The organism is Paenibacillus sp. ALJ109b (assembly GCF_010747435.1).
In the GTDB taxonomy this organism is placed as follows: Bacteria; Bacillota; Bacilli; order Paenibacillales; family Paenibacillaceae; genus Paenibacillus; species Paenibacillus taichungensis.
In genome coordinates, this window is record NZ_JAAIFP010000034.1 from 1 (window position 1) to 110,348 (window position 110,348).

Annotated in this window: 99 protein-coding genes and 1 riboswitch; of the genes, 17 read left to right on the forward strand and 82 right to left on the reverse strand. The window is 46.6% G+C overall.

The genetic code is table 11. The annotated features are described in order from the left end of the window. Positions 1-331 precede the first annotated feature (331 nt). Entirely contained in the window at positions 332-1,213 is an 882-nt protein-coding gene (locus G3352_RS27490; RefSeq protein ID WP_345940815.1) for a nucleotidyltransferase-like protein, read from the reverse strand. A gap of 122 nt (positions 1,214-1,335) precedes the next feature. On the opposite strand from G3352_RS27490, the gene G3352_RS27495 reads away from it, so the two are divergent. Continuing rightward, on the forward strand, positions 1,336-1,740 hold the full coding sequence (locus G3352_RS27495) for a YgzB family protein (RefSeq protein WP_163761288.1): 405 nt from the start codon (positions 1,336-1,338) through the stop codon (positions 1,738-1,740). A gap of 121 nt (positions 1,741-1,861) precedes the next feature. Here G3352_RS27495 and G3352_RS27500 read toward each other — a convergent pair whose 3' ends face one another. The 17 genes from G3352_RS27500 to uptA form a co-directional block, all read right to left on the reverse strand. Beyond that, a complete protein-coding gene (locus tag G3352_RS27500) occupies positions 1,862-3,595 on the reverse strand; it encodes a glycosyl hydrolase family 18 protein (protein WP_163761289.1) in 1,734 nt (577 codons plus the stop codon). A 139-nt stretch (positions 3,596-3,734) separates the two neighbouring features. Continuing rightward, on the reverse strand, positions 3,735-4,157 hold the full coding sequence (gene perR, locus G3352_RS27505; protein WP_024631328.1) for a peroxide-responsive transcriptional repressor PerR: 423 nt from the start codon (positions 4,155-4,157) through the stop codon (positions 3,735-3,737). A 175-nt stretch (positions 4,158-4,332) separates the two neighbouring features. After that, positions 4,333-5,733 carry a DUF4097 family beta strand repeat-containing protein gene (locus tag G3352_RS27510; protein WP_163761290.1) on the reverse strand — a complete coding sequence of 467 codons (1,401 nt, stop codon included), beginning with the start codon at positions 5,731-5,733 and terminating at the stop codon, positions 4,333-4,335. Between the two features lie 26 nt (positions 5,734-5,759). Continuing rightward, a complete protein-coding gene (locus G3352_RS27515; protein WP_163761291.1) occupies positions 5,760-6,353 on the reverse strand; it encodes a hypothetical protein in 594 nt (197 codons plus the stop codon). 146 nt (positions 6,354-6,499) lie between these two features. After that, positions 6,500-7,210, reverse strand: coding sequence for an MgtC/SapB family protein (locus G3352_RS27520; protein ID WP_099858589.1), 711 nt, complete (start codon positions 7,208-7,210; stop codon positions 6,500-6,502). A gap of 33 nt (positions 7,211-7,243) precedes the next feature. Further along, positions 7,244-7,708 carry a GNAT family N-acetyltransferase gene (locus G3352_RS27525; RefSeq protein ID WP_163761292.1) on the reverse strand — a complete coding sequence of 155 codons (465 nt, stop codon included), beginning with the start codon at positions 7,706-7,708 and terminating at the stop codon, positions 7,244-7,246. Between the two features lie 119 nt (positions 7,709-7,827). Next, positions 7,828-9,267 carry an Asp-tRNA(Asn)/Glu-tRNA(Gln) amidotransferase subunit GatB gene (gene gatB, locus G3352_RS27530; protein ID WP_163761293.1) on the reverse strand — a complete coding sequence of 480 codons (1,440 nt, stop codon included), beginning with the start codon at positions 9,265-9,267 and terminating at the stop codon, positions 7,828-7,830. A 26-nt stretch (positions 9,268-9,293) separates the two neighbouring features. Continuing rightward, positions 9,294-10,751, reverse strand: coding sequence for an Asp-tRNA(Asn)/Glu-tRNA(Gln) amidotransferase subunit GatA (gene gatA, locus G3352_RS27535; RefSeq protein WP_064640573.1), 1,458 nt, complete (start codon positions 10,749-10,751; stop codon positions 9,294-9,296). Positions 10,752-10,778: 27 nt separating this feature from the next. Then, positions 10,779-11,066 (reverse strand): Asp-tRNA(Asn)/Glu-tRNA(Gln) amidotransferase subunit GatC, encoded by a 288-nt coding sequence (gatC, locus tag G3352_RS27540; protein ID WP_163761294.1) that lies wholly within the window; start codon positions 11,064-11,066, stop codon positions 10,779-10,781. Between the two features lie 303 nt (positions 11,067-11,369). Beyond that, positions 11,370-11,753, reverse strand: coding sequence for an ATPase (locus G3352_RS27545; protein ID WP_163761295.1), 384 nt, complete (start codon positions 11,751-11,753; stop codon positions 11,370-11,372). A gap of 126 nt (positions 11,754-11,879) precedes the next feature. Continuing rightward, positions 11,880-12,116, reverse strand: coding sequence for a hypothetical protein (locus tag G3352_RS27550; protein WP_099858586.1), 237 nt, complete (start codon positions 12,114-12,116; stop codon positions 11,880-11,882). Further along, positions 12,109-12,444: a YxlC family protein gene (locus G3352_RS27555; protein WP_099858585.1), complete on the reverse strand. Its 336-nt coding sequence runs from the start codon at positions 12,442-12,444 to the stop codon at positions 12,109-12,111. Before G3352_RS27555 ends, G3352_RS27550 begins: the two co-directional genes overlap by 8 nt. 2 nt (positions 12,445-12,446) lie before the next feature. Further along, entirely contained in the window at positions 12,447-12,983 is a 537-nt protein-coding gene (sigY, locus tag G3352_RS27560; protein WP_240343258.1) for an RNA polymerase sigma factor SigY, read from the reverse strand. 99 nt (positions 12,984-13,082) lie between these two features. Next, positions 13,083-13,334 carry a hypothetical protein gene (locus G3352_RS27565; RefSeq protein WP_163761296.1) on the reverse strand — a complete coding sequence of 84 codons (252 nt, stop codon included), beginning with the start codon at positions 13,332-13,334 and terminating at the stop codon, positions 13,083-13,085. A gap of 342 nt (positions 13,335-13,676) precedes the next feature. After that, positions 13,677-14,309 (reverse strand): MBL fold metallo-hydrolase, encoded by a 633-nt coding sequence (locus G3352_RS27570; RefSeq protein ID WP_163761297.1) that lies wholly within the window; start codon positions 14,307-14,309, stop codon positions 13,677-13,679. Positions 14,310-14,315: 6 nt separating this feature from the next. Next, entirely contained in the window at positions 14,316-14,885 is a 570-nt protein-coding gene (locus tag G3352_RS27575; RefSeq protein WP_113055371.1) for a thioredoxin family protein, read from the reverse strand. 2 nt (positions 14,886-14,887) lie between these two features. After that, the gene (uptA, locus tag G3352_RS27580) at positions 14,888-15,502 is read right to left on the reverse strand and encodes an undecaprenyl phosphate transporter UptA (RefSeq protein ID WP_113055372.1); all 615 of its coding nucleotides are present in this window, start codon (positions 15,500-15,502) and stop codon (positions 14,888-14,890) included. A gap of 160 nt (positions 15,503-15,662) precedes the next feature. On the opposite strand from uptA, the gene G3352_RS27585 reads away from it, so the two are divergent. Next, on the forward strand, positions 15,663-16,010 hold the full coding sequence (locus tag G3352_RS27585; RefSeq protein ID WP_064640579.1) for a hypothetical protein: 348 nt from the start codon (positions 15,663-15,665) through the stop codon (positions 16,008-16,010). Between the two features lie 186 nt (positions 16,011-16,196). On the opposite strand, the gene G3352_RS27590 is transcribed toward G3352_RS27585, so the two are convergent. From G3352_RS27590 to yyaC, 5 genes are all read right to left on the reverse strand, one after another. After that, complete coding sequence (locus G3352_RS27590) at positions 16,197-17,444, reverse strand: O-antigen ligase family protein (RefSeq protein WP_345940816.1); 1,248 nt, start codon at positions 17,442-17,444, stop codon at positions 16,197-16,199. Between the two features lie 1,202 nt (positions 17,445-18,646). Beyond that, the gene (locus G3352_RS27595) at positions 18,647-19,924 is read right to left on the reverse strand and encodes a class I SAM-dependent methyltransferase (RefSeq protein WP_345940817.1); all 1,278 of its coding nucleotides are present in this window, start codon (positions 19,922-19,924) and stop codon (positions 18,647-18,649) included. A gap of 90 nt (positions 19,925-20,014) precedes the next feature. Beyond that, positions 20,015-20,704 (reverse strand): DUF6483 family protein, encoded by a 690-nt coding sequence (locus G3352_RS27600; RefSeq protein WP_163761299.1) that lies wholly within the window; start codon positions 20,702-20,704, stop codon positions 20,015-20,017. Positions 20,705-20,944: 240 nt separating this feature from the next. Continuing rightward, positions 20,945-21,736 (reverse strand): alpha/beta fold hydrolase, encoded by a 792-nt coding sequence (locus G3352_RS27605; RefSeq protein WP_163761300.1) that lies wholly within the window; start codon positions 21,734-21,736, stop codon positions 20,945-20,947. A gap of 76 nt (positions 21,737-21,812) precedes the next feature. Further along, entirely contained in the window at positions 21,813-22,355 is a 543-nt protein-coding gene (yyaC, locus tag G3352_RS27610; protein ID WP_240343260.1) for a spore protease YyaC, read from the reverse strand. 160 nt (positions 22,356-22,515) lie between these two features. Here yyaC and G3352_RS27615 point away from each other — a divergent pair, with 160 nt between their 5' ends. Next, on the forward strand, positions 22,516-22,740 hold the full coding sequence (locus G3352_RS27615) for a DUF1128 domain-containing protein (RefSeq protein WP_024631350.1): 225 nt from the start codon (positions 22,516-22,518) through the stop codon (positions 22,738-22,740). 78 nt (positions 22,741-22,818) lie between these two features. Here the strand turns inward: G3352_RS27615 and G3352_RS27620 are convergent, their stop codons facing one another. Both G3352_RS27620 and G3352_RS27625 read right to left on the reverse strand, forming a co-directional pair. Then, the gene (locus G3352_RS27620; RefSeq protein WP_163761302.1) at positions 22,819-23,544 is read right to left on the reverse strand and encodes a pirin family protein; all 726 of its coding nucleotides are present in this window, start codon (positions 23,542-23,544) and stop codon (positions 22,819-22,821) included. Positions 23,545-23,687: 143 nt separating this feature from the next. Beyond that, entirely contained in the window at positions 23,688-24,707 is a 1,020-nt protein-coding gene (locus G3352_RS27625; RefSeq protein WP_163761303.1) for an asparaginase, read from the reverse strand. Between the two features lie 179 nt (positions 24,708-24,886). On the opposite strand from G3352_RS27625, the gene G3352_RS27630 reads away from it, so the two are divergent. The 4 genes from G3352_RS27630 (at position 24,887) to G3352_RS27645 (ending at position 26,894) form a co-directional block, all read left to right on the forward strand. Further along, positions 24,887-25,582, forward strand: coding sequence for a phosphatase PAP2 family protein (locus tag G3352_RS27630; RefSeq protein WP_163761304.1), 696 nt, complete (start codon positions 24,887-24,889; stop codon positions 25,580-25,582). A gap of 134 nt (positions 25,583-25,716) precedes the next feature. After that, entirely contained in the window at positions 25,717-25,974 is a 258-nt protein-coding gene (locus tag G3352_RS27635) for a GlsB/YeaQ/YmgE family stress response membrane protein (RefSeq protein WP_163761305.1), read from the forward strand. A 65-nt stretch (positions 25,975-26,039) separates the two neighbouring features. After that, the gene (locus G3352_RS27640; RefSeq protein ID WP_099858577.1) at positions 26,040-26,447 is read left to right on the forward strand and encodes a YtxH domain-containing protein; all 408 of its coding nucleotides are present in this window, start codon (positions 26,040-26,042) and stop codon (positions 26,445-26,447) included. A gap of 81 nt (positions 26,448-26,528) precedes the next feature. Continuing rightward, positions 26,529-26,894 (forward strand): DUF5665 domain-containing protein, encoded by a 366-nt coding sequence (locus tag G3352_RS27645; RefSeq protein ID WP_024631356.1) that lies wholly within the window; start codon positions 26,529-26,531, stop codon positions 26,892-26,894. Between the two features lie 25 nt (positions 26,895-26,919). Here G3352_RS27645 and G3352_RS27650 read toward each other — a convergent pair whose 3' ends face one another. The 11 genes from G3352_RS27650 to G3352_RS27700 all read right to left on the reverse strand — a co-directional run bounded on the left by G3352_RS27650 (position 26,920) and on the right by G3352_RS27700 (position 39,207). Further along, positions 26,920-27,966 (reverse strand): magnesium transporter CorA family protein, encoded by a 1,047-nt coding sequence (locus tag G3352_RS27650; RefSeq protein WP_240343261.1) that lies wholly within the window; start codon positions 27,964-27,966, stop codon positions 26,920-26,922. Positions 27,967-28,076: 110 nt separating this feature from the next. Continuing rightward, positions 28,077-28,850 carry a sigma-70 family RNA polymerase sigma factor gene (locus G3352_RS27655; RefSeq protein ID WP_024631358.1) on the reverse strand — a complete coding sequence of 258 codons (774 nt, stop codon included), beginning with the start codon at positions 28,848-28,850 and terminating at the stop codon, positions 28,077-28,079. After that, on the reverse strand, positions 28,847-29,299 hold the full coding sequence (gene rsbW, locus G3352_RS27660; RefSeq protein ID WP_163761306.1) for an anti-sigma B factor RsbW: 453 nt from the start codon (positions 29,297-29,299) through the stop codon (positions 28,847-28,849). Before rsbW ends, G3352_RS27655 begins: the two co-directional genes overlap by 4 nt. A gap of 18 nt (positions 29,300-29,317) precedes the next feature. Further along, entirely contained in the window at positions 29,318-29,656 is a 339-nt protein-coding gene (locus G3352_RS27665; protein ID WP_163761307.1) for an STAS domain-containing protein, read from the reverse strand. A gap of 86 nt (positions 29,657-29,742) precedes the next feature. Beyond that, positions 29,743-31,419 carry a response regulator gene (locus tag G3352_RS27670; RefSeq protein ID WP_163761308.1) on the reverse strand — a complete coding sequence of 559 codons (1,677 nt, stop codon included), beginning with the start codon at positions 31,417-31,419 and terminating at the stop codon, positions 29,743-29,745. 16 nt (positions 31,420-31,435) lie between these two features. Further along, the gene (locus G3352_RS27675) at positions 31,436-32,308 is read right to left on the reverse strand and encodes a CheR family methyltransferase (RefSeq protein WP_205525096.1); all 873 of its coding nucleotides are present in this window, start codon (positions 32,306-32,308) and stop codon (positions 31,436-31,438) included. 71 nt (positions 32,309-32,379) lie between these two features. Next, positions 32,380-36,099 carry a response regulator gene (locus tag G3352_RS27680; protein WP_163761309.1) on the reverse strand — a complete coding sequence of 1,240 codons (3,720 nt, stop codon included), beginning with the start codon at positions 36,097-36,099 and terminating at the stop codon, positions 32,380-32,382. Further along, positions 36,096-37,265, reverse strand: a complete 1,170-nt coding sequence (locus G3352_RS27685; RefSeq protein WP_163761310.1) for a PP2C family protein-serine/threonine phosphatase — start codon at positions 37,263-37,265, stop codon at positions 36,096-36,098. The genes G3352_RS27680 and G3352_RS27685 overlap by 4 nt, the downstream gene beginning before the upstream one ends. Before the next feature lie 391 nt (positions 37,266-37,656). Then, entirely contained in the window at positions 37,657-38,001 is a 345-nt protein-coding gene (locus G3352_RS27690) for a YflT domain-containing protein (RefSeq protein ID WP_064640589.1), read from the reverse strand. Between the two features lie 93 nt (positions 38,002-38,094). Continuing rightward, positions 38,095-38,628 carry a hypothetical protein gene (locus tag G3352_RS27695; RefSeq protein ID WP_163761311.1) on the reverse strand — a complete coding sequence of 178 codons (534 nt, stop codon included), beginning with the start codon at positions 38,626-38,628 and terminating at the stop codon, positions 38,095-38,097. Positions 38,629-38,694: 66 nt separating this feature from the next. Next, complete coding sequence (locus G3352_RS27700) at positions 38,695-39,207, reverse strand: DUF948 domain-containing protein (protein ID WP_163761312.1); 513 nt, start codon at positions 39,205-39,207, stop codon at positions 38,695-38,697. 220 nt (positions 39,208-39,427) lie between these two features. Between G3352_RS27700 and G3352_RS27705 the strand changes: the two genes are divergently transcribed. Together G3352_RS27705 and G3352_RS27710 are read left to right on the forward strand one after the other, a co-directional pair. Beyond that, positions 39,428-39,592, forward strand: coding sequence for a DUF1328 domain-containing protein (locus tag G3352_RS27705; RefSeq protein WP_017692264.1), 165 nt, complete (start codon positions 39,428-39,430; stop codon positions 39,590-39,592). Positions 39,593-39,990: 398 nt separating this feature from the next. Then, complete coding sequence (locus G3352_RS27710; RefSeq protein WP_163761313.1) at positions 39,991-40,494, forward strand: hypothetical protein; 504 nt, start codon at positions 39,991-39,993, stop codon at positions 40,492-40,494. A gap of 105 nt (positions 40,495-40,599) precedes the next feature. Here G3352_RS27710 and G3352_RS27715 read toward each other — a convergent pair whose 3' ends face one another. Next, positions 40,600-41,490: a cation diffusion facilitator family transporter gene (locus G3352_RS27715; RefSeq protein WP_163761314.1), complete on the reverse strand. Its 891-nt coding sequence runs from the start codon at positions 41,488-41,490 to the stop codon at positions 40,600-40,602. Positions 41,491-41,781: 291 nt separating this feature from the next. Between G3352_RS27715 and G3352_RS27720 the strand changes: the two genes are divergently transcribed. After that, positions 41,782-41,970 carry a hypothetical protein gene (locus tag G3352_RS27720; protein WP_063566591.1) on the forward strand — a complete coding sequence of 63 codons (189 nt, stop codon included), beginning with the start codon at positions 41,782-41,784 and terminating at the stop codon, positions 41,968-41,970. 164 nt (positions 41,971-42,134) lie between these two features. Here the strand turns inward: G3352_RS27720 and G3352_RS27725 are convergent, their stop codons facing one another. From G3352_RS27725 to G3352_RS27750, 6 genes are all read right to left on the reverse strand, one after another. After that, positions 42,135-43,760 (reverse strand): ABC-F family ATP-binding cassette domain-containing protein, encoded by a 1,626-nt coding sequence (locus tag G3352_RS27725; protein WP_076291255.1) that lies wholly within the window; start codon positions 43,758-43,760, stop codon positions 42,135-42,137. A gap of 215 nt (positions 43,761-43,975) precedes the next feature. Further along, positions 43,976-45,040, reverse strand: coding sequence for an MBL fold metallo-hydrolase (locus tag G3352_RS27730; protein WP_163761315.1), 1,065 nt, complete (start codon positions 45,038-45,040; stop codon positions 43,976-43,978). Between the two features lie 71 nt (positions 45,041-45,111). Further along, on the reverse strand, positions 45,112-45,321 hold the full coding sequence (cydS, locus tag G3352_RS27735) for a cytochrome bd oxidase small subunit CydS family protein (RefSeq protein WP_205525100.1): 210 nt from the start codon (positions 45,319-45,321) through the stop codon (positions 45,112-45,114). Then, positions 45,318-46,352: a cytochrome d ubiquinol oxidase subunit II gene (locus tag G3352_RS27740; RefSeq protein ID WP_076291252.1), complete on the reverse strand. Its 1,035-nt coding sequence runs from the start codon at positions 46,350-46,352 to the stop codon at positions 45,318-45,320. The genes cydS and G3352_RS27740 overlap by 4 nt, the downstream gene beginning before the upstream one ends. Further along, positions 46,349-47,695, reverse strand: a complete 1,347-nt coding sequence (locus tag G3352_RS27745; protein ID WP_163761316.1) for a cytochrome ubiquinol oxidase subunit I — start codon at positions 47,693-47,695, stop codon at positions 46,349-46,351. The genes G3352_RS27740 and G3352_RS27745 overlap by 4 nt, the downstream gene beginning before the upstream one ends. A gap of 327 nt (positions 47,696-48,022) precedes the next feature. After that, on the reverse strand, positions 48,023-50,830 hold the full coding sequence (locus G3352_RS27750) for a PAS domain-containing sensor histidine kinase (RefSeq protein ID WP_163761317.1): 2,808 nt from the start codon (positions 50,828-50,830) through the stop codon (positions 48,023-48,025). 380 nt (positions 50,831-51,210) lie between these two features. On the opposite strand from G3352_RS27750, the gene G3352_RS27755 reads away from it, so the two are divergent. Next, the gene (locus G3352_RS27755) at positions 51,211-51,909 is read left to right on the forward strand and encodes a response regulator transcription factor (protein ID WP_163761318.1); all 699 of its coding nucleotides are present in this window, start codon (positions 51,211-51,213) and stop codon (positions 51,907-51,909) included. A 39-nt stretch (positions 51,910-51,948) separates the two neighbouring features. On the opposite strand, the gene G3352_RS27760 is transcribed toward G3352_RS27755, so the two are convergent. Beyond that, complete coding sequence (locus G3352_RS27760; protein WP_163761319.1) at positions 51,949-52,389, reverse strand: hypothetical protein; 441 nt, start codon at positions 52,387-52,389, stop codon at positions 51,949-51,951. A 225-nt stretch (positions 52,390-52,614) separates the two neighbouring features. On the opposite strand from G3352_RS27760, the gene G3352_RS27765 reads away from it, so the two are divergent. Together G3352_RS27765 and G3352_RS27775 are read left to right on the forward strand one after the other, a co-directional pair. Further along, the gene (locus G3352_RS27765) at positions 52,615-53,757 is read left to right on the forward strand and encodes a virulence factor (protein ID WP_163761320.1); all 1,143 of its coding nucleotides are present in this window, start codon (positions 52,615-52,617) and stop codon (positions 53,755-53,757) included. A 142-nt stretch (positions 53,758-53,899) separates the two neighbouring features. Further along, a riboswitch (Lysine riboswitch) is annotated at positions 53,900-54,117 on the forward strand. A 116-nt stretch (positions 54,118-54,233) separates the two neighbouring features. Continuing rightward, positions 54,234-55,700 (forward strand): amino acid permease, encoded by a 1,467-nt coding sequence (locus tag G3352_RS27775; protein WP_163761322.1) that lies wholly within the window; start codon positions 54,234-54,236, stop codon positions 55,698-55,700. A 165-nt stretch (positions 55,701-55,865) separates the two neighbouring features. Here G3352_RS27775 and G3352_RS27780 read toward each other — a convergent pair whose 3' ends face one another. The 8 genes from G3352_RS27780 to xylA form a co-directional block, all read right to left on the reverse strand. Then, positions 55,866-56,993, reverse strand: a complete 1,128-nt coding sequence (locus G3352_RS27780; protein WP_163761323.1) for a transglutaminase domain-containing protein — start codon at positions 56,991-56,993, stop codon at positions 55,866-55,868. A 199-nt stretch (positions 56,994-57,192) separates the two neighbouring features. Next, positions 57,193-59,592 carry a YcdB/YcdC domain-containing protein gene (locus G3352_RS27785; protein WP_163761324.1) on the reverse strand — a complete coding sequence of 800 codons (2,400 nt, stop codon included), beginning with the start codon at positions 59,590-59,592 and terminating at the stop codon, positions 57,193-57,195. Positions 59,593-59,794: 202 nt separating this feature from the next. Continuing rightward, positions 59,795-60,745 carry an alpha/beta hydrolase gene (locus tag G3352_RS27790; RefSeq protein ID WP_345940818.1) on the reverse strand — a complete coding sequence of 317 codons (951 nt, stop codon included), beginning with the start codon at positions 60,743-60,745 and terminating at the stop codon, positions 59,795-59,797. Between the two features lie 159 nt (positions 60,746-60,904). Then, positions 60,905-61,537 (reverse strand): bifunctional 4-hydroxy-2-oxoglutarate aldolase/2-dehydro-3-deoxy-phosphogluconate aldolase, encoded by a 633-nt coding sequence (locus G3352_RS27795; protein ID WP_163761350.1) that lies wholly within the window; start codon positions 61,535-61,537, stop codon positions 60,905-60,907. Positions 61,538-61,771: 234 nt separating this feature from the next. Then, positions 61,772-62,842 carry a glycosyltransferase gene (locus tag G3352_RS31760; RefSeq protein WP_205525099.1) on the reverse strand — a complete coding sequence of 357 codons (1,071 nt, stop codon included), beginning with the start codon at positions 62,840-62,842 and terminating at the stop codon, positions 61,772-61,774. 913 nt (positions 62,843-63,755) lie between these two features. Next, positions 63,756-64,472 carry a glycosyltransferase family 2 protein gene (locus tag G3352_RS27805; protein ID WP_240343263.1) on the reverse strand — a complete coding sequence of 239 codons (717 nt, stop codon included), beginning with the start codon at positions 64,470-64,472 and terminating at the stop codon, positions 63,756-63,758. A 294-nt stretch (positions 64,473-64,766) separates the two neighbouring features. After that, on the reverse strand, positions 64,767-66,260 hold the full coding sequence (gene xylB, locus G3352_RS27810; protein WP_163761326.1) for a xylulokinase: 1,494 nt from the start codon (positions 66,258-66,260) through the stop codon (positions 64,767-64,769). A gap of 534 nt (positions 66,261-66,794) precedes the next feature. Then, positions 66,795-68,111, reverse strand: coding sequence for a xylose isomerase (gene xylA / locus G3352_RS27815; protein WP_063566575.1), 1,317 nt, complete (start codon positions 68,109-68,111; stop codon positions 66,795-66,797). A 200-nt stretch (positions 68,112-68,311) separates the two neighbouring features. On the opposite strand from xylA, the gene G3352_RS27820 reads away from it, so the two are divergent. Both G3352_RS27820 and G3352_RS27825 read left to right on the forward strand, forming a co-directional pair. Beyond that, positions 68,312-69,478 (forward strand): ROK family transcriptional regulator, encoded by a 1,167-nt coding sequence (locus tag G3352_RS27820; protein WP_090904760.1) that lies wholly within the window; start codon positions 68,312-68,314, stop codon positions 69,476-69,478. Positions 69,479-69,623: 145 nt separating this feature from the next. Further along, positions 69,624-69,821 carry a hypothetical protein gene (locus G3352_RS27825; RefSeq protein ID WP_053779005.1) on the forward strand — a complete coding sequence of 66 codons (198 nt, stop codon included), beginning with the start codon at positions 69,624-69,626 and terminating at the stop codon, positions 69,819-69,821. Between the two features lie 225 nt (positions 69,822-70,046). On the opposite strand, the gene G3352_RS27830 is transcribed toward G3352_RS27825, so the two are convergent. Both G3352_RS27830 and trxB read right to left on the reverse strand, forming a co-directional pair. Beyond that, entirely contained in the window at positions 70,047-70,277 is a 231-nt protein-coding gene (locus G3352_RS27830) for a glutaredoxin family protein (RefSeq protein WP_056693307.1), read from the reverse strand. Positions 70,278-70,336: 59 nt separating this feature from the next. After that, on the reverse strand, positions 70,337-71,278 hold the full coding sequence (gene trxB / locus G3352_RS27835; protein ID WP_163761327.1) for a thioredoxin-disulfide reductase: 942 nt from the start codon (positions 71,276-71,278) through the stop codon (positions 70,337-70,339). Positions 71,279-71,531: 253 nt separating this feature from the next. Between trxB and G3352_RS27840 the strand changes: the two genes are divergently transcribed. Continuing rightward, a complete protein-coding gene (locus G3352_RS27840) occupies positions 71,532-72,263 on the forward strand; it encodes a ZIP family metal transporter (protein ID WP_053779008.1) in 732 nt (243 codons plus the stop codon). Between the two features lie 155 nt (positions 72,264-72,418). Here the strand turns inward: G3352_RS27840 and G3352_RS27845 are convergent, their stop codons facing one another. The 28 genes from G3352_RS27845 to G3352_RS27980 form a co-directional block, all read right to left on the reverse strand. Next, positions 72,419-73,234, reverse strand: a complete 816-nt coding sequence (locus G3352_RS27845; RefSeq protein ID WP_163761328.1) for an alpha/beta fold hydrolase — start codon at positions 73,232-73,234, stop codon at positions 72,419-72,421. A 181-nt stretch (positions 73,235-73,415) separates the two neighbouring features. After that, positions 73,416-75,428: a heavy metal translocating P-type ATPase gene (locus tag G3352_RS27850; RefSeq protein WP_163761329.1), complete on the reverse strand. Its 2,013-nt coding sequence runs from the start codon at positions 75,426-75,428 to the stop codon at positions 73,416-73,418. 360 nt (positions 75,429-75,788) lie between these two features. Then, positions 75,789-77,096, reverse strand: coding sequence for a homocysteine synthase (locus G3352_RS27855; protein WP_163761330.1), 1,308 nt, complete (start codon positions 77,094-77,096; stop codon positions 75,789-75,791). Positions 77,097-77,343: 247 nt separating this feature from the next. Further along, positions 77,344-78,189, reverse strand: a complete 846-nt coding sequence (locus tag G3352_RS27860) for a sugar phosphate isomerase/epimerase family protein (protein WP_163761331.1) — start codon at positions 78,187-78,189, stop codon at positions 77,344-77,346. A 29-nt stretch (positions 78,190-78,218) separates the two neighbouring features. Further along, positions 78,219-78,971, reverse strand: coding sequence for a 2-dehydro-3-deoxy-D-gluconate 5-dehydrogenase KduD (gene kduD, locus G3352_RS27865; RefSeq protein ID WP_163761352.1), 753 nt, complete (start codon positions 78,969-78,971; stop codon positions 78,219-78,221). Positions 78,972-79,053: 82 nt separating this feature from the next. After that, a complete protein-coding gene (locus G3352_RS27870) occupies positions 79,054-79,812 on the reverse strand; it encodes a DeoR/GlpR family DNA-binding transcription regulator (RefSeq protein ID WP_076291233.1) in 759 nt (252 codons plus the stop codon). A gap of 37 nt (positions 79,813-79,849) precedes the next feature. Beyond that, complete coding sequence (gene kduI / locus G3352_RS27875; protein WP_163761332.1) at positions 79,850-80,689, reverse strand: 5-dehydro-4-deoxy-D-glucuronate isomerase; 840 nt, start codon at positions 80,687-80,689, stop codon at positions 79,850-79,852. A 166-nt stretch (positions 80,690-80,855) separates the two neighbouring features. After that, entirely contained in the window at positions 80,856-81,848 is a 993-nt protein-coding gene (locus tag G3352_RS27880) for a zinc-dependent alcohol dehydrogenase family protein (protein ID WP_163761333.1), read from the reverse strand. A 121-nt stretch (positions 81,849-81,969) separates the two neighbouring features. After that, positions 81,970-83,613, reverse strand: a complete 1,644-nt coding sequence (locus G3352_RS27885; protein ID WP_163761334.1) for an alpha-glucosidase — start codon at positions 83,611-83,613, stop codon at positions 81,970-81,972. Positions 83,614-83,634: 21 nt separating this feature from the next. Continuing rightward, positions 83,635-84,324: a beta-phosphoglucomutase gene (pgmB, locus tag G3352_RS27890; protein ID WP_163761335.1), complete on the reverse strand. Its 690-nt coding sequence runs from the start codon at positions 84,322-84,324 to the stop codon at positions 83,635-83,637. Between the two features lie 19 nt (positions 84,325-84,343). Beyond that, positions 84,344-86,545: an alpha-L-rhamnosidase-related protein gene (locus tag G3352_RS27895; RefSeq protein WP_163761336.1), complete on the reverse strand. Its 2,202-nt coding sequence runs from the start codon at positions 86,543-86,545 to the stop codon at positions 84,344-84,346. Between the two features lie 56 nt (positions 86,546-86,601). Further along, positions 86,602-87,444, reverse strand: coding sequence for a carbohydrate ABC transporter permease (locus G3352_RS27900; protein WP_076291229.1), 843 nt, complete (start codon positions 87,442-87,444; stop codon positions 86,602-86,604). A 14-nt stretch (positions 87,445-87,458) separates the two neighbouring features. Next, positions 87,459-88,355: a carbohydrate ABC transporter permease gene (locus G3352_RS27905; RefSeq protein ID WP_053780124.1), complete on the reverse strand. Its 897-nt coding sequence runs from the start codon at positions 88,353-88,355 to the stop codon at positions 87,459-87,461. Positions 88,356-88,414: 59 nt separating this feature from the next. Beyond that, positions 88,415-89,701, reverse strand: a complete 1,287-nt coding sequence (locus tag G3352_RS27910) for an ABC transporter substrate-binding protein (RefSeq protein ID WP_163761337.1) — start codon at positions 89,699-89,701, stop codon at positions 88,415-88,417. Positions 89,702-89,727: 26 nt separating this feature from the next. Further along, the gene (locus tag G3352_RS27915) at positions 89,728-92,058 is read right to left on the reverse strand and encodes a glycoside hydrolase family 65 protein (RefSeq protein ID WP_163761338.1); all 2,331 of its coding nucleotides are present in this window, start codon (positions 92,056-92,058) and stop codon (positions 89,728-89,730) included. 156 nt (positions 92,059-92,214) lie between these two features. Further along, the gene (locus G3352_RS27920) at positions 92,215-93,231 is read right to left on the reverse strand and encodes a LacI family DNA-binding transcriptional regulator (protein WP_205525097.1); all 1,017 of its coding nucleotides are present in this window, start codon (positions 93,229-93,231) and stop codon (positions 92,215-92,217) included. A gap of 205 nt (positions 93,232-93,436) precedes the next feature. Further along, positions 93,437-93,766 (reverse strand): cytochrome o ubiquinol oxidase subunit IV, encoded by a 330-nt coding sequence (gene cyoD / locus G3352_RS27925; RefSeq protein ID WP_163761340.1) that lies wholly within the window; start codon positions 93,764-93,766, stop codon positions 93,437-93,439. Further along, positions 93,767-94,387 carry a cytochrome o ubiquinol oxidase subunit III gene (gene cyoC, locus G3352_RS27930; protein ID WP_163761341.1) on the reverse strand — a complete coding sequence of 207 codons (621 nt, stop codon included), beginning with the start codon at positions 94,385-94,387 and terminating at the stop codon, positions 93,767-93,769. Beyond that, the gene (locus G3352_RS27935) at positions 94,388-96,358 is read right to left on the reverse strand and encodes a cbb3-type cytochrome c oxidase subunit I (RefSeq protein WP_076291224.1); all 1,971 of its coding nucleotides are present in this window, start codon (positions 96,356-96,358) and stop codon (positions 94,388-94,390) included. It abuts the gene before it with no gap. A 21-nt stretch (positions 96,359-96,379) separates the two neighbouring features. Further along, positions 96,380-97,333 (reverse strand): ubiquinol oxidase subunit II, encoded by a 954-nt coding sequence (gene cyoA / locus G3352_RS27940; RefSeq protein ID WP_163761342.1) that lies wholly within the window; start codon positions 97,331-97,333, stop codon positions 96,380-96,382. A gap of 317 nt (positions 97,334-97,650) precedes the next feature. Continuing rightward, a complete protein-coding gene (locus G3352_RS27945) occupies positions 97,651-97,914 on the reverse strand; it encodes a hypothetical protein (RefSeq protein WP_091000449.1) in 264 nt (87 codons plus the stop codon). A 398-nt stretch (positions 97,915-98,312) separates the two neighbouring features. Then, entirely contained in the window at positions 98,313-99,659 is a 1,347-nt protein-coding gene (locus G3352_RS27950) for a GH1 family beta-glucosidase (protein WP_163761343.1), read from the reverse strand. A 3-nt stretch (positions 99,660-99,662) separates the two neighbouring features. Continuing rightward, complete coding sequence (locus tag G3352_RS27955; protein ID WP_163761344.1) at positions 99,663-102,056, reverse strand: glycoside hydrolase family 95 protein; 2,394 nt, start codon at positions 102,054-102,056, stop codon at positions 99,663-99,665. Positions 102,057-102,323: 267 nt separating this feature from the next. After that, positions 102,324-104,021 carry an ABC transporter substrate-binding protein gene (locus tag G3352_RS27960; RefSeq protein ID WP_481856341.1) on the reverse strand — a complete coding sequence of 566 codons (1,698 nt, stop codon included), beginning with the start codon at positions 104,019-104,021 and terminating at the stop codon, positions 102,324-102,326. Between the two features lie 319 nt (positions 104,022-104,340). Next, a complete protein-coding gene (locus G3352_RS27965; protein ID WP_076291219.1) occupies positions 104,341-106,044 on the reverse strand; it encodes an ABC transporter substrate-binding protein in 1,704 nt (567 codons plus the stop codon). Between the two features lie 382 nt (positions 106,045-106,426). After that, positions 106,427-108,115 carry an ABC transporter substrate-binding protein gene (locus G3352_RS27970; RefSeq protein WP_099858550.1) on the reverse strand — a complete coding sequence of 563 codons (1,689 nt, stop codon included), beginning with the start codon at positions 108,113-108,115 and terminating at the stop codon, positions 106,427-106,429. A 185-nt stretch (positions 108,116-108,300) separates the two neighbouring features. Further along, the gene (locus tag G3352_RS27975; protein ID WP_163761345.1) at positions 108,301-109,203 is read right to left on the reverse strand and encodes a carbohydrate ABC transporter permease; all 903 of its coding nucleotides are present in this window, start codon (positions 109,201-109,203) and stop codon (positions 108,301-108,303) included. 15 nt (positions 109,204-109,218) lie between these two features. Continuing rightward, the gene (locus tag G3352_RS27980) at positions 109,219-110,202 is read right to left on the reverse strand and encodes an ABC transporter permease (RefSeq protein ID WP_163761346.1); all 984 of its coding nucleotides are present in this window, start codon (positions 110,200-110,202) and stop codon (positions 109,219-109,221) included. On the opposite strand from G3352_RS27980, the gene G3352_RS30980 reads away from it, so the two are divergent. Then, the coding region (locus G3352_RS30980; protein WP_205525101.1) for a hypothetical protein at positions 110,108-110,348 on the forward strand (241 nt) is incomplete at its 3' end. The two genes, G3352_RS27980 and G3352_RS30980, sit on opposite strands and share 95 nt — an antisense overlap.

Below are 110,348 nucleotides of genomic sequence, written 5' to 3' on the forward strand. Positions count from 1 at the left end.
CTCGTTGTTCAGTTTTCAAAGATCAAACTCGATTTGTGTTACTCTTTTTTCGTCTCAACCGTGTTTTCGGAGGCGACTTAAATAATGTATCACATTTCGTTTGTTTTCGTCAAGAACTTTTTTTAATTTCTTTTTTTGAAGCTTTCGTTCTTCACTAATTCCAATGCAGAATTTATCAATTGTTGACGATAAGCTCGTTTGAGGAACGAAATATAATGTATCATATTTCCTGAATAAGAGTCAACCTCTTTTTATAAATTATTAATCAAACAAAAAAGGAAGGTTTCCCCTCCCACTTTATAAGCCATTTAACGACAGGCTTCACGAGTATCTACGCCTCAATCCAATAGCGGATTTCCCGTCCATCTCCTCCTATAAAGGATGGCCAGCCTGCCGATTCTTTTACTATAGAACGAAACACCAGCTTACGAAGGATGAGCGGCAAATCCTCTCGTACAAATCTCAACTGTGGATGATGGACAAGTTCATCCATACCCCACGGCTCCCTTCTACTTCCCAGCACACGCAGAAGCAAGCCGGAACAATCACTCATTTTGGACATCACTGAGAATTCACAAGCAAGCAGCACAAGCTCAACTCTCTGTTCCAGTGTCTCTGAACTTACTGTAAGCTCCTGATAGAGCTTCCACAAGGCACGATCCAGACTCTGCACATGTGTCCAGACGGCATGATCCGGGTAGATCCCCTGTTCAATAAGTACAATTCTAGCCCAGTTCCCCAAAGCCTCAAGCACATTGTAATAAGCATCAACAACATGGCCCTCTTGAATGTAACGTTTGGCTTCCACATACATTCTCAAAAAACTGGCGAATTCATGCAGCAGCTTTTGCTCACGCAATTCGGTTCCAAAAGCAGATAGTTCCTCTCGCAAATCGCTCAAAGCGTTATCTGCTTCCCAGATGATCTCACCTTCAATCAGGCACTGCATGATGTTATTGTTATCCCCCGTGATTACACTGCTCTGCAGCTCATGACGGCTGACATAGATCATTTGATAACGAAGATCACCATATTTGTAGTGTCCAACCTTAGATATCAACTGGTCGGTATTATGCACAACAAGTACGAGCAATTCAAAATCCTGGATTAGGGAGCCGTGGAATCGCTCTCCCGGGTGGGAATAAGCGATAGCACCAACTGCCCCTGTCTCTTCCGACTGTTCGGACAAAAAAGCAAGGTTCTTTAGTTCCACGATTCCCTCCATACAATTCATGGCAGATAAGCGCCAAGTCAGTTATAATGTAATTCTACATGCAGACTGAAGTTTCCTTCTTATCCAGGTCCGATACTACTCATACGATAGGAGCATTTTTCATGATTTTTAAATCTGCAAAAATTAATGCTTTTCGCACTTGGGGACTACTACTGACCATGCTAGGCATGGGCCTAATGGTACTGGGAACTGCCGGAATTGTGTTCTGGGGACACGCAGGTAAAGTATTTGCCGCCGTGGGACTCGTCATCGGCCTGATTGCCATGATGGCTAGTCTGGCTATTTATTTCTGGGCTGGTATGCTTTCCACAAGCGCCGTACAAGTGGACTGTCCGGAATGTGGCAAGTTAACCAAAATGCTCGGCAAGACGGATCGTTGTATGTTCTGTCATACCATCCTTACCCTGGACCCTAATCAGGCCAATACAACCAGTTCACAACTGAAAGCGCATTCCACACCTCCATCCCCTTCCGACACAGATAATGGCATGAGTTCCAACAGCTAGATGCTCTTTTCATCAAAGCCCAGAGACAGAAAAAAGGCCCGGTATCTTCACCGGACCTTTTTTGAATTTCAGAAAGACATTAAATTAATTAATATATAAGTTCAATAGAGCTATTTCATGTTTATTTCGAATACCCTGCTTGTTTTAACGTCTCCCATGCCGATGCATCGGCGAAGCTTCGATTCCATGCAGCTACTCCACCCAATTTCAACGAAGCAACCAAATCAACACGTGCCTGAAGCGAAACGGCATCCTCTATCCAAATTTTCTTAGTGGCCCCATCTTCGGAATATTCCACATAATTCTGTCCGCTTTGTTTATCCAGAACAGGTTTGAGTTTCTTTTCCTTAATCAGATCTGCGATGGTGCTCATGCCTACCGCTTTGGAAGAAACTTTCACTTCTCCTTGATCATTGGTCTCTTCCGTCCAGATTCGAGTATATAGCGGCACAGCCATAATCAATTTGTTTGATGGTACTTCATCCTCTTCCAGTATCCTTCTCATAGAAGACTCAGTCCAAGGAAGGGAGGCAACCGAACCGGCCTTTGGACTCGCAGCCCAGTGCTCGTCATACGCCATAACGACAATATAATCGGCAAAGGAGCCTAACGAGCGACGATCCAGAAAAGCAGACCACATCTCACTGTTCGATTTCGGCGTCACATCAACCGAGAGCATCAAGCCATGTATGCGAGCCATCGCCTTGATTTCGCGTACAAATTGAGTGATGTTCGGTCCATCATCTGTATAGACATTCTCAAAGTCAATGTTAATGCCGTCCAAATGATACGTCTGTGCATACTCCAGCATCTGCTCAATAATATGCGTACGTGTCTCATATGAGGCCACGGCTTCTTTCGTAATATCCGGATCAAAGCTGTTATCCATCAAGCCCCACACTTCCATACCGGAATGGTGAGCCCAGTTGACGTATGCTTTATCCCCTTTGCTTTTTACGTTGCCTTGTCCATCTGTAATATGGAACCATGTGGGGCTGACCACATTAACTCCAGGCATCTTACCAATCGAAGACACATCAGGCTGTCGATTGTACACAGCTTCCCAAACCAGGTTGACCGGTTTATTCTGCCACTTTTTCTCGGCCTCAGTCAGGGTGAACTTAGGCTTGTCCAGTTCCTTTTTCTCCGTAAGAGTGACATACTTATTAGCCACATATCCGGCATAACCATTATCCAACTGAACAAAGCTCTGGTCATCACCTGTCTGCCATACCCTTACTCGTGCGTCCTGCTCCATATCAGCAATAATGGGAGAAGAAGATTCTCCTCCGCGTTTGTATAGAGGAACCGTTTTGTCCGCCTTGGAAGACAATGTATTAATCTCCGCATACTGAATGGTGTCACCTCCACGCATTAGCAGCACGGCACCTGTAGTAGCATCTTCCTGTATAGCTATCCCATATACTTCTTTCAATGGTTTGAGCGGAATATAAGCTTCTCCGCCAACCACCTCCGGTTTAACCGTCATGGGATAATCTCGATGATTAAGTTCCGCCTTCGTACTACCTTCCTTCATATGGAGTACTCGCTGCGGTGTTGCAATAATGATATCTCCTGTGTCAGCTTCGTAACGTATTCCGGAATCGATCGCCTCTTGTAGTACCGATACAGGCAATTTAAGCTGATCTCTCGTTCCTGAAGCCTCGCCATCCATTAATTGTCCGTCCACAAAAATAGGTTGATTCATGCCAATCCAGTCGGGGTCTTCATGAATCTGATTAAGCCAAACATTCGTTATTAGCCAATAAGCACCGCCTGCGACAACACAGGCAGCCAAAAATCCAGGCCAGAACGAGCGGCGCTTCTGACGTGTATATCTGCTTTTTCTACTCAAACGTCTACCTCCGTTAATCATGCTGAATCATGAAATAGCTAAACTGCTGCTGAAACTATATACATTCTATCGTCCTAAAAACAAAAAACGTGAAGAATCCAATCTGAATTCTACACGTTAATATTGTAATTCAACTCTCTTAATCCCTGCAACTTTTACAAACACCATATACTTCCAATCGGTGCCCATGTACTTCGAATCCTGTACTTGACTCCGCCTGAAGCTCGACGCTTTTTAACGAAGGATAACTGAAGTCTTCAATTTTGCCGCATTTATCACAAATAACATGGTAATGATCCGTCACATTGGCATCGAAGCGGCTTGAATTATCTCCGTATGTCAATTCCCGAACCATGCCGGCTTCCAGAAACATCTTCAAATTGTTATATACAGTCGCCACGCTCATACTGGGAAACTGGGGTTCAAGCGCACGGTAAATTTCATCGGCTGTTGGATGCCCCATGGATTCCATCAGATAGTTCAATATGGCATGACGCTGGGGTGTAATACGGACACCGGTCGTTTTCAGATGCTCCAACGCATGTTGGACACGTGTTGCCATAAAACCCACCGCCTTACCTTTCATTACTCTGCAGAGACAGAATGTGTGATCACATGTCCTCTTCATTCAGAGTTGATCCTCGGCTGGAACAACGACTTTACATTTTTCCTGCCGTGTAACCTTGCCAGTTTATATTTATTGTACGGCGATTGCAAGTTTATTGTCAACGCGTCAGTCAGGGAACTTCGGACGTTTGGTCTTGGGAATTCTGTCCGTCTTCGGTCATTTGTTCCAAGTTATCATCCGTATCTTCCGAATCCAGTGAATTCGTTCCAACAGGAGGTACTGCAGGATTACGATCAATAGTGAGGTCACTGTTTCCCTCAACTTTAACCGTATATTCTCCTTCACCAAGCTGGCCCTCAATCGTTTTATTCTTCACTTTAAACGGCAGATCCGTTTGCAGATCTCCATAACTGCTGGAACCACTGAGACTATAATCCCCCCGCTCCGGAATCAAAATGTTAATAGCACCTACAGCACTATAAACGTCCCAGTCACCGCCTACTTTGGCGGATACAATACTTATACTGCCATTGAGGGATTGAGCTTTGACTGCCAAACTTGCGCCGTCTACACTGATATTTCCGTTTCGGGTATCCGCCGTGATCTCTCCGACGGAGTCCGCGATGCTAATACTTCCGACTTGAGTAGTCAGATTCACATTTCCAGAAACCCCACGGGCCTTCATGTCGCCTCGATTACTGTTCAAGTCCACATTTCCGATCGCATTTGCTACAACGACATCACCATTCAGTGTTTTACCGGAAATATCACCTACGGCATTCGTAATTCGTATCCGTCCATTTCCTGTCTCAGCCAAAATGGTACTAATGGCTTCCGGACGATTCAACAATATGGCTCCATTGGACGTTCGAATATCGAGATTAAAACGACGATCATCCGGGATTGTTATGGTGATATTCATCCGCGGCTGTGTTTTTTCGTTCTCTCCATACGTTTTGCCTGTAGTCTTGATATGAATCACTTTTGTCCCGTCTGCCTCAACAAAGGAAGCGTCCGCCACTGCTTTGGCCTGCACTTCAGTTGTCTGATCCACCCAAACTACCGTACGCACCTCAATCTCTTCTGTCTCCCCCCGCTGTACCGAGATATCCCCGTTCACTCCCTCAACAACGAGGTCCGATGTATCCATACCTACAGGCACCCGAATCGTGCCCTTATCTTCCATATATCCTGCTGCCTGACTATAGTCCATGGATGCTGCTCCGAGATTAAGACTCACCCTGTTCCACAAATGCATATAATGATCCTGCTCAGAAACGATAAATACAGAAGCCGTCAGGACAAGGGACGTCAGGATGCCTTTCGCATCGGGTCTGAAGCGCATTTTAATTTTCTCACTTTGGTTGTCTGAAGCTGCATTCCCTCTTCGACGTGTCACTAAGAACAACAGTATGTATTCTACACCTAACACAACGATCAAGAGGGGCCACCAATCGACCATCTCATATACATAGTCCGTTCCCCACCGTTTATCCAAAATCAACAGCACACCGACAGCTACGAGTAAGGCGGCAGCCGTATAGCGGCCGACCCGGACTTTACGGTTCATGGCTATCCCTCCTTGAATAGTTCACACTAGATTTTCTTCTTGCGAAGCATGACCCAAATTTCCCGTCCGAAAAGGATTAATCCTCCTGCGATCATCAAAACAGCAAAAGTGTATCCGCCATATACAGCGATTAACTCTTTAAACCAACGCGGTTTGCGAAAGAACAATACCAGCAGCGATCCTCCTACAATCAGAAGCAGTCCAAACGAAATGCCTCTCTCCCACACCATCATAGCTTCCCCTGCAGAACGTTCGTTAGGGATGGGCTTGTCCGAGCTATTGTGCGTAACCGCTCTTCTCCTGCGCATCATCACCCAGTCCGCAGATTGCAATACATCGAATACATTGTAAAAGTAAATCACCGGAATAAACAATGCCAGTAGGATAAGCAATGGTACATTGATCTGTATTCCAATAGTTGAGAAATACAAAAGTGCTGACAGGTCCAGAAGCACAAGCATCATGAAAGTCAGACCTCTCATGTATAGTCGGAGATAAATATGGCCCAGACCCGGAATAACCGCACTTAGTAACCCGGCAATAAACTTGTGGGTCCGATTTCGGACAGGTTTTCCGCGCTTTCCGCTGGAATTATTGTTCGACTGACGTTTCCGTTTCATAAACGACTCCTTTCTTCCGGGCTGATGTTCCCGCTCTTCATGCATTTGGTTAGATAGTACCCTAAAGAGCCGGGAGAGTAACTGGAAGAAATATGGTTATGAGCAAAAACCCTCCGGCACTAAAGGCCTCAGAGGGTTTAATTCATTTATTCGACCGACACTTTCGTTACATGTTCCCACTGTCTTAACTTGGATACGAGCTGCACTGCACTGAACTCATGTGGCATGTAGACATGCAACACAATTTCAATTTTGCGTTCAACCGATATCATTTCTGCATAAGCCAAATCCTGCTCATTAACCGTTATTTTACGGATTTTGATCTTCTCCTGCTCCATAAATGAAGATACCTGTTCCAGAAAACCGGGCTCAGACAAGGTATGAAGGGTAACGACATGCAGTTTGTTTCCACGGATATACCTAAGTTCCAACTTGTTGAATACCCAGAGATTAAGTAATACCAAGACTGTTGACACGATGGAGGCAAAAAAGAATCCCGCGCCTGTTGCCAGTCCGATGGCTGCCACAACCCAGATGGAAGCTGCCGTTGTCAGTCCGGTAATTGACTTGCCGGTAAAAAGAATCGTGCCCGCTCCGAGAAACCCAACGCCTGTAATAACGGCTGTAGCCAGACGGGCCGGATCAATCCTTACGTTTAATTCATTTGCAAAATCTTTAAAACCATAAATAGACAACATCATGATTAGTGCAGATCCAAGGCACACCAGAATATGGGTACGCAGACCGGCAGCATGATTGGAACGCTCCCGCTCCAGGCCTACAAGCCCTCCAAGCAGCATAGCCAGTAATAATCGTAATAAAATGTGCCACTCATCTATTAACCAGGGATTGCCCAAAGCCGGTATTCCTCCTCCAAGTTGTTCACATCATTAATCTTTATTCTTATGAAATGTCGTTAATTCCACTCCAGGTGCAATCTGTACAACTTCCACGGGCTTAAAACCGAATTTCGTATACAATTTCACAGCTGGCTGGTTCAACGTCCCTGTGGAAACGATATAACGCGGAAGATCCGGATACTGTTCAAATACATACGTCATCAAAGCTGCAGCAATTCCTTTACGAAAATGATCAGGGTGCACCATCATGCGTGTGATCGTCAACGTATTGATCTCTTCCTCATCCACTGCGACCGCACCAAGTAATTCACCATCCGTGTCCAAATAGCCATAAAAGATCTCCCCACAGTTCTGCAGCGTCTCCATCGTATCCATCAAAGGCGGAATTTCCTGAAAACCGATGATTTCGGCTTCGAGCCGATAAGCTACATGCTGAAGTCGCCAGAGCTGCCCTACTGTCTCCAGATCACTCAATGACAAAGATTGAATCTTCATAACTACCTCATCTCCTTCGTATGTCACTGAATCCAGGACATTACAATCAAACTTATGCCCCTAACAAAAAGAGGCTGTCACAGGGACGAGCCTCTTTCTGTCCGGCCTCACCGGATGGATTAGCGGTTCAGTACATCTGTAAGCAGTTGATTGGCTAGTCCCGGATTGGCTTTGCCTTTGCTTTCTTTCATGACTTGACCAACGAGGAAACCAATTGCCTTTTGTTTACCAGCCTTGTAGTCTTCCACGGATTGCGGGTTGTTCGCAACAACCTGCTCCACAATGGCAAGAATGGCACCTGAGTCACTAATCTGGACCAGACCTTTTTCTTCAACGATTTGTTGTGGAAGCTTGCCGCTCTCGAGCATTTCCTTAAATACCGTTTTGGCGATTTTACTGTTAATTGTACCTTTTTCAAGCAATCCAATCATCTCACCCAGACCTTGGCCAGTCAGTGGCACCTGGGTCAATTCAAGGTTGCTGGTATTCAAATAACCAAGCAAATCGCCCATAATCCAGTTGGATACTGCTTTGGCATCCTTGGTGTATTTCAGACTGTCTTCAAATAGATCAGCTACCGCTTTGGATGAGGTAATAACCTCTGCATCATAATTAGGCAGTCCATAATCAGCGGTATAGCGGGCTTTACGCTCGTCCGGGAGCTCCGGTATGGAAGCTCTGATCCGTTCTTTCCAGGCTGCATCAATATGCAGGTTCACCAAGTCCGGATCTGGGAAATAACGATAGTCATGCGCTTGCTCTTTACCACGCATCGACAGTGTTTTCCCTTGAGCTTCATCCCAGCGACGAGTTTCCTGAACCACTTCACCGCCGTCGTCCAAAATTTCAGCTTGGCGGAACTGCTCGTATTCCAAACCGCGCTGAACGCCACGGAAAGAGTTCATGTTTTTCAGTTCGGCTCTCGTTCCCAGCTTCTCCTGTCCATGCGGACGCAAACTAATGTTGGCATCACAACGCAGTGAGCCTTCTTCCATCTTCACGTCGGATACATCACAGTACTGCATGATGGCACGCAATTTCTCCAGATATGCACGAGCTTCCTCCGGAGAAGAAATCTCCGGCTCGGACACAATCTCTACCAAAGGGGTACCAACACGGTTGAAATCGACCAATGAAGCATAGCCGCCGTCAACGTGCGTAAGCTTACCTGCATCTTCTTCCAGATGAAGACGCGTAATGCCGATTCGCTTCGTTTCACCGTTAACTTCAATATCGATCCAGCCATTCTCACCAATCGGTTGATCGAATTGTGAGATCTGATAAGCTTTCGGAGAATCGGGGTAGAAGTAGTTTTTGCGGTCAAACTTGCTGACATCAGCAATGGTGCAATTAAGGGCCATGGCTGCTTTCATCGCGTAATCTACAGCTTGGCGATTCAATACAGGCAATACGCCTGGATGTCCGAGACAGACCGGACAAGTATGTGTATTTGGCGGAGCTCCAAAGGCAGTGGAGCAGCCGCAAAAGATTTTGGAGTTTGTATGCAACTCGACATGGACTTCAAGTCCAACGACCGTTTCATATTTAGATGCGGACATTTCTATATTCCTCCGTTCCGGGCAGTCTACAGCTGCGGACGCTGCTTGTGGAATTCCGTATTTTGTTCAAACGCATGCGCTACGCGCAGTACGGTCGTTTCATCAAAAGCTTTACCGATAATCTGCATGCCGACAGGCAGTCCATCCGAGAATCCACAAGGGATGCTAACTGCAGGCACACCAGCCAGGCTGACAGGGATAGTCAGAATATCATTGAGATACATCGTAAGTGGGTCATCGACTTGGGAACCGAGTTTAAATGCCGTTGTTGGCGCAGTTGGCCCAATGATGACATCATATTTGGCAAATACGTCGTCGAAATCCTGCTTGATCAACGTACGCACTTTCTGAGCTTTCAAATAATACGCATCGTAGTAACCCGAGCTGAGTGCATAGGTTCCAAGCATGATGCGTCGTTTCACTTCGGGACCAAAACCTTGACTACGGGATTGGTGGTACAAATCCAGCAAGTTTTCCGGATTGTCTGCACGAACACCATAACGTACGCCGTCGAAACGAGCCAGGTTCGAAGAAGCCTCTGAAGAAGCGAGCAGATAATACGTAGCTACCGCATATTCGGTATGCGGAAGGGATACTTCTTCCCATGTTGCGCCGAGTCCTTCGAGGACTTTCAGGGCAGACAGGACGGTTTCTTTAACTTGAGGATCAACGCCTTCACCAATGTATTCCTTCGGAACAGCAATGCGAAGTCCTTTGACATCCCCTGTGAGTCCGCTCAAGTAATCCGGGATATCCACTTTCGCGGATGTCGAATCTTTGGCGTCATAACCAGCAATGGCTTGCAGCACATAGGCAGAGTCCTCGACATTTTTCGTCAAAGGTCCAATTTGATCCAGGGAAGATGCGAATGCAACCAGACCAAAGCGGGAAACGAGTCCGTAGGTCGGTTTCAAGCCGACAACACCGCAATAGGAAGCAGGCTGTCTGATGGAGCCCCCTGTATCTGATCCCAATGTGAAATAAGCTTCTCCTGCCGCAACAGCCGCAGCAGATCCACCACTTGAGCCGCCCGGAACACGATCGAGTGCCCATGGGTTACGTACAGGGTAGAAGCTTGAATTTTCATTGGAGCCACCCATGGCGAATTCGTCCATGTTCAGCTTTCCGATCGTCACGGTATCGGCTGCTTTCAACTTCTCGACAACCGTTGCATCATACACCGGGTCGAAATTGCGCAAAAACTGGCTGCCACATGTTGTGCGCAGTCCGTTCGTAACGATGTTGTCCTTAATGCCGACAGGCAGACCGAAAAGCAAACCTTTCTCCTCACCGCTAACAAGACGATCATCCAGTTGACGTGCACGTGCACGTGCTTGTTCTTCATCCAGCGCCAGATAAGCCTTAACCTTTTCATCCCGTTCACCAATGTTCTGATATGCCTGATTCACCAGATCGCTGACCGACAGCTCCTTGGCGTGCAGCTTGTTATGTATCTCCGGCAACGATTGTTCAAATAAACTCACGTAATTCGTCCTCCTTCCGGTTATCCGTTATTCCATTACAGCAGGCACTTTGAATTGCCCGTCTTCTTCTTCTGGTGCATTGCGCATGACCTGTCCAATCGACAGACTTTCCTTCGTCTCATCTTCACGCATCACATTGCTGACGTGCAGCACGTGAGTTGTTGGCTCAATGTTCTCTGTATCCAGTTCATTCAGCTTCTCAGCATATTTTAAAATCGCGTTCAGCTGTCCTGTCAGGGTCTGCTCTTCTTCAGCAGTCAAATTAAGCCGGGCCAGCTTGGCCACATGCTGAACGTCATTATTCGAAATACTCATTTCCGGATGCCTCCTTCATTCGTTCTAATTCCTGAAACCGCCGAAAACGAATCGTCCGTTTAACGGGCTAAAGTCCCAAGATAACTTTTTTCATTATAGGTGAGATAGTTCGACAATTCAATGCAAATGACCCGAGTTACCGAATATGCAAAATAACCCCAAACGGTGGAGTCTTCCTTTAGTATACATTTCAAAACCTAATTAACTGAATTTTTACACGTATAACCAGGATAATGAGGGCTTCAACGTTCATACTTTCTAATCTAATCAAAAAAGAGCCGGCATCAGCCGACTCTTAAAATTCTAAATCCATGCACGCAGGTTAACCTGCTTTATAAAATCCGCCTGTGACATAACATCGTTCGCGGTTTCTTCTTCCTCTTCCACAGCTTGAAAATCTCCGTTCATCAGATGATGAAACAGTTTCTCATTGTGTGTCGCAAGGGCGTAATCTATCAACGCTTCTCGCTCGACCCGCTCAGCTTCCTGCTTCAGCAGAATCTCTTCTAGATCGACGTCGCCGGATGGAACAAAAAAGTTCCGATTCACCTGCGGCACTCGAAGCACGTAATCGAACGCATTGTCCGGATTCCGGTCATAAGCGATGATGAAACCATATTCCCCCACAGGAAGATTCTGCTCAAACGCATCCGCGACGATGACAACCTTCTCTCCTAATCGCAGCATCGTCTAACCTCCTGGTAGTCTATCTTTTTATTATTTGTATAGTCTACTAGAAAAGAATAGCGATGTCTACGATTACTAGAATTAAACAAAACATTTGTGCAAAATCTTTTTTCCAAGCCATTAACTCTATGATTTGCCCGACGTTCGCTTAGGGGGTCTGCGATCTGCTCGCACCACAATAAACCAATATATGATCAAAGGTGTTGGGAATCCAGTAATGCCCCACAATCCCCATAACCAGGGGAATCGGCCACGTCTGCGTGCATCCTGAAAGATCCATGTTCCCTGTATCAGCAAAAGAATGGCAATCAGAATAAGCCATATGAGAGGAATCTCATTTAAAGAATAATGCAGATCATTCATGACGAGTCTCCTTCCGGCGTCGCCCTGACCAGATTACTGCCACGGCAATCGCTGCACACAAGCTTATAGCCTGGATACCCAAATATAGAGCTGGAGCCGAATGGAACAATAAGACACCTAAAGCGATAATGAACAGTCCCACAATCCAGAACAAAATCATTTCGATCCGATTGGCTCGTCGTTTCATTTGTTTTCGTTCCTTGACTTGGGCTTCAATGGAGGCTAATGAAGGAATGTTTACAGGCTCATACGCATCATCGAGCACTTTCATCTGTTGTTGCATTCGCATCAGAATCTCTTGTTCATCCTGTTCCTCAGATCTGCTCATGCTCAACCCAGCTCCTTTCTCAATTGACGAAGACCATAGGCAGTTCGAGACTTCGCCGTTCCCGATGGAATACCCAGCATTTCACCAATTTCATCATAGCCATAGCCATAATAATGCTTCAACAGGACGGTAATACGATGTTCTGGGGTTAACCTTGTCATGGCATCCATTACATCTGTCCATTCTTCATTCCGGCTCTCAAATTGCCACCGCAATTTCCGTACAGCCTGATTACGAATTGCTTCCAGCCAAATCTGTTCTCTTCGTCTGCGCCTAGTCTTGTCGATATATATACGGGTGGCAATCGTAATCATCCATGACGAAAAGGCAGACGAGCCATCGTATCTATGAATATTTTCCATACATCGAATCATCGTATCCTGCACCGTTTCCTCAGCAACGTTGGGGTCCATCGTTACTTTGACAAGATACTTATACACAAAAGCGTAATGGCGCTGCAGCAGTTCTGCCAGTGCACTGTCATCTCCCTGTATTGCTCTCTGTACCTCTTCCAGTTCGGCTGCCTCCATCTGAATCATCACCTGCTCTCCGCTCAGTCTTATGTTATTACGACAGGCTCTGCAAAAACGTTCAATTCAATCCAAAAAAAAATCTGAAGCCGACAATTTCCCGGGCAATCAGACTTCATTTCGGTAATCTTGCAGTTTGTCGAACCACGGTTGGTTGCGTGCTCCGCTGCTTAATAAACGACTTCTCCATATATTCTGCTGTTGATCCTTGATTGGATTCATCTCAATATTCATGTAATTATGTAGTTGAGGACGCTGGGTAACTGCTTCTATTCTGCCACTTTCCATTGCTCGTCGGTTTTCTTCGATGATCAGGTTCTCGGCACGTTGTCCCAACTGAATCACTCGCTTTTTTTCCACTTCTAATTCCTCGCTCTCATTAGCTATTGTTTCATATTCTTCTGACTATTATCATCTATGCATATTATAATTCGACTTACTAATTGGACTAAAACGATCTTCTGTAGATACTTGTCAACGATCTGTATGTAGGGCTAAACGGGATGTAACTTTAATGAAAAAGTGGCTGAAAACAAAAAAAGAACGCAAACCGGGTATAGACCACAGTCTGCGTGCTTCGCAAGTTAGGGTGTTTCTTTGTATTGCTTCAGTTAGATGGTGCTTTAACGCTTGTAACAACTAATTGCTATTCTAATGAAAAAGTTGTCACTTGTCCAGACTTTCTTCACATAAATTGTCGGATCATCTTGCAGACACGTAAGGATTGTTCTTCTTCTCATAACCGATTGTCGTTTTGGGACCATGACCTGGATACACTTTGACCTCATCCGAGAAGGTGTACAACTTGTTCTGGATTGAATTAATCAGATCCCGTTCACGGCCTCCTGTCAGATCCGTTCTGCCTACACCCATACGGAACAGAACATCTCCAGCAAACAGATCCTCACCACATAGCAGACTTACACTGCCTGGTGAGTGTCCTGGTGTATGGTACACTTTGAACGTATGACCAATAAAGTTCAACGTCTGACCTTCGTCCAAGGCATATTCAGCTGGATCTGTCGATAACGGCGGGGTAGCCTGAGGCCAGTTCAAAGAACCATTCAATTTCGGCGTTGTGAGCCAATCACTCTCCAAGTCATGCAAATAAACGGGACAGCCTTTCAATTTGCGAATTTCATCCACGCCGCCCATATGATCAAAATGCGCGTGAGTGAGCAGGATCGCTTCAATCTCAAGGTCCTGAATGGCTTTGAGTAATGGGCCCGGATTCATTCCCGGGTCAATGATTACGGCTTTACCTGGATCATCGCCCTGCAACAGATACGCATTGGTCTGGAGCGGTCCCAAAGAAAATGTGCGAATGTTAAGCATATCGGCTCAGTAACCCGAAATCAGTTCACGCAGCTCACGGATAATAGCTGCATTTGACTCCGTTCCTTCCCCATAACGTTTCCCAATCTCTTGACGTGCAACAGCCAAATTATCCTGATAATCTGCCGCTTCACGGTCCGGGTTGAGACGTTTGAATTCAACCATAACTTCCTGCACATGTTGTGGACGAGGTCCCCATTGACCCAGTACATGTCCGCCCGTATCTGCAAAAATAACGACAGGGACAGAGCGTCCGCCCATCGTAAGGAACTCATCCATCACTTCAGGGTGATTTTCCAAAATAAGAACTTCTGTCGGAATGCCGGATATTTCCAGTGCCTGGAATACGACCGGAACATTACGTACCACGTCACCACACCAGTCAGCAGCCAAAATTAACACACGCAAATCATCGCGGTGATTCAGGCTTTCGAAAAATTCACGATCATCCTCGCTTGGCCATGCAAAGCTGTCATAGTTTGCCTGAAACTCACTTTGGTTCTTCGTCATGCTCTCAATGAATTCTTTCGGTGGCAGACCTTTACCGAATTTGTGAGACAAGTTTGGTTTTCCCATAACTAGACACTTCCCTTCTTTTTACGAGCATTCATCCATTTAATAAGTACATAAATAATCATAAGTGCGAGAGCAACGAGCAGAATCGGCATAATATAAGGTGCCGCTTTCTCGTTGATATGTTGCCATTGATCTCCAAGTATCATCCCTAAATATATAAACAATGCAGACCAAGGTATAACAGCGAGGGTTGTCAACAAAATAAATCGACCCGTATGCATTTTGGAAATACCGGCAGGAATCGATATGGCATGTCTTACGACCGGAACAAAACGCGCCGTGAAAATGACACCTGTCCCATACTTGCGGAACCACTCTTCGGAATGGTCGATGTGCTTTTTCTGGATCAATATGTATTTTCCGTAGCGTTCAAGTACAGGTCTTCCGCCATAACGGCCAATCCAGTAAATAAATAGCTGGGCTATGACACCGCCCACAGTACCAAAAATCATTGCACCGAAAAAATTAATATGGCCTTGTGAAACGAGAAAACCTCCATATGCCAGTACAATTTCACTCGGAATAACTTCAAGCATTAGTCCAAGCATAATTCCAAAGTATCCAAGACTCTGAATCCAATCGAATAATTGATTGACAATGTTATGAATAACGTCCATCTCGACCCTCTTTCTTCATCCTGATTGGCAGTGCCCTTCCGCACCATGGATGTTCGTCCCTATTTTATCACAGGCCTCTAGCTGTTGCTACTTCACCCGTCTGGGATAGTGTCCCGCAGGCAGCCGTTTGCATATGGTATCGGGAGAGGAGCGTGAGAAGATGTCATTCAAATCAGCACCCGGTACTCCCCCGGTCAAACATAACACCCCAGGCCAGAAGCTACCTTCTGCCCGCGGTATCCGAAGAGCATGCAGCAAAGAGCTGTATCGAACAGCCAAAAAGTTAAAGGTATATATCTCCCCCGAGCTGATGAAGCAAGCGGAAGAATTGTATTATGGGAAGGTCATCGCCAATCTGCTCTGGATCGGAGAAAATCGGGATAATCGCAAAAAATTATGCGAATGGTGGAACGCGGATGTCAGCTTAGAGATTGCGACTCTATGGGGTGTGGAGGTAGAACCGCTGCAAGCTGCCTTTAAGAATGCGTTTGGCGGATACCGGTTGTAGGTTGAAAGCAATGAACAGGTAAACGAACAGGTAATTGTAAAGCATATTGGTCGATTTTGAATAACCTGAACTGAGGCGTAAAGCAATACTTTCGTTGAATCCATGAGAGATCGTTCATCATGTTAAATATTGAATCAATGTTTTCATGGATCTCGTTCACTTTTAGCGTTGAATGAGGTCAGATATTCAGGGACTCTTTCTAGTCACTTCTGAAGCATGTGGACCAAAAGCAAGGAGGCGCAGATTATCCCCATAACGTGATGCTTCTTCTCCAAGCCCAAAACGTCGATCATTTCTCTCCTCCCCTGCTGCCACTTCTTCAGCCAGTTGTCTATAACGTTCGTACATCCTTACTCCAGCAGCAGCGGTCTGCCTTCCTCGTTCAGCATACCCTGACGCCAGTTCCCTCCGTGATGCCTGTTCCATCCAATACAAGGCTTGGGACTGGCTGGACGCGTCAAAACGATTTAGGGCCAGGCCATGTTCAAAATAGTTCCCAGCCGATTCTCCTCTACCCGATTGAGCGGCTAACCGCCCCAGCTCTCTGTAGAGTTGGGGTGAAACAGGGGAACAGGACAAGCTCTGCACCAATATCGATTCAGCTTTTTTCGCTGGAAGCGCACGGGACAGGGAGATGGCGATATCCGGTCTGTAGGGGTTGAACTTGTACGCCGCAGTAAGTAGCGCTTTACGCTCAGTATCTCCTGAATCTTTTGACATGGCTAGACGATATTGTTGTTCTGCCGCCACCTGTTGTCCAGCAAGCCAGACTGTGCCGCCAAGCCAAAACATGACGAACAGTCCGGTTAATATCCGTTGAGGCCATGGGCTTAACGGACGGAGAAAACGAGACCGCTTTTTGTCAGCCGCGGATTCCTGTAGAGTTGGCGACGAGAGGGCCCAGCCCCCCAGCCAAATGAATATCATCCAGAGGAAGGTGAAGCTCCAGTCAAAGTCCATTGCGCCATGGAGGCCAAAAATAATAACCGAAGGCAGCAGCTGAGGTGCTTGCCTCCACATCGTCCGCAGAGTGAAAAAGAACCATCCGGCGATGAGCAGCAACCCGATCACGCCTGTATCGAGAGCCAGATCGAGGAAGCCGTTGTGGACCTCGCCTCCAACATAAGGCGAGGATTGGATGGCGCGAAACATGCTGCGCCATGTCTCTCCCCCGTGGCCCAGCCATGCGGCCTCGGTCCAGAGCTTCAGGGCGTCCCGCCACATCTGAAGGCGGGACAGCCCTGTGCCCACGCCAGCCGCCATGCGGTCGGCGGTGGAGGCCACGGCCACAGTGGCAGCGGTGATTCCCGCCAGCACTGTGGCCGTGAGGGCAGCGGCGCGTACACGAGCGCTGCTGTGCCACAAACGGCACAGCAGCAGCGTGCCGAGCAGCGCAGCTGCCCATGACCCGGCCAGTGCCAGCAGGCCGGGCACGGGTGCAGGCGCCAGCTGGGCCGCAGCCAGCTGGCGGTAGAGCCAGGCCGCGCACGCCAGTGGCGCGGCCGTGGCCAGCAGCAGCGGCAGGCGGGCACCGCGCCGCTGCAAAGCGAAGACGGCGACCGCGGCACAGCCGGTCGCCAGCCAAGCGCCGCGCGACTCGCTCAGCAGGAGCGCGGCTTGCGCGGGCATGAGCGGCAGCACTGCCGCGATGAGCCGCCCGGCCGACAACGGCCGGGCTATGGCGCGCGCGGCGGCAGCCAGCCGCTCCAATGCGTACATGCCAACAACGGCACCGTACGCATTGGGGTACTGCAGCAATCCGCCGAGCCGGGCTCCGGCGGAGCTAATCTCGGGGTCAGCGGTTCGCATGACCCCATAAGGCAGCGGCAGCACACCACACGCGGCAAGTACTCCGCTTAGCACAAGCAGGCCACCTGCCAATTGCCAGCCGCATGCAAACCATCGCGCTCCGTTCGCACGTGATGCCAATATGACGGTTAGCAACGCAAATATCGCCAGAAGGCTCCAGCGCAGCATCTCATCCAAGCTTCCCTGTACACTGACAGAGCCCATCCATACATGCAGGCCAAACCAGACTGCCATAGCCAGGGGCCAAAGTATCCAGCGGAAATGAGCATACTGCATAATGGCCACATATAGTCGTTTGAAGTAATCCAACCACTGAGCAATCCCTAGCTGCCCTATCGTCTTCGGTGCATTGAAACACATAATAAACAAAACAAACCAAATAAGTACACTTCCTGATGCCATGAGTACCATGGGATATACGTCCGTAGCATAAAACAATCCCCTACATAGACACCCTGCCAAGAGTAACGCCACTGCAATTAAACCAAGAACTGCCGTTAGTGCCGATTCTGAACTCCACTTAGTCTTCTTATCTGATCTCGCCTCCTTCATGCGCCTCCTCCCTTTCTCCCGTCTCCGTATTCTTCTTAATTAATTTCAAACAAAAAAAGACAGAAGCTCCCAATAGGGTCTTCTGCCTGATCTCATGCCTTTGGCACATTATATATATTTTCACGGGACCCTCTTACCAGTATGTCCCGTCAATGGCGATGACAGACGAACTGCATCGTCTCAAAGGATCAAGCAACTCAATCATATATCATCCTTTTTGCCATCTGTCGTCAAACATTATGCATCACTCTTCATTGTTCCATAGGCATTCACATTCAACAATGATCACAGTGGCTGGCATCTTGGGTGACACCTTTGATCGATTCCTCATTTGAATTCTCTTGGCTCGCATCTGCCCCATGGTTCTGCTCAGCTTCTTTCATCTTGCCGTCACCTGGAAGCAAGTCCGCACATGCCCGCTCCAAATAAGGATCTGCGTGAATGAAATCACGGAATGCAGTATATTCGTTCCACATGTCAGCAGTCTGTCCAGCCTGGCCTCGTACGGCACGGATTAATATATTTTTCGGCGTATGCTCCATGTCGATAAATTCGAGCAACTGCGTTTTGTATCCCATCAGATCGAGCAGCTTGGCCCGAATGGCATCCGTTGCCAAAGCGGAGAAGCGTTCCTTCAGAATACCGTGTGACAACAACGGGTTCATCACGTTGGATTCAATCTGGTCAAATAGCTCGTGCTGACAGCACGGTACAGATAGAATGACGGAAGCGCCCCAACGAACGGCTTTCTCCAAAGCGGCATCGGTTGCTGTATCACAGGCATGCAGCGTTACAACCATATCCACTTCATTGAGCTCGTCGTAGTCAGCGATGTCCCCAACGAGGAACTTCAGGTCACCATAATGCAATTTGTTTGCCAGATCATTACAGTGTTCAATAACATCGGCTTTTAAGTCGAGGCCAATAATTTTGAGCGATCTGCGCTGTTGTACGGACAAATAGTGATATAAAGCAAAGGTGAGATAAGACTTTCCGCAACCAAAATCAACAATGGTAAGTGGACGGCCCTCCGGCAGATGCGGGATGACATCCTGTACCATCTCTAGGAAACGGTTGATCTGTCTGAACTTGTCGTACTTACGAGCCAAAACGCGGCCTTCCTCGCTCATAATCCCCAGCTCGACCAGGAACGAAACGGGAACTCCATCTTCCAGCACATATTGCTTTTTGCGATTATGCGAGAGGTCCACCGCAGTTTTGGAAGCCGACTTGGTTAGGATGGACACTTTATATTTTTTGCTGATCAAAATTTGATAGTCTGCGTCTGTAGTACAGAGCAGTCCTTGACGAAACGTCTCTTCGCATAGCAAAGTCATGCGTTCTGCCGCTTCATCCGGAGTCAAATTCTCGTGCAGCACTTTGTTGGTATAATGAAATGCGAATTGATAATGAAGCTGATTCTTGAGCGTTACCGGCTTGACTTGCACTTTCGTATACGAGACATTGTCCCGTCTGCGCAGCTGGCTCCAGGTCGCTGTAATCAGCGAATTCTGTTCAAAGATGTCTTGTATAAGCTTTCGCAATGAATCCACGGGGGTACATCTCACTTTCGGTTTGGTTTGGTCAACCGTTACCATAACACAATTCCGTTCCCTCTCCAAGTTAACGGCCTATTCATCGGTTTAACGGTTCAGCTCGGCAAGCCCCTCTTCCACTTCCTCACGAGGCAAGCCACCTTGTTGCAATTGCTCATCTTCCAGTTGTCTTAACCTTTCATAGAAAGCCTGTACCTCACCCCGATACTGAATGGGATGGCTGTCGTCTACCTGCAGCAGTCTGTACCAGCTATTCTCAGCCTGATCATAACGCCCCTGCTGTTCACGATACAGGGCAAGCTGCTTTTCCGTTCGTGCCGGAAGTTCATATTGTTTCGTCTGCTCCAATATTCCCTCCACACGATCTGGAGCATCCAGCAGCCTCGAATTAGCCCCATTATTCAGTGCGTACAGGTAAAAATGAAGTGATCTCATCAGACGAATGAGTGCTTCATCCTCTGACTCCATTTTTTCCTGGTCATCTATGCCCTCTACTTTGGCTTTTTCATTATAAATGTACGCTTCTTCTTCGATCAGCCTGGCGGCTTGTTGCAGATTGTCCACTTCAATGACGCCACGAAAACGGAACATTTCAATGACATCTTCGGCCGGCAGTGAGTTCAGCAGAGATAAATTCAGTCCAAACTGCCTACGCAGCAGCTCGTCCAGCTCGGACAGAGCCTCCGTGTGTTTTCGCTGTTGTTTAAGTGTAAATACTTTGCCGATCGCTTCTGTCATTTCCTCCATCATGCGGAGCAGATAATCTTTCCTGAACATGCTATGTGCCCCCTCATCGTTCGATCGTGTACATTCCAGTTTCACTTGCATGATCCATTCTCATCATTTTAATTCATGCCATGACAAAAAGCCAAAACATGGTCTATAGCTCGTCCTATGCTCTGGCCCTGAACAAATAAAACCCCTGCCGTTCTTGAGCGAACGATGCAGGGGTTTAGCAAGGTACCGACGATCCGCTAAGGAGGCGAAATCATCGGATACTCTATTCATGTTCCATTATTACTTCGATAATCCCGTCAAAAATTGTTTAATGACCTGAATTAGTTCTTCCGGAGCTTCATACATGCTCATATGTCCTGCTCCAGGAATCACGGCTTGTGTAATATGTGGCTTGTCACTTGTGAATGTTCGTTCCGGCGGAATGACAGCATCCTTCTCGCCGGCAACCAACAGGACGGGAAGCGGTGTAGCTGATAATACATCACGGCGGTCCGGCCGTTCCCGCATAGCCAGTGCGGCTCCAGTTGCTCCTTGCGGCGCAGTCTGATAACCAATTTCCTTCACACGTGTCACTTGCGTCGATAGCGATTCCACATGTTCTGGTGCAAACAAGCCGGGAACCAGCCCATCTACAAAGTGAACAATACCTTCCGTCTGAATGGTGGATACTGCGCGAAGACGTTTTTCCTTGCCCTCTTCACTATCCGGATACGCTGTGGAATGAATCAAGCCGAAGGCATTCAATCGTTCTGGATGGCGCTGTGCGATAGAAAGTGCGATATATCCGCCCATGGAGTGACCGAGCAGGACAGCCTTGTCCACCTCTAGCTCGTCCATTAATTGCAATACGTCATTGCCCATCTGATCAATGGTATAACTACCTACAGGCGCGTCCGTTTTGCCATGTCCACGCAGATCGGGTACGATGCAACGATAGCTGCGTGCAAGCTCAGGCACTACTTCATCCCAGTAGGATGAACTGCCGCAGTATCCGTGGAGCAAAATGAGTGCTTCTCCCTTACCCTGTTCGGCATAACAAATCGTCGTTCCGTCACACATCACTTTTTCCATATAAATCCCTCTCTCTGCGCGAATTAAATTAATTCAAGTTGTATATTATTAAGCCTGCATATCATTAATGAAACGTTTATCTGTATTTCACTGCTTCGGCGACCGCCTCTGCAATCATTCTGGACATGCCCATAACGAAATGAAGCGAGGTCATCTGTAGAATGGAATAAGGTCTCGGTCCATTAGAATTCACTACAGCAGCCACGCTGTAATGACCAACTGGCGGCAGCTTGCCTCCAACCGATTTTGCCGGAATGAGTGGATGTTCTGCGAGATAGTATGTACCTGTTGCCTGTTTTGGACCCAGACAAGCATCTATGGCGATGATAGCATGATGTGACGGGACAAGCGCCAGCCTCTTCTCCAGCGTATCAGCATCACAAGGAGACGCCAGCGTCCCTACAATGTGATTTACTCCGGCCTCCTGTAGCAGACTACCTGTCAGTGGGCCCAGTGCATCACCGGTGGAACGGTCCGTCCCGATACAGACAAAGGTGATTTCATCCGGTGAATGAAGCTTATATATGTGCTTGAAAAATAATACCAAGTCTTCTCCCTGCACATTTTGGCGGGCTTCCCTACTTTGATGACGAACCAATTCCCGCTTATATGTTGCCAATCTATTTACCTCCTTTACACATGTGCTCCCTACCTGAGGCTCTATTGTTATATTCCTCATTTTACCCGATGCTTGATTTCGCCGCAAAAGCATTGGCCTGGGCCTGTCCAATCATGATACAATGACAACAGTTTCCGATACGGAAGGGATGGACATAACGATGGATTTAACGCAAGCAAGCGCAGCCAACATGGAATATATGATTGAAGCGATCAAAACGAAGCTGCGGATGGCCAGTGGAGCTGCCATGCAGGCTTCAGCTTTCCCACTCGACAAGTATGAAGATTTGTTTGACCTGTATGAGATGGTCCTGGGTAAGGAACATCTGAGTATCTCTGAAGTGGAAGCTGTCGCTTCCGAACTGGGTAATCTCCGCAAATCCTAGGGCGGCATAGCCCATGGAAAAGAGGACCTGTTCTCCACATCACAGTGGAAACAGGTCCTCTTACATTTGTTTTTTCCGTCAAGGCAAATCCACCAATACAAATTCAGCAGTATCGCTGCCTGTACCTGTAATTTGCAAATCACAGCTTTTGCGGATTCGTGCAGCATCACCCGGCTTGAGAGTGAAGTTGCCATCTGAACATACAATCTCGATATGGCCACTAATAAGGAAGAGATGTGTACGCCTATCCTCATGTTGAGGGTACATTAATTTTTGACCGGATTCTAGATGGGATAGATAGCAAGTTACATCCTGTGAAATAGGCAATGCTCCCTCTGCTCCTTCTCCCCCTCGCCCTGATACAATCGGACAAAGACGGTTCAGATACTCCTGAGCCTCTACACGACGATTAGTATACGAGGGCTTCAACATGCGCTGGGATGGCAGAAACCACATCTGTAGAAAGCGTACAGGTTCATCCTCTGACGGGTTAGTCTCTGAATGCTCTACTCCGGTACCCGCACTCATGACCTGAACCGTTCCCGGTTCCAACAATTGCTCCGTTCCCATGCTATCCGTATGTTTCAACGTACCTGATATTACATAACTAACAATCTCCAAGTCATGATGTGGATGTCGCTTAAAGCCTTCCTGCGGCATCAGTGTGTTGTCATTATGAGCCAGAAGACAACCAAAATGGGCATTGCTTGGATCATCATAGTCCGCAAAGGAAAAGCTGAATTCACTGTGTATCCAACCTCGATCCGACGTGTGCCTTTCTTCTGATGTCACTACTTTAATCATGTTCATCCACCTCCAAGGGTTTAGAGCTGCCGTACTATCGCAGCAGTTCTTGCGTGTATATTTAGAATTCTATAGATCAATACCAGTTGGTATGTCATCTTTACCCGTGGTCCGGGAATTCTAATCACGCCCCTTGCATATGGTTATACGCTTTCTTCAGGTGAGTGAAGCTTGAATTCGATCTCTGCCCGCCCTACGACTTTACCGGCGTCGTTCCGAATGTCAGGTGGATATACTTCTGCCAGTCGTTCGATAGTTTTCCGATTGCTATATCCAATCTGCTCCAGAATGGATTGGGCAATATAGGCCCATTCTTCTTCAGAACCGTCAAGCACTTTGAACGTAATTCCGAGGCGTTCCTTTTTCAGGGCAAAACCAAACACACCCTTGAAGCCACCTTTGGCTACAATGTTGCTGTCTTCAAGCAGCACGGAATCTACACGCTGCGTTCCTCCTACCATTAACGGATATTCGTTCATGGCTCCAGTAATGGTCTCTACCGCGGAGCGTGTAGATGGGTCTTCGATCAGATCCGGGCAAGCCAGCTTCAGATATGCGTTCGACAATGCCGATAACGGCAACGAAAATACCGGAAAGCCGCAGCCATCCGTCCCAAGTTTAATCTCTTTCTGTTCAATCCCTGCCATATAGGCCATGGTCTCGAGAATTTCACGCTGCACCGGATGTTCTGGCTCTGCATAAGTTCCCAAATCGGCCTGTTTCATCTGAGTGTATGCGAGAATGCCCAGATGTTTGCCGGAGCAGTTGTGGAGAATACGACGCTTCTCTCCTTGAGCACGCAGCCATTGATTTCGGCTTTCTTCATTGAGGGGGTAACTCGGTGCGCAAATCAAGCACTCTTCACCCAACCCTATTTTGCTTTCTATCTGCTCCAGCACCTGAATATGCATCGGCTCCGAACGGTGCGAGGAAGACATGATGGCAATCTCCTGAGCTGTCAGACCATAATGCCCGGCAATACCAGCACGAATCCCCGGAATGGCCTGAAAGGGCTTGGCGGACGAACGGGTAAACGCTCTAAAATGAGGATCGCCGGCTGAATATACAACATTGCCGTTCTCATCCGTAATGCTTATGTGTCCGTAATGGGCGCATTCCATAACGCCCGCACGGTATTCTTTAATTAACAGGGCACTCTCCATGCGAGTTCTCTCCTTTATACTCCCGAATTCATCTCTGCTTTGCGTCACGACGCCGCATGGGATATCTTAAATAGTATAGTACAAAAGCGACGTTTTTACAGTTTTTTCGACAGACATTTCGGGTAATCCTTTATCAATCTTTATCTACCTACTACCATCACTAAAGGAGATTCTCATATATGCTGCGCAAAACGCATTTACCCACTTCCGGGTTAGCTCGCAAAACTTCGGTACGTCCACTGCTCAACTGGGTTGGTGTTGGAATTATAGCCAGCGTTTCGGTCGTCTTCATACTGGCAGCTCTGGGAGCGTTACTGGGTAACGATTTTATCGTTTCATTGGATGAAAGGATCCAGCAGTTATTTTATCTGAACTCGGATTCACGTCTTCATCTGCTGCCTTTCATTTCATTCATTACTGCGCTCGGTTCTTTCAGACTTTCTGCCATCGCAGCTATCGGTTTTTCAACTCTTTTCTTGTGGCAGCGTCGTCCCCGTTTCCTCATATATGGTTATGCGTTACTCAGCAGTTTTGCCATGATGTGGATTCTCAACACCTTATTGAAGGAAATATTCAGGCGCAGTAGACCTGAGCTGGAACATCTGCTGGTTGTTCATGGATATAGTTTTCCAAGTGGCCATGCGATGATCTCGATGGGGTTTTATGGCATGCTCTTTGTCATCTGGGCAATTGAACGAAATCAACGTGTGTCTGGAGTTGCACTGCCTGTCCTTTGCGGAATAACATTTATATTTTTGGTTGGCCTCAGCCGCATCATGCTGGGTGTACATTTTCCAACCGACGTTTTCACCGGATTTGCTGCTGGACTGGCTTGGATCTTCTGTATGATTAAAGGGATTCAACGTTCCATCTGAATTGCACTATCCTATAATTTCCAGTATAGATCTCTCTAGATTGATTGTTTCACCTGGAAGCACGGCGTTTATATACGAAGTAAGCAAACGCGAACAGACACCATCCTACATCAAGCACAAAGGAGGCGGTTGTTATGTGGGGTATCATTATCAGCATTGTTATGGCAGTCATTATCGGTGTAATCGGTGATGCACTTGCCGGTCATAACATGCCTGGAGGAATCATCGGTGCAATGGTTGCCGGATTTGTCGGAGCTTGGCTGGGAGCACTCTTGCTTGGTAACTGGGGACCGGTCATCGGTAACTTTGCCGTAATTCCTGCCATCATTGGAACAGCAGTCTTTGTCTTTTTGCTGGGGCTTGTGTCCAGACTGTTCAGACAGGCTGCCTGATCGGTCCAACAAGGTGTTCGTTGTTTCGTATCCGTTTCTTAAATTTGAAGAAGGAGTGATTTGACATGAATAAAGCAGAAGAACAATATCCTGTACAAAGCGGTTCAACTTTCGCCAAAGGAATTTTCATCGGAGGTTTGCTGGGAGCAGCTGCAGCACTACTCTTTGCCCCTAAACCAGGACGCGAATTGCGTGGTGACCTTTCCGAGAAAGTGGGGATCGTTACAGATCGCACAAAAGAAGTTGCAGCGGTTGTCGGTGATAAAGCTTCCGAACTGGCTAAAACGGTCTCTTCCAAAACTTCTGATATTGCAAAAACGGTAAACCAAGGCCGTAATGACGTGATGGACTCCGTAAGAAAAGCTTCCGCTGATGTAGCGAATGAAGCATCCAAAGCGTCGGACGAAGTGGCTGCCGCTTCTGTAGAAGCGAAGGAAGATGCACGTAAAGAATTGAACTCGACCAGCCTGTAAGGCTTTTGATCGAGTGACCAATAGCCAGCTGTATTCCAGCTGGCTATTTTTTATCCACTGCAAGATTAAAGGAGGAAGAACATGAGTAAAGTCACAATGAACGGCAATACGCCTATAACCGGAGGAAAACCTGCACAACAGTATGATACCAGTGAACACCCTTTTGAATTGCGACATGAGGTCAAACGCCTGAACACAAGACTGGATCAGATTGCAGACAGTCTAGAAAAATCTCAAATCAAGGATATTATCGAAAACTACAGCAGTCCCAAAAAACGTATCATTACCAACTTCACCGCTGGTATGGCACGTGGTTTGGGTTTGACGGTAGGGACCTTCGTCGTTCTTGGTCTGCTCGCTTTTATTCTCAGTCAATTCGTAAACATGCCCATTGTGGGACAATATATTGCTGACTTACTGGGATACATTGAAGATTATAAAAAATAAAAGGCACAGGGTGAGGCTGACAAAGTCATCGCCTTCGTTTGCCATTGGCACGCTTCTCTGTTTCTTTGGCCGACGGCTGGGAGGACTTCACTTTGAGCAGATCCCCTGTCCAGCCCTTCATCATCATCCATACATACATGCCGATCATGCTGATGATGATAAGCGCAAGGACGAGTACAACACCCCATGTTTTGTCGATCCAAGGCAGATTCTCGAAGTTCATTCCCCAGATGGCTCCTGCAGCCGTTGCGGGCGTGAATACCGAGGTTACAAGGGTCAGCGTCTTCATAATCTCATTGCCCCGCACCCCTGAAATGGCATTATCAATGGAGATCAGTGTATCAATCTCTGTCTCATAATGTTTGAACAAACGCTCCATCCGTTCGATCCGGTGCTGGAGCTGCTGGAAAAAGCGATTCTCTTTCAATTCATCCAGATAGGCTTCCCTGGCGGCAGCCATCAATTCGGAATACGGAATGAACAGATTACTCCAATACAACAACTCGAATCTGGCCGCAAGGATCCGATCCATCAGCGTGCGAGCATTGCGGGATTCCATCGTCCGCTCCAAATCCCTCAAATTCATCTCAAAATGATCCATACCCACATGGTAATAATGCAAGATCGCACGAAAGAGCACAAACATACCGTCCCGGGCTTCACTGCATTGTTGTAACATGGCTGCACGTTCACCTGTATTCATAATACCTCTGGTATTGTCATCTACATTCAAGGTAACCAGTCTTTCTTGATCCACATAGAAAAACATCTGATTATCTTTACGTTGATCGTTTCTTTCATTCTTGACCGCATATAATAATGACCCGAATATCACGGGCTCCGTGCCGTTCATGAAGCGGACGGACAGGTAGTTGGACTCTACCTCCGGTATTTTGCGAAGCCAGTACTGCATTTCTGGAAATGCGTTCGTTAGTTCCTCCAAGGCATCAGCCATACTCTCCTGATCCGGTGCCACCCAATCCCACCATTCCCAATGGTCTGAGTAGGTAGCCTTGTCTCGACGCACTTCCAGCTTGACTTTATCCACAATCACAAACATCCACTCCTGCATTCATACTGTTCATTAGGAAATCAGTGATTCCAAAAAAGGACACGTATGCATTCCATTGGAATCACGTGTCCTTCTCTATGCCGTGCTCAATATCGTCACCGATCTACATCTCATAATAATGAAGCATTCGACATAATCTGTTTTAATTTCTCAGTAGCTCGCTTCTGGATACGGGATACACTCATTTGGGAGACTCCCAATTTCTGAGCAATTGCCCGTTGCGACTGACCATCCTGAAATGCTAAAATAAGCACTTTTTGTTCCTGTTCCTTCAATTGTCCCAATGCCTGCTGCAAGTCCATCCGCTTCTCAACCGAATCGAAGTCATTCACATCAGAACTGATCAGTTCGCCTAAAGTGGCTGCACTCTCATCCTGTGATAGCGGAGAATCCAGTGACACATAGTGATAACATTCCCTACCAGCTAAGACTTCGATGGTTTCCTCAGGGGTTAAATCCAGGTATTCAGCAATCTCGTTCACACCTGGTGAACGCTCCAGCTTCACTGTTAATTCATCAATGGCATGCTGGACAAGTGCTCCCTTTTCCTTAATTCTGCGGGGCACCTGAATATACCAGGACTTGTCCCTCAAATAATTCTTCATATGACCGATCATGCTCTTCATGGCATAAGGTTCAAACGGAATACCCAGATTGATATCGTATTGCTTAAGCAAACGAATTAGGGCCATTTGCCCGGTCTGATATAAATCCTCATACAGATCGGGTCGATTCCGCGCAATTTTACCTGCTGCCATCTTCACCATCGGTTCATATTTGCGGATAAGAACTGTTGCTATTTCGTTATCCTGGGTTTGCTGGTATTCCCAGATCAAACCTATCGCTTCAGACATGGACTCTGGGGGAGTCACTTTTTCATTCATACTTTCTCCTCACTTCTTGCAAGACGTTTTACGAGTACTACTTTCGTACCTTTGCCCGTCTCACTTTCCACACTGACATCGTCCATCAGAGCCTGCATCAGGTAAAATCCAAGTCCACCGACTTGGGCATCTGTCAGCTCTTTGTCGTGAAGACCTGCACGGGATACCGCCGGGTTAATGTTCTCGAAGCTGGCTCCTTCATCTTTGACGGTGATAGCCAGCGTGTCACTGTCCACTTCGAACACAACCTCAACCATGCCGCCTTCATGTGAGTAAGCATACAGTACAGAGTTATTACAGGCCTCGGATACAGCAACCTTCATATCCTCAATGTCCTCATAAGAAAATCCCATTTTGGACGCAACACCATATAGATTGAGTCTTACAATATCAACGTAATCAGCTGTCGCCGGTAAATTAAGGGTGACTCTTTGAACTTCTGCATTCATTCCTTTTTCGATCCTTTCCTATTGGGAATTCTTCTGTGAGACAAAGAATTTGGCAATACCCGTCATATCAAAAAGTTTCTGAATTTGCGCAGGAACTTCCTGTACTTCAAAGCGAGCTTCCATTCCATGCCGTGCTTTCAGAACAGATAACAGGATGCCAATCCCTGTACTATCGATGTACTTCAAGTCTTGCATATTAATAATCAAATCTTGTTCCTTGTTGTCCACTAACGGCTCCATCACCAAACGGAATTCAGGAGCAACTGACAAATCCAGTTCGCCAGTCAGATACACCGTGCACACGCCGTCATGTGTTTCTGTTCTTGCATTGAATTTTTCACTTTTATTTGTATTCATTAGACATCTCTCTCCTGATCAATGGTTTCTTTACCTAATAACCCATCTACAGCACATATGAAACAGTAATCGAATTAGCAAATATTTCAATTGGCCTGATTTATGGCCGATGTGTTGGATTTGAACACTTGCCTCTCTTCTTGAAAACGGGATAACTTCTGTTTCACATTACCCATTTTCACAGGTTTGCTGATGTAATCGTCCATACCAACATTGGAACATCGCTGCTGAATACCATCCATGACATTGGCGGTCATCGCTATAATAACCGGCTGCTGGTCTTGAGGAAGGCTCTCACGAATTCTGCCAGAACATTCCAATCCATCCATCACAGGCATTTGCAAATCCATAAATATATAATCATAGTTGCGGTTCGCCAAAACCATATCCAGCGCCTTCTTGCCATCTTCAGCAATATCTGACACGAGTCCAAGCTTGCCCAGCATAATAGACATTAGTTTCTGATTTATAGGGTGATCATCAACGATTAATACGCTTGGATGCATTTCATAATTTTTTTTAATGTCTGTAAGCTGATCTTCCCCAATACCTGTCGAAAGATCATTCTCGACATACCGCTGCGCCTGAATGGTAAATACAAACGTAGCACCACGCATCTCCGACGTATCCAGATATATCTTTCCACCCATCATTTCAACGAGCGTTTTGCATATAGCCAGCCCCAGTCCGGTTCCACCATACTTACGCGTCATAGAAGTATCCAGTTGGGAAAACGGCTGGAATAGACGATCTACTTTATCTTGGGCTATACCTATTCCTGTATCTTTTACAGCAAACTCCAGCGTCATTCGCCCGTCTTTTTCCTCATTAACGGATACGATCAGATACACGCCGCCATGGTCCGTGAACTTGATGGCATTGGCAATCAGATTTAACAAAACCTGGCGCAGCCTTGCCATATCACCATAGATCAGTTCGGGTACCGAATCTTCCAGAAAATATTCCAGCTCAATATTCTTTTTGCCGGCTTCTACCGCGAACAGTCTCAGTACTTCACGAATACAGGACACAAGTTCGAACGGATGCTCTTCCAGCTCCATTTTGCCGGATTCCATCTTGGTGAAATCAAGGATATCGTTAATCACCGTAACGAGTGCATCGGCACTGCGACGTACAATGTCCGCGTATTCCTTCTGATCTTCTTTCAGATCCGTTTCCATCAACAGATCAACCATACCGATAACGCCATTCATCGGCGTACGAATCTCATGACTCATCATGGCAAGAAACTCGGTCTTCGCGTTTGCAGCGATTTCCGCTTCCTCTTTGGCCTGAATGAGCTGCTGATTCATTTTCTCCAGTTCCTGCGTCTTTTGATGCAGCAGCATCGTCTGTGTTTTCAAACGTTTATTCGTGATAAACATTTCTACAAAGCCCTCGATTTTGGATTTCAAAATCTGAGGGATAAACGGCTTGACCATATAATCAATGGCCCCTGCGGAATAACCTGCAAATAAGTGCTCTGCCTCTCTGCTATTTGCAGAGATGAATATAATCGGCACGTCCTTGGACTTATCACGCGCCTTAATTAATTTTGCTGTCTCAATTCCGTCCATCCCAGGCATCTGCACATCCAGCACAATGACCGCAAATTCGTCTTTCAGCAAACAGCGAAGTGCCTCTTCCCCGGAGGTTGCCTTAACGAGCTTGTACTGTTCCGATTCCAGAACCGCTTCGAGAGCGAGCAGGTTCTCGGGGCGGTCATCTACCAATAATATGTGGATTGGTTCATTGAGCCCCATGACTAAGCCTAACCCCCTATTTAATCTTCCGGTATATTTTTTCCGTCCGGTCTAACGGCTCGTAGGCATCGCTGAATTCCGTAAAATGTATCGATTCTTTAGACCCCAGAACTAGGATGCCGAAGTGGCTCAAACTTTCATGAAAAAGTCCGTGCACATGGTTCCGCAGTTCATCATTGAAGTAAATCATGACATTGCGGCAGAAGATTACATTAAACTCGTTAAATGACCGGTCTGTTGCCAAATTATGTTCGGCAAAAATAATATTTTTCCGTAGATAAGGATGAAATATCACGGAATTATATTTGGCGGTGTAATACTCCGAGAATGCGCGGGTGCCCCCGGCTTCCAAATAGTTTGTAGTATATAATTTCATTTTTTCAATGCCATATACGCCTTCCTTGGCCTGTTGTAATGAGCGATCATTCATATCTGTCGCGTATATTCTTGCTTTGTCGTACAGTCCTTCTTCATGCAGCATAATCGCCATGGAATAGACTTCTTCCCCTGTAGAACATCCTGCATGCCATATCCGTATATACGGATATGTCCTCAGTACGGGAATGATCTGTTCCCGGAAGAAACGAAACAAGGTCGGATCACGAAACATTTCCGTTACAGGGATGGACAGATTCTGTATAAAACGATCAAATACAGATCGGTCATGAAGAACTCTCTCCTGTAAACCCGAAATGGTCTTCAGCCCTTCGGCATGTAGATAATGCCAGATTCTCCGTCTTAACGACGGTAATGCGTAGTTCCTGAAATCATATCCATATAAACGGTGCATACCTTCCAATAGCAACTCGATCTCGATCAGTTCACGCTCTTCGTCTTGCGGCATGCGGATCGATTCTGCCTCCGCCTCGGTAGGTTCCCACGGTGTCATATTTTCTCTCCACTTCTCCATTTGTTACTTACATAATAGATGTATTGTCCTTCATTACCCAAACTATCGGGTTACGAATACAGCCATACCCGCATTAAGGATAACAATTGATCCGTTTGGATCGGTTTTTTCACATAATCGGATGCTCCAGCCTCAATACACTTGCCTCGATCCTCTTTCATCGCTTTTGCGGTTAAGGCGATAATTGGCAATTTTTCGAATTTCGGTATCTGTCTGATCCGTGTCATAGCCTCATAACCGTCCATTTCCGGCATCATCATATCCATTAATACCAGGTCGATTTCCGGGTTCTTATCCAGAATCTCCAGAGCTTCACGACCGTTCTCCGCAAATGTCACATCCATACGATAGCCTTCAAGTACACTTGAAAGGGCAAACACATTACGGATGTCGTCATCCACTAGCAATATTTTCTTACCTTCAAACAGGGTTTCCTTGTTATGAAGCTTCTGCAGAATCCGACGCTTGTCTTCCGGAAGATTAGCTTCTACCCGGTGCAGGAACAACGTCGTCTCATCGAGCAGACGCTCAGGCGACTTCACGTCCTTGATAATAATGGACTCCGCGTATTTGCGAAGCTTCATCTCTTCTTTGCTGTCCAGCTCTTTACCTGTATAAATAATGATCGGCAAATCATTCAAATACTGATCGTCCCGAATCTGGTCAAGCAGCTCGAATCCGGTCATATCTGTCAGCATCAAGTCCAGCACCATGCAGTCATAGCGTTGACTGTGCAATTCATTCAATGCCTCACTGCCAGTGGACACTGCTGTGATAGCGACATCATCATGGCCAATCAGTTCAATAATGGCTTTCCGCTGTATTTCATCATCTTCCACAATTAATAGACGTTTCAATTGATTCTCTGTATAGGATTCGATATGGGAGAAAGCTTTATCCAGCGAATCTTTACTGGAAGGTTTTTTCAGATAAGCAATGGCTCCCATCATCAAACCTTGTTTCATATCATCAATAACTGAAATGACATGTACCGGGATATGACGTGTCGCCGAGCTGCTTTTCAGTTCACCCAGAATCGCCCAGCCATCCATGACAGGCAACTGAATATCAAGGATGATGGCATCCGGCAAATATTGACGGGCCATTTCGAGTCCTTTGTCTCCCTGAAGCGCCACAATAGCCTTAAATCCTCTACCTCTCGCCATATCCATCAAAATATGCGCAAAATTCACATCGTCCTCGATGATGAGGAGAATCTTGTCACCTTCCACTAAATTCTCCTGATCATCCTCCAGCTGTGCCAGCACAGGTAAATCAGTTTGAGGCAGCTCCATGAACGAAGTGCTATCCGGGTCAGGTGTGAGCACGGTCTGTCTACCCGAATGCATCGTCTGTGAGTCTCTTCCGAAGTTTTCAATCTCAGAAGCAACTGCGGCTTCTCTTACGGCGTCATCCACCTGAACCTCATCTTCGTGATTATCCGGCAGGAACAAGGTAAAGGAACTGCCCACACCTTCGGAAGACTCTACCTTGATAGCACCGCCAAGCAGTCGGGCAAGTTCGCGGCTTATTGACAATCCCAAGCCAGTTCCGCCATATTTACGGCTGGTTGTACCGTCCACCTGCTGGAATGCTTCAAAGATCAGATCCGTTTTGTCTGATGGAATTCCAATCCCGGTATCCTTCACGGTAAAGCCTACATATTCCTGGTTCGTATTGAGGTACCCAGGAAGCTCTTCTGTTTTCATTTTTCGTCCAATCAGGCTAACAGATCCTCGATTGGTAAACTTGAACGCGTTCGACAACAGATTTCGCAAAATCTGTTTGACGCGATGGCTGTCGGTATATACCCATTCCGGCAAATTGCTGTCGAACTCAATGTTCAGGTTGAGTTCTTTTTTATTCGCCATTGGGCCAAAATTCTGTTGAACAAAGCTGGTCAGTTCTTCCATTCGCACCGTTTCATAATTGATATCCATTTTGCCCGCATCCACCTTGGACAGATCCAAAATTTCATCAATCATTTTCAGCAAATCTGCACCAGACATATAGATCGTCTGGGCATATTCCTGCTGTTTAACACTCAGGTTTCCATCCTTGTTCTCCGACAACAGTTGGGACAGAATCAGCAGACTGTTGAGTGGTGTACGCAGTTCATGCGACATATTCGCCAAAAATTCGGACTTGTACTTACTGGTCATCGACAATTGCATGGCTTGCTGTTCCAACTGTGTTTTTGTTGTCTCTATCTCGTCATTTTTCTCTTCCACTTCACGCACTTGTTCTTCCAATGCGCGAGTCTTGGCAATCAGCTCGGTATTAAAATGTTCCAATTCTTCCTGTTGGCGCTGCAGCAGCTCTTCAGATCGTTTGAGAGCCCCTGTTTGTTCTTCCAGATTTTCATTGGAACGACGCAGCTCCTCTTGCTGTGTCTGAAGTTCTTCGGATTGAACCTGTAATTCCTCGGTAAGTGCCTGGGATTCACGCAGTAGTTCCTCCACCCGCAAACGGCGACGAACGTTGTTGAGGATAACACCCAGATTCATAATCAGTTGAGAAAATAGCTGCTTTTGCAAGTTCGTGAAACCTTCAAAGGAAGCCAACTCAACAACACCGATCAGTTCATCTTCAAACACGACAGGATAAATCATAACACCAGAAGCACGCGATGAGCCTGTGGCTGAGCCAATGTTCACATAATCTTCTGGAGTGCTGTCCAGTACGACTGGAGTCATATCCAGTGCGGCTTGGCCGATTAGTCCCTCGCCAATTCGATAAACTTCTTTACCTACATCTTCGTTCTCTTCAAAGGCATAGGCACCATAACGTCTCAGTTCGTCCGGGTGTTTCTCTTCATCAATCAGATATACAACGCCCAGTTGAGCTCCAAGTACAGGCGTAAATTCACTGATAAACATCTGGGAAATCTGGCGGATTGATCCAATCCCCCGTAACAATTCCGGCACTCTGGCTATATTCGAACTCATGAAGTTCTGATCTTGCTGTGCTTGTAAATAAGCTTTCTCCACTTCCAGCTTTTCTTCCAGATCACTGGAAACCTCCTTGAACACGCTGGCAATCTGACCGATCTCATCGGTGGATTTGACCTGTATACGTCTGATCGTGCGATAACGACCTTTACCAAAACTGTTGATCATCATGGACACGGTATTGAGACCTCTTGTAATACTTGGTAGCACCCACAGGATAACCCCGAGTGCAAGCAGCAACCCTGCAATCATAATGCCTACTGTAACCTGGACTGCTCGTGTATAGGCTGCGTTTGCATCCTTAATCTCGGTATCTATCTCCTGATCCTGATAGCGGGAAAGAGCATTCAGGCTATCTACAGCTTCCTTTTGAACGGCTAGCCCCGTTGAATTCCGGTAGTTATTTGCATCTTCAACCCGATTCTGGGATATAAAACTGACCTGTTTAGAAGCGTAGTCATTGTAGGCTTCCCATGCGGTATTTACACGATCCACCAATTGATGTTCTGGTGCACTGTCTGCCCGTTCCCGGACTTCCTTAAGAGAGCTTTCGCCTTTTTCCTTCATCTCCTTCAGATCACCATCTGCTGCACTAATCGAATTATTGGGATTCAGCAACAAATTAGCCAGCACTTTGGCTATATCATTGACCTCTCCACGTGCTGCAGAAGTGTATCTAACCTTAAGGTATCGCTCCTGATATATCTGATCTAGCTGTTTATTGCTGCTGTTCAGCCGTTCGTAACTTACAAATGTAAGCACGATCATGATGGCCATCAGAGCGGTAAAGCCAATCAGCAGTTTATTTCTGATCTTCATTCAGCTTCGACCCCTTTATTTAAGGTAATCCACACCAAACATTTATCATCATCCCGCTCCTGCGGAATTTCATCATCGAAGAACAACGCCTGCATGGCCGCTTCATCCCACTGGTGGGAACCCGCCAGTTTTTCCTTCAGAAACGTCTGCTGCATTTCCTGATCGCCCTGAACAGCTTCGGTTAGCCCATCCGTATAAAGTGCAATGTGCCCATCGCCTTCGTAGTGAATGGTCTGTGGTTCAATATCCATCTTGTCAAACAGACCAACAGGACAGCAGACGCTGTCAAACGTTGTCACACTTCCGTCGTGACGGAAAAAGAGTGCTGGCGGATGGCCTGCGTTAACATAATCAATCCGCTTCATGCGTGTATCTACGACCAGATATATCGCTGTAAAATAGTACTGCACCAGCTGTTTTTCTAGATGCAACTGATTAAAGCGTCGATTCAGCTCCTGAATAACCTTCTCCGGGTCTACATACGTTGTAACCGTGTCTTTCAGTACGGAAGCAATGAACATGGTAAATAGCGATGAAGATATCCCATGCCCCATCATATCCAGCAAGAGGACTCCATATCTGCCTTCACCAAGCGGGTACCAGGAATACAGATCACCCGCAAGTTCAAACGAAGGTTTGTAAATAGCATTAACATGGAACAACGGATCTTCAATTGCTGGGCTTAACACAGCATTCTGTACCATAGCCGCAAGTTTCAGTTCATCCTGAATCCGCTGATCCCGCTCTTTATGCCAGTCCTTCTCCTGCTTTAGGCGAAGCGCAAGACGGATTCTGGCCATCAATTCGACTTTGTTAATTGGTTTGGTCACATAATCGGATGCACCTGCATCAAGAGCTTCGGCCAATTTCTTAGAATCTCCGATCGCGGTTACCATAATAATAGGTATATCCTTGAGATTTTCAAATTTTTGCACAATACTGCATGCTTCAATTCCATCCATCTCTGGCATCATCATATCTAGCAAAATTAGGTCAATATCCGACGGCTTGGGACGAAGTTCATTGTTTTCCTCACCAATCCCAAGGACTTCAAACATTTCCATGGCAGAACTTGCCGTTACAATGTCACGATAGTTTTCTTTTTTCAGAATTTCTCGAATGATAATGACATTCGTCGGATTGTCGTCAACAATAAGTATTCTCATTTCTATCTCCTTATCTGTGGCGTCCGGGTTTGTCGATTCTTATCAGGTCAGCTAACAACCTTAATTATACAAATTTCGCATACAACACAGCGGTAGACATAATAATTCCTAGTATAACTATAATCGTATTATCAGAAAACTTCTATCAGTAAATGGCACCATCGCAGGAGAATTCCCCCGCTAATTACCCTGTTTTTGCTGCGTTCTGATCCCGCTTCCAAACTTGCAAAAACATAGATAAGGAATGGGGACATCCCCATTCCTTATCTATGTTTTTGGTTAAGCATTCTGCGTCAACAACTTAAAAGCTCTTTTGATTGATGCAAAATACTCGATTCTGAAGCTTGTCCATTCTCAGAAGGCTCCAGCTTACATGTTTGTATCAGCTAAGCTATTCTTTCTTTTTGGCAATCACAAGTACTTTGCCTTTATCGAGTTCACTCTCGTAAAAATCTGCCTCAGCTTCGGTGAAGCCCATCGAAACAATTTTGGCCCGTAGTTCATCACCGCGGGAGCGGAACAGATTCGCCAAGGAATCAAATACGCCTTCTTCCTTGATGCCAATCTCTTTGGCATCTGCCGTATCGGCAATCCGATCTGTACGATCCTTTTCATGGGCTAGAACGAAGATATGATCAGCAAGGTATCCGGTAATCTGCAACTCTTTCACCGCTTCTACCGCTTGGACTCCGTTTTCTACCACTTTTGCATAAGCTTGCGCATTGGTTGAATTCATCGTTTCCACTCTCCTCTGATTGATCTTCTTTATCGAGCTACTTAGTATATAACCATACGATATCCGGTTGAAACGCTTGTGGATTAACCAATCCTAGGAAACCAATTCATCAAAGAGGTCTATTCCTTCAATATGATTGGAGCCTGGCTTCATGTATACCTTCAGCGCCTGACTTCCCCGAAGAAATACTTCTCCATCCTCTGCTACATAATACGGCTTGCCCAAAACATCTCGAATGGCTTCAATATTCATATCAATCCATTCCTGATTAAGCTTAAGACGTTTCTCGGAAGCATCAATATGCACATAATTAACCACTCCTGTATCTTCGCAGAGCCCAACCGTTACATCTTTGAATTGATACTCAGGGCAACCCAGGTATGGATCATTCTCCTTATGAACAGGTTGGCCTTTCTTGGCTAAAATATCATCGATGCTGTCATCCAGAGAAATGTCATTCAGAGTCCGAAAGTGCTGGACAGGTCCGGATCGATCAGCAGCCAGAATGATCTCTGGTGTCTCCTCTTCCACTACCGTCCATTGCATATCATGAGCAGCGGGTACCGCTGCCGGTTGAACGGAAAAGGGAGAAATTACGCTAAACATAACAAGCAGTAGTTTCATCATGATTCTCACCCTTTCATCAGGTTCATCACCGCTCTGAAGACGTCTATTGATTACAAAACGGTCATGCTATTTCCGCATACGTTGCCATACATTAGCGGCTACATCCACATATTTCAGCCAGCTTTTTCCGCCTTTGGCATCATCATGATATGTAGCTTCATAGGATTGCAGTGTCCGATCTGTCGGTGTAGCAGGCGGTGTCTGTACTACATTCGCTACTTCTGAACGTTTGCTCTGTTCAGTGCTGCTGCGTTTCGTCTGAAACTTGGCCATCAAAGTGGATGACACCTGCTTTGCTGCTTCCGTCACTTCGTTCAGCACTTCTCCCAGGTTTTGTACAGATTCCATAACGGGATCAATTTGTTTCATTTTGTGCTGCACATCAACTGTAATATCATTGGCATGCCTTACTGTCTGTTTGACTTCATAACTAAGCTCATCAATGGTCTTCTGAACTTCCTGCAGTGTCTGTGACACATTGTCGAGTGAACCCTGAGCGGACTTCAAGGTACGAATTAAGAAGAATACAAGTACTGCAAATGCAATTGCAATTAAAGCCACGCTAATTTGATAGATCATAAAAGAACCTCACTTTCCAGTATAAATCGGTTTTGTTATTGCTTAGTTACCCGACCCATTCCGAGGCGAAACAAATAGGATATGAACTGTAAAAACAACTCCTCCTGGTAAAATCTCGCAATGTTTCAACCCGAAAGGCCTCGGTTAAAGAACAACTACACACGGCAGTGAGACGAACACTTCTCGCTACCAAAGTTCTATAAACGAAAGGATGATACCCATGTTGAAATGGTCGGTACTATTTCTAATTATTGCTCTTGTTGCAGGTATTTTTGGATTCTTCGGTATTGTTGAGGCAGCTGCTTCGATTGCCAAAGTACTATTCTTCATCTTTGTTGTACTGTTCGTCATCTCCCTGATTACGGGACGCAGTCGAATGCGATGAATGGGGCTTCCCAATTATGAACAGCATTCGGTACATACAAAAGCCTATCGCGCTTGCAAAAGCCGGTAGGCTTTTGTGCGTTCATAATCTCTTTTTTGCAACAATTCTCCCCCAACCACGTTACGACTTATCTCTATTATGTATTACGCTCCCTTCTCGTCTATTCCATCGCTTCTCCACGATTACATCATAAAAACAGGACCATTATGACATAGCCAACCCGGTTTTCTCCCACCGAAGTATGATATTTACAGGCTCTCCTTATACCCACATATGCTCCAGTTGACACTGGAGAATCCAAGAAAATATTGTTATAATTTGTGATTCAGAAGTAAGCTTGCTTGGTTACTTTTAACACAGGACAACAAACTACATACCTAACCGAGGAGGAAAAACAAATGAAAAAAATCGTAAGTTTTGCCGCTGCTCTGACTTTGATGGGTTCCATGGCTGCTGCCGCAGGTGCTGAGGAAGCGGTTACCGGAACGGTAGCTCCAGAAACGGGAACTCCCACAACCACAACAACGCCGGCTGTTGAAGTGAACAAACCTGCTGTAGACACTGTAGAAGGCACAGCTGAGACCGTAACTGGCACAACAGTAGACACAACGGGTACAGAAGGTACTTCAACGACTACTGAAACAACAACATCAACAACAGATGACAAAATCTTTGATGAGCCTGTAGTGAAAGCAGGAGATGAGGTTCTGGTCCCTACGATGCTGCTCAACCTGTTGGAGCGCACATGGTTCTATGATGCACCAAATGGCAAACCAATCGGTGCACTGGGTTCCCAAGTCATCGATACGACAGGTGAAGTTGTAGATGGTTTCGATGGTGGTCAATGGGTACAAGTGTATACGTGGAAAGGTAAAGCTTGGATCCACGTTGCTATTCAATAGTATCGTATAATCGTTCTAACGATAAGTAAAGAGGACAGCACGCAGGCAGCGGCTGTCCTCTTTTTCATTTCAAATGCGCTTATTTCCGGTTTGTCCCTCCCGATTTCAAGGGCTTCCCGTCTTGCCTTCTTCCATCTTCGGCTCCACATGCACATGTACATGCATAATATTATGTGAACGTTTCAAGCGCTCTTCGACCCGGTCACAGATCTGATGACCTTCGATTAGGCTCAGTCCTCCATCCACCTCAATAACCACATCCACCAGTACATGACTGCCGTGCACACGTGCTTTCACGTCCTTGATCATTTCCACACCAGGAACTCGCGCCACAGATGATCTTAGGTCAGTGAGTTCCTTCTGATCAAATCCGTCTGTCAGACGATGTGTTGAATCACGGAAAATCTCCCAAGCTGTCTTACAAATCAACAGACCTACAGCAATTGCAGCTACTTTGTCCAACCAAGGAAGGCCAAATTGTGCACCGATGATTCCGATCGCAGCACCTATGCTGACCCAGGCATCCGAACGATTATCTTTGGCTGCAGCCATCAGGGCCTGACTATTAATTTGTTTGGCAAGACGATGATTGTAACGATATACGCCCAGCATTACCAGCACACAGACAACTGCAACTGCTGCTGACCACAGGTTTGGTGCTACAAAGTTTCCTTCATACCAGGAACGAACCGCTTCAACCAATACCTGCAGGCCAACCATGGCCATAATAAATGAAGCAATTAGGGCAGCGACTGTTTCCGCTCTAAAGTGACCATAGGCATGATCGGAATCAGGTGGCTTCTGGGATATGCGGAGTCCGATCAATACCGCAACAGACGCAACAATATCTGTAAGGTTATTAAAACCATCCGCCAGCAAAGCGCTGGAAGCAAACAAATATCCGCAGATCAATTTAAAAGCAGACAAGACCAGATAGGCCACAATACTGACCCAAGCTCCGCGCTCTCCTTTGCGTATTTCTTCGTAGGCGTTCAAACCGGGCGACACTCCTTTAACGTTTCGTATTACAGTTGTTCCATGTTACCAAATGCGTACCGTGTGGGTCTATAGAAACAGTGTTGCCAAGCTGCATTGCTGTAGGGAAGCCGAAACAAAGTTGCCAGACCGCAGGGCTGTAGGTAAAGAGAAAAAATGTTGGCCCAGTCAAAAAATGAAGGAATTCAGCATTTTATCAGGTTGCCCTTGTGGGGCTTTTGTAAAACGTATAAAATGAATACATCCCGTCCAATTTGGACGGCTTACTGTAAGACCGGGAGGGAAATAACGATGAGCGATAATAACGAACCGAAAAAGGTCAGTTTGCAGGATGCCATACGCCAGAAACTGGCACAGAAGAAAGAACAGGCAAACACCGGTAACCAATCCAGTGCCTATTTTGAAGGCGGCCCTAAAGCAATGAAGAGCCAAAACAACAAAAAGCCTAACAATCAGCGCCGCCGTACTGGCGGATCCTAGACCGCAAGAAGCTCTTGTATGAGATGTTTCTATGGTTACAGGATCACCCTGTATGACCAAAAAAGAACCGCAAGCCTCCTCTGGAGAGCTTGCGGTTCTTTTTTTATATTAAAACGAATAGTTAACTACGTTAACCATACTCAATGTAGACAGATTAGCTTATCTTAAGCTTCTACCGGATACATTTTGTTACGCAATTCTTTAATTTCGTCACTTTCCAGATACTCATCATAACTCATTTGGCGATCAATAACGCCGTTTGGCGTGATTTCAATAATCCGGTTAGCGATGGTTTGAATGAACTGATGGTCATGGGATGTAAACAGCATAGTGCCGTCAAAATCAATCATACCATTGTTCAGTGCGGTAATGGACTCCAGATCCAAGTGGTTCGTTGGCTCATCCAAAATCAGAGCGTTTGCGCCTGTTTGCATCATTTTCGCCAGCATACAACGAACCTTCTCGCCCCCGGAGAGTACACTTGCTTTTTTCAGGGATTCCTCGCCTGAGAACAACATACGACCCAAGAATCCACGCAGGTATGTTTCATCCTGATCTTTGGAATATTGACGAAGCCAATCCACGAGACTCATATCTACTCCGTCAAAATATTTGGAGTTGTCTTTCGGGAAATAAGCCTGAGTTGTAGTAATACCCCAAGTGTATTCACCACTATCCGCTTCCGTTTCACCCATAAGGATATCAAACAACAACGATTTGGCGTTACCGTTCGGGCCAACAAAGGCAATCTTATCCCCTTTATTCACCACAAAGCTGAGATCATTCAGCATGTTCACACCATCAATTGTTTTGTTGATACGGTCAACGGTCAACAATTGTTTACCCGCTTCACGCTCAGGCTTGAAGTTGATGAACGGATATTTCCGGTTCGATGGACGAAGATCATCCAACGTGATTTTGTCGAGTTGTTTCTTACGTGAAGTCGCCTGCTTCGATTTGGAAGCATTCGCAGAGAAACGTTGAATAAAGGCTTGCAGCTCTTTAATCTTCTCTTCTTTTTTCTTGTTAGCATCACGTTGCAATGCAAGTGCCAATTGGCTGGATTCATACCAGAAATCGTAGTTACCTACGTACAGCTGGATTTTACCGAAATCGATATCTGCAATGTGTGTACATACTTTGTTCAGGAAGTGACGGTCATGGGATACTACAATAACGGTACCTTCATAGTCCATGAGGAAGTTTTCCAGCCATTGAATGGATTCGAGGTCCAAGTGGTTGGTAGGCTCATCGAGCAACAGGTTGTTTGGACGACCAAACAAGGCTTGTGCAAGCAGGACACGAACTTTTTCGTTACCGCTCAGATCAACCATTTTCTTCTCATGCATGTCACGTTCAATACCCAGACCGATCAGGAGAGCCGCTGCATCCGGCTCAGCATCCCAGCCATTCAACTCAGCAAACTCACCTTCAAGCTCACCTGCACGCAAACCATCTTCTTCAGTAAAGTCCGCTTTGGCATACAATGCGTCCTTCTCTTTCATGATGGAATAAAGACGGCTGTGGCCCATAATTACAGTTTCGAGAACCGGATACTCATCATATTCAAAGTGGTTTTGCTTCAAAACGGCCATGCGTTCGCCCGGGGTGATGTGCACCTCTCCCGAGTTTGCTTCAATTTCACCGGACAAAATTTTCAAAAATGTTGATTTGCCGGCTCCGTTGGCGCCGATCAGACCGTAACAGTTGCCTGGCGTGAACTTGATATTCACATCTTCAAAAAGTGCACGTTTTCCGTAGCGGAGCGTGATGCCGCTTGTACTAATCATTAAGCATACCATCCTTTATTTAATATTCTGCATACTGCATGAATAGCAACTTGCATCAATCATGGATTCAATATCCCGAAGCCTATTCTGGCACCATATTATAACACAAAAAAGCGGCAAATTCGAAAATTGGCCGCTTTTTAATCGTTAAAGATTTGGTAAATGTACCGTTCATGCGGGTATACCCTTACATTAGCATATCTAGATCACTTTTGTTAGTCTTGTTTACTTTCTTCGTGCCGGATACGGAGCGTCTCGCCATGTCCCAGCACCCGAATGCGTGCTGCGTTGATTCCCAGTCGTTCCCGTTCCACTTCCATTCGATCAAGTGCTTCCTTCGGTGTGTCATCTGCAAGCTTAAATGTTCCATAATGCATGGGAACCATAAGCTGGGAACCCGTTTCTACAAATCCCTGCAACGCTTCTTCCGGCGTCACATGTTGGGATGTCATGAACCATTCCGGGTCGTACGCACCGATTGGCATCAGGGTAACACCGATGTCGAAGCGTTCTCCGATCGTTTTGAATCCCTGGAAGTATCCTGTATCCCCTACAAAATAAATCACTGGCGGACCGCCAGGAGAATGATCAGCCGGCGCTTCTATTGGATTAATCGTTTCTGCTGCTCGGGGATTTTCATGATCTTGGTCTTCACTCGTCGCGGCACTCTCCTCCGATGGAATGACTGCCGGGTGATTCTGTTCCAAAACATAACCGCCCCAATGGGACGTATTGGTATCGAATAGGGTTCGGCGCGTCCAGTGCTGCGCAGGTACAAAGGTTATTTTGACCCCGCCAAGCGTAATATGTTCCCACCATTTCATCTCATGACACCGATGGAACCCTTTGCGCACCATTTTGCGTTTGAGACCATCGGGAACGATGAGCAGTGTTTTGGCTGTGACCAACTTCCGCAGCGATGCGAGATGCAAATGATCATAGTGTGAATGCGAGATCAAAATGACATCCAGAGGCGGAATATCCTGAATCGGAATGCCAGGGGCACCAAGTCTGCGCTGAAATCCCATTTTTTCGGCCCAGACCGGGTCTGTCACGATGTTTAGTCCATGATATTGAATGAAAAATGTGGAATGACCAATCCAGGTAATCGTGGTTTCAGCCCGGTTGGCGTGCAGATAATCCAGTTCAGGTGGGTGCTTGGGCACGGTGTAGGAATAATCCTTAACTTTGCTGCGCCGTTGCTCCCTCCATTGCTTGAATTCCTTCAGCGTTTTGTCCGTACTTACATTATCAATGTTGTTATAACGGATTTTCGGCATGAAAGGGCCCTCCTCCCCTCCTCGTATCTTAACAAAAGATTACCCCGAATTGGAAAGTACGTACCAACGAATCAATCCTTTGGATTTTTGCATTTCGCCAAGTAGACGAACAAAAATGCAATTGCAGCCACGATAATCAGTGGTGGGGCGTACATAATCGTAAAGGTCTCAAAAAAACTTAATCCCGTTATACCGGGAATACCCGTCACTCCCGCGTCAGAGCTGAGAAGCAACCGTGGAATCATGACGAACAGCATGTTGGGTAGCATGAACGGACTCATCCTTTCTTTTTGCCAGCATTACCTCGCACATAATTGGCATCAAACAGAAACAGCTTCATAATGAGCACAAGTGAAGGAATGAGCACCAGCAGCCCTAGGCTGAACGCCGTAATGAGCGCAATACCCATCGTCTTGTTCGTAAAGCTGTCGTAAATATTAATGTACGGATACAGAATGTATGGAAGATGTGAGCGCCCATAGCCGTACCAGGCAAAGGCAAACTGCAGCATGACGGCGATAAAGCACCAGCCCAAATATTTACGTTTCCATACTAGCGAGACGGCGATTACAAAACAGATAAAAGATGCGATAAACATCCATGAAATATTCAACATCTGCTCAAAGTGTGCGGGATTCTGTTTGTTAATCTGCAAAAATGCCAAAAAGCTGGCAAAGATCGTCGGCAGACTCCATAGGAGCGCATACTCCCGAAGAACTTCAAACGCAGTCTCATCCTCCGCCCGCTTGGCATAGTAGGAAAGAAACATCGCGGAGATATAGAGCACACTTACCAGTGCAAGCAATACAACAGACCAGGTATACGGGTTCGTCAAAAACTCACGCCAGCGAAAAAACACCTGATCGCCCACCTGCTCAATAATTCCACCTTCGGATATCGCCAAAATGGTGGAAAACACCGCCGGAATCAGCAATCCCGTCGCTCCGTACAATGCCATATAGATTCGGCTGTTCTGCCCATGGTTCCCATAAGTATTATAGGCGTAGTACACGCCCCTGATCGCAAGCAGCACAATCGCCAATGAACCCGGAACAAGCAACGCTGTCCCGTAATAAAAAGCGCTATCCGGATAAAATCCGACCAACCCGACAACAAAAAAGATCAGAAACACATTCGTCACTTCCCACACGGGTGAGAGATAGCGCTGAATAATGTTATGAATTTTGTTCTCGTGCCCCGTTAATATGCTGTAAAAGCTGAAAAATCCGGCTCCAAAATCAATCGAAGCCACAATCAGATATCCAAACAGAAACGTCCACAAAATTGCGATGCCCGCTATTTCAAAACTCAATGCACGATCCCTCCTTCCAGACCGAGAGACTCCAGTTCCTTCTCTGCTTCCTTGTTACGAAACAGCTTGCTGAGTACCCGAATAGCTGAAAAGCAAAGGATCAGGTACAGCAGAATAAACAGAACCAGCATCCAGCCTACGGAGGATGATGTTGTTGCTGCCTCCGACACCTTCATGTACCCGCGCAATATCCATGGCTGTCTGCCGACCTCGGCGAACATCCAGCCTAGCTCAATAGCAATCATGGCCAGTGGGCCAAGCAGGACGATACCGAGCAAGAGCCACTTAGGATAAGGTTTGCGCCCCGGAAGCCAGCGGCGGAACACATAAAGCACCGGAATTAGCAGAATGATCACGCCGGTCGTTACTTTCAGGTCAAACATATAGTGAATAGACAACGGCGGCCTCAAATCGGCCGGAAATTCTTCGAGCCCTTTCACTTCCGTATCCGGTCTGTTTCCCGCCAGTATGCTGAGCGCATAGGGAATCTCGATGGCATATTTCACTTCATTGTTCTCGTCAAGAATTCCCCCATAGACCAGCGGCGCTTTCGTCATCGTTTTGAAATGCCACTCTGCCGCTGCCAGCTTCTCCGGCTGGTATTTCGCTAGAAATTTACCGGAAGAATCTCCGATCATGACGGTGCTGACCGCAAATACGAGCGCACATACCGTAGTAAGCTTAAGTGCCTTTTTGTAATACACATGATCCCGCCCCCGAAGCAAGCTGAATGCAGCGATGCCTGCCAATATACCCGCACTCAATGTGTATGACGAGGCGAGCACGTGAGATACCTTGGTCGGGGTAGCTGGATTCAGCATTGCAGCAATCGGATGGATGTCCTTCATGATGCCATTAATTAGGGTAAACCCCTGAGGTTGGTTCATAAAAGAATTCACTGTTGTAATGAATACCGCAGAAGCAGAGGATCCCAGTGCCACCGGAATCAACAGCAGCATATGGGTATATTTCTTTTTGAATCGGTCCCATGTGTAGAGGTAAATACCAAGAAAGATCGCCTCCACAAAAAAGGCGAATGTCTCCATAAACAGCGGCAAAGCAATGGCCTGCCCCGCTACCCGCATAAACATTGGCCACAAGAGACTGAGCTGTAAACCGATTGAGGTGCCTGTAACCACACCTACGGCAACGGTAATGACGAAACCTCGCGCCCATCTGCGCGCGAGCAAGGTGTAATGGATATCATTGGTGCGCAGCCCGCGCCATTCAGCCAAGGCGATCATGAGTGGAACACCTACACCAATGGAGGCAAAAATGATATGCACAAACAAGGTTAGACCGGTCAGCATCCGGCTGAGCAGAACAGGGTCCAGGGATGACATGGGGTTACACTCCTCTTTCACTTAATCGTTATGTACGACTTCATATCGCCTGTGTGACAATATGCCTCAATAACTCATGATCCGGATAATACTTTTGACAACGGCATACAGCACGATCACGGCTGCGACCAGGCAGACGATAATAAGGGTTTTCTCTTGTTTACGGAACATAGACCTGCCGTCCTCCTTTTGCATGGCATGCAAATTATGGCTCTATAGACAGTTTGCAAAAGAAGTTGTTTTTTTATCCGGGAAATTTTGAAAAACAAAAAAGCCTTTATCTAATTCAGGATAAAAGCATCCTATTAGACAAAGGCTTCTCTTGCCTTACAAAAGTTCGTCTTGCTTAGGCAATCGAACCTTGAACGTGCTTCCTTTGTGCGGTGCGGATATAAAGGTAAGCGTTCCCTGGTGGTCCTCTACAATTTTGCGCGAAATGTAAAGCCCCAGTCCAGTCCCGCCAATCTGACGATGATCCGAATTGTCCACACGATAAAACTTCGTAAATAGCAGGTCCTGCACGTTCTCTGGAATACCTATTCCATAATCACGTACATCGATGCATAACCATTCTTTTTCTTCCCACAGTGTAATATCAATTCGGTCTGCTCCAGGTGAGTACTTGACTGCATTACCAACCAAATTATGCAGCAACTGAACCATCCGATTCTGGTCGGCGTAAGCAAAAAAGTCTCCATTAAACGCATGAACATAGATACGCTGAATGGATTGCATATTCCATTGCTCAGCAACACCCTCAACCAACTCAAGCAACGGTACGTACGTCTTATGGTAGGTCATGCCTTCATTGTCCAGACGTTGAATATCAAGTACATCATCCAGCAGACTACTCAGCCGTGCGCCTTCCGAAGAAATGGTTTCCATGAAGTCCTGACGCTGTGAGGCGGGAAGATCATACATCATCATTAGTTCCACATAGCCCATAATGGTCGCTACAGGGGTACGAAGCTCGTGGGACACCACGCTGATCAGTTCGTTTTTCATCCGATTCAGGCGTTCTTCCTCCGTACGATCGCGGAACACCAGAAGAAAACCATGGTTTTTACCGGGAACATCCATTTGCTTCATGTACAGGGAAAATACACTCTTTTCCACATCATTGAATATAAATTCAGTTTCCACAAAGGCCAGTTCTCCGTTCAGAAAAGCACGAGTCTGCTCCACCAAATTGAAATCGGCGGTTAACACCAGAGTATCAATGGCATTGGCTAAATCTACGATGGATCTGCCCGAAAAATCTCCGAGGCCAAACATTTCTTCAATTCTTCTGTTAACTATCGTTATGGTGCCGGAACGATCAGACATGACCAGACCTTCCCGAACAGATTCAATGAAATGCTCGCTGATATCCCGCTGTTCCTGAATGGCAATTTTTTCATGAAACAGCTCCGCATTTAGCTTCTCCAGAGCCAGCGCATGACGTACACGGTCTTCTTCAGCCCTTGTGCGCTCGGTAATATCCTTGATAAATAAGTTATACAGTGTTTCGTTATTTCCCAATTGGATTTCTACGATCTTGTATTCAATCGGAAAAACCGAACCGTCCCGGCGGATACCTGAAATCTCTTCGACGATGACATGCCGTTTACCCCGAATATACTCGCATTGGTTCAGCATTTCCTTGATTTCCATACAGCTCGCTCCCTGAAAAAGGGATGGGGCCTCTTTTTCTAATACAACCTCTTCCCGTTTCAATCCAAACATTCTTTCGGCTTCTGGATTAAACTCGATAATCAGTCCGTTTAAATCCACAGCAATAATGGCATCAATAGATGAATCTATGATTGCCCGTTTGATTTCTTCACTATTCTTCAGCTCTTTGGTTCGTTCCCTGACCCTGTCTTCCAGCGTAAGCTTGTCCTGGCGTATCTGCTCGAATTGTTCAAGGAGCACATCGGCCATTTTGCGCAAATTGCCAATTAGAATCTGCACTTCGGTAACGTGGCTGGTCGGCCAATCCATCTTACCATTACGAAATAACAGTCTGGGAAGGGAGCCTGTCATGCGTGTGAGGCGTTTCATTGGACTTACGACTTTCTTGCTAAGTGGGGCAGCCACAATCATGGAAGTCACGAAAATGATAAACAGAGATTGAAGCGTAGTCAGATAGATCGACTCAATACGTTTGTAATAATTGGCTGAGTTGGTCTCAACAAAAACTCGATAAGGAGTACTTGTGGTCATATCTGCTTCATACATAAACGATGCCTGTTTCCAGTGAGTAAGCACATCGCTATAATAAGCATCCCCGGAATGGAATAGGATACTGTTCTCCCCTGGCTTGAGAAAACGATACTTGTTGATATCCAGGTAATCTCCCTTCCGAAGCGTATCCAATCCAGAAGCTACAACCTTATTATATGGATCCAGTATGATGACATTTACATCCAGTAGATGATGATAACGCTCCATGCTCTGGTGCATGTTCTCTTCCGTTAGATATTGTTCATTCAAATCCTTGATCACGGCATTCGCAGCGTGTTTTAAATTAGATACGATGGAGTTATTGATCTGACCTAGCTGTCTCCGACTGTCGGCCGACAACAGAGCAAGAGAGACAACGACTACAAAGGATACGACGTATTTAAATGCAATTCGTGTGAGCGGAATGGTTCCTGTTCGTTTCGACTTCAACTCGCCATTTGTAATCCAGAAGTCTACCACAATACCTGCAATCAGCGCGTTAACCATACTGGTCACAGCGACATGCATGTATGTATATTTTAATTCTTCAAGATTCATGCCCATAATGTACCCATAACAGGTCACTGGCAATAACATCGCAACCCAGAATGCAGCATTGGCCTTCATGACACTTCCATGCTTCCATCGGATCTGCCATCCCAGCATCCAGATTAATTCAATAGTATGAGCGCCAATCATAAAAAAACTATTTGGGACTAGACCCCCGAATAACACACCCAAAGTACAGATTGCTATCAAAGAAGTGAACCCGTATATGGCTCCATGTAAGCGCAAGGCAATAAAAGTTGCTGCTGTGCCGAACAACAGCTGTACCCCGTAAAAAAGAGTCAACGGAAAGATCGTTCCCAGCGTACCCAGGATAACAAGTATAGCCGTACCCAACCACGGAATACGGAGTTTGATCACCATCCACTCCAACACCTTATTTACCCTTATGTAGTCCACAGGCAGCCGTCCTTATGATTGATTTCTATGTTTGCATTCAACAACAACGTTGGTACCTCCTATGGATTAAAGCTCGTAAGATCTACTTAATTTCCCTGAAACCGTTCTGATACATTATACTGTAATTACTACTCGATGTAGCTTTGGGAAATTTTGAATGATCGGCAAATGAGCTGCATTCATGGTAAAATACTGAAGTTTGGCCTCAACTCTATAGAACTTACTACATATGCATCCTATATTCTGAAATACAAACATTAAAATTTTTGCAGCATTTCCACACAAATTACGCCATTTTTCTAGAAGTTTCTTAACAAATTTATTTCATCAGGAGTGTGACCTCAATGTCTATCAAAGTTCTTCTTATAGAAGATGAGAAAAATCTGGCCGACATGATTGCTTTCTTTCTTGAGGAGGAGGGTTACATAACTGAACGGGTTCATCATGCACGCGAAGCACTTCAACTTTTTCCACGATTCCAGCCCGATATTGTAGTGACTGACTTGATGCTGCCTGAAACAGACGGTAATGAACTGGTTGATGCGTTTCGCCAGCACTCAATTGTACCCATATTGATGATCTCGGCCAGCACCATGTTGAATGATCGGCTCCGAGCATTACACAATGGTGCAGATGATTTCCTTTGTAAACCCTTTAGTCTGAAAGAGCTTGATGCGCGTATTAAGGCATTACTGCGCAGATCGGCTATCTCCTACCCTGAAAAACCGATAAAAGAGGACAAACCTGCCGAAGTTGTCGGACATGTCAGTGTGAATGAGTACAGAAGAACTTTGTTTGTGGATGGCATTGAAATCGAGGTCACTCATATTGAGTTTGAAATCATGAAGGAATTGTACCGAAATCCCGGTAAAGTGTTCACCCGCAATGAACTCATGGATCGAATTAAAGGCTCAGAACGGGCATATCTGGACCGCACAATCGATGTACACATCTCCAGTCTGCGTAAAAAAATTGAACCCGACCCCAAAAATCCAAAGTATATCAAGACGGTTTGGGGAACGGGATATAAATACGTCATTTAGTACACGCCGAAATGAATAATGGCTCATGTCCTCTCCCTGTCATCGTCTCATCGACTGAGTTGAGGGCTGAGCTGTTTTTGTTTTGTATGCAAAAGAATGCAGCCACCGCTGGATTTCCACGATCAGACTGTCTGGTTCCTTCTCATGCCAAAGGATCATCTTTATCAGTCCCGTACCCGTAATAAGCTGCAAATGGCGCTTGCGAATCAGGGATTGGAAATCCGTAATTACCAGTAAAGGAATCTGAGGCATAAATGCCCGAATGGCATTGGCTGCTGATACGGCTTGCCCGGCGTCCTGATAATCGACAATACAATAATGAGCTTTGCCCCATTCCTCCCCCTCCTCGTTATTCACGTTCTTTTCTCTCTTCATTGCAGAATCCCTCTGCCCGTCTGTTATCCAATCATTCAACAATTCAATCATATTGACATAATCAATACCACGACTTCCGTCCGAAAGTACGGTAATGGGTTCCATAGCAATAACCTCCAGTTCTTTCTCTCTTCTTATTGTGCCAATCTTCATTTAAAAATGTTCGTGTATGAACATAAAAGAAGTGTTAACTATCTTCGTACTTCTTCACAAACTATGTAAGGTTCATTACCCATTTCGCAGTTTGCGGTAATTCATGTAAAATAGGGATATGCCCGTGCTCATTGCGGGAACTTTAAGAATGAATCCGGTACAGGAGGTTATGAACCGATGAATATTGTTTCAATTGAACCAACACCCAGTCCCAATACGATGATGCTGCATCTGGACGAACGTCTGGAGGACGGGATCCGCAGAACATATACACTGGATAACGAACGGTCTGCTCCGGCTTTTATTCGCCAGATGCTTCATATTCCCGGAGTAAAAAGTGTATTCCACACGACCGACTTCGTAGCGCTAGACCGCAAGGGAAATGCGGATTGGTCCGTCATTCTTGGCGAAGTTCAAAGTCGTCTTGGCCAGCAGGGTATTGATCTGGACTGGATTGAATCTGAAGATGCCTCTGGTGAACACTTCGGCGAAGCACAGGTATTCGTTCAATTCTTCAGAGGTGTGCCGATGCAAATTCGGGTCAAAGCCGGCACCAAGGAAGAGCGGATTTCGCTCTCGGATCGGTTCGTTAAAGCCGTTACCGAAGTCGCCAGCGCAACGCTAATCAAGGAACGGAAACTAAGTGATTATGGCGTCCGCTACGGGGAATTACCTGATATTGCACGGGAAGTTGAACAGGAGCTGGAAGCAGCATATCCCCCTGATCGTCTGGAACGCGTAATTCAACAAGCCATTGAGCACGGCACCAATGCCGAAGAGTTCGTGGAACGTCGCCGCCAGCTGGATGGTGCCGAGCTTGAAGAGGCTCTGCATAATGAGGACTGGAATGTTCGCTACGCTGCATTTGATGGTATGGAGCCTACAGCAGAACGACTGCCACTCGTTGCCCATGCACTTCATGACAATAAAATGCAGATTCGCCGACTGGCTGTTGTATATCTAGGGGATATCCGTACACCGGAAGCGATGGAACTGCTGTACGAAGCTCTGCAGGATAGTTCACCTGCTGTACGTCGGACTGCCGGAGATACCCTCTCCGATATCGGTGATCCTGCAGCAACGGCAGCCATGACAGCTACGTTATCCGATAAAAGCAAGCTTGTACGCTGGCGTGCGGCCCGCTTCCTCTACGAAGTGGGAACCGAAGAAGCTGAGCAAGCTCTGCGGAAGGCAGCCGAAGATCCTGAGTTTGAAGTCAGCCTGCAAGCCAAAATGGCACTGGAACGGATTGAATCCGGGGAACAGGCAGCCGGAACCGTATGGCAACAGATGGCTGGGCGTAACAAGACGTCGGAATAGTCCTTTCGATTCATATCCAACAATTGTTATTGCACTGGAATACCATGGGGGTTATACTGATTGTCTGTTTACTAAACAGAACATTGAGTGTTACGTTCTGTGATTTATAATTTCATAGACAATAGATACACCTCATCCATGTTGATGAGGTAGAGGTCGCGGGTGCGATCAGTACGCTGAAGGAGGCGCTAAGGAGCCGCTTATGAATTCAGCCGAAAGGTGCACCCGCCGAAGCCCGCAGGACGGTTCCTTACGTTGTCCAGCGCGGCTGGGGCTGTTGCCGAAAGGTGCAGAACTGTCACAGATGTATGATGCCTTCCTCGGAGGGTATGATTTCTTCTGTGTTGAGCTATCTTAAACATTTGGGACGAGGTGCGGACGATTGATAATAAAGACCGCAGGCTAATGCCTGTGGTCTTTTGTGTTATTTTCCATTGTTCTGAACCCATTAGTACGCTGAAAGAAGGAGTGTTTCCATGCAAGACCGCAACAACCAAACCAACACAGGACCTACCCTGAAAAAAGGATTACGCGCACGGCATATGACCATGATTGCACTCGGTGGATCCATTGGTACAGGACTGTTCCTCGCAAGCGGAACTGCCATTTCCAATGCAGGCCCCGGCGGTGCACTGATTGCTTACGTTGCCGTCGGCATCATGGTCTTCTTTCTAATGACCAGTCTCGGAGAGCTGGCTACCTTCATGCCTGACTCCGGTTCATTCAATACGTATGCGGCCCGCTTCGTCGATCCAGCCCTTGGGTTCGCCATGGGTTGGAACTTCTGGTACAACTGGGCCGTCACCATTGCGGCAGAACTCGCTGCGGCAACCGTACTCATCAAATACTGGTTCCCTGACAGTTCATCCATGTTGTGGAGTCTGTTGTTCCTCGTATTAATCTTTGCCCTAAATGTGTTGTCTGTTAAAGGGTATGGAGAGTCGGAGTACTGGTTCGCCATTATCAAAGTCGCTACAGTGATCATCTTCCTTACCGTTGGTGTGCTCATGATCTTCGGCATTATCGGTGGAGAAGCGGTAGGATTCAGCAACTTTACTGTTGGAGACGCACCATTCCATGGCGGATTCTTTGCGGTTCTCGGTGTATTTATGGCTGCAGGATTCTCTTTCCAAGGAACGGAGCTCATTGGTGTCGCAGCCGGTGAGAGCGAAAATCCGCGTGAAAATGTCCCTCGTGCTATTCGGCAAGTGTTCTGGCGTATTCTGATCTTCTACATTCTGGCGATTACAGTCATCAGTCTGATCATTCCTTACACACATCCGAATCTGCTTAAAGGTGATCTGAACAACATCGGAGTTAGTCCGTTTACTCTTGTCTTTGAAAAAGCGGGGCTGGCCATTGCTGCTTCCGTCATGAATGCCGTTATTCTGACCTCTGTACTGTCTGCCGGGAATTCAGGCATGTATGCTTCAAGTCGTGTTCTGTATGCTCTTGCCCGGGATGGCAAAGCGCCTCGCTTCCTGGGTCGACTGAACAAAAAGGGCATTCCAATGAATGCCCTGCTCTTGACCACAGCGGTGGGTATGCTCGCTTTTCTAGCCTCCCTTTTCGGTGATGGTATTGTATACACTTGGCTGCTTAATGCATCCGGTATGTGTGGGTTTATCACCTGGCTCGGCATTGCCATCAGCCATTATCGTTTCCGCCGTGCGTATGTGGCCCAAGGTCGGGATTTGAACGATCTACCCTACCGTGCACGCTGGTTCCCATTCGGCCCGATCTTTGCTTTTGTGTTATGCATCATCGTCATTATTGGACAGAACTATCAGGCGTTCACGGGCGATCAGATCGATTGGAGCGGAGCCCTCGTCGCTTACTTAAGCGTTCCGCTGTTCCTTATTTTATGGCTGGGTTATAAATTTATTAAGAAAACAAAAGTTATACCATTACAGGAATGTGATTTTACAACAACAAATGAATAACGATATTGCACAGGCAACCTTCTTCCGCTGGAGAGAAGGTTGCCTTTTTGGTTCGTCCAAGTTTCGGGATAGCTATCACTTAAGCAAAAAAAGGACGCTCATCCATGAGCGTCCTTGTTCACCATAAGGTGTGTCCTATTATAATCACTCATACAAAGTTTGCTGTCACATGGTCCAGGTAATCTTCACACGCAGATCGACGGTATCCTCCATGTTGGACACGTAATACGATATCGACTTCATGCCAAGCTGATACAGATCCTGCAAATCCTCTACTAGTCCTGTCTCAGTACCTTTGTATCTGAAAGTCAGTGAGGTTCCGCCATCTTTGAGCACACTTTGAACTTTTGTTTTTAGCGCAGAATGACCACTAATCGCATCACTTTCGTCGTAGAGCGAGTATTCCAGTGTATGATAAAGCTTCTGGTACGCGGTTGCCTTGCTGCCTCCCGACTTCACCAAAGTTTGCAAAGCTTCACGATAGGGGGCAGATGCAGCAGGATACTTGCCTTTAGCTGTCCAGACATGGTCACGTGCCATCTCATCATCACTAAGCAAATAATAACTATGACTTACCTTGCCTTTTCGGTCAGGAGTAGGATCATCCCACGTCGTGTCCATATGGTACCACTTGCCATCCAGCTTGACGAGATTCCAGGCGTGTAATTGCTCACCAGCCGTTCCTTCCACAATCCGGTTCTCTATACCCACCTGCTCCAGCATGCGATAAGCCAACAGTGAATAGCCCTGACATACAGTACTGCCTGTAACAAGTCCATCGTATGCAGTATATTTCTGCAAGGATGTATCGTAGGAAAGGTTTAGTACAATCCAATCATGAATAGCTTTAACTTTCTCATGATTCGTCATGCCAGGCACGATGATCTCTTTCAGCACGTTAGTCACCTTGCGGTTCACATAATCGGTCTGCTCCTTCGTTTCCCGATAGGCCAGTTTCACATGTACCTCTGCGGATACATTGGAACCTTTATAGTTAAATGCATAGCTTTTAACGGTATATTGAATATAGGGATCACTGGTCATTGCTTCGTCAATGGAGCTCTGCAACTGTTTTTTGAGGCCTTTCACATTGCCTTTGTATGTAAAAACAAGTTCCTCTGTACGCTGGGACATCGCATTAAGCAACGTCTCGCGCAGATCCGTATTCGTGGATATGTCCGATGTTCCCGACGCCGCGTACAGCTGATCCAGATCGACTGCATGTGGCAGTGCCACAGCGACAAGACAACCAGCCAATAGCAGGGTTATCACTCGTTTTCCGTGCTTGCCCATGAAAGGATACCACCTCTCTTTGCAAAGTTCTCATGCCTCATTGTATCACAAATGGGATTGACGGCAGGCTTCTAGTTTTGTCGAAAAGCATCAAAAGAGACCCTCCGCAGAAGGTCCCCCTGTCTTCAGTAAAACAAACCTAACCTACCCGTTATCCTCATCATATGACTCTTCCGGGCATTTATGCAACAAACTCAAATCAATATAAACGATTTCCGCTCATAAAGTTATCCGTCTTGCCCTGAAGCTTGGCCAGACGTTCCAATACCTGAGCCGCTTCGGCAACCGTCACTTTGCGTGCAGGCATGAAGCGTCCTTCGATCGACGGCAACAATCCCAGCTTGATGCTGAGGGAGACAGCTCCCTTATTGTTGATTGCACTGGCATCTGCCAGATTGGGAAGATCCGATGGCAATGTGTAGAATCCGGCTAATTTCTCATAGCGCAAAATGCGCACGAGCAATACCGCCAGCTCTTCACGAGTCATCTCCTCTTCTGGATTTAGCTTCGTTTCAGAGTCGGCACCTGCTAACCAGCGCTGATCGATCAATGTCCGCACAGCTTGGTAATAAGGGCTCTCCGGGGTAATGTCAGCGTATAGCTTCTCACTCCCGTTTCCACTGTAATACATATCCATATTCGGGTTAACTGCTCTTGCCAGATAGGTAAACCAATCACCCTTGGTGATGACCCGGTCTGGGAATACACGTCCCTGTTCATCTGCAAGAATTACGGCATGTTGAGTCATATTCCGAAGCGCAGCCTCCGCCACATGACCTGAAATATCACTAGGTTCAACATTCGCTGTGGCACTTCCGCTACCATATAAAAACTTCCATTCTCCAGTATTAGCATCAAGTACTTCATAACTGGCGGAAATCGAATTTCCATCTCGTGTAGGCTGGTAAACCAGGTTTACACCCGAGGGAACGACCTGACCGGTACTCATGGCATAACCACCGTAGCAGGAGTAAGCCAGTGTTAACTTGAATGCTTCCAGATAGGTTGCCTTTGCCTTTTCATAACTGATGGCTGGTTTGGTGTTTCCAGGCAACTGTTCAGGCGTTGCAGCAATCCTTGTATAAAATTCGTTGATGGCTCCATCCTTCAGGACTTGTACTTGCACTGTATCATCCATAACCGCAATTCCGTTCATGTAGCGCTGGAACATAAATGTACGTGCACCTTCAAATTCAAGCACACTGGACAACCGGAATTGTTCTGATGCACTCGGAACCAATGAAATCACCTTATTGATTGCAAGTTTCTCGGCTTGTGTCCGGGTTACCGACTTAGTCTCATTCTCATCCGCCGGTTTCTCCTGCGCAGCACCCGGCTCCACCCGCTGATACAAGCTGTAACTATAAATCTGTCCAGTAAGCGCATCTACCTGTGCTGAAATATCTCGCATGAACATGTAGGATACATTCGCATTTCGATTGCTCCAGCTCAGGCTCCATACTTGATTGTTAGGACTAGCATACTCACCTTTGCTTAACTGACTATGCTCCAACTTGTAACCTTTCGGAATATCAAAGTTCTTTTTAATGATGTTCTCGGCCTGTTGTGCATTTAATTTCTGACCGTTCGCTGCGACAAAAGGAGCTACACTTCCTTTTAAAGGTTTATTCTGCTGTAAAGAATCTTCATCACCAATAGCTTTTCCAGTCATCTCGTTAATCGGCTCCAGTGTATTAGCATCCAGCGGAACCATGCTGGAATTCTTCGGCATATAACCAAGATAATACTTTTGTCCTTTGGGCGAGGATAGACGATCAGTGGAGATATAGGCGAGCTGTACATCAAATTGCTCCTCAAAACGTTGACTGGCCTTCACTTCCGATGCTGCCGACTTCGATGAAGGATATTCAGCTCCGGTTGTACTTCTTGAATAGCCAGTCACCAAGCCACTTTCATCCACACTTATGTAGATCGTCTCTGCCTCAGATAACAAACCTTCATGCTTGAGCTGGTAGCCATATCGATATTCCGTTCTGCCAAACAAAGATTGCTGTGCAGTAGATTGATACACATCTCCAAGAGAAGCATACTCATTTTCTTTCAATCCGGGAATAGCTTTGAACAGTAATGCCTCTGCATGCACCTCAGCCTCGTCTTTGGTCAATTTGACATCAGAATCAGTAGACTGCTTATCCAGTAATTCAGAAGGCAAATGTACGCTTAGTACTTCCCCCGTGCCCGCATGTACCGATGCGCTGAATCCCATCGTATGGTTTCCTTCGACAATTTGAAAACCAATCTCCCACGCCTTGTAATCCGGCGGTGGGTAAGAGTTAGGTGAATCGAATCGTACGGATGAAATCGTCGCCTTTTTTAACAATGGAAATAATTTCAGTATATTCTCGCTGGCTTGCTTGGAGGAGATTTTGGCTCCTTCAGGCACCTCGTTGTCTGTTAATCCAAGTTGTTGTTCCGTTTCCCCCGGTGCGGATTCTGTTACCTGTTCCGCTGTCGCTGCCGACGCGCTGCCTACAAACCCTGGTGTCTGTGATGCCAGAAGCAAAGTTGCCATGGCTGCTGTAGCCGCTTTGGCTGTAAACATTTTGAATCGCACATTAAAATTCCAATCAAAACTCAAATCTGGACCTCTCCCTTCAATTTCATACAAGGATGCATGCAAAATAACCTCGCATGAATATTGCCAGTCTATTCTATGATACCATAAGCTTCCTTTTTAATCGTCATTTTCCCAACAATTTTACAAATGTGAATTTCTGCATATTTTATAGAAACAGCAAAAAACGCCAACCGGGTTGGCGTTTCGAGGATCAGCCTGAGCATCAAGTGGGCTGAATTTTCTCTATATTGACGTTCGGCATAACAGATTCATTGGACTGAGCCTGCACCTTTACATGTGTTTTCAAAAAAGGAATCACCGTATTCCAGAACGCAGGATCTTCTTCTGAACAGCTATGGCCTCCACTATTGACCCATAGATGCTCCACGGGCGGATCCGCTTTGGACATAAAATATTCAAGTTCGCTTGGTGGAATAAAGTTATCACCTTTGGAATGTACCATAAGCATCGGCAGCTGCATTCCCTTCCGCCGTTCATTCAGCAATATGACTGGATCATGCTGTCGATACGTCTTCAGAGATTCTCCAAGCCGCCAGAACCAGATTCGCGGAATCAGCTGAGCCAGGGGAAACAGAGGCAGACGCCGCCGTCTCAGCTCCGAACTGACGATAACCTCGAATTGGGATGGCATGGAGTCCGTGATCACCGCTGATACAGGAATGCCCTCCGTCACAGCGAGGATCGTGCCTAACCCACCCAAGGAATGCCCAAGCACACCGATTGCAGCAGGATCAATTTCCGGGCGTGACGACGTATATTGCAATGCTGACAGTAGATCATCGCGGAACAGGTAAGCTGAAGCCGCTTTAACCGGGTCACTAGCTCCATGGCTTCGAACATCGTACATAAAGAGGGCATAACCAGCTTCCCAAATGGGACGTGCATAACGGAGGACACGGGATCGGTTGGAGCCCCAGCCATGTGCAATAATAACCAACGGCCAAGGCTTCGGGAGATGAGCTCTAGCCGGAATGAACCAGCCATGCACTCGCCCGCCTCCACTCTCGAAGGTTATATCCTCAAATGGCATGGGCGGTGTGAGCGTAATCGGAATCTTTTTGGGGGTTTGACTCTTCACAGCTGCCTTCCATAAACCACCCGCAGTTACCGCGGCAACAGCAATCATCCCGCCAATCATCGTTTTAGCTTTCACTGGTGTCACTCCTCTCCGTTTTTCTGGTCTAACTCCATCATACGACAGCAAGGTTAACCGGGCGTTAATCCACATCACTTCTTATATTATCTAATGGTTAAGAAGCTCTTCATATATATACCCTGATGTGTCTAATCCACTTCCGCTGGCTTTCAATGTTCAACCCTCGATTTTCGCTATTTCCACAAATGCACGAGTGCAAGCAGCAATCTGCTCATCGTTCCCTGCCGCAAGTGCTTCTCGTGGCAAAAGTGCACTTCCAAGGCCCACTGCCGCCGCACCCGCAGCATAATAATCTGCAATATTATCCAAAGTGGCTCCTCCTGTTGCAAGCAGTGGAATATGATTCAATGGAGCTTTGATTTCACGTAAATACGGAATACCAAGACTCGCCATTGGAAACAGCTTTACCGCTTTTGCTCCTGCTTCATAGGCAGCCACAATCTCCGTTGGAGTCATCGCACCGGGCCAGATCTCCACTCCATGTTCTACAGCATATTCAATAACAGACAGATCGACATTCGGAGACACGAGAAATTGAGCACCCGCTGCAACGGCTTCTTTGGCCATCTGCACATTCAGTACCGTGCCTGCCCCGATATAAGCCTTCCCCTCATGCCGTTCGCGCCAGTCTGCAATAATATCATGTGCTCCAGGTGTGTTAAGTGTCACTTCCATCAGACGGATTCCACCATCGGTCATTCCCTGCCCTGCTGCCTGAGCAGATTCACGGCTAATACCACGAACAATAGCCACCAGTCTCGATTCCAATAATACTTCCGTCAGATTCATGCCAACTTCCCCTTGTTTCATAGATTCGGCAGCCGAAGACAAGTATTCGTTATCACCGCTTTTCCGTTAGTCACTATTGTAAAGCATATCGTCCCCTGGATGAAATCATTTGATCCAATTTCTTGTGAGAGAGTATGCATTGATGTCTCCGGTATAAAGTTAAATGGGAACACAAAAACCTCTCAATGGAAAAGGGGATTATTCATCCTCTTTGTTCCATTAGAGAGGTTTGTTCTAAGCATTTTCCAGCACATTATCCTTCTCCAGATCCTTAAAATACTTATCATTATACAACATGCTCGGATGTGTCGGATGGTACATCAAAGCAATGTCATTGTGCTCTTTGGCTTTGGCCCGATTGCCCATCCGGTCATAACACACACACAATTGTAAATGCGGCATCCATGTCCATGCTGCTTCGTTCAATACTACCATTGGATCGGTCGGGCGTACGGCGCGGGTCGCCTGTTCATACCAGTATAAGGCTTTGCGGTAATCGGCACGGTCAGCAAAATATCCACCCAATCGGCAGCAGATCTCTGCCCTCGGCAAATCAAAGACAAAGGATCTCAGCAATGCCGAGACTTCCTTTTCCGAATGTTCAAGTGCTGCCTCGCAATCAGCTATTTTCTGGCATGCCGCAATCTGATCTTCCACCCATCCCAGCCCAGTATCCAGAAATTTTCCATAGTACTGTACTGCATCTTCAAGATGCCCGTGGTCTTTCAATTCATTGCCAAAATAATATAAATCACGCGGAGAGAATTCCTCCCCTGCCTGTTCGCGTTTACGATAAATCTTTAGATTGCGATCCGTGTATTCCTTATCTTTCTTATGCGTGACTGCCACATCACTATGCAGCAAATGACCGGCTACTTCCAGATATTCATGCACTGCACCGATCCAGCGATAATTCCGATCCCGGCGCACCAGCCGGTTCCGCCTCAGACTATATGCCACTTTTCCTTCCGCCGTAAACGACAGATGATAATCCATCGTGACACTGTCCACAGCAGGGTCCAGGGAACGCTTCAGTTCAATGAGCTTCATCCGGTCATCCGGTTCAAACACATCATCTGCATCCAGCCATAATATATATTCACTTGTTGCTTGTTCAAAGGCAAAGTTCCGTGCTGCCGCAAAATCATCCACCCACTCAAAATCGATGATGCGTTCCGTATAACGAGCTGCGATCTGACGCGTCTGGTCCGTCGAACCCGTATCTACGATCACAATCTCGTCAGCGATCCCATTAACCGAATCCAGACATCTGGCAAGGGAAGCCTCTTCATTTTTCACAATCATACACAGCGAAATACTGATCGATTCCTCTCCGCGTGTGGCTCTGCGATTAAAAGCAGCTACTCCCGGCAATTCCGATAGTCGGTAAATATGATAGGCCGGAAAATGTGTATCCACATATAAACGAAACCCCAATGCCTGAGCACGGATGCAAAAATGGCGATCTTCTCCCCAGAACGATACATTCGGAATCTGGTCATAGGAAACCCCGGACTCCAATACATTCCTGCGAATAAGAGTACACGCCCCCAGTCCCCCCACTTCATAACAACCCGGGGTACACAATTGCCTCAGGAATGCATCCGTTTGTGTACCTTCGTCCTCTGCATCCTCCCCTGGATTGCGTTTTCCTCCTTTACGAAAGAGGGCGTACTCATCCTGCAACCAGACTTGTGGCATTTCCCTTGTGCCCGGCTGCCATCGTGTCCAGAAGATATTGGAGATGATCTCCTTCCTGTTCGATACGAGCTGTTCCAATGTACGTGGATGCAAGACGAGATCGGAATCAATCAAGAACACGGCATCGTACATCTGGTCACGGGCATATGCCAAAATACGATTTTTCAGTCCGGCTACTCGCCAGATCTGTTCGTCGCGCCAATAATGCCCACCCTCGTCCTTGTTGTATATTCCTTTTCCCTGATTGGCATCTGCTTCATCTTCATTGGCATCCAAAAGGCTGCCTTCATGCCGAAGTACAAACTCATGGAGCATATTGGATGCCGCTTCTTCTTCATTGTCGTCCAAAAAAAGATAGTCTGTCGTCACCGTCGTTCGCTCAAGCGATTCCAAGGACTGGAGAAATTCACGTAGTACCGGGGCCGTCTGCCGAACAGGACTTGCGATAAGAATCTTTTCCTTTGGCTCTTCTTTACCTTTTTCTTTTTCCTTCTTCAACTCTATTGTCCTCCTTCCCTTATTCCGACCATTGCAAGAGTCTGGGCTCTGCATCCAAAATGGATTCGTACTGTTCCTTCCAGCCATATCTTGCATCCGGGTCCAGTGCCTGATAGCGCTCATATTTACGAATCCGGTCCTCTGCACGTGCCCAACCATAATGCTTCACCCGAGGCGAGTGGCATCCATAGGCAAAATGCTGAATGGTTAGCGGGAAACGGCCGCAGTGCTGCGGGGTTTCCTTCCATTCATAGCTCCATTCCGGTCGGTATCGGACCAGGAATGGCCGATAATACGCATGAGCCTGCCAGTATTGATCTTCCCGGTAATGTGTATCGCTCCACATATCAAACAACCTGAAATAAATAGCATCCTCCGTTCCACCCAACAGTTGGTTCCGAACAGTCCCAAAATCCGTTGTCAGAATTTCATCCGCGTCCAGATTCAAAATCCATTCCGGTCCGGAAGCCACTGTTGTCTCCCACTGCTGCTTGCGTAAACTCACCTCATCTGCAAACAAGGAGGCCGGATTCACAACCAACGTAAGCGGAATTCCCTCCAGCATTTCCTGGCATAAAGCAACGGTATGGTCTGTACTTCCGTCGTCAATGATTACTGCACGATCAATCCACGGTCGGTGAGTCTCTAAAGCCTGTCTGAGATACCTGTGCTCCTCATTGCGGACAATCATGGACAAGGTGACATGCGGCCTCGTGGTTGCTTCACGATCTTCCAACTCCCCACCTCCAGGCTGAGTCTGTCACGCGTAATAACTGATGTGTTATGGATGATTAAAATGGCAGAACCCCTGTTAACCTCAATATCTAATCTATGCGCGTCTGGAACAGGGTTATGTCTGGCAGGGAACCTTTCATGACGTTTAGGAACCATCAAAATACGATATGTTCTTCTTTTCTTGGACAACGACAAAAAGGGCACCCGCTTCCGCAGGTGCCTCGTTAATATAATATTTCATTGGTTTAATTGTTAATGACCTATTGAGATCTCGATATAAAAGAGGTCTGAATAATCAACGATATGCTGCCAGACGGTCATTCAGACTGCGTGTTTGCCCGTACACATCCTGATACAGTGCAAATAGTCCATCATACACCTTAACCGTTTCCGGGTTAGGCGCATAGGATTTGGCAGGGCGAATGAACGCTGCTGCACATTCTTGCAAAGATGGGAACCAGCCACAGCCATAAGCTGCCAGCATCGCCGCGCCCATTGCTGGACCTTGCTCACTTTCCAATTTCACAATGGTTGCATTGAAGACATCGGCCTGCATTTGCAGCCAAGCTTCATTTTTGGCACCGCCACCAATGGAGATGACTTCGTTTACCGTTTTGCCAGCGTTACGCAGAATATCGATGGACTCGCGCAGCGAGAACGTAATGCCCTCCATCACAGCACGTCCAAAATGCTCCAGCTTATGACCGGCATCCATGCCGATAAAGCTGCCACGAATGTTCGCATCCGGGTGCGGTGTACGCTCGCCAACGATATAAGGCGTAAACAACAACCCGTTGCTTCCCGCTGGAATCGCATCAATGCCCTGCAAGAGCACATCAAATGATTTATCTGCTGCAAAAGTATCCTTAAACCAGGACAGGCTGTATCCTGCCGCAAGCGTTACCCCCATAATATAGAAGGCATCTTTCTCGCCATGGTTAAAAAAGTGTACTTTGCCTTCGAAATCGAGATCTTTACGCTCTTCATAAGAAAGCACTACCCCGGACGTTCCGATGCTGCACATCGTCTGTCCTTCACTCAGAATGCCTGCGCCAATGGCTCCGCAAGCATTGTCCGCACCGCCTGCATAGACTTTCGTCGCGGCTACAAGTCCGGTTTGATCCGCAATCTCAGGCAGCAATGTGCCCACTTCTTCAAATGACTCCACAAGACGTGGACACAAGGATACTGGCAGTTCAAAAGCTTCCGCAATATCACTGCTCCACTGCTTGCCTGCAACATCCAGCAGCAATGTGCCCGCTGCATCCGAATAATCCATGGCATAATCACCTGTCAGGCGATACCGCACATAGTCCTTCGGCAACAGGAACAGCGCTGCCTGTTGCAGCAATTCCGGCTCGTTCTCCTGTACCCACAGGATTTTGGGCAGGGTAAAACCTTCGAGCGCACGGTTGCGGGCAATGCTTAACAATTTCCCGTCCAGTACTTTCTCAATGCGGCGGCACTGAGCCGTTGTCCGTGTATCGTTCCATAGAATGGCATTGCGCAGCGGTTTACCTTCGGCATCCACCAGCACCAAGCCATGCATCTGTCCGGAGAAGCTCAGTCCTTCAATTTCCGAAGGATGTACGCCGGACACCTCCAGTAATTTGCGCAGTGAAACAATTGTCTGCTCTACCCAATCCTCGGGATTCTGCTCACTGTATCCAGCTTTGGGCTGGTACAGCGGATAAGCCTCGGAAGCTTCAAACGCCACTTTCCCTTCACGGTTAACCAGCACAGTTTTGACTGCACTTGTTCCCAGATCGACACCAATTACGTAACTCATGGGTTAACTCCTCTCGTTTGTAACAGGATTGTATAAATGAAACTTTGATGCTCATGTGGGCACTCCGTGATCAGAAAACCCTCGGATCGCCGTTACCCCCGGATTTCCTTTATACCCTTTAGCAAGGGAGAAATCCGGGGATAAATGCGCACACTTCGCTTCCTCGGGTCCTTTCTGCTCACTTCGTTCTGCATGCACCATCTTAGACAAACATTTATATCAAAACAGTAAAAACGTACTCGTTCTTATAGCGGAAAGATTGAATCCAATGACCTTGATTCGTCATTGGTTATAAATGAAACCTTGATACGCCTGTAGGTCACTCATGTATCATTGGCTTGGGTATCAAAAAACCGTCTCCGCCTTCCCAGGGGAAAGACGGGGACGGTCCGAATGTCATGCTTGTTCAGGCGTTCCGTGGTACAAGCTTAGGCTATGCTGGCGTGCACACTTTGTTATACTCCTGCACAAGCGTCACTACAGGCAAAAAGTATGGTTGGTTCACAATCTTCCATACCAAAAGCCTAACTGATATTAGTCAGCCAGGATGTATTGGTTGAGTTTTGCTCTCAGCAATTCCTGACGTCCGGATTGGTTTTTGCGTGGGCTTTCGTTGTTCAGCGCGTACTCTGCAAGGGAAGCCAGTGTTGCTTTACCTGCAACAACATCTGCACCGATACCTTCGCTGAAGCTGCTGTAACGTTTTTCGATGAAGTCATCGAATACACGATCTTCAATCAATTTCGCTGCTACTTTCAGACCTTTAGCATACGTATCCATACCCGCGATGTGTGCCAGGAACAGATCGTCTGCTTCGAAGGAACCACGACGTACTTTGGCGTCAAAGTTCACACCACCACGGCCGATACCGCCGTTTTTCAATACTTCGTACATTGTCAATGTAGCATCGTACATGTCAACCGGGAACTCATCCGTATCCCAACCGATCAGCATGTCGCCTTGGTTGGCATCGAGGGAACCAAGCATGCCGTTTGTGCGGGCAACGCGGATCTCGTGATCGAATGTGTGACCAGCCAGTGTAGCATGGTTAGCTTCCAGGTTCAGTTTGAAGTGTTTGTCCAAACCGTATTTTTGCAGGAAGGCAATGGAAGTTGCTGCATCATAGTCGTATTGGTGTTTGGTTGGCTCTTTCGGTTTAGGCTCGATCAGGAATTGTGCATCAAAGCCAATTTCCTTCGCGTAGTCTACTGCCATGTGGAACATACGGGCAATGTTGTCTTGCTCCAGTTGCATGTCTGTGTTGAGCAATGTGTCATACCCTTCACGACCGCCCCAGAACACATAGTTTTCTGCGCCCAGACGTTTACCCACTTCCAGACCTTTCTTGATTTGCGCTGCAGCATGAGCGTATACATCTGCGTTGCAAGTGGAAGCTGCACCAAACATGAAGCGTGGGTTGGAGAACATGTTCGCTGTATTCCAGAGCAGTTTTTTGCCGCTGGATTTCATGTGACCTTCAATCAGGTCAACGATCGTATCGATGTTGCTGTAGAACTCACGCAGGCTGTTGCCTTCTGGTGCGATGTCCACATCGTGGAAACAGAAGAACGGAAGATTCATTTTTTCCAAAAATTCAAATGCCGCTTCAACGCGTACTTTCGCGAGATCCAGACCGGAGTATTTATCCCAAGAACGAACAGCAGTCTCCGCACCAAACGGGTCACTACCACCCGCTGTTAATGTATGCCAGTAAGCCATGCCGAAACGGAAGTGCTCTTCCATCGATTTGCCGGCTACAACTTCTTCCGGATTATAATGTTTAAAAGCAAATGGATTCGTGGAATCTTTACCTTCGAACGAAATTTTATTAACGGATTCAAAATAGGCCATGTAAAATGCCTCCTCAATAGTTTTGAAAGTAATCGTTTACAACGTTATCCTAACACATCGGTTATACTTTGTCTATTGGTTAAACAAAGTAAAAATAAAAATGTTTTTTGCACGTTTGTTTACGCTATAATAGTCGAATAGCTTGTTTACGGATTGCGGGTCTGAACCCTTTTATAGAAGAATAGGAGTGCCTTATGGATATGAAAATTACCGGAGACCAGATGCTGGTCAAAAAAATAAACAAGTCGATCGTCCTGGATACGATTCGGCGTCATGCCCCCCTCTCCCGTGCGCGGGTATCCGAGATTACAGGGCTAAATAAAGCAACGGTATCCAATCTGGTTGCCGATCTGATCAATGATGAACTCTTGCAGGAAATTGGCCCTGGGGAATCCAGCGGTGGACGTAAACCTCTGATGTTGTTATTTCGCGGTACGTCGGGATATGCCGTAGGCTTGGAACTCAGCGTGACCCACTTAAAAGGTGTACTTACCGATCTGGAAGGTCATATTATCACAGAGTACGCCGTGAAGCTGGAACATCATGATGTGTCCTCTGTATTTGAACAGTTGAAACTTGCGGCAGAACATCTGATTCAGGCAGCCCCTCCCTCCCCTCACGGGGTAATTGGCATTGGAATCGGGGTGCCGGGCATGGTGGACGAGGAAGGAACGGTGCTGTTTGCACCCAACCTGGGGTGGGAGAAGGTTCCCCTGCGTGCCATGCTTGAAGAAGTATTCGAACTACCTGTCACGATCGACAATGAAGCGAATGCAGGTGCGCATGGAGAATTGAATTTTGGTGCAGGCATCGGTGTACGTCATCTGATTTACATTAGTGCAGGTATCGGGATTGGTTCAGGCATTATGGTGGATGGCGAGCTGTACAAAGGAGCCTGGGGATATGCCGGAGAAACAGGCCATATGTCCATTGAAGCAGAAGGCAGACCTTGCTCCTGTGGCAATCGTGGCTGCTGGGAGTTATATGCTTCGGAGAAAGCTTATGAGCACCCGGATCATCAGTTGCTTTTGCCGGCACATACCACACGGGAATTGATTGATTATGCACAGCAAGGCCATGAAGATGTATTGAAACTATACCAAGAAATCGGCCGCAAACTGGGGGTTGGCATCACCAATATCGTTAACAGTTTCAATCCTGAGCGCATCATTATTGGCGGCCCTCTCTCTGAAGCAGGACCATGGATTGAAACGGCGCTGAAACAAGTGGTGGAGGAGCGCACATTGCCCTATCACCGTCGCAGTTTGCAGATTGAATGGGCTGCTCTGGGCAGTCGGTCCACCCGTGTTGGTGCCGCTTATTCAGCAATCTCCCAATTTCTAGGTAAAATAAGAGTGTCCGTCTAATAACTGATGAAAATTGACATCATTTTGCCCCATTTCCTCCCTTTTTGTTAAAGAAATCCAGAGGTATAATAGGGTTATGTGATTTTTGTCATGGTGGCATGAATGTCGCCGTGTTAATTCCGATGACGAAACGGAGTGAAAATTCGTGACCTACGTGGATACTTCAGATATCTCGGCGCAAATGTTTGTCACCGTACTCCTGTTCCTGATCGTGCTTGCGCCGCTGTTCAGCCTTGGCATACTTCGATTGTTTCAGAGCAAAAAGAAGGCTGGTTTCATGTACATGCTGTCAGGCGTACTGGTGTATGTAGTATTTCAGACCTTTATGAGTATCTTTTTTTAGATAAGATAAAATATGTTTGATTTTAACGTCAAATCCCCTTTTACATCCACAAAAGAGTTCATGAAAACATGTGCTCTGTTGTAGCTGTGAAAGGGGATTTTTCATGTTGCAGATAAAAGAAGCCTCAGTCCTGATACGGACTAAGGCTTCTCCAATATATATTCAAACGGCTCGCGCGAACCGGAATAGCTGCATGTGACTTGAACTTACCCTATACAGGGTAAATTAAGCGTCCAGCGCTTTGGCGAATTGAGTTTTGTTCATACCCAGAATGCGGTGTTCACCAATGACAGTCAGAGGTACGGCACGTACGCCCATATCCCATACTTGTTGTGCGAACTCATCGCTTGTCTCGATGTTGCGCTCTTCATAAGCGATACCTTTGTCAGCCAGGAAGCTTTTTACCGATTTGCAGTTTGGGCAGTTGGTTGATGTGTATACAATTACATTTTCCATGTTTATTCACCTCATATTGTTTTTTATAGACTAATCTATTGATTAAAACAGCTCTTCCCTTACAGGACTACAGCGCTGTGCTCCAAGCTCTCAATATATTTCTCTGTATCCATCGCAGCCATACATCCACTACCTGCAGCTGTGATCGCTTGTTTGTATCGGGTATCCTGTACATCACCACAAGCGAATACGCCTGGGATATTGGTTTCGGATGTGCCCGGTGTAGTCAAAATATAACCGTGTTCGTCGGTTGTGATTTGTCCGCCCAGGAATCCAGTGTTTGGGGTGTGACCAATTGCAACGAATACACCGCTAGCAGGGATGATTTCTTCTTCACCTGTTTCGTTGTTCAATACTTTCAATCCAGTTACGCCGTTGTCACCAGCTAGCACTTCAAGAGGGGTACGGTTCAATGCCATTTCCACTTTCTCATTGCTGCGTGCACGATCCTGCATGATTTTGGAACCACGCAGTTCTTCACGACGGTGTACCAAGGTTACTTTGGAACCGAAACGGGACAGGAAGCTCGCTTCCTCCAGCGCGGAGTCGCCACCGCCAATAACAATAATTTCTTTATTACGGAAGAAGAATCCGTCACATGTCGCACATGTGCTTACACCACGGCCCACATTCGTTTCTTCTCCAGGAATACCGAGGTATTTAGCAGATGCGCCTGTAGACAGGATCAAAGTTTCGGATACGAGTTCACCCATGCCTTCAACCTGAATTTTGAATGGACGCTCGCTCATATCGATGTTGTTTACCCAGCCTGTACGGAATTCTGCACCAAAGCGTTCTGCTTGTTTGCGCATATTGTCCATCAGTTCAGGACCCATAATGCCGTCAGGGAAACCTGGGAAGTTCTCCACTTCTGTTGTTGTTGTCAGTTGACCACCAGGTTGCGGTCCTTCAATAACGAGTGGTTTCAAGTTGGCACGTGCCAGATAGATTGCTGCTGTCAGCCCTGCAGGGCCTGTTCCAATAATAATTGATTTATACATGTATAGTTCCTCCCCCGGGTTCTGCAAAAAGGTCAGGCTCTCCGGCATCAAAAGCAAATGCTTTTGCATACACTAGAACGAAAGCCTACATCATGTCCACATGAACTGCCCGTTATGACAATTAACCTATGCAGAAACGGAATTCTAATTTATAATCATTCTAATCTGTTGTTCATTATGATCTCTTTTATGTACGGTGTCAATGCTCGGCAGCGATTATGAAGAAGTCTTCATCAGGAGGGAAAATGGAAGCATGAACGATGCACTCATTGGCAGCTTTATCTCAGCCATGTCTACCGGCCTTGGGGCCATACCTATTCTATTTATGCGCAAAGTAACACACCGCCTGCGTGATATTTTGCTTGCCTACGCAGCAGGTATCATGACCTCTGCCTCGGTGTACAATCTCATACCGGAAGCACTCGGGCAATCCAATTTGTTCGTACTTGCCCTTGGTATCATGCTGGGCAGCATGGTTCTGCTTGTGCTGGAGATGAAGATTCCCCATGTGGATCTGGAAAATCCCGAGAAGATGCCTTTCAAAATTGAAGCCAAAGCCTTCATGATCATTGCAGCTATCACCATGCATAACCTGCCCGAAGGGCTATCGGTAGGTGTCAGCTACGCAAGCAGTGACGCAGGACTTGGCAATCTGATTGCCTTTTCCATTGGATTGCAGAATGCGCCGGAAGGATTCCTGGTCGCCCTCTTCCTCGTCAATCAGAACATCGGTCGCTTCAAGGCGCTCGGTATCGCCACTCTGACGGGTGCAGTTGAAATTGTTACAGCCATGATTGGTTACACACTCAGTAGTCTGGTCTCCGGTCTGGTACCTTACGGTCTTGCCTTTGCAGCGGGTGCGATGATGTTCATCGTGTACAAGGAATTGATTCCCGAAAGCCACGGCGACGGCAATGCACGGGCGGCAACGGTTTCCTTTCTGCTTGGACTGATCACGATGATTGGTCTAACTGAACTCTTTTAATGGAAAGAACAAAGAACAGCCCTCACATGAACACAAGAATGGGCAGCAAAAAAACCTGAAAGGACAGCAGCTCGCTGAACCTCCAGGTTCTTTTTTTGTTCACAAATGAAGATTGAATGAAATAGTTGGAACGATCTGTAAAGGTCGTTTGAAGATCACAATTCGGATTTGATGAATCGAATCAATTCGGCATTGAATTTTTCCAATTCATCATAGAATGCCCCATGACCACTCTCCTCAAAAGCAATCAATTGAGAACCGGCAATGCCTTTGTTCATCTCCTCGGCAAACTCAAATGGGCATATCTCATCCTTCTTCCCGTGTAAAATCGCTGTAGGTACCTGAATCGAACTCAGGTCACCTCGCAGATCCTCATCGCGCAAGGCAATCGCACTGTTAATCGTACTGTAAGATGAAGCCTCCATGCCGAGTGCATGGAACCAATCCATAAACGGCTTACTGTGCTGCTTCGCGAAAAACATGCCGCCAAACGTCTCCAGCAGCTTCGGACGATCTGCGAAGATCGGCTCAATAATCTGCTCGGTGAGCTGCGCTGGAGTCAATCCATACGGATAACCATCACGCTGCGTGAACACTGGTGCCGCGGCAGACAATAGCGCCAGCTTGGATACACCATGTCCCGCATGGCGGGCCATATAATGCACGGCAATCGCTCCACCCATGGAGAAGCCTGCAAGCACCACGTCGCTCAACTCCAGATCATCAATCACGGCACGAACATCGTCCGCCATTCGATCGTAGTCATAACCTGTGGACGGAGCGTCCGACTTGCCATAACCTCTAAAATCTATTGCAATGGCACGAATGCCATGATTCGGCAGTACATTTAATTGATATTCAAACATTTTATAATTAACTGGCCAGCCGTGCAAAAAGACAACCGGTGTGCCTTGGCCAATATCTTCAACAAATACACTCACATTTGGTTCCACTTGTACGTAACGTCCCATATTTCACAGCTCCCTTTATTGTCATATCGTTGCAGCGGCAGATTGCCGCACTGCATGGTATTGTTTCAATAACAACGTTCCCTTAGTCATACTCCGTGTAGAACGTTCCCCTGGAATTGTCTCTTCGATTCATTACCCGCTGACCCAAGGTTCAAACGCCATCTTTTTCAAATGGATTTAGTTATCGCAGCAGTCTTAGTCCATTCAGAATAACCAGGATCGTGCTGCCTTCATGGCCTACCACACCCAATGGTAATGCAACATCTTGTAAGAAGTTGCCCGCAATTAGAGCCAGAATTACAGTGATGGCAAAAAACATATTCTGCTTCACCGTCCGCTGTGCCCGGCGAGCCTGCCTGATCACCCAGGCGATTTCTTCAATATTGTCATTCATCAGTACAACATCCGCTACTTCCAGTGCCGTGCCGCTACCCGATACACCCATGCCCATGCCAACCGTTGCCGCTGCAAGTGCAGGCGCATCATTCACACCATCCCCAACCATTAACACTTGCCCGTACTTTTCACGAAGCAGATGCACCTGCTTCACTTTATCTTCGGGTAACAAACCTGCGTATACCAGGCTCACACCTGTCTCTCGGGCGATCACTGCTGCCGATTCGGGACGATCACCTGTCAGCATAGCCACTTTCACACCCATCGCTTCCAGCATTTTTACCGCTGCGGCTGCTTGTGGGCGCACAGTGTCCCTCATCGCGATCAGTCCGGCCATCTCCCCGTTCGCTGTGATGGCAGACACGGTTTTGCCTTCTCCCTCAAGTTGGGCACGTATGTCATGCCACACAGCAAGATCATTCATATCAGAAACACCCAATTGCTTCTCTATATCATTTGCGTTATTTACTTCACTGATATGATGCGTATCCAATTCATCCGTTTTGCCAATTTTCCAGAGAACGCCGTCTACTTTCCCCTCAATCCCCCAGCCTGTCAGAGCTTGAACCTGTTCAGCAATCGGGAGGTTGATGTCCTCCTTGCTTGCCTGCTCCACAATGGCCCGAGCCAGCGGGTGCACCGAAAGGTTCTCAATGGCGGCTACCGCCCCCAACAACTGTGTCCGTTCATATCCGTCTGCCGTTATAATATCGGTCACCTGTGGTGTACCCATCGTCAATGTCCCTGTTTTATCAAAAGCAACCACCCGGGTCTGGGCCATGTTCTCCACATGAGCTCCACCCTTGAAGAGAATACCCCGACGTGCACTGCTGGACATCGCTGATAACATGACCGGCATAATGGAAGAAACCAGGGCACAAGGTGAAGCTACAACCAGAAAGACCATTGCTTTGTAAAACGCCTCATTCCACGTCCAACCAAGTAATAGCGGTGTTCCCGCAATTACCAGCACCGTTACAGCGACAACAATACGGGCGTATATCCCCTCGAATCGCTCAATAAAGCGTTGGGAATCCGGCACTTCCGTCTGCGCTTCTTCCACCAGTTTAATGATTTTGCCAAACAACGATCCTCCAGCGGATTTGGTCACCTCCACATATAGGGCACCTTCGCCGTTCACAGTACCTGCAAATACTTCGTCACCAGCAATTTTGTCTACGGGAAAGGATTCCCCTGTAATCGAGGCCTGATTGATAAAAGAGCTGCCTCGGTACACGACACCATCCGCCGGAACCAGTTCGCCCGGTTTCACCAGCAACAGATCCCCCGGTTGCAAATCATCGATGGATACACGATTCATCTTCCCATCCTCAATACGCAGCGCCGTTTCCGGTTTGAGCGCAAGCAATGATGAAATATCCTTGTGACTGCGCTCCGTTGCATAGCTTTCCAGTGCACCACTTAACGCAAAAATAAAGATCAGCATGGCGCCTTCATTCCAGTAGCCGATGGCTGCCGCTCCCAACGCTGCTGCAATCATGAGCAGATTCACATCGAGATCACGATCCTTGACCAGTGTCTCAATGCCTTCTTTGGCCTTGGTCCATCCACCTATGGCATACGCAACAATATATAGTAGTACGGATAACGGGTTAGACCATGATGCCGTTGCCCAGGCAATAAACATTAAAAGTCCACTGCCCAGAGCAGCTTGCATTTCCTTGTTGCGCAGCATAGCCCGAAAGTCTGGTTTGCGCCCTCGGCCTGGGCCAGGTGTATTAGCTGAACGCTGTTCAGCTTTTGCTTGGGTTTGAATGGGTTGGTGTATCGCTTGCATATGAATCACAATCCTTTCTGAATGTCGGGTTGTGGATTGCACTTTGCTGCATCCATGTCCCCTGTATTGAAGTCGTATTGAGAATGAGAGCCATTGTTAATACCCTAAAAATGACACATGCTGCTGCGGGAATCCCGCAGCAGCATGGTTATTGAATGATTTTCAAATCATTTTGATTGAGAATGATAATCATTTTTGTACTTATGCAATTATTTTTACCCAATACAACTTTCGCTTTATTATATGCCTGTGCTCTGTATTTGTAAACGGGTTTTTCACCTTAGCCGATGTAAAATAAAAAAAGCCACTCGTCCATAAGGACAAGCGGCTCGTTTGAATTTAATTTATTAACGTTATGAATTAAACACTAACGTTTGATTGCTGGCTAGCTTTAATGGCTTGCTCCAGATCGTAGAGGATATCCTGAATATTCTCTGTACCTACAGATAAACGAATCAGCTCAGGATTAACTCCGGCTGCAGTCTGCTCATCTTCTGTCAGCTGTTGGTGCGTCGTACTTGCCGGATGAATGATCAGTGACTTGGAGTCACCTACGTTGGCAAGGTGAGAGAACAGCTTCACATTTTCAATCAGTTTGCGTCCTGCATCCACTCCGCCTTTGATACCAAAGGTCAGAATGGCTCCCTGGCCTTTCGGCAAATACTTCTGTGCCAGTTCATAGGAAGGGTGACTCGGCAAACCTGCGTAGCTTACCCATTCCACATCCTCATGTTTCTCCAGATATTGCGCCACAGCCAGTGCGTTGCTGCTATGACGTTCAACACGCAGATGCAGTGTCTCCAGTCCTTGAATGAGCAACCATGAATTGAAAGGTGAGATCGTAGCACCAAAGTCACGCAGCAATTGTACACGAGCTTTGATAATATAAGCAATCGGTCCAACCGCTTCTGTATATACGACACCATGATAGCTGGAATCCGGCTTTGTCAGTCCCGGGAACTTGCCACTCGCTTTCCAGTCAAATTTGCCGCTGTCCACAATAACTCCACCAATGGAAGTACCGTGACCGCCAATAAATTTGGTAGCCGAATGAACGACAATATCGGCTCCATGTTCGATTGGGCGAAGCAGATATGGACTTGGGAATGTATTGTCTACAATCAAAGGAATGCCATGTTCATGGGCGATAGCTGCCACAGCTTCAATATCCAGTACGTTGCCTTGCGGATTACCAATCGTTTCAGCGTACAATGCTTTTGTTTTGTCCGTAATCGCCGCCCGGAAATTTTCAGGATCACTGGAATCTACAAACTTTACATCTAAGCCAAGTTTCGGTAGTGTGGTTGAGAACAGATTGTACGTTCCTCCATACAGACTCGCTGCGGAAACAATCTCATCTCCCGCACCTGCGATGTTTAAGAGGGAGAACGTAATCGCTGCCTGACCGGAAGCGGTAGCCAGTGCACCAGCGCCTCCCTCAAGTGCAGCAATACGTTGTTCGAACACATCCGTGGTCGGATTCATCAGACGTGTATAGATATTGCCAAACTCTTTCAATCCAAACAGATTGGCTGCATGCTCCGTATCACGGAATCCGTAGGATGTTGTTTGGTACAACGGTACTGCACGTGCATGGGTGGTCGGATCAATCTCCTGGCCGGCATGAATTGCCAATGTTTCAAATGAAAGCTCACGTTCGTTTGACATAAATCTGTTTCCTCCCTTAACTTATACGTTTGGCAAATCCCTAGATGTCATGACATGGTGGCGTATGTTTTCCATATTCTCTCACAAGATGTCGCTTTTGAAAAGAAATATTTCCGATTTTTCCGATGAGAAATATTAAATATGTATGATGAAGACTGCTACACCAAAAAAACCTTTGCGGGAGCAAAGGTTTTAAGGATTTTTTTGCAACCATCAGCTGCTGAACTTCTGCGCGAATTTATACCGTTTATACCCGAACGCCACTCCAAATCTCACGTAAATGCTTGGCCGCCGGGACAGCTTCCTCCGCCGTTACCCCTTCTAGTGAAATATCGATGTGTGGTTTATAGGTCTTCAATAGTTCAAAAAATAACGGATAATCCAGAATGCCCTCACCCGGCACCGGATTGAACTTCTCACCCTGCGCATTGAAAGCCACATCTTTGGCATGAATGACAATGATGCGCTGATACAGCGTTTCCATCACTTCACGCAGGAATGCAGACTGGTCAGCCACATGTGGCTGTTTGATCAGATTACAAGGATCGAACAGCATGCCCAGATTGGATGAAGGAATGTCTTCAAACAGACGGATCATATGTTCACGTGTATGTAGCGTATGAGTAGATACAGGCTCAATCGCCGCATGAACGCCCCACTTTTCCGCCTCTTCCGCCAGTTCCTCTACCGTCTCTCGCAGCACCGTCCACGCCTTGTCTTCATATCCGTCCGGATGAGAGTCGCGATACGTATCTAGGCCCCCAGTCTCCGTCGCGACCATGCTGCAACCGAAATCCCGGGCATAACGCAGATGCTCCTTGAATCGATCAATGTCTGCACGACGGGCCACAGGATCAGGATCAATCGGGTTGATGTAGCAACCTAGTACCGCAATCTTGACTCCACGCTGTGCAAACTGATCTCCGATCTCGTTCGCCAGTCCAGGGCTCAGCTTGCCATTGGCCGAATCCACATCCGACAAGGCCTTGGCTAATGCCAGCTGGACCGAATTAAATCCGTTATCCGCGATGGTCTGTGCAAGCTGTGCTGTAGGCTGTTTGCCAAACGTATGCGCAAGAATACCAAGTTTCATGTCGTTACCTCCTTTGATCGCTGACAGCGTTAACGAGCCATCCAGCCGCCATCCACATTCAGTACGTGACCATTCAAATAATCCGAAGCCGCCGATGCCAGGAAAACAACCGGACCTTTCAGATCCTCAGGTGTTCCCCAGCGTCCAGCCGGAATCCGTGCCGTGATGTCACGGTAACGATTTTCATCGGCGCGGATCTGAGTCGTATTGTCTGTTTCCATATAGCCTGGTGCAATCCCGTTGATTTGAACACCTTTGCCTGCCCATTCATTTGCGAGTGCTTTCGTTAAACCGGCTACCCCATGTTTACTGGCCGTGTATCCCGGTACATTAATTCCACCCTGATAAGACAGCATGGAGGCAATGTTAATGATCTTGCCACTTCCCCGTTCAATCATATGTCTGCCAGCCAACTGGCTCAGGAAAAATACCGTATTCAGGTTAAGACCAATGACATCATGCCAGTCCTGCTGACCGTGATCGACTGCAGGTGTACGACGAATAATTCCCGCATTGTTGACCAGAATATCAATTCTCCCTTGAAAGGCTAATGCCTTTTCAAACACCCCGGTCAATTCGTCCTCACGGCTCAAGTCAGCTTCAATTACATACGCTTTGCGTCCTAGAGCCTCAATGGCACGCGCTGTTTCCGATGGATTGGAGTAAGACACCAGCACAACATCCGCACCGGCTTCAGCAAGGCCAATCGCCATTCCTTGCCCCAGACCTCCTGATGTACCAGTGACAAGTGCAACTTGTCCGCTTAAATCAAATGGGTTCATGAATGATTCCTCCGCATGGTTATTGGGTTGCAAACCGTGTTCTTCAGCCTCGGCAGTCACGTAACCACTGTGGAACTGAAGGTCAGCTCTGATAATCCACTTCGATACCATTTTGCCTGTAAAGGGACGCTGTCTCCTCATCCAGCCGACTGTCGCTGATGATGCAGTCCAACTCCGAGCAGTGTGCAAAAGTCCGAAGGGCAAATTGTCCGAATTTATAATGATCCACGACGCCATAGACCTGCTGAGAAGCAGAGATCATTGCTTTTTTTAGTGGCACCAGATCTCCTGTATATATGGAAAGTCCAAATTCCGGATGAAGTGCCGTCGTGGAGATAAACGCTTTGTGAATGTTGAGACCGGAAATGAAGGCAGCCGTATCGTCTCCCACCAGCATATTGCGGACTCTTGCTCCGCCGGGCACAACCAGTCGCACCTGCTCCTTTTTGGTCAGCTCAGCAATAATGAACAAATCATTGGTGACTACGGTAATGGACTGATTGTCCATTCGTTTCGCCATCTCCAACGTGGTGCTTCCGCCGTCCAGCGCAACAATATCTCCTGGCCTGATATAAGCAAGGGCTCGCTCGGCAATCTCTGTTTTCTCCGAATGGTGCTTTTCCGTAGCCCCACGACTTGTGAGGATGCCGTACTGGTCATTCTGAGCCAGCATCGCACCCCCATGGACACGTACGAGCAATCCCATGCCTTCCAGCTTATCGAGATCCTCCCGTACGGTCTTGCCCGTCACCTGCAGCAGTTCACTCAAATCACTAACGGTGACTTCCTGCCGCTCCAGCAGAGCCTCCATAATTTTTTCATGTCTTTTCAATGGATTCATCACAGATCAACTTCCTGTTTCTTTGGAATTTACGCGCCTATTTCAGGTCCTTCATCGCCACGCCGTCCATATCCTCGAACGTCTGGTTTTCACCAGCCATTGCCCAGCAGAACGTATAGCTGCTCGTACCAACACCACTGTGGATGGACCAGCTAGGAGAGATGATGGCCTGACGGTCACGTACAACCAAATGCCGTGTTTCGTTTGGCTCACCCATCATATGGAATACCACGCCATCTTCCGGCAGGTTGAAATACAAGTATACTTCGGAACGGCGGTTGTGGGTATGTGCAGGCATCGTATTCCACATGTTGCCCTTGTCGAGTTCCGTAATACCCATCACCAGCTGACAGCTCTGGATTCCTCCTTCTCCCTGGTGGATATAGCGATAGATCGTCCGTTCGTTCGAGCTTTCGATACTGCCGAGGTGGTTCGGCTGAGCTTGTTCTTGCGTTGCTTTTACTGTTGGATATGTGTGGTGCGCCGGTGTGGATACAAAATAAAACTGAGCTGGCTGATCGTTGCCGCTGTTCTTAAACACAACCTCTTTTACACCTCTGCCGATATACAGGCACTCTTTCGCACCAATCTCGTATCCTTGACCGTCAGCTGTCACAGTTCCATGACCTCCAACATTAATGATACCGATTTCACGACGCTCCAGGAAAAAGTTCGTTCCGATATCCTTCAGATTCACTTCAAGTGCGATATCCTTGCTTTGAGGTACAGCTGTTCCTACAATATAACGATCTACATGAGAGTAAACGGTTACCAATTCATCTGTGGCAAACAATTGCTCCATCAGGAATTCCTCGCGAAGACGGGATGTATCATAGTTTTTCACTTCATTTGGGTGTGCAGCATAACGGTTTTGCATCATTAATCCATTCCTTTCGTTAGTCAGATAATGTTCATATAAGTTCATTTTAGTTCATTTTGTATCTTTTGTGTACCTTTTTTTATAAAAATAAAAAAAGATTAACCAGTAATTATTGGCTAACCTCATGATACGAACAGCATCTAAACTACGATATTTTTACAATCTATTTGCATTGACTTAATAGAAGAACCTTTCCCTCGATGCTTGATTCAGCGGTTTCAATGGCCTGTTTCACATTAGTAAGCTCATACGTCGCCCCAATGTTTGCCATCAATAGTCGGCCTTCTCGAACTAACTCAATTACTTCATTGAATACCTGTTCCCATTGTTCTTGCGAACATCGCTCTACCCAATGCTTTAGCCAAAAGAGTTTAACGTTAACTTGTGTTCCGCGGGTCACCTCATGCCATAACGGTGAGATACCCGAGAGCAGTCCGACGCTTATTACGGTTCCATGCGGTCTTATACAACTCACAAGTTGCTCTCCATCTGCCCCTCCGATACAGTCGACGGCCGCATTTGCGCCACGCCCCTCCGTTAATTCTGCAATTTTCTCCTGTAACAACTCTTCCATCGTATTCACGACAAAAGCTGCCCCAAGGCGATATAACTCAGCAGTATGGCAATCATTTCTTGTGAGCGCAATCATACGAAATCCCAGAATCTTCGATAATTGGGCGAAGATTCGCCCAATCGCGGAACCACCGGCATTGACAATCAAGGTATCACCGTACGTAAGATGAAGTATATCCGTACAAATCAGCCAAGCTGTTATCGGGTTAATGTAGATCTGACTTGCCGATTGATCATTAATATCATCAGGCACAATGATCGCATGTCGATCCAAAGTTTTCACCACCTCTTGCCACGTGTTCTCGCCTCTCAGCGGTAAGACACGTTGGCCTAACAGTTGATTGGATACTCCCGGTCCTACTGCCTCCACGATCCCCACTCCCTCGAACCCAGGTACAGCTGGCAATGCCGTCCGATGAGGATATGCGCCTCGAACGGGAATGACATCTGAAGGATTAATAGGCCGAGCGCACATCCTCACCGCTAATTCACCGGGGCCAGGGGGCACTATCTCCTTCTCCTCTATGCACAGCACTTCGCTCGGCTCGCCAAAACGATAATAACGTATAACCTTAGTCTTCATTATTGCATCTCCTAAAATCATTTTTCTTAAATAAAAATATAACACTAGTGCCCCAATGTTGGGATAAATCAAAGAACCCGACGGAAAAATCCCCGCCAGGCTCTGGTGCTCTTGCGATGTATTATAAGGAGTAAATGAGCGCCTCATAAGGACGCAAACGAAGGTGGCCTTCGCTAACCTCATCGGAGGTTGACCGATCCAGATTGCCAATGATAAAGCGGGCATTCGTGGCTCGATCAGCGAATGAAGCAGGCAGACGATAGGACTGCTCCCGGTCCGAGTGATTGAGAATGACAAGCCATGTCTCTCCATCCAGACTGCGGCTATATGCATATACATGCTCTTCCCCTGCCGATTGGTCACGATAATCTCCATAGACCATAACCGCGTGCGTTTTACGCAGGGCAATTAGCTGCTGATAATATGCAAATATGGAATCCTGCGCGGCCAAATCCCGCTCCACATTAATCTCTTCATAGTTGGGATTCAACTGCATCCACGGCTGCCCTTCGGTAAACCCGGCATGCTTGCTGCTGTCCCACTGCATTGGTGTGCGGGAATTATCCCGGCTCAGCGGCTGAAGACTGTGGAGCACTTCATCTGGCGCACGGCCTTTACCGATTTCTTCCTTATATTTGTTCTTCATTGCAATATCGTGATATTCATCAATCGAAGAGAACCGGACACCCGTCATGCCGATCTCCTCTCCCTGGAATACATACGGTGTTCCCGGAAGGGTATGAATCATGGTCGCCAGTTGTTTGGCCGATTGCACACGGTATTGTCCATCATTTCCGTACCTTGAAGCCTGTCGGGTGTGATCATGATTGTTCAGGAACTGGGAGTTCCAACCTTCATGTCGGAAAGCTTCATACCAGCTCTCCTGAATTTCCTTGTACCGTGCCAGATCCCAAGTAGGCATGTCATCCGCCACCTGGAAATGGAATAACGTATGCAGCTCTTTCCTTTTGTCGCCCACATACAAGAGACCATCCTCAGGTGTGACAAATGGAATCTCTCCTACGGTCATGATGTCATAATGCTGGAGAACCTCCCGGTTCATTTCCTGCAAATATTCATGAATACCCGGATTATTGCCCAGATAATCAATGTTCTCCGGGTGCTCCGCATCCGGGAAACCTTCCAGCTTGGCGAGCAGATTAATAACATCCATGCGGAAGCCATCAATGCCCTGATCCAGCCAGAAACGCATCATCCGATAAATCTCCTCACGCAGCTCGGGATTTTCCCAATTCAGATCAGGCTGCTCCTTGGCAAAAGAGTGGAAATAATACTCTCCCGTTCGCTCGTCATATGTCCAGGTCGACGGTTCAAAATAGGAGCGCCAGTTGTTCGGCGGGCCATCCAGTTTCCCCGGCTTCCATATATACCAGTCGCGTTTCGGGTTATCGACAGATGAACGTGATTCTTCAAACCATGCATGCTGCTCTGATGTATGATTGACCACCAGATCCATAATGAGTTTCATGCCCAGTTCATGGACCTTGTCCAGCAATTGCTTGAACTGCTCCATCGTTCCGGCTTTCGCCATGATGCGGTAATAATCCGCTATGTCATACCCGTTGTCTTTATCCGGCGATTCATAGATGGGATTAAGCCAGATGACATCAATACCCAGACTTTTGATATAGTCGAGCTTGAGCATCAAGCCCTCCAAATCCCCGATGCCGTCTCCATTCGCATCCAGGAAGCTCCGCCAGTACACCTGATATACAACGGCTTCTTTCCACCATGCCCGGTTCATGCTGCATCTCCCCTTTTCTGCTTAATGGCTGTGCTCCTGCAACGTACGCTCCAGGAATGACAACGTGAGCTGTGTCGTATCCTTCAGCACCACGTCCACTCCGGAACCTTTAAGTACAGCTTCCTCACCAATACCCACGGCGATCATGCCTGCGGATTTGATGGCCTCAATACCCGCCTGCGCATCCTCGATGCCGATGCAGGCTTTAACCTCAGCACCTACTTCTTCCGCTCCGCGCAGGAACAGATCAGGTGCTGGCTTGCCGTGTGGTACGGAATCCGGATGTACCACATAGCGGAACAGCGAGTCCAACTCCAGCGCCTTCAGAATTTGAGGAGCATTTTTGCTGGCCGAGGCGATCACCGCAGGAATGCCGGAGGCTTTCAGCTCAAGCAGCAATTCCCGAATTCCAGGGTAAGTATGCTCCGGTGTCAGCGAATCCAGCAACGAGACATAATGTTCGTTTTTACGCTGTGCGAATTCTTCCTTTTCCTCAACCGAAAATGCATCTTCCATGCCACCAAGACGTAAAATGCGCGCCAGCGACTCCCCGCGACTAATGCCCTTTAACTGCTCGTTGAATTCCCGGTCAAACGGAATATCCAGCGATTCCCCCAGCTTTTTCCACGCTACATAATGGTACTCCGCCGTGTCGGTAATGACACCATCCAAATCAAAAATAACGGCTTGAAGTGCTCCGTTCCCTTTCATTTACCCGTTCCTCCCCATGTTATTGCTCTAGTTGCCATTCAATTCGTTTCTCGTTGCTTTCCCGTCTCTCGCCCTTCCAGTTCAGAACGACCGTCCAGCCCGATGCGTTGGTAATGCTCGCAACCCGTTTGCCCTCACGGGATTCAAAATGAATATCGAACTCCGCATCGCCTACCATCAGATGTTTCAGACTGCATGTTTTGTTTTCCCATGCCTGCGGCATATCAGGTGATAAAGTTACACGACGGTGCTGTGCTTCCGGTTGAACGCCGAAGAAGTGTCGCACGACTGGTACAGCCAGTGCATAGATGGTCCACGCCTGTACGACACAGCCGTAGTCCGGGGACATCTCCGAGAATGAACCTGGCACTACACGTGAGAAGCTTTTCCCCATTCGGCGCAGTAAATCCAGTGCGTGATCCGGATGCCCGTACGCAGCTTCTGCAACCGCATGTGCTCCGGTAGAGATTGTCATCGTGCCCTGTTGATACATGGCAGCAAGATACGTACCGTATTCACCGATAAAGTCGCGGTTTCGCATCGCTTCCAGCGCACGCTGTGCTTTGTACTGATCGGCAATTCCTGCTTCCATGGGGGTGACAATGACCCAGTTTTTGTTCAGCAGCCAACCGCGATCTTTCTGATTCTCACCTGCATCGGCAAGCAATCCTTCCACGTACTCCCGGTAGTCTTTGATCCCTTGCTTTTCAGCGAGAGAAACCATGTAATCTACCTTGGGCACAATATCGGAAATAGGTGCAACGGCATCCGCATATAGGCTGTCTTTTTCAGACCAATACACATCATTCACTGCGCGTACCGTTTGTTCGGCCAGTTTTTGATATGTCTGATGCCGCTTCGTTTCACCCAAATAGAGACTCATGTGCTCAAGGGCCTGAAGTGCCTTCGCAGTATATACGGCACTATCAATCAATTCCATATTCAAGCCGGCAATTTCGATGATGCCGTAACCGGAAGGGAAGAGGTCTCCGTCCGGGTCCATCTCACCCAGCAGCCAGTCGATTCCCTGAACACAATAGTCATAATGCTCGCGCAGAAGTGCATCGTCTCCGGTCCACAGGAACATTTCCCATACAAAGGCGATATAGTGTGCCGTCTCCTGCGTGTTGCCGCGGTTAGACACCGCTCCTATCGTGGTCACTTCATGCACAAAACGTCCATTGCCGTTCGCTTCCTTGGATTTCTCCAGCAACAGATTCAACGTATCCCGCACCAGTTGATGATCTCCCGTAGCAAGAACACCCTGAAGCGCATACGTACTGTCACAGCCGAACCACCACGGATACGTGGGTCCACCTGCCGTCAATCCACGACCAATTCCGTCTACTTGCTGCACCAGCCACTGATTATTGCGCTTCACCCAGGCAAATTGCTCGTTTAGATCATCTTCGCCTTCAATGTTCAGCACTGCGCGCTGATCCAACTTGTCGTAGAGCTGCTGCTTCTGCTCTTTCAAGCTGACGTGGTCACGTTCGATAACTGCATAAGTCTGCTCACAGGCTTCACGGGACGACTCCGAACCGGCAACAAATAACCGGAAGCGGAACACATCCTTCTCCTCCAGCGTGCATTCGGTTACAAAAGAAATGCCTGTGCCCTTGCCTGCCGTCAGTTCTGGTCCGTAAATTTCAGGACCAACGGTCATTTCCGTTCCAGGCAGGTCACTTCCAATCATGGCGTACCAGTCTTGGGCATCATCTTTGACGATGACTTTGCGCGGCGAAATAGCTTCTGCCGTTTCACCCGCTCCTGGGAAAATTCCGATCTCATCCGAATACCACACTGGACGGAGATCGGTACGCGACAGCAGCTCCAGCTTGAGCCGGGTTGTTCCTTTGCCGTAAGCGCTGATCTCATATTCAGCGACCATGCCTTTTTCATAATCGGGGGCAAACTGGTTGCGTTCAATGGATACCGGAATGTGACTCAAACCGTGATCATAATCGAACCGGCTTCCGCCCCAGGATTCACTTGTGAATCCATCTGCCCTTGCCCATACCGCAATGTTGCGATCCAGATCGGTTACCTTCAGCCAGAAGCCGTCCAGCAGCTTGATCGGATGCAGCCATACACCGCCCATTTCGTTAGCCATATGATGCCCAAAATCAGGAAAGTATCCGTCCTGGGTACCGCAAATCTTTACATATTCACCTGCGTTATAATACAAATTAAATGGATGTCTGCTTGTTAATGTGGCCATGGTAGTCCTCCTCTGCGGTTTGGCTCACCGCTTGTCTCTTCTATTAATACAGACGATTAGCCCTTGATTGCAGAAGAGATAGAAATGCCTTCAATAAAGTATTTTTGTGCAACAAAGAACACAAGGAGTGGCGGAAGCATAATTAGCATCGTTGCAGCCATGAGCATGTTCCATTCCACGTTATACAGCCCTTTGAACATGGACAATCCGAGAGCCAACGTATATTTCTCACTAGAGTTCAGATAAATGAGTGGTCCCTGGAAGTCATTCCATACGCCCATAAAAGTAAAGATGGAAACAGCAATCAGCGGCGGCATGGAAAGTGGCAGCATGATTTTAGTGAAAATCTGCATTTTGTTTGCTCCATCTACAAAAGCGGACTCATCGAGATCACGCGGAATGCCGCGCATGAACTGGCGGATCAGGAAGATGTTAAACGCTCCGCCCCCGAAGAATGCAGGGATAATGAGTGGTAAAAATGTATCAACCCAGCCGATTTCCTTGAACATGATGAACATCGGGATCATCGTTACCTGTGAAGGCAGCATCATCGTCGCCAATAGCACCAGGAACAATGTGCGTTTGCCGCGGAAGTTAAACCGGGCGAAACCATACGCACATAGGGCAGACGAGAATACGGTACCGACTAATACCGGAATCAGAATAATCAGCGTATTTTTCAAAAATGTAAAAAACGGGATGGCCAGAACGGCATTTTTATAGTTAGACCACATCCATACAGCCGGGAAAAAATCATCTTTGAACACCTCGGCAGGTGTTTTAAGAGACGTTGCAAACGTCCATAACAGCGGGATCAGCACGACGGCCGCACCAGCAAGAAGCATGAGCATAGAGAATAGTTTCGAGTAGACCGGTTTCCGTGTCGTTGCTTGATTCATCATTTGTCCTCCTCTCAATCCTTTTCGTTATCGCCCTGGTAATAGACCCACATCGAAGAACTGCGGATGACCAGCAGCGTAAACGCCAGAATGATGATGAACAATACCCAGGACAATGCCGAAGCATAACCCATTTCAAAATCGGTAAAAGCTTTATTGTACAGATACAAGTTATAGAACAAGGTCGAGTTAAGCGGTCCCCCATTGGTCATAACAAATGCTTGTGTGAAATACTGGAATCCGCCGATAATCCCCATAATTACGTTGAAGAATACCGTTGGGGAAATCATAGGCAATGTGATGTTGAAAAACCGTTGAAACGGTCCCGCACCATCCAGATTGGCAGCTTCATACAGTTCTTCGGGAACTCCCTGCAAGCCAGACAAATAAATGATGATCGTGTTGCCGACGCCCCACAAACCCATGACAATCAGTGCGCCCAGCGCATAGCTCGGATCTTGAAGCCAAGCTGGCCCTTGTACGCCGAAAAAGGCAAGCGCCCGGTTCAGAATGCCGTATTCCGGATTGAAAATCATAATCCACATCATTGATGCAGCTACAGCCGGAATGACGGATGGCATGAAATAAATTAATCGGAAAAATTTCATTCCTCTGTTCCGCATATTCAGCAGCAAGGCGATAAGCAGTGATGCCACCTGATACAGCGGTACGGATACCAGAGCGAAAATAAAGGTAACTTTCAACGATTGATAGAACAGCTCGTCATGAAACATCGTTTTGAAGTTATCCAGACCAACCCATTCGATCGATTGTACGCCGGTAATAATATCCCATTTGCTAAAAGCCAGCAGCAGAGAGAATAACATTGGACCAATGGTAAAGAGTAACAAGCCTATAAGCCAGGGCAAAATGAACCAATACCCGGCACGCTCGGATTTAGAATTACGCATAGCAGCCTCCTTGATGAAGAGGGTGAATCAGCATGGCCGCCGACTCACCCGCATGGTTTTTACTTGATTTTGCTGTCAACGTTCTTCGCAGCTTCATCCAGAGCGCCTTTGACATCCTGTTTGCCAAGCAGCACTTTTTCAAGCGCCTTGGTGAATTCTTCAACAAACGCAGGTCCGTTTGTAGAACGCATGGTTACCGGCTTTTTAGCATAATCCATCATTTCGATGACCGGTTTGTCTGCTACTTCTTTGGCTTTGACTTCGTCCAATTCCTTCACAGTCGCTGGCAGTACTTTACCGTTTGCAGAGCGAAGCTTCTGTGCATCTGTACCCGAGAGCCATTTCACCAGTTCGTAAGCCGCTTCTTTATTTTTACCGGCTGCGTTGATCGCCCAACCCGCACTTGCGATGATGCTTGAACGAGTACCATCCGTATTTTGTGGAATAAGTGCAGAACCATATTGAACATCAGATTTGTCGAGATCACCTTTGATCCAACGACCTGTAATCATCATAGCGAGCTTGTCTGTCATGAACATCGATGAATCTCCGCCAAGCGTCTCGGAATCCAGTGGCGTCGGGGATACACGGCTATCTCCTTGAGACCAGGATACATATTGATCCATTGCCGCTATCGTTTTTTCACTGTTCATGTAGCCTTCCGCAGCTGTTCCATCCTCATTCGCGATATCTGTACCGTAATCCCACAGGTACGTATAGATTGGATATTCCCATTTGCCTGCATTGAAACCGAATTGAGTATATTTATTGCCATCTTTTTTAGTCAGTTTTTGTGCAGTTGCAATCATGTCATCCCATGTCCATTCATCTGTTGGATAAGGGATTCCCGCTTCATCAAACATGCGTTTGTTGTACCAAAGTGCAAGTGGGTTGAAATCTTTAGGCAAGTAGTATTGTTTGCCTTCGATTTTCATATTTTCAATGAGATCCTTTTGGAAAATATCTAGATTAAAGGCAGTGTCTTTGCTCAAATACTCATCAAGTGGCTCAATTACACCTTTATCAACGTATTTGTAGTAGTCGCCTTCACCAACCAGGAATACGTCTGGTGCCTGACCTGCTGCCAGAGATGTAGTAAGTTTTGTTCCATAACCTTCACTTGGAATTGGCTCAAACTTCACTTCGATATCCGGATGTGTAGCATTGAACTCTTCCGCAAGCTTCACTTCATCCGCACCGGAGTTGACATCTCCCCATACGGAGAAGGTGAGTTTTACTTTTTCTCCTTTTCCACCTTCTGCACTGTTGCTTCCACCTGAAGAACACGCGGATAACACTAATACCAAAATCAGCATCATGACCAAACTTGCGGACCCTTTTTTCATTTGAATGACCTCCACATGGATTTATATTAAACCAAGGTTTGAAACCGTTTGCTGAAAGTAACTTGCTGACCGGACAGAAGGAGAGAAATTTCTTCCTCTGCATCACTCTCGATTAGAATACCCTCGGACGTGATTGTGATATGCAATAGCTGGTTTTGCCAGTAAAGCGGGAATTTCAGACTGCTCCAGGATTCTGGCAGCTTCGGATCAAGATGAAGCTGGCCATCCAACATGCGAACTCCGGCAAATCCCATCACAACACATTCCCATATTCCGCCCAGAGATGCTGAATGGATGCCTGCATCCGAAGAGTGCATATGCGGTCCCAGATCAATCTCAGACGCCCGGCGGAACAGATCATATGCGAGCGGACGATCACCGAAATCACTGGCAAGGATACTGTGCGTCGATAGGGACAGTGAGGAATCATGCAATGTTTTTTCCTCGTAGTAGTCATAATTCGCACGTTTGATAGCGGGTTCAAATTTATTCTCAAGCAGGAAGAACAGCATCATGATGTCAGCCTGCTTCGAAATTTGCATTTCACCAACCTGATCCAGATTGTAGTCATTGAAGATGCTGGCGACTTTCGTCTGATTTTTATAAGGGGTAAGATCAATAACTTTCTTCTTCAAGTAAGTATCATCTTGTGGAATAAGTCCTTGTTCATTTGGCCCTGGCAGATACATTTGATTCAGCTTGTTCCACGCTTCCCGAGCAGATGTCAGGTCAAGCTTCGCAGACAATGCTTTGAGCAACTCAGGTTTCTCCTGTTGAAGCTGTTCATAATATTGAATGGCCAGTTCCATATTGAAGTGAGCCATATGATTGGTAAAAGCATTGTTGTCCACATGTTCCTTATACTCATCCGGTCCAACAACCTCATTGATATGATAGCGGCCCTTGGCCTCATCCCACTCCAAACGGCTGGCCCAGAACGTTGCTGTATCAAAAATGATTTCGTAGCCATATTGATCCATGAACGCCTCATCACCTGTAGACTGGACGTAATGCCAAACGGCATAAGCGATGTCAGAGGTAATATGCTGTTCAATGAAGCCGGACCAGATCTTCGTCTGTTCTCCGGTTACGATATCTACATCTCCCCATACCGGTGTAACTTCGCCATCTTCGATCCAGGCTGCTTCCCACGGATACATGGCTCCTTCGAATCCGTTCTCCTTGGCCTTGCTTCTAGCTCCATCCAACCCCTGATATCGATATTCCAGCAAGGATCTTGCGATCTTGGGATTGCTGTAGATGAAGAATGGAAGGATGAAGATTTCCGTATCCCAAAAGGAATGTCCCTTATACCCTTCACCACTTAATCCTTTCGCCCCGATGCCCATGCGATTATCATGCGCAGGTGTCATAATGACGAGGTGATAGATGGCAAAACGGATGGCAAGCTGGTCATAACCACTTGTGCTGTCCACTTCAATATTGTACGTGGACCAAGTATCCGCCCAGGAGTTAGCGCTTTCACGAAATAGCTGATCATACCCTTTTTGCGACTCTTGCTTCAGCTCTGTCAGCGCCGATTCACGCATTTGATCCAGTGAATATCCACCGTTGCTGTACACCAGATCGCGGCTGGTATGCACATTCGAGATTTTTTCCAGTGTTACCGATTGTCCGGTTTCCACGGTCACTGTGCCTTCGATGCCAACCTTGCGACGTCCCATCGTTTGACGCAGTTCCGGCTCAACCTTTTCACCATTCAGCTGCCAGTGGTGCACCGTATTGGTTACAAAATCAATAGCAGATTGTGTCGTCGTTGACGTCATTTGAATATATGTCTTTTCAAATATGCGTTTTTCGCCTTCTGTGAAATGCTGCGCACCCGAGTTCGTCCATTGTCCATTAATACCGGATGCAATGTGAACACGCGCCTGACCATCCAGTGGCTTGATGCTTACGGATGAACCAACCAGATGACGGTTACTCAAGGAAACAAAACGACGGAATTGAAGTTCAAAGCTTTCTCCTGTTGGGCTCTGCCATACCACGTTACGAGTCAGCTCACCGTTTTTGAGATTCAGTTGACGACTGTAGCTGATCGTTCTTCCTTTTTCCAAGCTGAAGGTTTCCCCATTCAGGGTGATTGAAAGCTCCGTCACATCTGCTGCATTAGGGAGTTCAGTTACTTCATGTTCGTCAAACTTATTGAAGGTTCCAGCTACGAACCAGTTCCGCACTTGTCCAACATAATTCTCGTCCGTTGCGGAGCGAAGTCCCATGTAGCCGTTTCCAAGTGAGAGCACAGCTTCGCCTTTCCCTTGATGAGCCGGATCAAACCCGGTTTCAGTTACCAGCCAGTTACTCCATTCTCCTTGTCCTGCATCGTATTTCAGCAATGTGTATTCCCCCTATGTCTATCTTATGATGTATCCGAAACGTTTTGGATTTGAGTAAAAATAATACCGAAACGTTTCGGATTTAATAAAACATTTCGGTGCTCTCTTCATCTCGTTCATTTTGCAAGCCCTCGTGAACCGTGTTCTCAACTAAACTCAGCGACCTGGTTTGGCTGTCGAGGATCTCAAAACCAATTCATTTTGCAAAATATTAAATTTGGGGCTGTTTTCCGATCTCAGCATGCCCATCAGCAGGTTTGCAGCTTCATGTCCCAACTGATACATGTTCTGTCCGATGGTGGTGAGTGGTGGTTGAAAATAAGCGGCTGTCGGAATGTCATCAAATCCCACTACAGACAATTCATCCGGTATAGTGATACCTAGTTCATTCGCAGCCTTCATTACACCCAGAGCCATCATGTCGCTTGCACAAAAGATTGCCGTAATTTCCGGATAAGCCTTCAACAACTCTGCTGCTTGCTGCTGTGCTTCCTCTTCCGTGAAATTCCCGTTTACGATCCATTCAGGCTTCAAGCTGAATCCTGCGCTGCTCATTGCATCGGAATATCCTTCATAGCGCTCCTTGGAAACAAAAGCCTCCGGGTAACCATTCACCATGGCAATCTGCCGATGACCCAAACTAATAAGGTGCTCTACAGCAGTCTGTGCACTTTGTTTGTGATTCGTTGATACAAAACCAACATATTCACTGTGAATGGGGATATCAATTAATACACAAGGAATGTCACTATCCAATACTTCCTGCAAATACGGATCATCCGTCTTCACACCCTGAAGAATGACGCCATCCACCTTTCGTTCCCTGCACAGCTGTGTGTACGTTTTCATCTTTTGCTTCGCTGTATTCGTGCTGAACAAAATCAGATCATAATCCGAATTGGCAGCGCTATCATTAATACCGCAAAGCACTTCGAAAACAAAGTTGTTATCGATGTTTTTGTACGTCATGCCTGATACGAGCAACCCCAGCGTTTTGGTTTCCTTCATGACCAGGCCTCTCGCTAGACCATTCGGACTATAGTTCAGGGTTTCGGCGGCTTCTTTAATCAATTTGCGCGTACTATCGCTGACGTCCGAGTACCCATTCAGAGCTCTGGATACGGTCGTAATCGAAAATCCCGTCTTCTGTGATATGTCTTTGATTGTAGCCAATTGCTTTCCTCCAAAACGTTTCGGATTACTTATATTTCTGAGTATACGGATTCGAGAAGAAAAATCAAGAACTTTTTTCGACATTATTTTCGACTTTTTGGAACTCGTCTGTCCCTTACCTTATTCTACCCGCATTCCGTGCAATCAAAAAAGATCTCCCGACTTTTAAATAAAGTCGGGAGATCCCTAAGCTATTGCCTAAAACTTAATGTGCAACTGTATTGTTCAACATGATCCAGACAGAACCAATGACGATGGTCAGCATGATCAATAGACCAAAAATCAGAGCCATTACATTCCAGCGTGGTTTTTCCGTTTCACGGATATGCATGAAGAAGAAGAGTTGAACCACGAACTGAAATGCAGCTGTTACCAAAACAACAGCCAGTGTAGCTGTTCTGCCCATCATATCATTCAGAACCACCACAAGTGGGATGATTGTGAGGACGACGGACAGAATGAAGCCGATGACATAGGACTTGAGTGAACCATGCTGCTCGTGGCCATGGGATTCATGTGAGTTATGTTCTGCCATCTACATCACCCCCATCAGATAGACGACCGACAGGAGGAAAATCCAGACGACGTCCAAGAAGTGCCAGTACAAGCTGATTACGTTGACTTTACCGCGGGTTACATCGGTAATTCCACGTTTTTTCAGTTGCAGCATCAATCCGATCATCCAGATCAGACCGAGCGATACGTGAAGTCCGTGAGTACCCACAAGGGTGAAGAATGCACCAGAAGCTGCACTCGTTGTATAACTGAACCCTTCGTGAATCAACTCAATAAACTCCGTTACTTCCAGGGCGATAAAGCTCGCACCCAGAACAGCTGTAACTGCCAGCCAGCTGATCAATTGCTTCACCTTGCCCTGATTCATGGCAAGAACCGCAAGTCCACTTGTAAATGAACTTGTAAGCAAGATAAATGTTTCGGCAATAACACCAGGCATTTTGATCAATTCAGACAACACAGGTCCGCCCGCCGTATTGTCACGCAACACAATAAAGGTTGCGAACAATACGGAGAACAGGATAACGTCGGAAATCAGGAAGAACCAGAATCCGAGTATTTTCAATTCTTGCGGGTCATGGTGACCATGGTCATGATCATGTGCATGGTCATGACCGTGCTTCGCGGCTACTTGAGCCATTTATACCGACCCCCTTAACGACGCTTCGGTACGCTTAATTTCGTCAACCGGAATATAATAATCCGTATCGTATGAGAATGAACGAGCGATCATGCAAATCCCTACGCCAGCGAGTCCAAGAATCGCCATCCACAGCCATCCGAATACAAAGCCGAAACCGGCAATGAACCAGAATATAGACATGATGAACGGAATCGCGGAATTCTTAGGCATATGAATCGGCTCAAGCGGCTGTTCAGGTGGATAAATTCCTTTGGCACGACGTTCTTTCTCTTCCCACCACTCATCAATATCATCTCCGCGCGGTGTAATGGCGAAGTTATATTCAGGAGCAGGTGAAGGAATCGACCACTCGAGCGTACGACCACCCCAAGGGTCGCCAGAAGCTTTGAGTGTTTTGTATTTCCGAATGCCGTCTGCGATTTGTGCAACCTGGAACAAGAATCCGACACCCATCAGGAATGCCCCGATTGTGGATACAAAGTTCAGTTCCCACCAGCCAGTATCCCAGCCATAGGTGCTCAGACGACGTGTCATACCCATCAAACCGACAGCGTACTGCGGCATGAAGCAGACATAGAAACCGATATTCCAAGTCCAGAAAGCCCATTTACCCAGTTTTTCAGGTAGTTGGAATCCAAACATTTTAGGCCACCAGTAGTACAGACCTGCAAAGTATCCGAATACTACACCACCGATCAATACTTGGTGGAAGTGGGCAATCAGGAAGTAACTGTTGTGGAACTGGAAGTCAGCAGGTGCAACGGACAACATAACCCCCGTCATCCCCCCGACGATAAAGCATGGTATAAATGCTATTGTCCATAGCATCGGAGTATCCATGCGTATCCTTCCTCGGAACATGGTGAACAGCCAGTTAAATATCTTAACCCCTGTTGGTATGGCAATCAACATCGTGGTAACGGCGAAGAATGCATTGACATCTGCTCCCGAACCCATCGTGAAGAAGTGATGCGCCCATGTAAAGAAGGACAGGAAGCTAATGATCAGCATCGCAAATACCATTGATTTGTAACCAAACAATTTTTTCTTCGAGAATGTACTTACAACCTCGGAGAACACGCCGAATGCCGGCAAGACAACGATATATACCTCAGGGTGACCCCACATCCAGATCAAGTTGATATACATCATCGGATTACCGCCCAAATCAAGTGTGAAGAAATGCGCCCCCGCAAACCTGTCGAGGAAGAGCAATGCAAGTGTCACTGTCAAGATTGGGAATGCAAACAGAATGATAATACAAGTGGAGAATACCGACCATGTAAACATCGGCATTTTCATCCATTTCATGCCTGGCGCACGCATTTTAATGATGGTAACCAGGAAGTTGATACCGGTAGCCAGGGAACCGATACCCGAAATCTGAATACCCCATATATAGAAGTTTTGTCCCACCCCCGGGCTATGCGATAGCTCCGATAAAGGTGGATAACTGAGCCAGCCTGCGTCCGGTGAACCACCGATAACGAAGGACAGGTTGAACAGCATTGCTCCCAGGAAGAATAACCAGAAGCTTAGTGCATTCAGGAACGGGAACGCAACGTCCCTTGCCCCTATTTGAAGCGGTACAATAACATTAAATAAACCGAACATAAACGGCATCGCCATGAATAGGATCATGATCGTACCGTGAGTCGTAAAGACCTGATTATAATGCTCGGGATGTAAGAAATCCATGTTAGGCATAGCTAGCTGAAGACGCATCATCAGTGCATCCACACCACCACGGAAAAGCATGATAATGGAAGCAATAATATACATAATACCGATCTTTTTATGATCGACGGTAGTTAACCAGTTACGCCAGAGCCAGCCCCATTTTTTGAAATAAGTCAACACCGCTACGATGGTAATCATCGTAATTCCGATCGCCACGTCCGCACCATAAATCAGCGGATCACCGGTAACGAAAAACTCCGATGCAAACTCCTTAAGTCTCTCTAACATTGGGGGCCTCCTTTCGAATCTTTAGTTAGCACTCTTGTCCACGTCTTGCGTAGTAATCTCTTTGGCACCAGAAGCTTCACCGTGCTTACTATGAGCACTTTGACCATCAACAACATACTTGGTCACGATGTCCTGGAACAATCCTTCTGGGAAGGAAGAATAATAAGCTACATTGCTTGTTCCCGGTTCCGCCAGTGTTTTATACATTTCTTGCGTCAGCGGTTGGGATTGTTGTTTCACTTCATTCACCCATTTGTCGAAATCTTCTTCTGATGTAGCATTGACATCAAAACGCATTTGGGCAAAGTGTTCCCCGGTAAAGTTGGCACCTGAACCCCAATATTGACCTTCATGATCAGCTTGCAAGTACAAGGTCATCGCCATACCCGACATTGTATAAATCTGTCCACCAAGTTGCGGAATCCAGAACGAGTTCATCGGTGAATCCGCGGTGAGCTCAAATTTTACGGGCCGGTCTGCCGGGATATTCAACGTGTTGACCGTTGCAATACCTTGCTCCGGATACATAAACAACCATTTCCAGTCCAGTGAAGATACTTGAATGGTCACCGGTGCTTTCTCGGAAGCCATTGGCTTCGAAGGTTCCAGATCATAGGTGTAGCGAATGGTTACAATCGCCAGCAAACCAATAATGATAATCGGAACGGTCCACCAGATAGCCTCCGCTTTAGTGCTATGAGACCAGTTAGGCTCATAAGCAGCTTTATTGTCCGGTTTGTCGCGGTAACGCCATACAATTACAGCAGACAAAATCAATACAGGCACAATAACGACTGCACACAGAATTGTCGAAATGACAATCAAATCTCTCTGCGAAGCGCCAATAGGCCCTTTCGGATCCAGAACAACGTACTGCCCGCCTGCCAGCATTGGCCAGACAATCAATGCAATTGTAACCAACGTCAGGACAACCGGAATGATTATCCGAATTAGCGACCTAGGTTTCTTGTTCATCTTGATCCCCTCTCCTTAAATTCGCTCATACTGAAAAAACAGTATACTACTCTCTTCCATCTAAAGATATCAGAAATGAGCAACTTTTTTGTTCATGTTAACAAATTTGTCGATTTTGCACCTTAAATGTGTGAATTTTTTCTCACAAATCGCTTGCACACTTGATATTTCCTCATTGTAATCTTTACACTTCAAGTCACAAAATAAAACCCTTTGCAGTCCCGTTGAACAGTATCAACGAATCCGCAAAGGGCTTTATTGACTGGGATTCCGGGTGCTCATCCAGTCTTATTATGAACGAAATAACGCAAGATTATTTAATCGGCGCCTTCGTCTTCCCGGCGTGTATGAACAAGTCCAATCGATTTGGCAATTACGTAAATAAATACACTACCCACCAAGAAACCGATACCCACCATTAATCCGAGGTTACGATCATTAAAATCATTCAGGTTAATCAGGCACATGATTACTCCCGTAATGAGGGCAATCCAAGCCAGAACTGTCATCGTTAACACTGCACGCCGCATATTTTTATCTTTGCGCTCCAATTGGCTTACCATTGCTGTCTTCGATGCCATAGTAAACACTTCCTTTTCCCTTTTTGTAAGTGCTTTCCTTATACCAATATACCACATCAGTATGATTTTTAGTCAACAAATGTTCAAATTTCTTTCGCAATTTGGACACTTTATTTGTATTTTAACTGTTGACAAGGACCAGATTACTTCTTCTTACTTCTTATAACCCAAAAACGCTCTTCTCATAACATGAAACAGTCCAGACCTTATGAAACCTTCATGAACATGTGCACTCTTCGCTGAAATTAAATAACAAAAAAAGACGGTGCATCGGGTTTCCGATGTACCGTCTTTTTTCTGATTAACACGTTTGCCCTGCGCTTAACAATAGAACTAACGTTAAATTACTTATTTAATGATAAGTTCACAACGTTACTTCCTCAACATTGAAGAGCAGCCTAAATTCGTGTTTCCACCCAATTATTTTTGATCACATTCTGATACCAATAGAAGCTTTCTTTAGGTGTTCTGACCAGCGAACGGTAATCCACATGCACCAGACCAAAGCGCATACGGTATCCTTCCGCCCACTCAAAGTTATCCATCAAAGACCAAGCCATATAGCCTTTCAGATTAATGCCGTCATTGATAATCCGATGAATTTGGGCCAAATGCTGCTCATAGTATGCAATCCGGCGGCCATCATTAATTTTGCCGTTTTCCAAATCATCATTGATGCAAGCTCCATTTTCTGTGATGTAGATATCCACATTTCCGTACTTTTGCAAATAGTGCATGAACTCATACAGTCCGCGTGATTCCACAGGCCAGCCAATATCGGTCTTGGTAAGTCCCATATCCACCTCTTCGGATTGCAATGCCCCCGCCTCTGGATTGAAACGATTGATTCCCATGGTGTAATAGTTAATGCCCAACAGATCAATGGGTTGCGAGATGATTTCCATATCGCCTTCCTGAATTGGTACGGTAGCTCCAGCTTCTGCGAACCAGTCCACCATAAATTGTGGATACGATCCTTTGTAGATCGGGTCTAGGAACCAATCGGTATTCAGTGCAATGGAACGGTCGCAGGCTGCCTGATCTTCTGGAGATTTGCTGTAAGGCTCAGCCCAGCATACATTGGGTGCAATACCAATTTGTCCAGTTGTACCCAACCGACGGAACGATTGAACGGCTTTACCGTGAGCAACGAGCAATCCATGAGCAACATTAATGGATGTTTGCAGGTCCTTATTTCCTGGCGCATGAATGCCAAGCAGGTTGGACAGAAACGCAATACACCATGGTTCATTGAAAGTCAGCCAGAAATTAATTTTACCGGAAAACTCCTTGAAGATAACTTCAGCATATTTTACAAATGCATCTACCGTCCTGCGATTGCCCCAACCTCCGATATCCTCAAGTGTCTGAGGCAGGTCCCAATGATACAGTGTACAGAAGGGTTCGATTCCTGCTTCAAGCAGCTTATCCACGAATCGATGATAAAAGTCCAATCCTTCCCGATTGATCTCGCCATCTCCATCAGGAATAATACGCGGCCAGGCGATGGAGAATCGGTAGGTGTTGATCCCAAGCTTTTTCATCAGCTCGATGTCTTCCTCGTAACGGTGGTAACTGTCACAAGCCACATCACCATTGTCTCCATTAAAAACTTTGCCGGGCGTACGGGCAAACGTATCCCAGATGGATACCCCGCGTCCACCTTCCTGCGCTGCCCCTTCTATTTGATAAGAAGCTGTTGCTGTTCCCCAGCGGAAATCTTGTGGAAATTGAAAAATTGTCATCGTTTACTCCTCCGTCTCATATGACACGCGGATCATCTGTCCTGCGGTCATGGTTAAAATAACTACATAATCACCCTGAGGTGTAAGCTGCGACTTGACCTGATCGTTTCCTTCCACACGCAATGGGCATGCACTCCGAATGGTTATTGAACCGACGTGATCAGCCTTAATTTCGGCGCTGGTGATTCTGCCGTCTGTCCAATCGATTGCCACCGTATATGCACCTCGTGCCCGAAGTCCCTTCACACTGCCATTGGCCCAGTGCACAGGCAGCGCTGGCAGCAGATGTAATTCACCCAAATGGCTTTGTAACAGCATCTCGGCAATACCCGCAGTGCCTCCAAAGTTGCCATCGATCTGGAACGGCGGATGATCATCGAACAGATTAGGATGCGTGGAGCGAGCCAACAATGTACGAACAAACTGATGTGCAAGCTTGCTATCCAACAGCCTCGCATACAGATTGATCAACCAGGCACAGCTCCAACCTGTATGCCCGCCACCTTGTGAGATACGACGTTCTAGTGACACTCGCGCTGCTTCCAACAGTTCCGGCGTATCCAGTCGGTTGATCTGCTCCCCCGGATATAGACCATACAGATGGGAGACGTGACGATGCCCCGGTTCGGATTCGGCAAAATCCTTAAACCATTCCTGCAGTTGCCCCTCGCTTCCGATCTGGAATGGATAGAGTTTGCTACGTGCCTCGCTCCACTCGTTCGCCAGTTGCTGATCCACATCCAGTTGTTTGGTTGCCTCAATGCATCGATCGAACAACTCACGAATTAATGTCATGTCCATCGTCGAAGCCATGGAGATGCTTCGAGCCTCTCCTTCCTCAGTAAGGAACTTGTTCTCCGGAGAGGTTGATGGAGCGGTAACCAGATATCCGTCTGGTCCCTCTACCAGCCAGTCCAGACAGAAGAGTGCCGCTTCCTTCATGATTGGATACGCGCGTTCCGCGAGAAATTGCTGATCACGAGTAAACAGATAATGCTCCCATAGATGTGAAGTCAACCACACGCCACCCATTGGCCAGAACGCCCAACTTGCGTCTCCGCCTGTAGGCGTGGATGTTCTCCAAATATCCACATTATGATGGGCTGTCCAGCCGCGCGCTCCGTACAAAATGCGTGCCGTCCTTCTTCCGGTATCGCTTAAATCCTCCAACAAACCAAACAGTGGCTCATGGCATTCACTCAGATTGCATACTTCGGCCGGCCAGTAATTCATCTCCGTATTGATATTAATCGTGTAATCACTATGCCAAGGCGGCTCCACCTGATGGTTCCAGATTCCCTGCAGATTCGCTGGCTGGCTTCCTTCACGTGAACTACCCATTAACAGATATCTACCATACTGAAAATAGAGTGCCTCCAGGCCGGGATCATCGGCTCCAGCCTGGTAAGCTTGCAGTCGCTCATCTGTAGGTAATTCTTCGTTGGCTGATGCGCCAAGATCAATTGATACTCTTGAAAATAAAGTTTCATGATCCATCACATGTCGCTCCCGAAGAGCCTTCATGCCATGAGCCATCGCTTTAGTGATTACCTCACTGCACTCCTGATCCAGAAGCATACTATCCTTAACAGGCGCCACATCATAGCCGTCAAAAGCAGTCGCTGCTGCCAGATAAAAAATAACCTGGTCTGCTCCCTGAATATGAAGTTTCCCATCCATAACCGATATTTCGGCATTCTTGCCCGTCAAAGTCGCGGCCAATCGCACAGCATAAGCCGTTCCCCGATCTTCTTCGTAGATGACAGACTCCGGATGATCCCTGAAGTAATTCGATTCAACATGACTCGGACAGCGACTGAACAAAGTAAGTGCATCGCCCGAAGCCTGAACATGATAAGGATGTGGACTGTCCAACGTAACACTTACGTTTACAGATCCCTCACGATCAGCAGTGATGGTACAGATCATGAGATCATCTGGCGCACTGGCATATACTTCACGTACATAACGAATACCTTTATATGAATACTCCGTCGTTGTAATGCCGGTGTGGAGATTAAGCTCCCGCTCAAACTCATCGTACGAATTCCCATCCAGTTCATCGTGTTGCAACTTAAAGTGGCCCATCGGCTGATAAGCTTCCACATCACGTCCCAGCATTTCGCGGTTCAGCAATTGTTCAGCATCGCTATATTGCCCGGACATAATCAGTTCACGGGTCTGTTTCAGATACCGCTGACTGCTGTACTGAATGGTGTCGCGCGGAAATCCGGACCACAATGTATCTTCATTTAGCTGGATTTGTTCATCCGCTGCTCCGCCGTACACCATACCGCCAAGGCGACCATTCCCGATAGGCAACGCCTCTTCCCAGCGAGTAGCAGGCTGACGGTACCACAGACGATTTTCTTTTGTTCTCTCATTAAATGGGGACATAGATAACTCCTGTTCATGAATCAGCTATTTTTCAATCATTACTAAAACGTTTTCGATATAACTAAAAAATCACTATAAATACTGTTTTACTTGTTCCTAACCCGCTTACCTACAATGCTAAATCGTCGTTTATCTGAAAGTGCTTACAGTAAGGAAATTATATTTGATTTCGAAATTTGCGTCAATGTTAAACATCACATGGCAGCAAAAAAAGGCCCTATCTCAGGGCCTTTTTTTGTATCTCCGCCTATTCAATTAAAACATAAGTTATTTTACGTCTTTACCTGTCCACAGGGAAACACGATCTTTAACCCAAACGGTATACTGTTTCTCCATTTCGACTGCGCCGGCTTTGTCCAACTCAGCGAGGAAATCATCGTACACTTTATCAAAGTTCGCAGTTGTTGTCAGAACAGCTTCAGGAATACGTTTGCGCACGATATCCTGTGTTTTTCGGAAAGTTACCTCATAATCTGTACCTGAAGGTACAGGCATGTTGTATGCTGCGCCCCAGTCTTTCAGTTGCAAATCATCTTCAGAAGGATAAAATTCTTTCCATGTTGTAATACCATATGCTTTCAACGTTTCTTTCTCTGCCGCAGTATAACCAGCTTGGATCTGCTCAGGGAAGTTCGTTGTGTAATAGTTATCCGTGGAATCTTTCACACCATCACCGTATCTCGCACTAAACACGCTGTACATCCCGATTCCTGTTTCTTTGGTAAAGTTGGAGTTGTCATTGGTTTTACGATCCTGAATATCTTGAGGAATCACCCGTTGACCATCTTCTACATTGTAGTGTTGGCCTTCAATACCCCAGTTTCTTAACACTTGACCTTCGTCCGAAGCGAGCCAGTCCATGAATTTGATAATGCGAACCGGATCTTTGGCAGAAGTTGTGATTCCGATACCATATCCGTCAAATCCAGTTGGTTGGAATGTATGGTCCACAATGTCCTTGTTCAAAGATACAGAGAAGTGAGCATATGTGCTGTCATCTTTGCCCGCTGATTTGAGTGCATTTTCAGCTTCTTGGTAGTTCCACTCTTGGTCAATCAGACCGAGTACACGGCCACTTGCAATTTTAGATTTATATTGGTCATCCTTCTGCACAAATGTATCTTTGTCCAGCAGTCCTTCATTGTACATATGATTCAACCAGCGGAAATATTCTTTTTCCTCTGGACGTTTGTAATGGAGCGTAGCTTCATAAGTCTCAGGATCGATGTAATACTCTCCATCATCCGGTGCTCCTGTTGCCTGGAATGCCGGGTTCGTTACCGTAATCATAATCTTCCAATCATCTGCATTCAGCGTCAATGGAATAGTCGGCTGTCCGTCAATGCTTGGGTGTTTTTTCACATATTCTTTCAATACATTCTCGTAATCCTCTAGTGTTTTCACTTCAGGGTATCCGAGCTCTTTAAGTACCTTTTGTTGAATTTCAAATCCGCCTGTTGCGTCAAACGCAACATTATCAACACCCATATTCGTTGGGATTGTATAAATGGCCTGATCCTCCGAACTGTATTTCAGCCGGTTCATCTGGTCCCCATATATTTTTTTCAGGTTTGGAGCATGCTCTTCAATCAGATCGGTCAGGTCTAGCATCGCGCCTGCATCCACAAGTTTAGACAAGTTACCTTTTGGAAAAACAATATCAGGGTACTCACCACTAGCAGCCATAAGCGCAATTTTTTGATCGCCACCATTGTTCACATCATACTCAGCCTCAATTGTAACGCCTGTTTGCTTGGTAATCTCTTTACCGACTGCATCCTGCATTTTGTTCCAGGTTGGACTGGCGTCCGCACCAAAGAATGTAATGGTAACTGGTTCGGTTCCACTGGACTCGGAGGTTTCTTTGCTTCCCGAATTTCCGCAGCCAGCTGTAACCAGCATTGCACTTGCGAGCATCAACATTGCAAACGTCTTGGGTGTATTGCCTTTCATTTTGCCTCTCATTGTCTAGTCCCCCTATTATTTATGAAGGTTTTATCTGTATAACAGGCTTTAAGCCTGAGGATACCGCTCGTAAGACACATTTCTGTATGCGCTTACTAAAAATTTAATTTTGTACTCTTTTTTTCTCAAAACCTAAACTCTTAAAACTCTCTTCAAAATACGTAAAACGTTTTCGTAAAATAATTTAAAACGCTTACTGAAAGTGCTTACATTAACGATTATATGCTATCCTATCCCTTTCGTCAACAACAAAAAAGGCCCCTTTGTAGGGACCTTTTTTGCTATGAAAATGATCATATATTTTGTCTTATTTTCACTATTATTTCACATCTTTACCTGTCCACAGAGCTACGCGTTCTTTGATCCAAACAGTGTATTGTTTCTCCATCTCTACCGCACCTGCTTTATCTAGCTCAGCAAGGAGATCATCATACACTTTATCGAAGTTCTCAGGTTTGGCAAGGATCGCTTCAGGAATACGTTTGCGGACAATATCCTGTGTTTTCTGGAACGCTACGTTATAATCCGTATCCGAAGGTACTGGCATATTATATGCTGCGCCCCAATCTTTCAACTTCAAGTCATCTTCAGAAGGATAGAAATCTTTCCACGTTGTAATACCGTAGGCTTTCAATGTTTCCTTCTCTGCGGCAGTATAACCTGCTTGAATCTGTTCAGGGAAGTTCGTTGTGTAGTAGTTACCTGTGGAATCTTTGACACCATCGCCGTATCTAGCGCTGAAGATATTATACATTCCGATACCTGTTTCTTTGGTGAACGCCGAGTTGTCATTGACTTTGCGGTCCTGCACATCAGCAGGGATGACACGGTTGCCATTTTCAACATTATAGTGTTGGCCTTCAATACCCCAGTTTCTCAGCACCTGACCTTCATCCGAGGCGAGCCAATCCATGAATTTGATAATACGTACAGGGTCTTTCGCAGTTGTGGAAATACCGATGCCGTATCCATCAAATCCGGTTGGTTGGAATGTATGGTCCACAATATCCTTGTTGAGGGATACAGAGAAGTGAGCGTACGTATTCTCGCCATTGTTAACTGATTTCAATGCATTCTCAGCTTCGCCATAGTTCCATTCCTGGTCAATCAGCCCCAGTACCCGACCGCTTGCGATTTTGGATTTATATTGGTCATCCTTCTGCACAAATGTATCTTTGTCCAGGATGCCTTCATTGTACATTTTGTTCAACCAGCGGAAGTATTCTTTTTCCTCTGGGCGTTTATAGTGCAGCACTGCTTCATACGTTTCAGGGTTAATGTAATATTCACCGTCATCCGGTCCACCGGTTGCCTGGAAGGCTGGATTCGTTACAGTGATCATAATTTTCCAGTCATCTGCATTCAGGGTCAGCGGAATGGTCGGCTGTCCGTCAATAGTTGGATGTTTAGCATAGTATTCTTTCAGTACTTTCTCATAATCCTCAAGCGTTTTTACTTCTGGGTAGCCAAGTTCTTTCAACACCTTTTGCTGAATCTCAAATCCGCCTGTAGCGTCAAACGCAACATTATCTACACCCATGTTCGTTGGGATTGTGTAAATGGACTGGTCTTCCAAACTGTATTTCAGACGGTTCATCTGGTCCCCATAGATTTTCTTCAGGTTTGGTGCATATTGATCAATCAGATCGGTCAGGTCAAGCATCGCGCCTGCATCCACAAGCTTAGACAAGTTACCTTTAGGATAGATAATATCAGGGTAATCACCGCTGGCAGCCATCAAAGGTATCTTCTGGTCGCCACCATTATTCACATCATACTCCGCTTCAATTGTAACACCTGTTTGTTTCGTAATTTCTTGGCCGACTGCGTCCTTCATATTGTTCCAGTTTGGACTTGCGTCAGCACCAAAGAACGTAAAGGTGATTGGACTGGTCGTATCCCCAGTGTCCGTTGGTGTCTCTGAAGCCGTAGTTCCTCCTCCGCTACCACTGCATCCTGCTGTAATGGCAAGAGCGCTGGCTAACAGAAGCATTGCGAATGTTTTTGGTGTTTTGCCCTTCATGTGTAATCCCCCTTATGGATAAAATGAAGCTATCTATTGTAGAACAGGCTGACCTGCACATACCGTAATCGGGTGATTCTGATTATAAAACGTTTGATTTTATAACATAAAAAGCGTTTTCTAAATGAAGTGAAAAACACTCACTCTATCCAGTAAATTGAGGAACCAATCCTTACTCCTTTTGACTGAAGAGATTCGTGTACATGCCTTGATAAATCAGTAATGAAAGTGCTTTCATATTTGAATAATAATCCCTCTAAAAGTCCTTGTCAATAGCGAATTCACAAAATTGAAAACGTTTTTTAGAAAACGTTTTAGGTATAAAAAAGAACCCAGTTTCCTGGGCCCTTTTTTTCAAAAAAAACTATTCTGCTAAAACGTATTACTTGCTCTCTTCACCGCTCCACAATTGAACACGGCTTTGCACCAGCTCGGTGTATTGTTTTTCCATGTCCTCTGCTCCTGCTTTGTTAAGTTCAGCAATCATACCGTCATAGATGGCATCAAATTGCTCTGGTGAACTGAGGATTGCTTCTGGGATCCGTTTACGGATAATATCCTGTGTTTTTTGGAAAATAACGTTGTAATTCGAGTCACCTGGAGTCGGCATATTGTACGCTGCTCCCCACGGTTTAACCGGGAACTCATCTTCACTTGGGAACAGATCTTTCCACGTTGTTGCGCCGTATGCTTTGAGTGTCTCTTTCTCTGCATCGGAATAGGCCGCTACAATCTGCTCAGGGAAATTCGTTGTGTAATAGTTATCAGTGGAATCTTTAACGCCATCTCCATAGTGACCAGACATATTGGTATAGAGGCCAATACCTGTTTCTTTCTGGAATACGGCAGCATTATTCGTTTTTTGGTCCTGAATATCCGCCGGAATCACACGTTTACCATCTTTCACTTCGTACTGCTTACCTTCAATACCCCAGTTCATCAGCACTTGGCCTTCCTCAGAAGCTAGGTAATCAAAGAATTTAATTGTACGAACCGGGTCTGGATTCGATGTTGTAATCCCTACACCCCATCCAGATACAAAACCAGGGTCCTGGAATGAATGATCCTTGATATCTTTAGACAGAGTTACCGGGAAGTGTGAATATGTCGCTTCATCTTTACCCGCTGCTTTCAATGCGTTCTCCGCATCGGAATAACCCCAATCCTGGTCAATGACACCCAGTACACGTCCACTTGCAATTTTGGATTTGTATTGATCCGTTTTCTGTACGAAGCTGTCCTGATCGAGCAGTCCTTCTGCATACATATGGTTCAACCAACGGAAATACTCTTTCTCTTCCGGACGTTTGTAATGCAGACTTGCCTCATATGTCTCAGGATCAATATAGTATTCGCCGTCATCTGGAGCCCCTGTTGCCTGGAAGCCCGGATTCGTTACAGTAATCATGATTCTCCAGTCATCTGCGTCAAGGGATAACGGAATCGTTGGTTGACCGTCAATTGTTGGATGTTTCTCTTTGTATGCTTTCAGTACATTCTCATAATCCTGGAGTGTACGAACTTCAGGGTATCCCAGCTCTTTCAACACACGCTGCTGAATCCCAAATCCGCCACCTGCATCAAAATACTTTTGGTCTACCGCATAATACGTAGGCAGCACATAAATCCCTTGATCTTCGTTGCTATATTTCAGCCGGTCCATGTAATTACCATACAGCTTCTTCAAATTGGGAGCATATTGCTCGATCAGATCAGTCAGATCGACCATTGCCCCAGCATCCACAAGCTTGCTTAGCTCTCCTTTGGGTGACACGATATCCGGATAGTCTCCGCTTGCTGCCATTAAGGATACTTTATCCTGACCACCACTGACGGCAAACTCACCGTTAAGGGTTACTCCTGTTTTTTCTGTAAGGACCTTCCCCACTTCATCCTTCATACCGTTCCAATTCGGACTAGGATCGACGCTAAAGAAGTCAAAAGTAATCGGAGACGTATCACCGCTAGTGTCCTTAAACGACGTTTCGCCGCTGTTTCCTCCACCGCAACCTGCGAGCAAAGACATCGCAAGCACTGGAGCCAGTGCAATCTTCATTTTGTTTCTTGCCATGATGGTAATCCTCCCGTTTCATATGTCTGTCTATCCGGGACTTTTTTGTCCCTGTCTATAGCTTCATGAATGCCACTCCGCAGCCCTATACGGTGAAGCGCAGGCCAAATGGCTGCGCTTCGGGCATTCTGATGCTTTTTTATTATACGGCCGCTCTATCTATGTGGCGGCCTGTATAAACTTGTTTAAGATTTTACTGCACCCAGTGTCATACCACCTACAAAATACTTTTGAAGGAATGGATACACAACCAGGATTGGAACCGTAACAACGATCGTGATCGCCATCTTGATGGATTCTGGTGAAATCTGTGTCATCTGCTGTGCCATGTCATTGGCGTTACGTCCAGCTCCCGAGCCTTGCTGTGTACTTTGCAGCACTTTCATCAGCTCGTATTGGAGCGTGGTCAGATGCGCTTTTGAGCCGTTGTACAGGTACGTATCGAGCCATGCATTCCACTGGCCTACAGCCAAGAACAACGCGATGGTTGCAAGTACCGGTTTACAGAGAGGCAAAATGATTTTGTAATAGATCGTAAAGTCATTCGCACCATCCAGCTTCGCAGACTCCTGCAAGGCATACGGCAAGCCGTCAATGAAGGAACGAATGATGAACACGTTAAACGCACTGATCATACCTGGCAATACATATACCCAGAACGTTCCAATTAGGTGCAGGTCACGCATCAGGAGGTACACCGGAATCAGACCACCGGAGAAGTACATCGTGAGTGCTAGCGTTGTGGATACAAACTTTCTTAAACCGAAGTCAGGTCTGCTCAGTGTAAAGGCGATCATGGAAGAACTGATCAAACCAAGCACCGTACCTACAATCGTACGCAGAATGGAAATTTGCAAACCTTGTAGCAACCCTTCGTATTGGAAAATCGTTTTGTAGTTCTGCAATGTGAATTCACGAGGCCACAAGTATATTCCTCCGCGTACCGTATCCGTCGAGTTATTGAGCGAGATAGCCAGTACGTTCAGGAATGGATACAGTGTTACAATCAGCACCAGGGTCATCGCGAGGATGTTGAATATATCGAACACTTTATCGCCCCGAGTAGCATTGAATGCTTTGTTCGCCATAATGTCGTCCCCTCCCTACATGATGCTTTCTTTGGTGATTTTTTTGAACAAGCCGTTCGCAGTAAACAGAAGGATGATACTGACAACGGAGTTGAATATGCCTATGGCTGTACCATACGAGAATCGTCCCATATTCAAACCATAATTGAGCGCGTATAGATCGAGAACTTCCGCGTAGTCGGTGACCAAACTGTTACCCAGCAACAACTGTTTCTCCATTCCGATACTGACCAAATGCCCAATGGACATGATTAACAGTACGGAGATGGTAGTCCGAATGCCTGGCAACGTGATATGCCACATCTGTCTCCAACGGTTCGCTCCGTCTACACGAGAAGCTTCGTAAAGTTCTTGGTCTATACCGGTAATGGCCGCCAGATAGATAATCGCATTCCAACCGGTTTCCTTCCACACATCTGAAGCGGTTACAATGTACCAGAACAGGTTCCCCTTCGCCATGAACTGGATCGGCTGATCGATAATGTTTAGGTTTACCAAAAGGTCATTGATAATCCCGCCATCGGTGGAGAGCATCTTGGTAATAATCCCTGCCACTACGACCCAGGATACAAAGTGAGGCAGATATGATACCGTTTGCACGGCACGCTTGAAGAACATGCCTCTCATCTCATTCAAGAGAATCGCAAAGAAAATCGGCACGACAAAACCGACAACCAGTCCCATCAAGCTCATTGCAAGCGTATTTCGAAGTACCAGATAGAAGCGATCATCACTGAACAGCTCTACAAAGTGTTTAAAACCAACCCACTCTTGATCACCGAACGATCTAGCTGGTTTATAGTTTTGGAAAGCCATCGTCCATCCCCATAGTGGCAGATAGTTAAATACAAAAACCCAAACTACGAATGGCAATGACATAAGATAAAGATACTTTTGCTGTTTCATGCTGTCCCAAATTCTATTCCGCCGTTTTTGTGTTGACGGATTGGGGTCACTGCTTTTTTTCGCGGAAGCGGATTTTTCTGTTAGCGTTTCCATCTCCGTTCCCCCTCCTCTGATTTATAAAATAATCATACCTGATAGAGCGTTTTCAAAATACCAGAAGGATTTTAGAGAAAAACATATAAAAATAAGATATCCACCTATAAAAAACGATATTATAGCGATAAAAGTAGTGATAATGA

Bases quoted from the DNA above. Each gene is read 5' to 3' on its own strand.
- G3352_RS27495 (WP_163761288.1), top strand. From the start codon at position 1,336: ATGATTTTTAAATCTGCAAAAATTAATGCTTTTCGCACTTGGGGACTA.
- perR (WP_024631328.1), bottom strand. From the start codon at position 4,157: ATGGCAACACGTGTCCAACATGCGTTGGAGCATCTGAAAACGACCGGT.
- G3352_RS27510 (WP_163761290.1), bottom strand. From the start codon at position 5,733: ATGAACCGTAAAGTCCGGGTCGGCCGCTATACGGCTGCCGCCTTACTC.
- G3352_RS27515 (WP_163761291.1), bottom strand. From the start codon at position 6,353: ATGAAACGGAAACGTCAGTCGAACAATAATTCCAGCGGAAAGCGCGGA.
- G3352_RS27525 (WP_163761292.1), bottom strand. From the start codon at position 7,708: ATGAAGATTCAATCTTTGTCATTGAGTGATCTGGAGACAGTAGGGCAG.
- gatB (WP_163761293.1), bottom strand. From the start codon at position 9,267: ATGTCCGCATCTAAATATGAAACGGTCGTTGGACTTGAAGTCCATGTC.
- gatC (WP_163761294.1), bottom strand. From the start codon at position 11,066: ATGAGTATTTCGAATAATGACGTTCAGCATGTGGCCAAGCTGGCCCGG.
- G3352_RS27545 (WP_163761295.1), bottom strand. From the start codon at position 11,753: ATGCTGCGATTAGGAGAGAAGGTTGTCATCGTCGCGGATGCGTTTGAG.
- G3352_RS27550 (WP_099858586.1), bottom strand. From the start codon at position 12,116: ATGAATGATCTGCATTATTCTTTAAATGAGATTCCTCTCATATGGCTT.
- G3352_RS27555 (WP_099858585.1), bottom strand. From the start codon at position 12,444: ATGAGCAGATCTGAGGAACAGGATGAACAAGAGATTCTGATGCGAATG.
- sigY (WP_240343258.1), bottom strand. From the start codon at position 12,983: ATGATTCAGATGGAGGCAGCCGAACTGGAAGAGGTACAGAGAGCAATA.
- G3352_RS27570 (WP_163761297.1), bottom strand. From the start codon at position 14,309: ATGCTTAACATTCGCACATTTTCTTTGGGACCGCTCCAGACCAATGCG.
- G3352_RS27575 (WP_113055371.1), bottom strand. From the start codon at position 14,885: ATGGGAAAACCAAACTTGTCTCACAAATTCGGTAAAGGTCTGCCACCG.
- uptA (WP_113055372.1), bottom strand. From the start codon at position 15,502: ATGGACGTTATTCATAACATTGTCAATCAATTATTCGATTGGATTCAG.
- G3352_RS27585 (WP_064640579.1), top strand. From the start codon at position 15,663: ATGTCATTCAAATCAGCACCCGGTACTCCCCCGGTCAAACATAACACC.
- G3352_RS27600 (WP_163761299.1), bottom strand. From the start codon at position 20,704: ATGTTCAGGAAAGATTATCTGCTCCGCATGATGGAGGAAATGACAGAA.
- G3352_RS27605 (WP_163761300.1), bottom strand. From the start codon at position 21,736: ATGGAAAAAGTGATGTGTGACGGAACGACGATTTGTTATGCCGAACAG.
- G3352_RS27615 (WP_024631350.1), top strand. From the start codon at position 22,516: ATGGATTTAACGCAAGCAAGCGCAGCCAACATGGAATATATGATTGAA.
- G3352_RS27620 (WP_163761302.1), bottom strand. From the start codon at position 23,544: ATGATTAAAGTAGTGACATCAGAAGAAAGGCACACGTCGGATCGAGGT.
- G3352_RS27625 (WP_163761303.1), bottom strand. From the start codon at position 24,707: ATGGAGAGTGCCCTGTTAATTAAAGAATACCGTGCGGGCGTTATGGAA.
- G3352_RS27630 (WP_163761304.1), top strand. From the start codon at position 24,887: ATGCTGCGCAAAACGCATTTACCCACTTCCGGGTTAGCTCGCAAAACT.
- G3352_RS27635 (WP_163761305.1), top strand. From the start codon at position 25,717: ATGTGGGGTATCATTATCAGCATTGTTATGGCAGTCATTATCGGTGTA.
- G3352_RS27640 (WP_099858577.1), top strand. From the start codon at position 26,040: ATGAATAAAGCAGAAGAACAATATCCTGTACAAAGCGGTTCAACTTTC.
- G3352_RS27645 (WP_024631356.1), top strand. From the start codon at position 26,529: ATGAGTAAAGTCACAATGAACGGCAATACGCCTATAACCGGAGGAAAA.
- G3352_RS27650 (WP_240343261.1), bottom strand. From the start codon at position 27,966: ATGCAGGAGTGGATGTTTGTGATTGTGGATAAAGTCAAGCTGGAAGTG.
- G3352_RS27655 (WP_024631358.1), bottom strand. From the start codon at position 28,850: ATGAATGAAAAAGTGACTCCCCCAGAGTCCATGTCTGAAGCGATAGGT.
- rsbW (WP_163761306.1), bottom strand. From the start codon at position 29,299: ATGAATGCAGAAGTTCAAAGAGTCACCCTTAATTTACCGGCGACAGCT.
- G3352_RS27665 (WP_163761307.1), bottom strand. From the start codon at position 29,656: ATGAATACAAATAAAAGTGAAAAATTCAATGCAAGAACAGAAACACAT.
- G3352_RS27670 (WP_163761308.1), bottom strand. From the start codon at position 31,419: ATGGGGCTCAATGAACCAATCCACATATTATTGGTAGATGACCGCCCC.
- G3352_RS27675 (WP_205525096.1), bottom strand. From the start codon at position 32,308: ATGACACCGTGGGAACCTACCGAGGCGGAGGCAGAATCGATCCGCATG.
- G3352_RS27680 (WP_163761309.1), bottom strand. From the start codon at position 36,099: ATGAAGATCAGAAATAAACTGCTGATTGGCTTTACCGCTCTGATGGCC.
- G3352_RS27685 (WP_163761310.1), bottom strand. From the start codon at position 37,265: ATGAGAATACTTATTGTTGACGACAATCCGACGAATGTCATTATCATT.
- G3352_RS27690 (WP_064640589.1), bottom strand. From the start codon at position 38,001: ATGAATTCAACCAATGCGCAAGCTTATGCAAAAGTGGTAGAAAACGGA.
- G3352_RS27695 (WP_163761311.1), bottom strand. From the start codon at position 38,628: ATGATGAAACTACTGCTTGTTATGTTTAGCGTAATTTCTCCCTTTTCC.
- G3352_RS27700 (WP_163761312.1), bottom strand. From the start codon at position 39,207: ATGATCTATCAAATTAGCGTGGCTTTAATTGCAATTGCATTTGCAGTA.
- G3352_RS27705 (WP_017692264.1), top strand. From the start codon at position 39,428: ATGTTGAAATGGTCGGTACTATTTCTAATTATTGCTCTTGTTGCAGGT.
- G3352_RS27710 (WP_163761313.1), top strand. From the start codon at position 39,991: ATGAAAAAAATCGTAAGTTTTGCCGCTGCTCTGACTTTGATGGGTTCC.
- G3352_RS27720 (WP_063566591.1), top strand. From the start codon at position 41,782: ATGAGCGATAATAACGAACCGAAAAAGGTCAGTTTGCAGGATGCCATA.
- G3352_RS27725 (WP_076291255.1), bottom strand. From the start codon at position 43,760: ATGATTAGTACAAGCGGCATCACGCTCCGCTACGGAAAACGTGCACTT.
- G3352_RS27730 (WP_163761315.1), bottom strand. From the start codon at position 45,040: ATGCCGAAAATCCGTTATAACAACATTGATAATGTAAGTACGGACAAA.
- cydS (WP_205525100.1), bottom strand. From the start codon at position 45,321: ATGAGTCCGTTCATGCTACCCAACATGCTGTTCGTCATGATTCCACGG.
- G3352_RS27745 (WP_163761316.1), bottom strand. From the start codon at position 47,695: ATGTCATCCCTGGACCCTGTTCTGCTCAGCCGGATGCTGACCGGTCTA.
- G3352_RS27750 (WP_163761317.1), bottom strand. From the start codon at position 50,830: ATGGTGATCAAACTCCGTATTCCGTGGTTGGGTACGGCTATACTTGTT.
- G3352_RS27755 (WP_163761318.1), top strand. From the start codon at position 51,211: ATGTCTATCAAAGTTCTTCTTATAGAAGATGAGAAAAATCTGGCCGAC.
- G3352_RS27760 (WP_163761319.1), bottom strand. From the start codon at position 52,389: ATGGAACCCATTACCGTACTTTCGGACGGAAGTCGTGGTATTGATTAT.
- G3352_RS27765 (WP_163761320.1), top strand. From the start codon at position 52,615: ATGAATATTGTTTCAATTGAACCAACACCCAGTCCCAATACGATGATG.
- G3352_RS27775 (WP_163761322.1), top strand. From the start codon at position 54,234: ATGCAAGACCGCAACAACCAAACCAACACAGGACCTACCCTGAAAAAA.
- G3352_RS27780 (WP_163761323.1), bottom strand. From the start codon at position 56,993: ATGGGCAAGCACGGAAAACGAGTGATAACCCTGCTATTGGCTGGTTGT.
- G3352_RS27795 (WP_163761350.1), bottom strand. From the start codon at position 61,537: ATGAATCTGACGGAAGTATTATTGGAATCGAGACTGGTGGCTATTGTT.
- G3352_RS31760 (WP_205525099.1), bottom strand. From the start codon at position 62,842: ATGATTGTGAAAAATGAAGAGGCTTCCCTTGCCAGATGTCTGGATTCG.
- xylB (WP_163761326.1), bottom strand. From the start codon at position 66,260: ATGAGTTACGTAATTGGTGTCGATCTGGGAACAAGTGCAGTCAAAACT.
- xylA (WP_063566575.1), bottom strand. From the start codon at position 68,111: ATGGCCTATTTTGAATCCGTTAATAAAATTTCGTTCGAAGGTAAAGAT.
- G3352_RS27820 (WP_090904760.1), top strand. From the start codon at position 68,312: ATGAAAATTACCGGAGACCAGATGCTGGTCAAAAAAATAAACAAGTCG.
- G3352_RS27830 (WP_056693307.1), bottom strand. From the start codon at position 70,277: ATGGAAAATGTAATTGTATACACATCAACCAACTGCCCAAACTGCAAA.
- trxB (WP_163761327.1), bottom strand. From the start codon at position 71,278: ATGTATAAATCAATTATTATTGGAACAGGCCCTGCAGGGCTGACAGCA.
- G3352_RS27840 (WP_053779008.1), top strand. From the start codon at position 71,532: ATGAACGATGCACTCATTGGCAGCTTTATCTCAGCCATGTCTACCGGC.
- G3352_RS27845 (WP_163761328.1), bottom strand. From the start codon at position 73,234: ATGGGACGTTACGTACAAGTGGAACCAAATGTGAGTGTATTTGTTGAA.
- G3352_RS27850 (WP_163761329.1), bottom strand. From the start codon at position 75,428: ATGCAAGCGATACACCAACCCATTCAAACCCAAGCAAAAGCTGAACAG.
- G3352_RS27855 (WP_163761330.1), bottom strand. From the start codon at position 77,096: ATGTCAAACGAACGTGAGCTTTCATTTGAAACATTGGCAATTCATGCC.
- G3352_RS27860 (WP_163761331.1), bottom strand. From the start codon at position 78,189: ATGAAACTTGGTATTCTTGCGCATACGTTTGGCAAACAGCCTACAGCA.
- kduD (WP_163761352.1), bottom strand. From the start codon at position 78,971: ATGAACCCATTTGATTTAAGCGGACAAGTTGCACTTGTCACTGGTACA.
- G3352_RS27870 (WP_076291233.1), bottom strand. From the start codon at position 79,812: ATGAATCCATTGAAAAGACATGAAAAAATTATGGAGGCTCTGCTGGAG.
- kduI (WP_163761332.1), bottom strand. From the start codon at position 80,689: ATGCAAAACCGTTATGCTGCACACCCAAATGAAGTGAAAAACTATGAT.
- G3352_RS27880 (WP_163761333.1), bottom strand. From the start codon at position 81,848: ATGAAGACTAAGGTTATACGTTATTATCGTTTTGGCGAGCCGAGCGAA.
- G3352_RS27885 (WP_163761334.1), bottom strand. From the start codon at position 83,613: ATGAACCGGGCATGGTGGAAAGAAGCCGTTGTATATCAGGTGTACTGG.
- pgmB (WP_163761335.1), bottom strand. From the start codon at position 84,324: ATGAAAGGGAACGGAGCACTTCAAGCCGTTATTTTTGATTTGGATGGT.
- G3352_RS27895 (WP_163761336.1), bottom strand. From the start codon at position 86,545: ATGGCCACATTAACAAGCAGACATCCATTTAATTTGTATTATAACGCA.
- G3352_RS27900 (WP_076291229.1), bottom strand. From the start codon at position 87,444: ATGAATCAAGCAACGACACGGAAACCGGTCTACTCGAAACTATTCTCT.
- G3352_RS27905 (WP_053780124.1), bottom strand. From the start codon at position 88,355: ATGCGTAATTCTAAATCCGAGCGTGCCGGGTATTGGTTCATTTTGCCC.
- G3352_RS27910 (WP_163761337.1), bottom strand. From the start codon at position 89,701: ATGAAAAAAGGGTCCGCAAGTTTGGTCATGATGCTGATTTTGGTATTA.
- cyoD (WP_163761340.1), bottom strand. From the start codon at position 93,766: ATGGCAGAACATAACTCACATGAATCCCATGGCCACGAGCAGCATGGT.
- cyoC (WP_163761341.1), bottom strand. From the start codon at position 94,387: ATGGCTCAAGTAGCCGCGAAGCACGGTCATGACCATGCACATGATCAT.
- G3352_RS27935 (WP_076291224.1), bottom strand. From the start codon at position 96,358: ATGTTAGAGAGACTTAAGGAGTTTGCATCGGAGTTTTTCGTTACCGGT.
- cyoA (WP_163761342.1), bottom strand. From the start codon at position 97,333: ATGAACAAGAAACCTAGGTCGCTAATTCGGATAATCATTCCGGTTGTC.
- G3352_RS27945 (WP_091000449.1), bottom strand. From the start codon at position 97,914: ATGGCATCGAAGACAGCAATGGTAAGCCAATTGGAGCGCAAAGATAAA.
- G3352_RS27950 (WP_163761343.1), bottom strand. From the start codon at position 99,659: ATGACAATTTTTCAATTTCCACAAGATTTCCGCTGGGGAACAGCAACA.
- G3352_RS27955 (WP_163761344.1), bottom strand. From the start codon at position 102,056: ATGTCCCCATTTAATGAGAGAACAAAAGAAAATCGTCTGTGGTACCGT.
- G3352_RS27960 (WP_481856341.1), bottom strand. From the start codon at position 104,021: ATGAGAGGCAAAATGAAAGGCAATACACCCAAGACGTTTGCAATGTTG.
- G3352_RS27965 (WP_076291219.1), bottom strand. From the start codon at position 106,044: ATGAAGGGCAAAACACCAAAAACATTCGCAATGCTTCTGTTAGCCAGC.
- G3352_RS27970 (WP_099858550.1), bottom strand. From the start codon at position 108,115: ATGGCAAGAAACAAAATGAAGATTGCACTGGCTCCAGTGCTTGCGATG.
- G3352_RS27975 (WP_163761345.1), bottom strand. From the start codon at position 109,203: ATGGCGAACAAAGCATTCAATGCTACTCGGGGCGATAAAGTGTTCGAT.
- G3352_RS27980 (WP_163761346.1), bottom strand. From the start codon at position 110,202: ATGGAAACGCTAACAGAAAAATCCGCTTCCGCGAAAAAAAGCAGTGAC.